Source organism: Niallia sp. 01092, from assembly GCF_052318935.1.
GTDB lineage: Bacteria > Bacillota > Bacilli > Bacillales > Cytobacillaceae > Niallia.
In genome coordinates, this window is sequence record NZ_JBQRKO010000001.1 from 57,672 (window position 1) to 173,014 (window position 115,343).

Here is a 115,343-nt window from a genome sequence, read left to right on the forward strand (position 1 = left end):
TTCTGTTTAAATTTTAAGTTGATCAAACGTATTATTAAAACAATAGAATCATATAAAAGATGACAATAAGAAACAAAGCGAAAAAGCTTATTTTTTTTGTCCATTGAGGTGTAAGCTTTTTGCCTTGTTTCTGTTTTTGGAAGCCAATAAATTGAATCGTATTTTTATAACATACAAATACAAATAGACTAACACCGATATATTGCACAATAAACAATATCATCAAAATAGAATTACCTTGAAAAAAACTTACATCAGGGAAGCTATAACCGGTAATTAATTGAATCAAATGATCATTGATAAAGCCAAAAACAGCAAAAAATAAAATCGACGTTACGATCATTTTTATAAGTTCTAAATAATAATAGGATATTTTTTTCATTTTTTATTAAATCCTTTACTTCAAATTTAAGACAAGCTGATATCTATTATAGGAGAAAAGAGTGGGTAAATTCAAGAAAAGAAACGTAAATAGTGAAGAAAATGAGTTTTACAATATGTAATTTAAATAGTTGAAAAAAACAAAATTCATAAATTATTCACAAACAATCAAAATATGAATTTTTTTGAATGATTTTGAAAGAAAAATATTGTAATTTGAAACCGTTTGCAGTATTATTTTTATAGAGGCATAACACATACTCAAAGAGGATGTGAAAATATGTTAACACCAGAAAGACATCGTTTTATTTTACAATTAATTAAGGAAAGAAATACAGTTAAAACACAGGAACTCGTAGAGAAAACATCCGCTTCTGAGTCGACGATAAGACGAGATCTAACATTTTTAGAGCAAGAAGGTTTTTTGAAAAGAGTTCATGGAGGTGCGTCTAGATTACAAGGGAAACTGACGGAACCTAGCATGAGTGAAAAAACTTTCAAAAACCTTCATGAAAAGAAACAAATTGCATCCTATGCGGCAAATTGTATTGAAGCTGGAGACAGCATTTATTTAGACGCTGGTTCAACAGTGACAGAAATGATTCCATTTCTTGAAAATAAAGATATCGTCGTCGTCACCAATGGATTAATGCATCTGCAGCCATTGCTAGAAAAGGGAATACGCACGTATTTCTTAGGTGGTTATGTGAAAGAGAATACCAAAGCGATGGTAGGTAGAGGAGCCTTAGTTAGTTTAGCAAACTATCGGTTTGATAAATGTTTTATGGGGGTAAATGGTATTCATCCAGAATCGGGGTATACTACACCTGATCAAGAAGAAGCAATGGTAAAAAATTTAGCGATGAAACTTTCGAGAGAAGCATTTGTAGTTGCAGATAACAGCAAATTTTCAGAAGTTTATTTTTCAAAAATTGCCGATTTAAGTGAGGCAGTCATTATTACCAATCATCTTGATGAAACAGCAAGCGACAAGTATTTACGTAAAACTAGAATAAAGGTTGTGAGAGTATGATTTATACATTAACTTTAAATCCTTCTGTTGATTATATCTTGGAATTAGAAACAGTTAACTTGGGAGATTTAAATCGTGTAGGAATTACTAGTAAATTTCCTGGTGGAAAAGGAATTAATGTTTCAAGAGTACTGAATCGAATGGGTGTAAAAAGCAAAGCTTTAGGGTTTGTAGGTGGATTTACGGGTAAATATATCGTAGATCAGCTGCAAAAAGAAAATATCGAAACAAATTTTGTAGAAGTCGAAGAAGATACGAGGATTAATGTAAAAGTAAAAGCAGATGCTGAAACCGAATTAAATGCAAACGGACCTTTCATATCAGCAGAAAAATTTGTGGAATTGAAGCAGAAGATTCGTGAATTAACAACGGATGATTTATTAGTTCTTGCCGGCAGCATTCCATCTACGCTACCAAAAACAACGTATGAAGAGTTAGTGAAGATTTGTCATGAACACAAAATTTCATTTGTTGTGGATGCGGAAGGTGAACTATTAAATAAAGTATTGCCATATCAACCATTTCTTATTAAACCAAATCATCATGAATTAGGTGAACTATTCGATACAATGATAACAAGTGTAGAAGATGTTATTCCATACGGTAAAAAGCTGTTAGAACGGGGAGCTCAAAATGTCATTGTTTCACTAGCTGGTGATGGTGCGGTGCTAATTAATGAGCATGAAACAATCATCAGTACAGTCCCAAAAGGAGAAGTCAAAAGCTCTGTAGGTGCTGGCGATAGTATGGTTGCTGGGTTCCTTGCGAAATATCAGGAAACACAAGATATTCGCGAAGCCTTTCGTTATAGTGTAGCTTCTGGCAGTGCTACAGCCTTTTCGATTGGTTTATGCACAAAAGAGAAAGTAGAAAGTTTATTGCCGCAAGTTGTGATTAAATAAATTGCAGAGCGTCTTAAGCGCATGAACTATGCTTCCAAAGACTGCTCTACTAATTAAAGGAGCGTTGTATGATGAGAATAACAGAATTGTTAACGCAAGAAACCATCCTTTTAAATATAGAAGGAAAACAGAAATTAGATGCAATTAATCAATTGGTTGATCTCCTAAATTCTGCAGGGAGGTTAACGAATAAAGAAGAATATAAAGTAGCCATTTTAAAAAGGGAAGAACAAAGTACGACTGGAATCGGCGAAGGAATTGCCATTCCACATGCAAAAACAAAAGCTGTAAAAACGCCGGCAATTGCATTTGGCCGTTCCACATCAGGTATTGATTATGAATCTTTAGATGGTCAGCCGGCAAATCTTTTCTTTATGATTGCCGCTCCAGACGGTGCAAACAACACCCATTTGGAAGCACTATCAAGATTATCTACTATCTTATTAAAAGAAGATGCTCGTGCTAAATTACTTGCTGCAAAAACGAAACTTGAAGTTGTTGAAATCATTGATAGTTATGATGTAGAAGAGGAAGAAGTAGAGCAAAATATTGCAGACAAAAAGAATTTTATTGTTGCTGTAACAGCTTGTCCAACAGGTATCGCTCACACATATATGGCTGCGGATTCATTAAAAGCAAAAGCAGCAGAGCTTGGTGTTGACATTAAAGTAGAAACAAATGGCTCAGGTGGTGCAAAAAATGTTCTGACTTCAGAAGAAATTGAAAACGCTACCGCTGTCATTGTTGCTGCAGATACAAAAGTGCAAATGGAGCGTTTTAAAGGGAAACATGTCCTAGAAACGCCAGTTGCAGACGGAATTAGAAAACCGCAGGAATTAATTGAAAAAGCACTCAAACAGGAAGCGCCTGTTTATCAAGGTGGCAGTGGCTCAAGCTCCAGAGAAAGCAGCGAAAAAGGAAAAACAGGCATCTACAAACACTTAATGAATGGTGTTTCCAATATGCTTCCATTTGTAGTCGGCGGCGGTATATTAATTGCTATATGTTTTATGTTTGGCTACAATTCTTTTAAACCAGAGGATCCTACGTATAATCAATTTGCTGAAGCGTTAATGACAATCGGAGGAACGAATGCATTTGCTTTATTAGTGCCTGTGCTTGCTGCATTTATCGCAATGAGCATCGCAGATCGTCCTGGATTTGCTCCTGGTATGGTTGGCGGTATGATAGCAGCTTCAAGCGGGGCTGGTTTCCTTGGCGGATTAATTGCAGGTTTCTTAGCAGGGTATGTAGTAGTAGGATTGAAAAAAGTATTATCAACATTGCCTCAAGCTTTAGAAGGTATTAAAACGATTCTTTTATATCCAGTTTTAGGAATATTTATTGTCGGCATGTTAATGTTATACGTCATTAATGATCCTGTTAGTAATATAAATGAAGGTTTAACAAACTGGCTTGCCGGTTTAGGAACAGCAAATGCGGTGTTATTAGGAATCGTTGTCGGCGGAATGATGGCGATTGATATGGGTGGTCCAATTAATAAATCAGCATATGTATTTGGTACAGGATTAATCGCAAACGGCGTATATGAACCAATGGCAGCTATCATGGCTGGAGGAATGGTTCCGCCACTTGCCATTGCATTAGCAACAACTTTCTTTAGAAACAAATTTACAAAACAAGAAAGAGATGCAGGTACAACAAATTATATAATGGGATTATCTTTTATCACAGAAGGTGCGATTCCATTTGCAGCAGCAGATCCACTTCGTGTTATCCCTTCTGTAGCAATTGGTGCAGCAATCACTGGAGGATTATCGATGTTCTTTAATATTGGACTAAGAGCTCCTCACGGTGGAGTATTCGTCATCGGATTAGTTGATGGAAATTGGTTATTGTACTTGTTGTCAATTGTAATCGGTTCTGTTGTAAGTGCTGTTTTACTTGGTGTATTAAAAAAACCAACACAACAAAAAAATAAATAAGCAAACCCCCAAAGGCTTCTGCCTTTGGGGGTTTTTTTAATAGACGATGTCGTTCATTATGTGTTTTTTTGTTGTTTTAAACGAAAAAAGGCGGCAAGTGCGGCAAGTATGGTGATGCCACTTAATAAATAAAACTGAACATGATAAGCGTGTTTAATTAATAAAGCCATACATGGTGGTCCGCTGGCAACACCAATAAACCGCATGGAACTATAAAGGCTTGTAATGGTTCCTTTTTCTTCTTTTTCAATGCCTTCCGTTATTAAAGCATCTAATGGGGGAAGGCTTGCACCAATACCGATTCCTGAAATAGTAAGAAATGTAATGATATACGGTAATTTATTGGTGAAACTGAGGGCGATTGTTCCTATAATAATAGCAATAATTGCAATGAAAGTAATCCATCTCATTACATTTTGATCTTGCTTTATTTTTTTTCCTATGATGAATGAAGTAAGACATAATGCACTTAATGGAATGGCAAGGAAAAATCCTTTTTTAATATTTTTAATGTGATATGTTTTTTCCAATACATCTGAAAAGTAAAACATTTCCGCAAATAGGATAAACATAACAATGGCTCCAATAAAAAAAATAGCATATAGCCAATATTTATCCTTTTTAATTACTTCTCTTACATGTAAAATGAATTTTTTAAATGGTAAAGGCTTTTTTTGATTGGCAGGTGCTTTAACAAAAAAAAGGATTAATAAAATAGAAAATAAACAGAACACTGGTATGGACATAAACGGGATAAACCAAATGATTCCAGCAAGAAATGCCCCAAATATTGGACTTAATACTTTACCAAATGTATTTGCTGTTTCAATAACACCTAATGTACTGCTGACATCTTCTTCTTTTTTAAACATATCCCCAACCAATGGCAATACAATAGGAAAAGCCCCAGCTGCACCGACTCCTTGAAGTGCTCTTCCGAGAAGGATGACCCAATAGCTATTGTCCATCATCCAAGACGCTAAACCTGCAATAGCTCCTCCTATTGCAGTAATAATGAGACTTGGAATAATCACCTTTTTTCGACCGATATGATCAGATAAATAACCTGCTACAGGAATCAACAAAATGGCAACGATTGAGTAGACGGTGATAATCATACTAACTTGGAAAGAAGAAATGGATAATTTTTTTTCAATAGAAGGAAGAACAGGGATAAGCATGCTGTTTCCAAGCGTCATCACAAGTGGGATAGACGCGATGGACAATATCGACATTTTAGAAACCTTCACCTGATCATGATTTGTTTTTTGTTTTGTTTTTTTTACACTAGAAAGATTCATTATATTTTTTTCATCATTAACATGTTCCATTTTTGTTTATCTCCTTGATTTCGGTATGTTATCTTCACTTAATATGTACGAATGGAAGGTAAATTACTAAGAAATTAAAGTGGGAAAAAATGGATCATATTAAATGTAAAACTTTTATAAACGAATATTGCACCATAGTACATATGATAAAATGAATTATCATAAGGAAATGGAGGAAGGATTTTTGAATCAAATTATTGCATTAAGTGTTGGAAAACCAGAAGTTCTCTCTTGGAAAGATAAGACATATTCTACTGCCATTGGAAAAACTAAAATAGAAGAAGTAAGATTGACAGTTAATGGGTTCGAAGGGGATGGGGTTGCAAATCCAGCATTTCATGGTGGTCCTGAGCGTGCGGTTTGCTATTATCCATATGAGCATTATGAAAAATGGGAAAAAGAATATAAGGTTCATTTGTCTCCGCCGGCATTTGGCGAAAATATTTGTACAAAAGGATTTGTAGAAAAGGATACATATATTGGAGACATTTTTTCTTTAGGCAATGCCATTGTTCAAGTGACACAAGGAAGAATTCCATGCTCCACTATTTCGAAATTTAATCATATTGATACGTTTTTACCTAGAATCGTGGAAACGTGTTTTACCGGTTATTTTTTAAAAGTGCTAGAAGAGGGAACGGTTAAAACGGATTCAACCTTTACGTTAATAGAAAGACAACAACAAATTATATCTGTTTGGGACGCTACTCATTTAATATTAATAGATCGGAATAATAAACATGAAATAGAAAAAGTCTTACAATTAGAGGCACTTGCTGTTGATTGGAAAAACAGGTTTGAGAAACTTCTGTTATTAAAATAGGCTGTTTTCTCAAAGTTTGTTGTTATTTACGTAAAAAAATGGGAGAAGAAGTACTCAGCAGACTGAATACACGTAGACTCCTGTGGGAATGCGAGAAAGACGAGACTTAAGCAGAGCGTATGTGACGAGGAGGCTCGACGCTCGACGCTCGACGCTCGCTAAACGGACGAAGTGTATTCAGGCTGCGAATTTAAAAGCAACAATCTATACGAAAACAGCCTTTAAATAAAACCACTTGACTTTTTTCGGAAAATTCATTAATATGGTATCAACATAGTGATCGGCTATGACGAAGAGTAGTAACTTTTATGGAAACTATAGAGAGCTGATGGTTGGTGCAAATCAGTGTCGAAATAAAAGTGAATGGACTTCCGAGCCTCTAAACCGAAACTTTTTTAGAAGTAGGCTTTAGCGAAAGTCTCATCGTTACAAGAGACGGAAATTTTACACCATAGATGTGTATAGATTTCCTTAAAGTGAGCTTATTTTAAGCTAATGAAGGTGGCACCACGGGTTTCTCGTCCTTTTTATAGGAGAGAGCCCTTTTTGTATTTATTAAGGCTGTTTTCTAAAAGTTTGTAGTTTTTGAATAAAAAATAAACATAGCTAAAGCACTGAGCAGCCGGAATACACATAGACTCCTGCGGAAAAAGCGAGAAAGTCGAGACCCCACAGGAGCATAGCGACGAGGAGGCTCGGCACTCGTCCGCGGAAAGCGAAGTGTATTCCGGCTGCGGGGTAAATAAAAACAATCTATACGAAAAGAACGTTTATTAAAAACAAAATAATTAAAACGATGATTAAGAGTAGTATGTTGCTATGTGTTGTTACAGAGAGTCGGTGGTTGGTGTAAACCGATACAACCAGTTAACAGAATGGACTTATGAGTGCGAACTTGAAAACCGTAGTAGAGTTCGTCGGTTTCCGCCGTTAAATGGATAGAGTATAAGAGGGTATGAAATTTTGAAGTTAGACGAGTGTCTAGCTTCAGCGCCTAACCCTTGTGAAAAATAACCATTTGCCTCTGAAAGTAAAAAGCACTTTTTGAGTCAAATGAACATTTTTCTTCAGGACTGTACAAGGCGCTTACGCTTTTCTATTGTACTCGAAAAGAGAGAGTGTTAATGACACTCTAACGTGAGGTGGTACCGCGGTTATATAATCGTCCTCTATCTGAATCAAATTTTAGATTCCAGATAGGGGACTTTTTTATATTATAGGAAATTATAAACGAAACGGAGTTGTGGATAACTTATCGGTTGAGTCCGCATCCAGCTCCAGCGCCTAGCTCTTGGATGAAATAAGGAGGAAATAAACATGCAGCAAACAAAAAATCAATTGTTAATAATAGAGAAGATAGATGGAGATACATTAACACCAATCAGTATTTACCAAAGATTAAAGGGGAACAAGAGATTTTTATTAGAAAGCTCTCTTAAACATGAGAATTCGGGAAGATATTCGATTATCGGCAGTAATCCTGCTTTTGAATTAATTGGAAAAGGATCAAGTTCGGTTATTGTCCGTGGTAGTGAAAAGGAGGAAATAAAGGAAAAGGCATTATCTCTGGTAAAAAAACTATTGCCAAATCAACAGGTTGATTTGCCTTTTCAACTTCCGATAAGTGGTGGGGCGATTGGCTATGTTGGGTATGATAATATTAGGCAATACGAGGATATCGGCGAGGAAGCAAAAGATGAAATAGGAATACCAGATGTTCATTTGATGTTTTTTGAAGATTTAGTGATTTTTGATCATTTAGAACAAACGATTTATTTAGTTGCTACTCCATTAACCGACACAACGACGGAAGAAGATTTAAAAGCGAAAATAGATAGAAGAAAGACGGAATTAACAGCACCTTTTGTAGAAGAAAAAGAAGAGGTCACGTTATCATCATTTCAACCTAGTATTACAAAAGAGGAGTTTATTGAAAAAGTAGAAAAAGCAAAAGAGTATATTCGAGAAGGGGACATTTTTCAAGTGGTTCCGTCTCAGCGAATGTCAGCCAGCATAAATGGCTCAGCGTTTTCTTATTATAGGAAGCTTCGCATAAAAAATCAGTCGCCTTATATGTATTTTTTAGACTTTGAAGATTATGCTGTTGTAGGAAGCTCGCCGGAAAGTTTGATAAAAACAAGCAATGGCAAAATCATTACGAATCCAATCGCAGGAACGAGACCAAGAGGAACAACACAAGAGGGAGATAAAGAATTAGAATTAGACTTATTACAAGATGAAAAAGAGTTGGCTGAACATAAAATGCTTGTTGATTTAGCAAGAAATGATGTAGGGAAAGTAAGTCATTTCGGAAGCGTAAAAGTCGAAAAATATATAAAAGTCGAAAAATACAAGCATGTGATGCATTTAGTATCCGAAGTAAGCGGCAATTTAAAAGATAATTTTTCAAGTGTAGATGCACTCATTTCTTGTTTGCCGGCTGGAACCGTTTCAGGTGCCCCAAAAATAAGGGCGATGCAAATTATTAATGAACTAGAAGGAGTAAAAAGAGGAATTTACTCTGGAGCTGTCGGTTATTTTTCCAATAACGGAAACATGGACTTTGCATTAGCGATCCGCACAATGGTTATAAAGGATAAGACAGCGTATATTCAAGCAGGTGCAGGTATCGTCTATGATTCTGTTCCAGAAAAAGAGTATGATGAAACAATTCATAAATTAAAAGTATTCTTGGAGGGTCAACATGATTTTATTAATCGATAATTATGATTCTTTTACGTATAATTTATTTCAGTATTTAGGAGAATTAGGAGAAGAAGTAAAAGTAGTACGAAACGACAAAATTTCCATTGAAGAAATCAGAAAAATGAATCCAGATCGAATTGTCTTGTCGCCAGGACCTGGCAGACCTGAAAATGCAGGGATTCTCATTAAGGTTATTCAGGAATTGCATCAAGAATTTCCGATTTTAGGAATCTGTCTAGGGCATCAGGGGATAGGATATGCATTTGGCGGAGAAGTTACAAAAGCGGAAAATATTATGCACGGAAAAACATCGTATTTAACGACAACTAATACATCGGTATTTAAAGGATTAGAAGAGCAAGTAGAAGTAATGAGATATCATTCACTCGTGATAAAAAAAGGCACGTTAGCAAAAGAGTTTGATGTTTTAGCTTATTCTGCGGACGATGAAGAAATCATGGCGATCAAGCATAAGGAATACCCGCTGTACGGCTTTCAGTTTCATCCAGAATCCGTTGGAACGGAAACTGGAAAACAACTTTTAACGAATTTTATTCAAGAAACAAGAAAGGAAGTTATCAAATGAAGGAATATTTGCAGAAGTTAATGCGAAATGAATCGTTAACCGAAGAAGAAATGATTGTTGCAGCAAGACAATTATTTTCAGAAAATATTTCCGATAGTGAAATTGCTGCTTTTATTATAGGCTTAAAAATGAAAGGCGAAAAAGTTGACGAAATAGTAGGTATTGTAAAAGCAGTAAGAGAACAAACACTTCCTTTCAAAAATACGGTTACAGGATGCATCGATAATTGTGGAACTGGCGGAGATGGTTCGCAAAGCTTTAATATTAGCAGTACATCTGCTTTTGTATTGGCTGGGGCTGGAATTCCTGTTGCAAAGCATGGAAATCGCAGTATTTCTAGTAAAACAGGCAGTGCTGATGTACTGGAGCATCTTGGCATTAAACTAGACATTTCACCTGAGCAGAATGAAAAACAGCTAGAAGACATCGGCATTACTTTTTTGTTTGCCCAGCATGTACAGCCTAAAATGGGAAGAATTATGAAAGTTCGCAGAGAATTAGGCATTCCAACCATTTTTAATTTAATCGGCCCGTTAACCAATCCGATTAATCTAGAGTCACAAGTGTTAGGTATTTACCGAAATGACTTTACAGAGTTGTTTGCAGAAGTATTGAAAAAATTAGGAAGAAAACGGGCAGTAGTGCTTAATGGAGCAGGCAGCATGGATGAAGCATCCCTGCAAGGCGACAACGAATTGGTTATTTTAAATAACGGCAAGATAGAAAAGAAAATTTTACATCCAAATGATGTGAATCTTCCAGTTTATACGAACGATAAAATACGTGGCGGCGATGCGAAAGAAAATGCGGACATTTTATTGCAAGTATTAAAAGGAGAAGCTGGGGCATATCGAGATACAGTTTTATTAAATGCTGGGATCGGCATCTTTGCAGCCGGAAAAGCAGACTCGATTAAACAAGGTGTACAGCTTGCGAAAGAAAGTATTGATACAGGAGCTGCTTACGGTAAATTGCAAAAACTTGTAGAGAAAAGTAAGGAATTAGAGAAAGCAGGGGTATAATGGGTACGATTTTAGATAAGATTATCGCAGAAAAATATGCGGTCGTTGAACAATTAAATAATAGAAAACAAGAATTAGAGACAGCTTCAAAACATAAGCAAGTATCTTTTTTAAATAAGCTAGCTGCTGCTGATACACTCTCGATTATTTCAGAGTTTAAAAGAGCATCTCCGTCTAAAGGGGATATTAATATCAATTTGGACCCGGCAGTGCAGACAAAAAACTATGAACAGTATGGTGCAGATGCTATTTCTGTCTTGACGGATACACCGTTTTTTAAAGGTAGCTTTGAAGATCTGCAAACAGTCAGATCAACGGTGGAAGTCCCGCTGCTTTGCAAAGACTTTATTATCGATCCTATTCAAATAGACTTTGCCAAGCATTATGGTGCAAACTTAATTTTATTAATTGTTGCAGCATTAGATGATCAAAAGTTAAAAAGCCTATACGATTATGCAATAGAAAAAGACTTAGAAGTGTTGGTAGAAGTGCATAATGAGGAAGAAGCAGAGCGGGCAATTGCAATCGGCGCTCCGCTGATCGGCGTGAATAATCGTAATTTAAAAACATTTGAAGTGTCTTTGGAAACAACAGAGCGACTTGCGCCAATGATTAAAAAAAGCGGCAGCTATTTAGTCAGTGAAAGTGGAATTGCCACGATGGATGATATACAAAGGGTTGTAGCTGCAGGAGCAAATGTGATTTTAGTAGGCGAAACATTTATGAAAAGCGCTAATTTGGAGTCTACATTAAAAGAAATGAAAGTGAAATTATAAGGTTGTGGAAAAATGACAGCAAAAATTTGTGGGATTACGAATAAAGACGCCGCATTATGTTCCGTTAAGCATGGTGCAAAAGCGGTTGGTTTTGTTTTTGCAAAAAGCAAACGAAAAATTAGTCCGGAAGATGCAAAAGAAATTATTGCAGAATTGCCGGGAGACATATGGAAAGTCGGTGTTTTTGTGAATGAGTCAAAAGAAAACATCGACGAGATTGTCAAAGTTTCCGGCATCAATGTCATTCAGCTGCATGGCGATGAAACGAGTGAATTTGCAGCACAGTTTTCACTGCCTGTAATAAAAGCTTTTAGCATTCAATCTGAAGCAGATTTACAAACAGTTGTAGATTTTACATGTGATTATGTGCTATTGGACAGTCCGAGAGAACATTACCATGGCGGTAATGGCAAAACATTTGATTGGAACATAATAAAAGATTATGATTTTAATGGAAAAAAAGTAATCCTGGCTGGTGGACTTCATAAGGACAACGTAGAAACAGCACTAAAAACGGTAAAGCCTTATATGGTCGATGTAAGCAGCGGTGTAGAAACAGAAGGAAAAAAAGATTTGCTGAAAATCGAAGAGTTTTTAAATAAAGTAACTGTACGTAATCAGTAATTAGGAGGATTTACAAATAATGACAACAAACTATTCGTTTCCAGATAAAAAAGGTCATTATGGCATTTATGGTGGAAGATATGTACCAGAGACATTAATGCATGCCGTAACAGAACTGGAAAAAGCCTATGTAGAAGCAACTAACGATCCTGACTTTCAAGCAGAGTTGGATTATTTATTAAAAGATTATGTTGGCAGAGAAACACCATTATATTTTGCAGAAAACTTAACGAAACATGCAAATGGTGCGAAAATTTATTTAAAAAGAGAAGATTTAAACCATACAGGTGCACATAAAATCAACAACTCTATTGGGCAAGCGCTGCTGGCTAAAAGAATGGGCAAAAAGAAAGTTGTCGCAGAAACTGGCGCGGGACAGCATGGAGTTGCTACTGCAACGGCTTGTGCACTATTAAATTTAGAATGTACGATTTTTATGGGAGAAGAAGATATTCGCAGGCAAAAATTAAATGTGTTCAGAATGGAAATGCTTGGTGCAAAAGTGGTTGGCGTTACTTCTGGAAGTGCTACATTAAAGGATGCTTGTAATGAAGCATTGCGTTATTGGGTGACGAATGTTTTAGATACTCATTATATTTTAGGCTCTGTATTAGGTCCGCATCCTTTTCCAATGATGGTCAGAGATTTCCAAAGTGTTATCGGAAAAGAATCAAAACAGCAATATTTGTTAAAAGAAAACAAGCTTCCAGATGCAGTTGTTGCTTGCATCGGCGGGGGAAGCAATGCAATGGGCATGTTTTATCCTTTTATTGAAGACAAGGATGTAAAAATGTATGGTGTAGAAGCTTCAGGGCACGGTCTTCATACAGAAAAACATGCTGCTTCTTTAACAAAAGGAAAACCAGGTGTTCTTCATGGCTGTTATATGTATTTATTGCAGGATGAGGATGGGCAAGTCCAAGAGGCTCATTCTATTTCAGCAGGATTGGATTACCCAGGCATTGGGCCGGAGCATAGTTATTTACATGATATTGGGAGAGTGCAATATGAATCTGTCACAGATGATGAAGCATTTGAGGCATTGCAATTATTATGTAAGCTAGAAGGAATTATCCCGGCGTTGGAAAGTGCTCATGCGATTGCCCATGTGCTTAAATTAGCTCCAACGATGCGTGAAGACGAAGGTATTGTTGTGTGTTTATCTGGAAGAGGAGATAAAGATGTGAACACGGTAATGGAAAAAATGGGAGTGAACGAATAATGATAACAATTGCAGAAGCTTTTGCACAAGTGAAAAAAAACGGCGATAAAGCATTTGTGCCATATATAATGGCAGGTGATGGCGGACTTGAAAGTTTAGAAGAAAAAATCAAGTTTTTAGAGAACGCAGGTGCAACAGCAATTGAAGTTGGAATCCCTTTCTCTGATCCAGTTGCAGATGGTCCAATTATACAGGCAGCCGGTATTCGAGCACTTAAAGCAGGAACAACATTAAAAAAAGTGTTTGAAACAATTTCGTCATTTAGAGCGTCTACCTCTATTCCACTTGTATTTATGACATATATTAATCCTATTTTATCTTATGGAATAGAAGCATTTTTTCAAAGTTGTAACAAAGCAAATATTAATGGAATTATTGTTCCTGATTTGCCGATTGAAGAAGAAGAAATACTGCTGCCGTTTGCTGAAAAATATCAAGTGGAAATTGTTCGTCTTGTAACTTTAACAAGTCCAATTGATCGAATTGAAACAATCGCGAAAAAAGGAAATGGTTTTCTTTATGCCGTGACTGTTACAGGAATAACTGGTGCAAGAACATCTTTTCAAGAGCATTTAGGCCAACATTTATTAAACGTAAAAGAAGTAAGTGCCATTCCTGTTTTAGCTGGATTTGGAATATCTACACCAGAACATGTGAAAAGTATGACACAATATTGTGACGGAGTAATTGTTGGCAGCAAAATAGTAGAACTTTTTGATAAAAATGATCTGGAAGGAATTAAAAACTTAATTGCTGCAAGCAAAAAAGTAGGCATAGAACAAAGAAGTTTATAAATTTTAGATGTAAAAGAATGAGATGACCTAAAAAGCATGATAGCCATCTTCCTTACCATTCTAATAGAAATGGAAAGGAAGAGAACGCAGCTTTACAGGCAAATCTCATTCTTTTTTTATGGTGGCTTCGTAAAAAATCTAAGAGAATGGCCAATTTGTTTATAATTAAAAAGTTTTTAGAAAAATATGAAATTAGTAAAAAAAGAAGCAGGGGGAATGGAAAATTTCTAGAATTACAATAAAGATGAAGGGGGGAAAAGTGATGAACCTAAATGTCATACAAATAACAAAGGTGGAACCATACCTAAAGGAATTAACAAAACTTTTAATAAATGTGGTAGATCAAGGTGCTTCAATCGGATTTTTAGCGCCGCTTGATGAGAAAGAAGCACTTTATTATTGGGAAACTGTACAAAAAAATCCCGATATCTTGCTGTGGATTGTAAAAGAACAACAATCTGTAATAGCAACCGTACAATTACACTTAAATAATAAACAAAATGGGAAACATCGAGCAGAAATAGCAAAACTAATGGTAGTTCCTTCGTATCAGAAAAAAGGAATTGGCAAAATGCTGCTGCAAGTAGTTGAAGAGGCAGCTGAAAAAAACGATAGACAATTGCTTGTACTCGATACAAGGGAAGGCGATCCTTCCAATAAACTGTATCAATCGTTTGGTTTTATAGAAGCAGGGAAAATTCCGAAATATGCGTTAAGTTCTGATGGGAATTTATCAGCTACGGTGTTTTATTATAAGTGGTTAAAAGAAGAACAGCTAATAGTTCCTGTGTAAAACATCTAGATGAAGTGTGGTGGAAGGATGGACATACGAGCGTTAACAGCAAAAGATGCTAAATCATATTGGCAATTAAGACTGAAAACATTAAAACAAAATCCAAATGCTTTTTTAGTTACAGTAGAGGAAGAAGAAAACAAAGCACAGCCGATAAAAAAAGCAACAATTCAATTAAAAGATCCTTCTCGGTTAACATTAGGTGCTTTTTATCAGAATCAATTAATCGGCGCAATTACATTGCAAAGAGAAGTATATACAAAGATTAAACATAAAGGGAGTGTTCTGTCTTTTTTTGTGGAAAAGGATTATAGGGGAAGAGGGATAGGACGGGGGTTGTTAGAAAAGGTTATTTCCATTGCAAAACTGTATCATATTGAACAGCTTTTATTAAGCGTTGTAGCTACAAATGATAATGCAATTCAATTATACGAGTCGCTAGGTTTTACTGCTATGTGTTTAGAAAAAAGAGCGTTAAAAGTAAATAATCAATATTTTGATGAACTACATATGGTATTATTTTTTAATTCGTAATGGATAGAGGTGTACGTTGATGAAACAACGTTTAGTTGGAATATTACTGTTTAATGAAGTAGAAGTCTTGGATTTTGCAGGTCCATTTGAAGTATTGTCAATCGCAAGCTTTAAAGAAGAGGAGGAAATAAAGCCGTTTAAAGTAGTAACTGTTTCTGAAACGGGAGAGATGATTACAGCAAGAAATGGATTACAAGTTCAACCAAGCTACTCTTTTAACAATGCCCCATGTTTTGATATATTAATCGTGCCAGGTGGTCTCGGTGCAAGACAAACGGAAATACATAATGAAAACGTCATTGCTTGGATCAAACAGCAAGATCGTACAACAGAGTACACTACATCTGTTTGCACAGGTGCCTTATTATTAGGAAAAGCAGGTCTTTTAAATGGAAAAAAAGCGACAACACACTGGGCCTCGTATGAACGGTTGAAAAATGAGTTTCCAGAAGTGGACGTAATTAAAAATGTGAAATTTGTAGATGAAGGAAAAACCATCACATCTGGAGGTATATCTGCAGGCATTACTATGGCTTTTCATTTAGTCGAAAAATTAGTAGGGGAAGAACAAAAAATACAAACAGCCAACAGAATGGAATACGATTTGATATAGTAATTTAAACGTATAGGTATAATTATTTCTTATGACTAGAATGAAAAAGATTAATGAACAAGATTTATTTTTATCTGTTGCATTGAGGAAAAAAATGGTACCATAAAAAGAAGCATTATTTAAGTAAATGTTAGTGTAAGTAATCGTATAAAAAAGTTAAAGGCTGTCAACTAATTATTTATTGACATTTTTAGTTTCTTATTTAATTGGCTCTGTTAAAAATTCATGTTTTTTATAGGAAGGGGATCTGCGAGAATCCTGCGGAAAAACGGGCTGACAAGACCCCACAGTGAGGTACGGACGGCACTGAAAAAGTGTTTTATTAGATAAATTATAGGTGAAACACTTAAAATTATTAGGGTGAAAATGGTATAGAGAGTTTGAAAACGACCATCATTTTGGTTAGGAGAGGCGTCCGCACGACTCCTGCGGGATTAGCGAGACAGGCGAGACCCTGCAGGAGCGTAGCGACGAAGCGGCTCGGCGCTCGCCCCGCGGAAAGCGTGTGGTAAGCCTCGGAAAACCGAACGAAAACCTCTGCGTTGCTTGGATTGTCACTACCTATATTTTATAGCATTCACTTTTTCAGTGACCTCGAGGTACGAGCGAGGATGCATGCCAGATCGTCCGCGGAAAGGGAATGGATTCCCTAACCTATTGAAAATCAACAATGGAATTTAACAGAGCCATTTAATTATAAACAATTTCTTTTTTTATTATTTTGTTGTCTTTTAGTTTTCTCAGAAATAAATCAACGGATCGCGCTCTAAATTTTGTTTTTGGGACAACATAGGAAAAGGTACGGATAATGGAAGTGTTTTTTATCTTTAAAGGGATAATTGTTTGCATGCACGTTTCTTTTTGAATAGCAAACTTGGAAACAATGGAAATCCCTAATCCAGCTTCAACAGACTCTTTAATTATTTGTGTACTGCCAAATGAACGGACTAAAGGCGGAGAAAAAGCAAATTTATTAAAAAGTTGATCAATGGTTTGTCGGGATCCAGAGCCTTCCTCTCGTATTATCCATGTTTCTTCATACAAATCTTCCAGGTCGACTTCTTCATAACGGGCCAAAGGATGATCTTTATCAACAATAACGACCATTTCATCCTTAGCGAATGGAGTACTAGATAAGTTTGGATGACTTTCGATCATTCCGTCCACAATACCGATATTAAGTTCTCCACGTAATAGTTGTGAAACGATTGTATTAGAATTTCGTATCGTTATTTTTGGATTAACCAGCTTGTTTTCATTTATAAAATCTGCAATATATCTTGGTAATAAATATTCCCCAAATGTATAACTGGAGCCGATAATCAATGGTCCGCTGACAACATCTGTTGTATTTTCAATTAATCTTTCGACTTGTTCGTATTGTGTTAATATTTTTTTTGCATGTTTATATAAAATTTCTCCTGCATTTGTTAATCGAACGTATTTGTTTGTCCTATCTAGAAATTTCGCATTGTATTTTTTTTCTAATGATTTTATGGATAAAGTAACGGCGGATTGGGTAATGTGGAGGGCTTCTGCAGCTCTTGTAAAGTTTTGCTTTTCAACAACAGTAACAAATGTTAATAAATGATAATCCAATAGAAACAGCTCCTTTTTTTCATAAACGACAAGTTAAACTAAATAGTACATGCCATATACTTCTCTTATTAACCGACTTAAAAGTTTGTTTAATGTATAACCAATATTTCTACGCTATAAATAATTTCAATATCCGAATTAAAAAAACCTTCCAATTTTATAGAAAAAATTCATTTTTATTTTAGGAGATATTCTTGACTTTTTAGGATTTTTAGTGCTTTTAGGAAGCAGAGAAAATGGGAATTAATTTCGACTATTGAAGGATCTTATCTTGAAGGTACTGTAAGGGAAGTCTATAATTATTACTGAATGCAAGAAACTGCTGCATGCAGTAATGTGGAGCTAATTTTCTTTTAGGTTATTGTCGTGTGCAATACCAGCAACAATAAAAGGTGTAGGCCGCTCTATTCATTTTGTGGCAAATAATAATATGAGATATAGTCTAAAGAATTTGTAAAAATGATAAAATAGTATACTTATTAAAAGTCAAACGGTATATTATTTAGTTGAGAAGAAATGATCGTGTTTTTTTGATAATAAAAAGTAGGAGGACCAACCATATGAGCCATGAAAAAAACCATCGAAACATAAAATTAATTGCACTTGATATGGATGGAACGTTGTTAAATAATAAAGGGGAAATAACAGAAGAAAACAGACAAGCTATTAAAGAAGCTCAAGACAAAGGAATCCATGTCGTTTTAAGTACTGGAAGGTCGATTGCGACATGTAAAGAACATGCGGAAAGTCTACTGCTGAAAACGTATTTAGTTACAGTAAATGGCAGTGAAATATGGGATTGGCAAGGCAATTTAATCGAAAGAAATTTAGTGGAAGCAGAACATGTTGAATGGATGTGGGAGCTTTCAAAAAAGAATAAAGCAACTATTTGGGCGATTAGCTGCGGAGAACTATGGCGTGATGAAATGCCAAAGGATATTTCCGCATTAGATTGGTTAAAATTTGGCTTCCATATTGAGGATGATCAAATTCGTGCAAGTGTGATGAAAGAATTACAAGATAAAGGCGTATTTGAAATAAGCAATTCTTCCCCCGTTAATATTGAAGTGAATGCATTAGGCATCAATAAAGCAAAAGGCTTAAAAACAGTTTGCGAAAAATTACATATTTCCATGGATCAAGTAATGGCGGTTGGTGATAGCTTAAATGATATTAGTATGATTAAGGAAGCTGGCTTAGGTATTGCGATGGGTAATGCTCAAGAAATTGTAAAAGAAACGGCGGATAAAGTGACTGCTACAAATGAAGAAAATGGTGTAGCAAATGCGATTAGAACTTGGGCGTTAAACAACGAAACAAGATAAACCAGTAGCCAGCAGCGATTAAGGTTGTATTATTTAACAATGATCGTTTAATTTCTTTAAAAAACTAATTGAAACAAACAAAAAAACTGTTATAATGAAAAATAATAAAAAAAATGGAACGTAGAAAAAGGAATAGTATGCGAGATACTTACGTAAAAGAGAGTGAAGTTTATAAGCTGAAAGACTTCATAACGGAAAAGACGCAGAACCTGCCTTTTGAGTCCTATATAAAGCATAGGCGTTATCTGGCGTTAACAGACAAAGTGGGATAATTACTTCGTTAATTATTCAATAAAGGTGGTACCACGGAAAAAGCCCTTTTCGTCCTTATTTTAAGGATGAGAAGGGCTTTTTTATATAGTCACGAATCCTGAAGTATAACTTTATGTTTTGTTGATGTAGGAGGAGTTATTAATGGAAAGAAAAAGAATTGTTGTAAAAATTGGTAGCAGTTCATTAACAAATTCAAAAGGGGAAATTGATGAGCAGAAATTGTCTGATCATATTGCAAGTATTGCAGCATTGAAGGCATGTGGACATGAAGTTATTTTAGTCTCATCTGGTGCTGTAGCTGCTGGTTTTACGAAGCTAGGCTATCCGGCAAGACCTGTTACTTTAAAAGGAAAGCAAGCTGCTGCAGCTGTTGGTCAAAGTCTTTTGGTTCAAAGCTATATGCATGAACTTACTAAGTATCAAATTACACCTGCACAAATTTTATTAACAAGAAATGATTTTTCTAAAAGAAATCGTTATCGTAATGCCTACTCCACGCTGATGGAGCTATTAGAAAGAGGCATCCTGCCGATTATTAATGAAAATGATACCGTCTCTGTAGAAGAGTTGACATTTGGTGATAATGATATGTTGTCAGCACTTGTAAGTGGTCTTGTCCATGCAGATCAGTTAATTATCTTAACAGATATAAACGGACTGTATGATAGTAATCCTAAAGATAATCCAAATGCGATAAGATATGATATGATTACAGAAATTACGGAAGAATTTATGAAAGGTGCAGAAGGATCCGGTTCAAAGGTAGGAACTGGCGGCATGAAGTCAAAATTAGTGGCAGCAGAAACAGCCCTTTCCTTAGGAGTGAAGGTATTTATCGGCACCGGAAGTGGAGAAGAGAAATTGATTTCCATTACGGAAGGCAAAGGTGATGGAACCTATATTGGTACAGATGCATTAACAGCATTAAACAATAATAGACAATGGATTGCTTTACACTCCACCGTTCAAGGCAGGCTTTATATAGATAAAGGAGCAGAGAAGGCATTGATGGAGAAGGGCTCTAGTCTATTGCCAGCAGGCATTTACAAAGTTGAAGGGATTTTTGAAAAAGGGAATGTTGTCGAAGTAATAGGCGACTCAGGAGCAATCGGAAAAGGGGAAGTTTTGTACTCCTCCAACGAACTAGAAAATATTATTGGCAAAAAAAGTACGGAATATAAAGAAATAGCGTCTTTTTCATCAACAGAGGTTATCCATCGAAATAAATGGGTGAAAATATAATAGAAGGTGATTAATAATGAGCGAAATACAAACAAAAGGGAAAGCTGCCAAACTTGCAAGTTTACAAATGACGAAATTTTCTACAGAAGAAAAAAATGAAGCGCTAAAATATATTAGTGAACAATTAGTTATTGATCAAGATTATATCATAACAGAGAACAAACAAGATTTAGAAAATGGCAAGAAAATCGGATTATCGGAGTCTGTGCTAGACCGCATTATGCTGAATAAAAAAAGAATTGAAGATATGTCTCAAGCGATTCAGCAATTAATGACACTCGAAGATCCAGTTGGGCATGTTTTGGAAGAAATAAATAAAGATAATGGCTTAAAAATTGTGAAAAAAACAGTTCCTATCGGAGTAATGGGTATGATATATGAAGCAAGACCAAATGTAACTGTTGATGCAGCGACCTTATCGATCAAAACAGGAAATGCGGTTATATTACGCGGCAGTTCAACAGCTGCTTACTCCAATCAAGCGATTGTGAGATCCATTCATAAAGCATTAGAAAAATCAGCACTTCCACTAGATGCTGTCCAATTGATTGAAGATACAAGCAGAGAAACAGCGAAGGAACTATTCCATTTAAATGAATATTTAGATGTATTAATTCCACGTGGCGGCAAAAATTTAATTGATACAGTTGTAAAGGAAGCATCTGTACCTGTTATCGAGACAGGTGCTGGCAACTGTCATATTTTTATTGATGAAACAGCAACAGTGGATATGAGTATTTCTATTTCTCTAAATGGAAAAGTGCAACGACCATCTGTTTGCAATAGCATTGAAACGATTCTTATTCATGAAAAATGGTTTGAGCAAAATGGAAGCAAGTTGCTGCAAGCACTTGCAGAAAAAGAAGTAGAAATATATGGGGATCATGATGTTTGTTCCATATGGGAAAATGCTAAACAAGCTACTGAAGAAGATTGGTATACAGAGTATTCCGCATTAAAGGTTAGTGTAAAAGTAGTCAAAGATGTGGATGAAGCTATTGATCACATAAACAAGTACGGAACGAAGCACTCAGAAGCGATTATTACAAGCAATGATGATCATGCTGCCCTGTTTTTAAAGCAAGTGGATGCTGCTGCGGTGTATCATAATGCTAGCACAAGATTTACAGATGGTTTTGAATTTGGATATGGTGCAGAAATAGGCATCAGTACACAAAAATTGCACGCAAGAGGACCAATGGGATTAAAGGCCTTAACATCAAGTAAATATATTATTTTCGGAAATGGGCAAGTGAGACAATAACATCCCCTGCCATTTCTATAAGCGAACCTTCCATCAGTGAGGGTTCTTTCACTCTGTTCATATATTAGAATTTATATGCTTCGAGTTAGGTAGCTGTTTAGCTCCAGCGCCTAGCCCCTGTGAAAGATAACCTCTTGTAACTAAAAGTAAAGGCTTTTTTCTCAAAGTTTGTTGTTTTTTTACGTAAAAAAATGGGAGAAGAAGTACTCAGCAGACTGAATACACGTAGACTCCTGTGGGAATGCGAGAAAGACGAGACCCAACAGGAGCGTATGCGACGAGGAGGCTCGACGCTCGACGCTCGCTAAACGGACGAAGTGTATTCAGGCTGCGTGTTTAAAAGCAACAATCTATACGAAAACAGCCAAAGTAAAAGACACTTTTTGAGACAAAAGAACATTTTTCTTCGGGGCTGTTCAAGGCGCTTGTGCTTTCTTAATAGTGGAATAATAGTTGTACTTTCTTACTTACACCAAAGATTGGAGTATGAAGATGGAATTTTTTGCTGTATTATTGCCTATTTTCTTTATTTTTGGAGTAGGTTATGTTGGAGAAAAGACCTTAAAAATTGATACAAAGCCAATATCCACGATGAGTGTATATTTAATGAGCCCTGTTTTAGCTTTCAGTGTGTTTTATGAAACAGAATTTAACAGCGATTATTTGATGATGACGATATACGCGCTTGTATTAGTATTTGGAATTATCGCGATTGTATATATTGTAGGGAGAATAAGAGGGTATAGCAGTAAAAAAACTTGCGGAATGATTTTATCAGCGGCTTTTATGAATAATGGGAATTATGGGACGCCTCTCGTATTATTTGCATTTGGTGTGCCTGCTCTTCACTACGCTGTAATTTTGATGGTCATTCAACAAATGATTATGGCAACTGTTGGCATTTATGTTGCGGCAAAAGGTTCTTCAGAAGGAGGGTCAAGTAAAGATACGCTTAAAAAAGTAATAAGAGTTCCAATTATGTATGGAGCTATACTTGGCGTTCTTTTTCATTTTTTACATATACCAATCAGCGAGACTATGTTAGAAGCCATTAAACTAGTTGGAAATGCAGCTATTCCAACGGTTATGCTCGTTCTTGGCATGCAGCTTGCGAAAATATCGTTAAAAAATATCCAGATTCAGCGTCTTTCGTTTGCTTTATGCCTGCGCTTAATTATTTCACCGCTTATTGCTTGGTCCTTGACACTTATTCTTCCAGTCGATGATTTAGTGAAACAATTAATGATTGTCCTTGCAGCAACGCCGTCTGCAGCGAATACAACGTTGTATGCCTTGCAATATGGAACAGATCCCGACTTTGTATCATCTGCAACATTAGTTACGACATTAGCTAGTTTAATAACATTACCAATCGTTTTATCCCTTGTATAAATAGAAAGTGCCGTCCAACATCGTACAATAATCAGTACTGGCGGACGGCACTTTCTTTAGGAAATAAGATTTTTTTCTGAAGTTAGATAACTGTCTAGCGCAAGCAGCTAGCAATTGTGAAAAAAACCCCATGCCTCTAAAAGTAAAAAGCACTTTTTGAGTCAAGAGAACATTTTTCTTCAGAGCTGTTCAAGGCGCTTGGCTTTTGTTCAAAGATAAGAAAGTATAAAATTTCGAAACTAGTTAAGTGTCTAGCTCCGGCGCCTAGCCCCTGTGAAAGATAACCTCTTGCCTCTAAAAGTAAAAAACACTTTTTGAGTCAAGAGAACATTTTTCTTCGGGGCTGAGCAAGGCGCCTGCGCTTTTCTTATTAATGAATCGCGGATTTAAATTTTCCACCATGTGCTTCTTGTGTATCCATTATCGTAATAAAGGCATTTGGATCAATTTCTTGTACGATGCTTTTAAATTTAGCAACTTCTAAACGAGTAAAAACAACATAAAGAACTTCTTTTTCTTGATCTAAATAGCCTCCTTTACCTTTTAATTTTGTTACACCTCTTCCAAGTCGATCGGACAGTGCTTCTGAGATTTCTTCGTATTCATTAGAGATAACCATCGCTGCTTTTGTATCATCAAATCCTTGGATAACAGCATCCAGTGCTTTACTAGCAATGTAATACGTTAAAATCGAGTACATCGCTTGTTCCCATTGTAAAACAAAACCAGCCCATGCAAATACAAACACATTGACAAACATAACAAATTCACCGACTGAAAAAGGAATTTTTTTCGATAATAAAATTCCTAATATCTCTGTCCCATCCAACGCTCCTGAGTTACGGATAACTAATCCGACACCAGCACCTAAAAGCAACCCTCCAAATACAGTGGCAAGCAGCGGCTCTGTTGTTAATGCTGGGATATGATGAAGATTGGATTCCACAATTCCAAGCATGATAATAGCAAAAAGAGAAGAAATGCAAAAGTTTTTTCCTATATATTTATAACCTGCAAATAAAAAAGGTAGATTAATAAGCAATACTAAAATTCCAAAACTAAAATCAGTCATATAATTAATAATCAGCGAAATCCCAATAATTCCACCATCAATGATTTTGTTTGGAATTAAAAATAGCTCGATTGCAACAGCAGCAAGGCTTGCACCAATCATCAGCAAAATATAGCGCATTATTAAATGAGTCTTTGATTCTTTTTTATGTACTTTTACCATTTTTTACACCTTTCCTTACTAAATTTAAGGAATATTCATTAATCAAGTATTACTTCATTGATTAAATTATCATTCCACCATAACAAAAAAATATTCTTTTTAGTTGACATAATGGACATACGAAATAGTCAATTATTTTTATATAGTTGATATTATTGTAGAAAAGAGGACGAATAAATATTTTGGAGTGATAATAGCAAGAAATATTTCGAGTATTTGAAAACGTTGATAAATCAAACTAACATAGTGCTACCCCTAGATTCTCTACGATAAATGTCGAATAATTTTTTTACACCTCCTATTGTGATTATTTGCCCATAAAGATAGTGTATCATAAAAAGTACCAACATTCCCTTCATAACAATTATGACTAGTCAAAAAGTATATAGAACTGTGGTGATACAACAGTTACCAAAAAAACATAATAAATAGTATATTATAGTCATAAAACAACTGTTCAATTAATAGAAAACCAAGAAAAACGATCCTTAAATGAAGAAATGGTAGAAGATATGATTTCTATAATTATTTCTTTTTCAGACAGATTAAGGAGGATGCGGGTTTTCTTTTAATATTTAAGTTGTATTAAAGTTAACTTTAAAGTCTTTAATAATGTTTAAGCGAAAGTACATACTTATAGTACAACCGGAGTAATTATCTATAATGGTATGTCAAGACAAAACTAGACAACTTTTTTAAAGCGAACTGGGGCCGTTTCGTTTATTATGACTAACAAACATAAATTACCCTAAAACAATAAAATTGAGCCATTTGTGCAAAATCTTTGTTTTGGGGTAATTCTGATTTTTAACTTGATAGGCAAGTGGCGAGACCTCCTTATAAAAAAACAATCATTGTGCTGTTCCAAGCAAGAACGTGATAAAGGTGAGCATGTAAATTTTCCAGGTGTTGTTCATTTTCTTCCATCTACTCCAATGTACATCCAAGAATTTATTCGTTCTTTTGTTAAATGAAGGTTAATCACGTTTTGTTACATACCTCATCCATAACCCACCATCTTTCAGTTTTTCAACTTCTTTTAAGAAGAAATTTACTGGATGCTGATTTGTTATAAAAGAGCTCGTTTCAAATAGTGTCACAGAGTTAGATGCACCATCTGCAATTGGAACTAAGACTAGGCTCAATTCATTAATTAATCCTTCATTCAAAAAGGATCCATTTAAAAAGCCCCCCACCTTCTAGCATTAATTCATCGATTGAAAATAAACTTTTTAGCTTCTCCACTACGACAGTAAACTTTAATCGTTCTTTTCCACCGAAAATATAAGAAATACCTATTTTTTTCAGATGAGCTAAATATGCATCAGATACTTGCTCTGTAAGCACCTCTACTATATGGTCCTTCGTTCTATTATCGTTCCATTCTGAAATGTAGTTTTTTGTCCATCCTAGTTTTCCAGTAGGGTCTACTGCTACGACATAACTTTTAGCATCCTTATTTGCAACGTAATCAGTTCTGGGGATAGTCGGGATGTTATCTTGTTTTAAATCTAATTTATGTCCGAAAGTAAAGTGTTCCTCCATGGTAATCCGGCCACAAATCCATGCTTTACATCCATAACGTCCATGAATTTTTTCGTATTCATCTGTAAAATAAGCTGCTCGTTCCTCTTTCAAATAATCTCCAATGATTTTCCCATCCAATGAAGTTAGCATGTGGCAGATAATATATGGTCTTTCCAATGGCTGTTTGTATTTTTCCTTGCTCTTTTCAATACGATCCATAATTAAACCTCCTGCTTGAATTTAATTCACTTCAATTGTTCCGAAGATGTTAATGTTAAATCCCTATAAAAAATCATTATTGATTGATTAATTAACATCTGTTTATAATAATAAAAAGAAATAAGATGTTTTCAATCGTTAATTTAACGCACTTCGTTGTTTACTCAACAAATCAAGAAAAATTGTTGATTATCTTTAGGGAATTCTGGTGACCAAACAATATCAAAAGCGTATAGAAGAATAACCAAAAGCCAATAAGAGGGAGGACACATTACCCTCCTCATTACTTAATAAATATGCTCTGTTAAACTTGGCTGTTGATTGCAGTGAGAGGCGTTCGCTTTCCGCGGGCGGTTCGGTAGCCTCCTCGACGCTTATGCGGAGGCTACTGAAAAAGTCCATAGGAAAGGAAAAAGATACGAATAACCTACTACAACATATAGAATGATAAACTCATTTGTTATCTGTATATAGATGATAATTCAAGTTTTTTTTAAAATTATCAGTTTTTCAGTCGCCTCGCATATGCGCCTGTGGGGTCTCCCTCTGACTCTCTTTTCCCGCAGGGGTCTCACTCCTGGAACAAAAATCAACATAGTGCCAAAATCCACAACGAGCTTTAACATAGCCAATAAATAAAACAGATTTTTTATGCGATAAATCTATATGATCCTCTCTAATAAAACCCCTACTTTTTCTGCCATTTCCTGCGGTGAATAAGGCATGCCATTTTTTAGCCACCATTCCACTACACCTACGTAAGCATTTGCAACAAATTCGGCAACGATATCTTCGCTTTGACCAAGATTTTTGCCTTTTGTTATATCCACGTCCTTTTTGAACTCTTCGATGTTATGTTGAACAAACCGGCTGCGAAAATATCGTGCTCCTTCACTCGCCAACATCGTCGAAAAAAACAAATAGTTACTTTCAAGATATTTCATGCAATGTACAGTCGATTCAATCCAATCCATTTCAGTTGCAGCTTCCGACTCAAAAAGATTAACCATGTTATTGATATGTTCTTCTATGATCTTATCCAACAGATCAAATTTATCCAAGTAATGAAGATAAACAGTTGCACGGTTAATATTTGCCCTGTCAGAAATATCCTGAATGGTAATGCTATCGAAATTTTTTTCTGACATCAATTCAAGAAATGATTTTTTAATTGCTTCTTGAGTTCTAACAATTCTTCTATCCACTTTTGCCATGTTATTAACACCATACCTTTTCTAAGAAAGTCGACAATTTTTATCGATTTGTTGCGTAAACAACAAAACCGGTTAAATTAACGATTTCTATGCCTTGTTTTGTTTCTTTTTATATTATAAATTATTTACAGATGTCGAGAAAGCATCAATTGTAGTTTTATTTAATATGAAAGGATGAAAAAACGAAATGACAATTGAAAACAAAGTGGTTATAATCACTGGAGCTTCATCTGGAATTGGTGAAGCAACTGCAAAATTATTGGCCAGTAAAGGTGCTAAGATTGTTTTGGGCGCTCGTCGCGAAGACAAATTAAAAGCATTGACTGAAGAAATTCAAAAAGCTGGTGGACAAGCTGCTTATCGCGTCACAGATGTTGTTAATCCAGATGATAGTCAGCAGCTTGTTCAACTAGCTAAAGACACTTTTGGTGGTGTCGATGTAATCTTCTTGAACGCTGGAATAATGCCTAATTCACCACTTTCCCATTTAAAAACTGACGAGTGGAACAGTATGGTTGACGTTAATATTAAAGGTGTATTGAATGGTATCGCCGCAGTATTGCCAACATTTACATCGCAAAAGTCTGGACATATCATCACTACTTCATCAGTAGCTGGGCTTAAAGCTTACCCAGGCGTTGCGGTTTATGGCGCAACAAAGTGGGCTGTTCGTGATTTAATGGAAGTTTTGCGTATGGAATCTGCCCAAGAAGGTACTAACATCCGCACAGCAACTATTTATCCAGCAGCGATCAACACGGAATTGTTGGATACGATTACGGATAAAGATACTTTAGAAGGTGCAACAGAACTTTATAAACAATATGGTATTTCACCTGATCGAGTTGCCAATGTTGTGGCATTCGCGATTGATCAGCCAGAAGATACGAACGTTAACGAGTTTACCATTGGACCAACAAGTCAACCTAGGTAATAATTACAAGAAAAGATAAAACTAAGAGCTATTCATTTTCTAAAGCTTAGGCAGTCGAGGAGATGATATGCTCCCTCTAAAGTAGACAGATTTAAAAATATAAATCTGTTTTGCCTTAGGGGAGTGGTAGCTTTTGCGATTGATCAACCCGAAGAAGTCGATGTTAAATTAATAATGTAAAAATAGAAGGTGTGGAAATGCCCGATGCTGTAGCATATGCAATTAGCACACCTGAAACAGTTGCCATAAGCGAAATCATGATTCGGCCAACTAAACAAGTTATCTAATGGGTTGCGATTAGGAAATAAATATTTGTCCTACAGGCTAACTGCTATAAATTTCATAATAAAAAATTGCTCCTAGCTCGTTTGGGGGCATTTTTTTACTAATGTTTGTATCCTGATAATCCATGTTTAATTATGTTATTTCTCCAAGCAATTATGTGAAAGATTGAATATGGAGTAGAAAAGCTTACAAGTATTAAAAGCATTTTACAATTGCAATTATAAAAATCAACTAAAATAGAGGGGTTATATTAAATTATCGTACAGAGGAAAACAGAAATTCAGGTCTTAAGTTTATGCTTTGATACGATATCGCACCTGAAAAAGAGTGTGTAGAAATGCTGGTGCCTGATTACACAAAAATAAAGATAGGAGTTGTTTTTTTGACTAAACGAAACCATTTGTTGATTTTTATATTGACCATAGGAGTTTTTGGCATCATAAATACCGAAATGGGGGTTATTGGGTTATTGCCTTCCATTGCTGATCACTTTAATGTCAGCATATCACAAGCAGGGTTGCTGGTGAGTCTTTTTGCTCTTACTATTGCTGTATCTGGACCAACGATGCCGTTATTGTTTTCCGGGATAAATCGTAAGAAGGTCATGTTACTTGTATTAGGAGTTTTCGTTTTGGGAAACATTGTATCCATATTTACATCTAACTTTACCATTCTATTAATTGCTCGTATAATTCCAGCCTTTTTTCATCCAATTTATTGTTCTTTGGCATTTACAGCAGCTGCTTCCTCAGTAAGTAAAGAAGAAGCTCCAAAAGCTGTTTCTAAAGTATTTATAGGAGTATCTGCTGGTATGGTAGCCGGCGTACCGATCGCAAGTTTTATTGATAGTGCCGTTTCGTATGAAATGGCGATGGCATTCTTTGCTATTGTTAATTCTATTGTATTCATTGCTACATTGATTTTTTTACCATCTATGCCTGTTGAAGACCGACTTTCTTATGGTACACAACTTTCCGTATTAAAAAAAAACTAGTTTATGGCTTTCCATCGTGACTGTCATTTTATTAAATTCAGCTATTTTTGGGGTTTATAGTTATCTTACTGAATATCTGAAAACAGTAACGAATATGTCTCCGAATACCATAAGTTTAACGTTATCCATCTTTGGTGGAGCCAGTATTATTGGAAACATTGTCACAGGAAAGTTACTTACTCATAGTGCCATTAAGACTGTAGTATCTTTTCCTTTGGTATTGGGTGCTGTTTACATCATTTTATTCTTCACAGGACAGTTTACCGTACCTATGGCAATTTTAACTTTAATTTGGGGAATATTGGCTGGAGGAATAATGGCAAATATTAATCAATATTTGGTTACGTCTTCAGCTCCCGAAGCACCTGATTTTGCCAATGGATTATTTATTTCAGCCTGTAACGTAGGAACAACATTGGGTGCAGCTGCAGGCGGGTTATTTATATTAGAAATGGGTACACAATACGTCGTATTGGTGGGAATCCTATCATTGCTACTAAGTTTGGTAACTATTATACTTAGAAATTACTTGTTTACTCCTACGCAACAACTTACTAGATAAGGAATAAATTCAACTTCTCTAAGAGCTTTTTGTTTAATATTGATTTATGCTCCCTGTCTTACTTCCTTTTATTAAATTTCTAGGGTGTGAAAAAATCTGCTTTAGCCCAAGATTAGTAGCCGAAAAAAGGAGGATTTAAAATGTCAAAGGATATAAAAGTTGCACTTGTCACCGGCGGAAATAGAGGAATTGGATATGAACTGTTCAAACAATTAGCTTTGAAAGGTTTTAAGGTCATTTTGGCAAGTCGGGATCCAGAAATGGGTTATGAAGCTACGTAGAAACTTAAGAAGTCAAATCTGGACGTTTCGTTTGTGGCGATGGATGTAGACAATCTAGAAAGCATCCGTCAAGCTGCTGAATCAATTCTTTGGTTAGCGACGATTGGACCTGAAGGACCTTCAGGAGAATCTTTAGAGATGAAAAACCAATCGATTGGTAACAATACAGTATTAGCAAATTATTTGGTGTTTAAGTATGGTTCAATGAAACCGAATTTTGCAATTGTTATTGTTTAAAATCGAATTAAAGAAAAAAAGCCGATTTTCCTTCTCATGATTCATATGGTTATGGTCCAGAAACACTTAATGAGAAGGAAAAAAAGAGCGGAAATACAGTCATTTGGAACAGGAGAATGAGATCTTAAAAAAGTATTTGGAGCTAGTAAAGGAGTTGAAAAGTACTTTAAATTGTAGAAACATACCGCAAAAAATATACGGTTCGTTCGATTCTATCTGTTTTGTCAGTGCCTCGTTTAACCTATTAGCCGTTGGGTTGTCGGTAATAAGAAGGAAACGTTATCGGTTGAGGAAGAAACAATAATCTATTTATGTAAGATTTTAAGCTTGCCTTCTTACCTCGTATATAATTGATTAATTCAAACAAATCTTGTGTACTACTGTATCATAAATGATGTCATCTTCCTGTAAATTGTCACTTTAGGAGTTATTTGCACTATAAATAAATATAAAAAAGGCCAATTTCTCAGCATTAAAATTGAGAAATTGGCCTTTTTTCGTTATTACGGAAAAGCGCCCTAGCGTATAAAATTGAGAAATAGTGATAATTGGTGTTTATTGGATATGTACCTGTGTCGACAGGATTACAAAATTTAGATTTACAAACAGATGCGTTTAACGCAACATGGTTGTATGAAAATTTTTCACGATAAAATGATTGGGGAAAAAACTACGTCCCAGTTTAGAGGAAGCACTTCAGTATGCACGTGAAGGCATACAATTGTCGTTTGGCGATTGGACCGACTATTAAAGATGTTGCAAAAAAGTGGGGCTTTTCACGCACGACGATGTATCGCTATTTAGAAAGATAGTAAATCGGAAGGGGTGAAATCTATACAGAATGAACATCCTCCATTAACAGCTTATTCAGCAAAAGGCTATAGATAAGTACAGGTTAATTGATCAATATCTAAACCACGAGAAAAGTTTGAAAGCTATTGCAGAGGAAGAAGGTATCTCGATACGAACACTACAATATTGAATCAGTCAGTATCAGCAATTTGGATTAAAAGGTTTGTTTGATTCGTAAAAGTCGAATTACTCCATAATCCGTAATAAAACAGGCGTACACAGTTGCCCCTGACACCGTTTACCTTTAAGATCCCAGCAAGGCAATTATTCAGCGTTCAAGCCTTTCCAAGTGACCTGATCATTATTCTGTTACAATACAAATGAAAATTAACTCTTATACCAGGAGCATTTAATGATACTAGAAATGAAATTTTTTAGGAGCTGATTACATTGAACAATACTGAACTTTTTTCTACGATTCAAGAAGCCTCTAAGAGCGACGGAAAATGCTTGAGGAGCATCAAGTCAGAGCGAAAATTGCAGCTTTACAGGAAAACTCCGAAGTACTGAATAAGAAAATCGAATTGTACAAAGAGCTCGAATCAGGATTATCCTAAACATCAAAAATATCTTGACTTCGAGTGCGCTCTAACGACTAAAGTAGATTTATGATTTGATATCTACTTAGGAGAGGTGGAGTTGAAATGACAGAAGCAGCCACAACAGTAAAAAGTTTTTTTGAAGCATTATGGAGTAAAGATACGGAAAAAGCTCTTCAATTAGTGGATGAAAATGCAATCTTTATTGCTATGAGAAAGGAATCGTCTGATCAGGTTCCTTTGTATGGAACTTTTAAAGGGAAAGAGGGAGTTAAAAAGTTTCTTGCAACTTTGGCAACTTCTTTCGACACTCAACATTTTCAAATTAATCATATTATGGGAGAGGGAGAATGGGCTACTGCTTGGGGTAGCTTTCAACATATTGTCAGAAAAACTGGAAGTTTGTTCGAAAGCGAGTGGTCTGTTGTTTGCCGAATTAACGATGGTCGTATTCTTAGTTATCAGATTTATGAGGATACAGATGCTTTAGAAAGGGCTTTTGGTGTCCGATAACTATAAATTCAATATTAAAGTAGAACTATAATCTAAGAACTGTCTTCAAGTATCTCGCAGAATACGTAAATAGAACAGGCAAAAAATTTTGAGTTTCGTCCAAGCATACCCATGAATGAAACGTTGCGAACGTTTGTACGTTAGAACGATCACGTTTGAACTTATTTTGTACCCAAATTTATATTAGGGGTCAGTATGCCAAGTTAAGGGGGAAGATTAAAATGGATACATAGAGGAAATATACAGTTATTACCGGAGCAAGCTCTGGTATAGGTTACGCGGCAGCTAAGGCTTTCGCAAAACGTAAGAAAAATATCATACTTGTTGCTCGCCGTGAAAACAATCTGAACGAACTGAAAAGAGAAATCTTGCAGGAAATTCCTGATCCATCAGTCAAAACGCTCATCAACTCTAGCAAGAGTTAAATCCGTATCAAATCGAAACATAGATTAATAATGCAGGTTTCGGTAGCTATGAAAGTGTGTCCGGTCAAGATTTGGAAAAGATTGAAACAATGATGCGCCTAAACTTGAGTGGTGTTGCAGGTGAATCACAACAGATGTGAAATGTATAGTTTTTTAAAGTAATTTGTTGTTATAGAATAAAACTATAATATTTTGAATAAATCTATTTAAAAATACTTTAAAAAAACGTAAAAAAGAACGAGCTTTTGATCACTTCTTAAGCTCGTTACTTTTTTATATTCACTTTAATTTTTCTTATTTTTAGAAAACTACTCTTTTTGCTCTTAATTAAGATTAATACTTAGTATCCCATTATTCTTTTAAAAGCATATAAAGGTTTTCTAATTTTCTTTGATTCATCTCTAAATCCTATCGATCCAACATTTTATTTTTAAAGAAATCGATGAAAATAGACTTAGGCTTACCTTTTAAATAAATAATATCAATACTAATATTTATTTTAACAGGTGGTGTCATTTCTACTCGAAATATTTCTTCATTTTCAAGTTCTTTTTTTACACAATGCTCCGGCAGAAAACTAATACCTAGACCTTGCAATACAAAATTTTTAGCTGTTTCCATATTATCTACTTCCAAATAAATATTTGGATTCACCCCATTGCTTAAAAAAAGTCGATGGATCATAAGCCAATCAATAGACCCATAATCAAAAAAGATAAGAGGATACTTAACTACATGTTCGATTGTAATTATTTCTTCCTCTAAAATAGGGTGATTTCGGGGAACAAAAAGACTAATTGGATCATTATAAAGTCGAATTGATTCTACTTGAGGATGTGTTTCCGTACGCACGATGCCAAAATCTACTTCTTTGTTAATGACCTTGCGTAAAACGTCTTTTGAATGCCCCGTTAAAATTTTTATTCGAACATCCTGAAATTCAGCTTTAAATGCAGGCAAAATATTAGGAAGAACATTATTAGAAATAGACAAAGCACTTCCTATTGCAAGTTCATAGGGAATAATTACTTGTTGTAGTCCATGTTTTGCTTCCTGGTAAGATTGGAGAATCTTTTGTGCATGCGGGAAAAAATATTCCCCTTTTTCTGTTATAGAAATCTTATTCCCATTTCGATGAAAAAGTTTTATATTCATATCACGTTCAAGAGATTGAATACGTGCTGTTACAGAAGGCTGAGTTAAATAAAGAGCTTCTGCTGCTTTATTGAAACTACCAAGTTGACAAACATAGATAAAGGCTTCAATATTTTCGATATTCATGTCTTATGCTCCTTATACAGTTCCCCTTATTTTTATCATTATCAAAGCAATATACACTAAACATGTAAAAGATGAAAGAGACAATAATTATACCATTCGCATTTCTTGTTCTTTGCCATTAACTTTTTTTATCACTGCTTTGGCCAAAATTTCGGTTGGATCAATTACACAAATGTCTTGGGATGGTTTAAGAACAAGAGGAATTTCAGTACAACCTGCTATAATAGCCTCTGCCCCTTGGTTTATCAAATTATTAGCTGCTGTTAAAAGACATGTCTGTCCGACTTCTAAATTGCCTCCCTTAATAGCATATATTGCTTCCATTACTTTTTTCTGCATTTCAGTATCAGGGTTAATAACTTCAATTTCATACTCTTGACAACTATTTTGATATATTTCTGTATTAGTTGTCCCATCTGTTGCTAATAAACCTACTTTTTTTAAACGCTTTTTATGTAAATAATTAGTTGTTTCTAAAGGCATATGCATGATAGGGATAACAACAAATTTTTTTACTGGTTCAAAAAAATAATGTGCAGTATTGCAGGCAATAACTAAAAAATCTGCACCGGCATTTTGTAGTCGCTGTGCTGATTGTATCATATATGGAGCTGGATCTATTCCTTTCCCCATAATAGCCTTTGTTCGATCTGGAATTTGAGCATAATTGTCGGCCATAATATGGATATGATCTTGATCCTTTCTTGCAGGTGTACGAGAAATAATTTTATTCATTAAATCTACAGTCGCTAAGGGACCCATTCCACCAATAATTCCTACTACCTTTTGCATTTTACTTCACCACTTTTTCAAGTATTTCAAATTAACTTTTCAAAATGAACTATCGGAAAAGTAATTTATTTACACCTATTATAATTTTTCTTTGATAAGACGTATTATAGAAACAATCTATTCAGTAATAGAAACAATATATTGATACAATATAAAGAAGCAGGCTAACAATTTATGTAGATAAGCTAAATTAGGACAGAAACAGAAAAAAATTAAAATTTCATGTGTGAGATGAACAAAATCTAATGTTTCTACATTTTTATGAATAAAAAAGAAGCTTGTTCTTTTTCATAACAGGCTTCTTTATAAACGTATCTGTATATTAGGAAAGGTAAAAGCTTCAAGGTAATTACTTTTGTTATAAAAGGAAAAGAGTTCGTACCTGTGCCAACAACCGAGGGAAGGTGGTGCTGTGATTATTCATAATACCTTAGAATGGGATGTTAATTTATCAACCATTCTAATTAACTTTTTTCATAATTAAAGTGTGAATCCCGACAATATAGGTGGGATTCACACAGTGGTTTTACTCAAATTACCATTGGCACGTAGCTTCTATACACTACTCATCATAAACCTTATTTTTTCTTCAGATTTTTTTTGAAGAAGGATTCGAGCTTGTTGAACGGGATGTACTCCATTTTGTCGTACAGATCCACATGTCCTGCGCCTTTAACTATATAGAGTTCCTTCTGTTTGCCCGCCAGCTTGTAGGCGTCTTCACTGTAGTATCTGGAGTGGGCATTCTCACCTGCGATGAACAGAATTGGACGCGGAGAAATCGTCTTAATCTGCTCGAACGGGAAAAAGTTCATGAGCGCCCCGGTGCTGGTAAGGCTCATCGGTTTTGAGCGGGGGTGATATCCCCTAGGCGTACCGTAGTATTCAGAGAACTCTCGGACTGCTGCTTCTTGTGAGGGTTTAAGTTTCACTGCAGTTCCTCCGCCGTATTTTATCTGTCCGCCCTCAAATTCAGTCCAGCGCTGTTTAGCGGCTTCTTCAAGCGCTTTTTTCCGTTCTTTCTCGGTCATTACTTCGCTCGGTACTGGCGCTAACCCCAATCCCTCACGGTAGGCACGGCCCATGTCGTACATACTAACTGTCGCGATGGCCTTCAGTCGAGGGTCATTCTGCGCAGCGCTGACCGTAAATCCGCCACTGCCACAAACGCCGATGACGCCAATATTGTTACGATCCACAAATGTGCGTGTGCCTAAAAAGTCCACTGCGGCGCTGAAATCTTCAACTAACGCTTCTGGAGAAGCAATATTACGCGGTTTCCCGCCGCTTTCTCCAGTGTAGGAAGGGTCAAAGGCCAGGGCTACAAAGCCACGTGCTGCCATCTCCTGGGCATACAAGCCGGCCGTCTGTTCCTTCACGCCAGTGAACGGGGGTCCGACAATGATTGCGGGAGATTTCTTTGCTCTATTCATGTTTTTAGGAGTATACATATCTGCAACTATTTTAATGCCAAGTCTGTTAGTATATGAGACTTTTTGGACAGTTACCTTTTTGTTTTTAGGAAAGGTCTTGTCCCATGCTACTGTCGCGGTTGGGGATGAGCCTTTATTAGCAGTCTTTGCTAGGCTGTCTACCCCGGATGTAACGGTGATCGTGGATAAAAGCAAGACGAATGCTATCACTGTAAGTACACGCCTGATAATAGATTTTTTTTTCATTTTAAATACCTCCAATGTTTATTCTGATGCTATTACTATTTTGTTGACAATTGAAGATTATACAAAATATATTTTGCTGGTACCTTAATCCTCCTCTCTAGACAGGTTAATAATAGCTTAATCGTTAAAGTCGACATTAAGGCAAGGGAATTTTGGAATTTTTTTTATTCCTTCCAGGATTATGGGTTGCGTTAAAGTTTACTTTAAAGCTTATAATAATGTTGGAAGCGAAACATATATATTTACATCACGGTAAAGAAAGGAAGAAATATGAGGAGGAAATAATCAACTTCAATTTTCATATTAATAATCGATGCTTTTGGGATTGAAATGAATTAATTTGTAATTTGTTAACAGGCATAGCCGGAGCAATTAGCTAGATATAGTTGGTTTAAGACGTTAAGCAAACACCTATACTATCTGTTCTACTATAATTGCATGAGTAGAGGCAGTGTGTTAGAAACTAGAAGAGAGCTCTATAGTGACTGTAAAATGTTCAGTTTGGACGAGTGAAGAACAACATAATAAAAATAACGATGGAGGATATTATGGAATGAAATTTTCAATAAAAGAGGTTGCTGCAAAGGTAGGTTTACCTACACATACAATTCGATATTATGAACAAGAGGGGCTTCTCCCCTTTGTAAAAAGAGATGAGAATGGAAATCGTATTTTTGATGAGGAAGATGTAACGTGGTTAGAGTTTATTTTATGTTTACGTAAAACAGATATCGCTCTATCGGAATTACGTAAGGTTGTCGAGTTAACACAAGAAGGTGAATGTACAATCGCCCTACGCAAACAGATATTTGAAAAACATAAAGAGAAAATGATGGAGAAACAAAGAGACTTGGATATAGCTTTTAGAAAAATTGATTCGAAGATAGAGTATTACGATAAATTAGAAAAGAAGAATGAGGAAGAAAAAAAAAGCTCCAATAAGAACTTATCTCACTAAGGCTTTTAGGTTAATTGACAATTATCGCTAAATTTTATTGTGTACTTTAGCGTATTATGAGTATATTAATATGTATAAAATAGTAAAAATGCTTTATTGGTATGTCAACACTAAACTAGACAATTTTTTTAAGGTGTTCTTTTTTGTATTCAATTGGGCTTAAATACCCGAGCGTTCCATGAATTCTGATGTGATTAAACCAATGAACGTAATCATCTAATTCTAATTTCAACTGTTCCAAACTATCAAAATACATTCCTTTTATGAATTCCGTCTTGATACTTTTAAATGTGGCTTCAGCGACTGCATTATCATATGGGCATCCTTTCATGCTCAATGACCGTTTAATTTTGAATGTATCTAGGGCTTCATCAATTGTCTTGTTTTTAAATTCGTTTCCTCGATCTGTATGAAACAATTGAATTTGTCTTAAATCAGCATTAATAGTCGATAGGGCTTGATATACAAGGTCTGCATCCTTATGTGGACCTGCACTGTGGCCGATAATTTCTCGATTATAAAGATTAATAAATAAACATATGTAATTCCATCGATTTTCAACTCTTACATATGTTAAATCACTTACTACCACAGTTAGTTCATTTTCTTGTTTAAATTCTCTATTCAACTCATTTTTAACCTCTGATTCATTACATTTATCAACATGAGGCTTAAACTGAGCTACTGTATATTTAGATACTAATCCATTCTCTTTCATGATTCTACCAATACGCCGTCTAGATACAACCATACCAAGCTTTTTTAACTCATGTTTAATTTTACGTGTACCATAGTTTTGACGGCTATTATGAAAAATTTCTATAATGGTAGCTGTAAGTTCCTCATCCGTATTAGATTGTTCTTTTGCTTCATAATAATAGGTACTTCTTGAGAGTTTTAGGACGTCGCACATTGCTGATATCGAGTATTTGTGACAGTTATTTTTAATCACATTTACTTTCGTCCTATTATCAGCGCAGCTTGCTTTAAAATATCGTTTTCCATTAGTAGACGTTGGTTCTCTTTACGAAGTTTGATCAGTTCATTTTCTTCTAGTGTTCGATTATCTTTCTCCTTAAAAGAACCAGATGTTTGACTTTGTTTGATCCATTTATCCAATGCAGAAGGAGTTAAATTATATTCACTAATAATATCTTTTCTAGGCTTGCCGTTTTCATATAATTTAACCATTTGGGCTTTAAATTCAGGGGTGAAGGCTCTTCTTTCTCTTTTCATTCGTAAAGTCTCTCCTTAACTAATAAGATGTTTGTAGACAACCAAAGACAGTGGGGAAATACCGAAACTTGACATGGAGCCTCGGCGGGTATGCTTTCCCAACCAGGAAGCCAGCTAATTTATATACCTGGCGCGCCCGAAAAGGCTAGCATACCCGCCACTCCACGTAAAGTTTCTAGAACGGATCACTTATGATTAATATGCAGTATACCCAAATTTGTCTGTTAGTCTACTTTGACCTTAATTTTATTGTCTAGTTAAGTGTAGCCTATTCATATTTTGACGAGAGCATTATGGGTATTGGAGCTTTCAATATAGATTTTTTTACAAAAATCTATGATAGTGTTGAAAAAAAGTCGTTTCCAGAATTGCTAGGAAATCGGCTTTTTCTTTTTAATGTCTATAGAATTTCTATCATTTTAGGCGAGAGGACTCCCACCTTAAGGAATGTGCAGGACGTAGTCCAATGAGTAGGTGGGAGGTGAATCGCCTTCGGACACGGTCTGCCAACAATAGATACCGTAAGGCAGATTGTTGGTAGATTAAGTGTCCGACATGGTACAATATTCCTGTAATTGTTCCTTGAAAACTGAACATAGCAGGTTGTGGCAGGAATCGTTGTTTTGCCACGTAAAATGTTCAAGCCAAACGTCAGCCGAGGCACACAATCGTGTGAAAACCAATAAGCTGAAAAGAAGTCCCAAAGGCATCAAAATAAGACCAATGGGATAGAGGGGTTGGGTGTTTTTAGTACACCAATGTGTCAACTCCACTAACGTTAAGCGTTCAGACATGTTCGATGCGTTAGAAACCCCCACTTCAAATTTTCGTTAGAAAATTAAGTGGCGGGAGTATTCATTGAGAAAGGGAATCACTATAAAAATTTTCAGTATAATAAGGCTGTGAATCGTTATTAAATGCAACTCCGATTCCTAAATATTTATAACTTTCTTGAAGGATGTTTTCTCTATGACCTAAGGAATTCATCAGCCCTTCGTGGGCAAAGATGCTGCTGAACTGACCGTATGCCAGGTTTTCACCAGCTGTGATAAAATGAATATTGTCTTCCTTCATACGATCAAACGGAGATTGACCTTGTAAATTTGTATGGTCGAAATAGTGATTTTCCGCCATATCTAAGCTATGCTCTCGAGCTGTTTCTCTCACATGATCATCCCACGTTAAAATGGGCAGCTTGTGATTTGTTCTCGAAGCGTTTGTTAAATCAAATAGCTGATATTCTAAGCCTTCTTTTAGTTGCTGGCTTGACTTTGTATAAATAGCATTTTTGTTTTGTTCTAATTTTTCATCGATCTCTTGAATAGCTGTAACCGTATTGTTTTCGTGTTTATCATAAAAAATCGTGACATAGCTGTTGTCGAGGTGGAATACATCGTACTCGCCATCACTACTAATCCTATAGTTAATCAAGCCTTTTCTCATGATTGATTCAGGAGTACCGAGGTGCTTATGAACCAATGGCTTAGAGCTTCCCAATTTTACTCCCGTTGAAGACGCAATCAAATCTTGATTGGTATAAATGCCACGAACGATATTTTTTTCATCATAAGCAACCATGATAAAATTGTGATAGTTCTTATGATACGTTGCCCAACTGACACCATATTCATTTTTCGAAATTCTGTTCGGCTTTCCAGATTCTCGCTCAACATCAGCTCGTGATACACCTAATTCAATATTACGAATCGAAAATATTTGATCTTTAGGAGCTGTTAATTTGGGTGCTTCAACTTCTGTATCTTTTGATTCTAAATGTGAATGATCAATTGACGTAGAGATAGAATTCGGCTGCTGATTGGAAGTATCAGTCTCAGAATTGATATCTAAATTTTCTTTTAACGAATCGACTAAAGAATGAATAGATTCCGCTGAAGTTGAAGAAACCAATTGGTGAAGTGGCTCTTCCCATACCTCCTTTGAAACATAACCGATAAATACAATCATTAATAAGAGAAAAAACCGTTTCACACTGACACTCTCCAATTCTAGTATTATTGTATTACTATTATTTTTGAAAAGTTTTCGCCCCGTAAAAACGGAACGTACAAAGACAGAGTTATATCTGATAATCTTTCAATGGTAAAACAGTGTATGTCATTTTTTAAATAGGCATACACTGATTTATTACGTTCTTTATTTAGAAAGTTGTGTTGTAGGACTATACATGTAATTTCTTAGCAAAATAAATACTAGGCTCAATATCAATGATATCAATCCCACTAACACAACATATTTTGTACCTATTCCTGATATGAATAATCCACCTACAGATGTACCAAGTGTTATTCCTAAGTTACAGGATGTTATAAATAATCCATTAGTAAAATCAGGAGCTTCTGGGGCTGCAGATGTCATCCAATATTGACTAATATTATTTCCTATACCAGCTAATATTCCCCAAGCTAAAGTAATGATAGCTACAGGTACAGTGAATTGTCCCATTAAGAATAATAGGATGTAAACTACTGCAAATACAAAAGGATACGACACTACAGATTTGATGGCACTATTAGAAAGTAACTTTCCTGCTATAATATTTCCAATAATATTGGCCCCACCGTATATGACTAACATTAAACTAATTGTTTTCCCAGAGATATTGGTAATGTTTGTAAGATACTCGGCAAGATAACTATACACTCCAAATATTCCTGCATTTATTAAAATAACAGCCACAATAGAAAGCCAAAGTATAGGCTTCTTTAATACGCTTAATTGTGCACCGTAAGAAAGTCGTTCCTTAACAGGCATAGAAGGGAAAAATACTAATGCAGCAATAAATGCTATAGCATTTACAATAGCAAAGAATAACATCGCCATTTGAAACGACACGGTGCTAGCAATAAAACTTGTGATTGGAACACCAAGTACCATACCTGCAGATACGCCCATAAGTACCTTAGCAACAGCTTTTGGCGCATCTTCTTTGCGAACTGAGTTCGCAGCTATTGTAAATGCTGCTGAAAAATAAATGGGATGAAAAATGGCTGGAACTACACGGGCAATGACTGCAACCGTAAAGTTTGGTGCAAATAGGGAGACAATGTTACTTACAACGAACATACCAAGTACAAATAACATTGCATTCTTGCGATTTATTCCTGAAAACAGTAACGGTATAGTAGGACCACATATTGCAACAGTAAGCGCAAAGAGACTCACCAGCCACCCGGCCGTAGCTACACTGATATGAAAGTTATCAGCAATGAAAGGTAATATCCCCATAACTCCTATTTCAGTATTGATAATGCCAAAAGCTCCTATGGCTAATATAAATATAAGTAAATTATTTTTTTTCATTATTATCATTCTTCTCCCTTATTTTTATGATCAATTCATCCTTTAAATAAGGAAGTTGCTTCCTTATTCTAATTTTCCTTTGAAAGTTCTATCGTAAAGCAAGCGTATGCACTATACTTTCAGCTATAATGGTCGCCTATATATCCTTGTAATGTGCATGGATGTTAATTTACATAACCAAAAGATCTCAAAGACACTATTTCGGAAAACAAAAGGCGGGGTAGCCAATTCAAAAGGCTGCCCCACCTATCATCAGGTCCGGGTCAAGATGACAGAAGACATCTTTCCGAGTTATAAGGTAGAAATGTCAATAACGAATCGATATCGCACATCACTACGGAGAATGCGTTCATACGCTTCATCTACTTGATCAGCGCGGATTACTTCAATCATAGGAGCAATGCCATGCCCGGCCGCGAAATCAAGCATTTCTTGTGTTTCGCGAATGCCACCTATAAGTGAACCAGCAAGGCTACGACGACCCATGATTAGAGAAAACACTTTATATTGATCTGGATCAGCTGGTGCACCAACATTTACAAGTGTTCCATCGATGCGAAGCAAAGATAAATACTCATCAACATTGAGGTTTGCAGACACAGTGTTTAAGATAAGATCAAAGCGACCAGCTAATTCAGTAAACGTAGCAGGGTCACTAGTTGCATAGTAATGATCTGCACCAAAACTTAGTGCTTCCTCTTTTTTATTTATAGAACGACTTAAGACCGTTACTTCAGCACCCATAGCATGCGCAAATTGAATGGCTACGTGTCCAAGGCCTCCCATTCCCACAATGGCAACCTTTTTACCTGGTCCAGCATTCCAGTGTTTCAAAGGAGAGAATGTGGTAATACCCGCACACAATAGAGGGCTTGCAACATCCATCTTCAGGTTATCTGGAATGCTGACAACGAATCCTTCTTTTATAACGATTTTTTGACTATATCCACCATATGTTGGATTACCATCATAACCTAATGAATTATAGGTTCCGACAAAGCCTTTTGTACAAAATTGCTCTTCACCACTTAGGCAGTATTCGCACTCTCCACAGGAGTCAACCATACAACCAACGCCAACTCGATCACCAACAGTAAATTTTGTAACGTCTGATCCTACGGCTGCTACGACTCCAGCGATTTCGTGTCCAGGAACCATCGGGAAGATTCCGCCACCCCATTCATCAAAAGCACTATGAATATCAGAATGGCAGATACCACTAAATTTAATATCGATTAAAACGTCATCTGGTCGTAATTCTCTACGCTCGATAGTAGTATGTTCAAATTTCGCTTTTGCAAGTGGAGCACTTAGAACACCTGTCGTAGTCATGTTTTTATGATTATTACACATAAGTAAACACAATCCTTTCTTAATAAAAATAATAAGTTCACTGAAGAAATCACATCAACCCATTATTTTTAATGTATTTAAGCAGTGATAAAAACAGTTTAATCCTTAAAGTAGACTTTAAAGCAAGAGAATTTTTAAAAAAATTTGATCTTTTTTCTTAACATATTTTTACTGTCTGATAAAAGCTAAATAATCATCAATTTGATTTAGAGAAGATAAAAAATTTATTTAATACTACGGGTTGCTTTAATGCAAACTTTAAAGTTTATAATCATGAAAGAACAAAATATATAGCTAATAGTAAGGAAAGGAAGGGATACAGGTGAGAGGGCAACCGATGCTTTTGCAGGTGAAATGATTAAATTTGTCCAGATGGATAAAGATTTAAGTCACTGATCAAGTCTTCATCTCTGCTTTATATTTCAAAAGATAAGTATAAAATTTTTGAACTTAGATGAGTGTCTAGCTCCAGCGCCTAGCCCCTGTGAAAAATAACCCCATGCCTCTAAAAGTAAAAAGCACTTTTTGAGGTCATGTGAACATTTTTCTTCGGGGCTGAGCAAGGCGCTCACGCTTTTCTTATGAGGAGAGGTAATTCATTTGGTTTCTAATATGGGCATTCTTTATCAAGGGGGAAAGATCATTAAGTTAAAAATTAAAAAACAATTATTGCTATTAGTACATGAAGTTGTAATGAAAGGAGAATAAAAAATAAGGGGGAAGATACAATGCTATTTTATATAAAGGAAGCTGCTGAAAAGGTAGGGTTACCTGCACATACACTGCGCTATTATGAACAAGAGGGGCTTCTACCTTTCATAAAAAGAGATAATAATGGAAATCGTATGTTTGACGAAAAAGATTTATCATGGATAGAACTTATTATTTGTTTAAGGAAAACGGATATCAGTCTTTCAGAATTACGTGAGATTGTCGAATTAACAAAAGAAGGGGGATGTACAGAATTGAAACGTAAACAGATACTTGGAAAATATAAACAGAAAATGATGGAGAAACAAAAAGACTTAGATAAAGCTGTTGTAAAAATCAAAGAGAGAATGCAGTATTTCGATGAATTAGAAAAGAAATACGAGAAAAGATAATATGAATATGTCATTTTAAAGTGTATTAAAAACAAAATATTCACTACCTAAAATCATTTATAGAGTAACGATATTATCTTTTGGAAAATGAATCTACGCAACTCTGATGTTTCATAGGTGATTTTATAAACCCTTAATTTTTTGCTGTGATATTATTAATGGCTGTCCTAAAACGGCAAATCTATTAAAAATTGAAAACAAAGATCGTTGATATATCAGCATTCTTGAACATGAAAAGGGACATCCAATAGCCGAGAAATCGACTTATTGGAAAGCCCCTTTTCTTTGTTATAGGTATATTTGGAAATTTTAAGATGCTAAAATTTATTTTGTGAAAATGAAGAATTAGAGTTTTTTTAATTTACTTTGTAGGTCTTTCTGCTTTTTATATTATTTCTAGGGGTGTTAATTCTTATGTATGCATGTTTAAAAGAAATTTTTTTAAGGTCTCCATTGCAATTTGCTCATCGACTCCATCTACCAGTAAGGTAATTTCATCACCTTCTTTAACTGCTAAATCCATCACCTTCATTATGCTTTTTCCATTTGCAGAAATTCCATTTTTAGCAAGAAATACCTCGCTTTTAAAAGAAAAAACTTCACGCACAAATAAAGCTGTGTGTATAGCATGAAGGCCTTGCGGAAGTCGAATTATAAGTTTTTGTTTTAACATAATTTTTCACCTTATTTCTGTTCACTTATTTTTTATTTCTCTAACCTGTATAAATACTTCTTATGGATCATTTCCTTCTTTACAAGAGAAATCGTATTATTTTTATTAGCGCTACTACTAGCACCTGTTATTTGTTGTTATACTCTTTCGTAAACGACCTCATTTAATTTCTTAAAATTCTTAATTTAAAAAATATATGTAAAAATTGTAACAATAGTTTAAGTGTTAAAGTTAGCTTTAAAGCAAGGTGTAATTAATAAAAAAAGCTGTTTTATAGACTATTAAACAGCTTTTTTTATTAATTCTTTATGATAAAAGCTCTCTTTTAGGACTATACATGTGGTTTCTCAGTAGAATGAATGACACTCCAAAGCATTTAAGGTGAAAAATTTTGTATAACACTTGACTTGAAGTCGACTTTAAGGAGTAGAGTGTGTTTGTAATAATCATTAGGAGGAACTTATGATGACAAATATTGAAGGAAAAGTTGTTATTATTATGGGTGCATCAAGTGGGATTGGTGAAGCAACTGCCAAGAAACTTGCGCAAGAAGGAGCAAAATTAGTGATTGCTGCTCGCAGGGAAGATCGCTTGAAAGCCCTTGTTAAATCTTTACCAAACGCTGAAATTTCATACGCGGTTGCCGACGTATCGAATAAAGAAGAAGTTCAAGCAGTTGTAGACTTAGCTGTTGAAAAATATGGTCGTGTGGATGTACTCTACAACAACGCTGGAGTTATGCCAACTGCTCCACTTTCAGAAACTCGCTTTGATGAATGGCGTCAAATGTTAGATATTAACATTATGGGTGTTTTAAATGGAATTGCGGCGGTTTTACCTATTATGAAGCAACAACAATCTGGTCACATTATTTCAACTGATTCCGTAGCTGGACATGTTGTTTATCCAGGGTCTGCTGTATACTGTGGGACTAAGTTTGCAGTTAGAGCGATTATGGAGGGATTGCGCCAGGAAGAAAGAGAAAATAATATTCGGTCAACTATCATTTCACCTGGGGCTGTAAGCACAGAACTTTATACAACAATTAATGATCCTGAAAATCGAGAGTGGGTAAAGGATCTTATGAGTAAGAATGAAGAAGGTCTTTCTTTGAAATCAAGTGATATCGCCGATGCAGTAGCTTATGCGATTAGCACACCTAAAACTGTAGCGGTAAGCGAAATCTTGATTCGCCCAACGAAGCAAGTTATCTAATGGATGTAGTCATTAATAAAGTCATTCACTACAACTAAAAGCCGATTTTTTCGTTTAGGAAAATCAGCTTATCTACAATTAAATCAATTATTAAAAAAGCGCTTGAACGGGGTATCAATACCTTATCCAGTATATAGGTTTCATGTTAGTTTTAAATAAATCAAATTGAAAAACAAATTATTCTTTAAGGAGAGATAATAAAATGAAAACTCTTGTTCTTGTTTTTCACCCTAACTTAACTGCTTCTCGTGTTAATCGACTCTTGACAGAAGAAATGGAGAAGCAAAATAGCGTGACCGTTCACCGAGTTTATGAGACTTACTCCGATGAGAAGATCGATGTCGCAGCCGAGCAAAGGTTATTGGAGAAGCACGATCGTATCGTTATACAATTTCCTTTCTACTGGTACAGTACGCCTTCACTCTTAAAAAAATGGGAGGATGTCGTCTTTTCATACGGCTGGGCTTTTGGAAGCAATGGGAACAAGCTGTACGGGAAAGAGCTGCTGATTGCCGTTTCTATAGGCGCCGCTAAAGAAAGCTATTCACTAGACGGCAATTTTAAATACACCGTCCCAGAGCTACTGCGACCTCTACAGGCAACCAGTAACATGATTGGCACAAGCTTTTTAACACCTTATATATTGTACCGAGTGAATCAACTGTCCGACGAGCAGCTTGAGCAAAGTGCGAAGGATTACATGGCTCATGCATTGAACCCAGAACTTAAGCCGCTTCCCGTCCGCTAAGATGGCGCTGTAACGGCAAAAATTTTGTTCAAACAATAAACCTCTCACAAAGAAGCCTAATAGTTTGAACTCATCAATTTCGAATTTGAATAGTCATCCTCTACGAATAACTATTTTTCTCTAATAAGGATGAATTACAATTTTAATCGTTAATGCTAGATCAAGTGCACTCCTGTTTAGTAGTCCTTAATTAAAAAAGCAAATGATACAACCTGAGTTCTGTATCGATAAGGACTCAGGTTATTGGAAAATAAAAAAGCACTCTTTGAAAGAATGCTTAATGACTCTCAAATTAGAAAATCTAAAATAGTGCTTATTCTAGAGATGAATCCTATATATCTGATAAACATTTTGAAAATTTCACCTGAATTTCTTTCAAAAACATATCCGCAGCAGCGGAAAAAACCTGGTGCTTTTTCCAAACAATATTTAAGCCAGATTCAAGTCTTGGCTCCAGCGGTCTAAAACAAAGCTTACTATCACTAGACGTATTCACTATTTTATCAAGGACTACTGCATAACCAATGCCCTCTTCCACCATAATGGCAGCATTATATGCAAGATTGTATGTAGTCACGACATTTAATTTATCAAAATCTTCACCAAACCAATCCGCAAATTCATTTTTAGAAAATGTCTGTTTAATAGCCTGTCGTGAACAGATTAGCGGAACATTTAATAAATCCACTGCTTGAATGGTATCTTTGAAAGCAAGAGGACTGTCCTTTCTCATAACAACGCCCCAAACATCTTTGGTTGGGACATTGATATAATTGTATTTTGATATATCAGCTGGTTGAATTAAAATACCAAAGTCAAGTAATCCCTTGTCAAGTCTTTCAGTCACATCGTCTTCGTTTCCGCTGTAGAGGTGATACCGGATATTTGGATAACTTAACTGTAAATCTTTTACTACCCGTGCAATCTGTCTCATAGAGTCTGTTTCCCCACCACCTATATAGACATCACCACCTATTGTTTCTTCCATTGAACTAAATTCTACCTCTAATTTATCGACCATACCAACTATATCTTCTGCTCTCTTTCGCAAGAACATTCCTTCTTCTGTAAGAATGATACTATGACTACTGCGAATAAATAGTTTTTTTCCTAACTCTTGTTCAAGGTCTTTTAATTGTCTTGACAAGGTTGGCTGTGTAACATGCAAAAAATTAGCTGCAGCCGTTATGCTTCCTTCTCTTGCAACAGTAAGAAAATATCGCAATACCCTAAATTCCATATAACACTCCTCCTATATAATGTTTTAGTATATATGTTTAAGATATGCTCATCAAGCATATCTTAATATAAGATATAAGTAATAGGATATATACAAAAAACACGCTAGAATAAATAATAAACGAGTTTAAAGGTAGAGATTTGGAGGAACTTTTTTGCAAAAACAAAATAATTTACTCATATTTATATTAACCATAGGGGCTTTCGGGATCATAAATACTGAAATGGGGGTTATAGGGATATTACCCTACATTGCTGATCAATTTCATATCAGTGTAACTAAGGCCGGGTGGCTGGTAAGTCTATTCGCACTTACTGTTTCAATATCTGGTCCAACTATGCCGTTATTATTTTCGGGGATAAATCGCAAGAAGGCGATGTTATTTGTACTTGGTATTTTTGTTATTGGAAACATTTTTTCTATATATACATCTAACTATACCATTGCAATAATTGCGCGTGTGATTCCGGCCATTTTTCATCCTATTTATTTTTCAGCAGCTTTTACAATAGCTGCTAACTCAGTTCGCAAGGAAGAAGCTCCAAAAGCTGTTTCAAAAGTTTTTATTGGAGTATCTGCGGGTATGGTACTTGGTGTACCAATCGCCAGTTTTCTGGCAAGTATAGTTTCGTTTCAAATATCCATGGCGTTTTTTGCTATCGTGAACGCAATAGTATTTATTGCTACATTAGTATTTTTCCCTTCTATGCCTGTTAAAGAAAGACTTTCTTACGGAGCACAGGTAAGCGTATTAAAAAAACCAATTACTTGGCTTTCCATTGTTGCTGTCATTTTACTAAATTCAGCAGTATTTGGGGTGTATAGTTATCTTGCTGAGTATCTTAAAACCGTTACGAATACCTCTGGGAAAGCAATTAGTTTAATGTTATTCATATTCGGGGGAGCAAATATTATTGGAAACATTGTGGCAGGGAAGTTACTTACTAAAGATGCCATTAAATCTGTTGTATCTTTTCCTTTTGCTTTGGGAGCCGTTTACATCCTATTATTCTTATTAGGACAATTTACTTTTCCTATGGCTATCATTACTTTAGTTTGGGGGATATTGGCTGGTATAGCAGTTAATATTAATCAATATTGGATGACATCTGCAGCTCCAGAAGCTCCTGATTTCGCTAATGGATTATTTTTATCATCCGTTAACTTAGGAACAACAATTGGAACAGCTGTAGGTGGATTATTTATTTCAGAATTAGGTACACAATACGTCGTATTAGTGGGATTATTATCGCTGGTATTAAGTTTGGTATTTATTATGTTAAGGAACTACATGTATAGTCCTATAAAACAACTTTCTAGATAAGGTATTCATTCAACAATCTATAACAGTTTTCTAATCAGTATTCTTCATTTACTGGATGACTGATTATTCTTTATGAATAAATAAAGAGGAGGAAATATGAGAAGAAAAAGAATATTTTATATGTTTTTATTATGTGTAATATTTGTAGTATTAAGTGGTTGTAGTAACACTAAACCTAATGATTCTAATAAGCCAGAGTCGAACTCTAATTCAGAATTATCCTCTGATTCATTAAATAATAATCAGACTGATAATGAGGTAGCGCAAGATAACTCTATGGGAGAGACAGATAATTCATCTATTTCAGAATCAAATGAAAGGGAAGGAAATGATGCGATGAGTAGTATGACAATTACAGTTGGAGATGAAAAATTCACTATTACTTTGTACGATAACCCAACTACCCGAGCTCTTGTTAAAGAATTACCTATGACGGTTAAAATGGATGACCTGAACAGAAATGAGAAATTGTATTATTTCAGTCATTCGTTACCTACGAATAGTGAGCGAGTAGGAAGTATCAATGCTGGAGATTTGAATTTATATGGTTCGGATTGTTTTGTTCTATTTTATGAAAGTTTCTCTACTCCTTATAGTTATACGAGATTAGGCTATACTGAAGATGCGACAGGATTAGCAAATGCGCTTGGCAGAGGAAGTGTCACTGTTACATTTGAACTGGATATTTAAATAAGTTTTCCATGTGCAAAAAAATGTATTCAACTAAGCATATTTATCGCTTTAGTTGGATACATTTTTATTTTTTAGAAGTGGTTAGAATGTAGATTCAATAGTTAAATCACTATTTTTACGTTTTGTTTAATTTTTTTTTATCGCCAAGTATACCATCAAAATAATTGAAATAACTGTTCATACTGTTCACTTATTTTTTGTAAGTCCAATTTTCATTATATTGATCATTAGTTTGAACCATCGTTTTGTAAAGGAGAAAAAAACAACGTTCAAGATATATAAGCTAAAAAATTAAAAAACATTTTGATATCGTTTGACTTCAAGTCAACTTTAAAGTGTAAAGTGAATGCATAACCTTAATGAAGGAGGAGATGATTATCCAAATATAAAGCATATAATTTTCATTTAATAATTACTTTACGGTGTAAAAACAGCGATTTTAACTTGGAATAGAAGCAAGATAGAAGTCCAATTGTGGTAAATAACGAGACAATAAAACGAAACTTGGAGGAAAAGAATATGAAAAAACGATTCATTCTGATACTTATATTGCTGCTGTCCCTCACCCTTACTGCTTGCAACAACAATGAAAATAATACAATGGACAATTCAATGGATGATACAACGGACAATTCTCAACAAGGGGAGACCTCCTCTGGGGCTAATTCCGGGGAATACGCTGAGATTGGATCTGGGGCTCATCTTGTGAAATATCCTGACCTTAAAGATCATATCGTGTTTACGACTTACGATCGAGGAGATATTCATGAAAACATCTATGTAAATAGTAGGGAAGCAATTGAAGCAGTGCAGAACGGAGAGGAGCTTCCGAGCGGCACCGTGATCACTCTCGAAGGATTTCGAGATGGAGAGATTGAGCATTATTTAGTGATGGAAAAGCGTACCGGCTGGGGTTCCCAGTACTCGCCTGAGGAGCGTACTGGGGAATGGGAATTCCAGGCATTTACTCCTGACAGAGAAGTGATGGAAGATGGTATTGGCGGACAAGCTATTGGACGATGCTATTCCTGCCACGCAAATCAGGAAAGGGACGAATTTATGAATTCGTATGATGACATGAAAGAGTTTGATTTAGGAAAAGTTGCACAATCAAAGAACAGCAGTACGGAAACCCCAATTGCAGCTATTCCTACAGAGCACTGGAAGGTAAATGAGATATCTGCTCATATGAATGATTCGAAGGATGTAAAGAAAAAAGAAAGTAATTTAATTGATGATGAGAAAAAAGCGAAAAAAATTCAGGACGTTCTTTTGAAGATGTATTTAGAGCAATATAATAGCTAGTGCACGTACCTGCGATTAAAGGATATTTGCAAGTCTACTTAAAATAGGATCACTGTTGGAACAAAAATCCAATGATTAACTAAATAGAAAGAGGAGAATTCTTTGAATCGAAAGATGGTATTCAAACTCGTAAATGATATTGTTATGACAGTTCTTATGTTAATAACAATTGCCTACTATATTACCGGAAACACAATCCATGAATTCCTTGGTGTGTCGGTACTTGTATTATTTATAGTCCACAATTTTTTAAATCGACGTTGGTATAGTACGATACTTAAGGGAAAACACAATCTACGTCGCATTCTGCAAATAGGACTTAATTTGCTTTTTCTAGTCGTAATGACTGTGATGATGATATGTGGAATACTAATATCCAGTGATATATTTCCTTTTATTCCAGTAAATAATGACATGATCTATCGGCAATTACATGTTCAGACAGCCTATTGGGGATTCATCATCATGGCAGTACACATAGGGTTTTCTTGGAGTATGATTATCAATTCAGTACGGAAAATGACGGGAATTACCAGCACTAGCCGTATTCGCACCATTGCGTTGCGTACTTTGTCGGTGTTAATTGTAATCTATGGGGTACATTCTTCCATCGAGAGAGAGATGGGTTCGAAGCTAATGATTTATAGCCCATTTGGTTTTGGGTTTAATGATAATTCCACTATAAGATTTTTAATTGACCACTTAGCGATTATGGGAATTTATATTTGTGGAACACATTATGCTTTGAAATTTATTCAGAAACAAGAACAAAGAGCAGTTCAAAAAACTGATAAGGTTTAGAAGTTTAGAAGCATTGGCTGTCTTGAGGAAGAAGTATATAAAGGCAGATTATAAGAAGCTAGAAAATCCAGTTATTTTCTATTTTGCATAAACAAATTGATGCTCAGAAAAATAAGGGGAAAGGAAGAGAAATCATTGAATGTACTTGTTATAGGAGCAAATGGCCAAATAGGCCAACATCTTGTAAAGAAGCTGCAAGCTACAAATAAATATAACACTATTGCTATGGTTCGAAAGGAAGAGCAAACAGCAAAGTTTGAAGAACAAGGAGTCAAAACAGTACTCGTTGATTTGGAAGGGAGCATCGATGATATAGCCAATGTTGCAAAAGATGTGGATGCAGTTGTATTCACAGCTGGCTCAGGTGGTCATACGGGAGCCGATAAAACAATGATGATTGATTTGGATGGAGCCATTAAATCAATGGAAGCAGCTAAACAAGCTGGGGTGAAGCGTTTCATCATTGTTAGTGCGATTGGTGTTCATCATCGTAAAAAATGGTTGAAAAGTGCATCGTATTATAGTGCGGCTAAGTATTACGCAGATGCTTGGTTACAGAGGAGTGGTCTTGATTATACGATTATCCGTCCTGGGAGACTGTCTAATGATTCCGGAACAGGGAAGGTAAAAATGGCAGTTGACCTTGAAGATGGACAAATTCCTCGCGAAGATGTTGCATTAGCAATTGTTGCTTCACTGGAGAATAACAGTACGATAGGTAAAGCCTTTGATATGATTAGTGGAGAGACTTCAGTTGAGAATGCCCTGAAAATGCTATAAAAAGTTATTCTATCAAGAAAAACTAGTATCCCCCTTTATATATCTAAGGATAATTACTAGTTAAATAAAAGAAAGTGAAAGAAGCTATTTATCATATATAGAAGCTGTTAATGTAATAAAAAAGATGGAGAGAGGAATCTTCTATATAAGGAAAAATCTCTACAATTAAACTCCTTTTTAGTTAAGGAGCTCCTCCATTTTACAATAACAAAGAAGATATTATTTGAGGAGGTATTCTACAATGAAAACACGAAAAAATCTATTATTTCTTAGTTTAATTGCTTTGATTTTCATTCTTAGTGCATGCGGAGGATCACAACAGGGCGCGGATAATACGGACAACAACACGAATCAGGAAAACATGGAGGGCATGGACCATACCAACATGGATGACTCTACAACATCTGATTCCAATTCATCGTCAAATGCAAGTTCAGGTGAAGAAGTAAGTATAGTTGCTTCTAATTGGAAATGGGACTTGTCTAAAACTACTTTTAAAGTAGGCGAGCCAGTGACCTTTTCTATCGAAGGACAAGATAGTTCTCATGGTTTTACAATTGAAGGTACAAATATAAAAGAGCAAATTGCACCTGGAGAAACAAAAAAAGTCACCTGGACCCCAGAAAAAGCAGGAGAATATACAATAAAATGTACTGTCTTCTGTGGAGATGGTCATGACGATATGGTTCAGAAAATAACAGTTAACTAGTTGTAAACTTAGACCATAAATTTTTATTTTCACTATCGGTTTTAGAAGAAGAATCTCCAAAGTAAATAAAAGACAATGATAAACAAAATGAAAAACTTTTGATTTTTGTCTGCAGTCAACGAAGGGTGGCTGCGGACACCATGCTATTTTTATCTGTGAGTGAATTTTTGAACTGGTTTTTCAGGAATAGGTTCAATAAGAGCATTTATAATCACTTCTAGATTTTTGGTTATTCTTCATGTTATTTTCAAAATATTTGTACGAATCAATAAGGAGGAGAATTAGTGGGAAATCGGTTTAAATTCACACTTTTGTTTATATTGGCGATATCAACGTTTCTTACAGCTTGCGGAAGTAGTAATAATGAGAGGGAAAACAATGGTGATGTTACTCCAAATAAAAATTCAAGTGGTGAACAAATAGATAAAATCGATGAGCAGGACAAACAGAATAGTGAGGATTCAACAATGGATAATGGAGGTTTAGATAATATGGGAGATGTTAAAGTCAAATTGACATTTAACAAAGAGGAAGTAATTGTGAAAATGTATGATAATTCAGCAAGTAGAGATTTTTTAGCTCAATTGCCGTTAACGATAACATTTGAAGATTTTGTAGGTAAAGAGAAAATTAGTATTTTACAAAAAAAATTATCGGCAGATAATATCCAATCCGGAAACCAACCAAAAAAAGGAGACTTTGCATATTATTCTCCTTGGGGAAATTTGGCTATATTTTATAAAGGTAATGGGGATGCCTTAAATGATCTTATTATACTAGGTCAGATTGAATCAGGAAAAGAAAACTTTGAAAATATTCAAGGTGATTTCACAGTTCATATTGAAAAAGTCGATTAAAGGAAGAGATTTGGAGGAACTTTTTTACAAAAACAAAATAATTTACTCATATTTATATTGACCATAATTAAAAAGCCGAAAAAACTAAAAGTTACCTTAGCCTATAGTCAAGGTTATTATTAGGTGAGAAATGGAGGAGTTAAATGTCACTCGATAAACAAGTTGCGCTTGTCACCGGCGGGAATCGAGGAATTGGATATGAGCTGGTCAAACAATTGGCTTTGAATGGTTTTACGGTCATTTTGACAAGTCGGGATCCAGAAATGGGTCATGAAGCTGCACAAAAAATTAGGGAGTCAGATCTTGACGTTTCGTTTGTGGCAATGGATGTAGACAATCAAGATAGCATCCGTCAAGCTGCGATTACAGTAAATGAGCGGTATGGAAGATTAGACGTATTGATAAATAATGCTGGAGTTTATTTGGATGAGAATAAAAAGTTATTGACTATGGATCCGTCTATTCTAGAGAAAACGATGGCAACTAATTTCTTCGGTGCTTACCATGTCATCCGTTCCTTTATTCCGCTCATGGAAAAGCAAGGCTATGGGAGAATTATTAATGTTTCTTCAGAATATGGGGCGATGAGTGAAATGTCCTATCAAGGAGTAGGGGCTTATAAGTTGTCTAAACTTGCCCTAGATGGATTGACGCGATTGGTTGCTGCAGAAATCAAAGGTGATATCAAAATAAACGCAGTTGATCCAGGATGGGTAAGCTCAGATATGGGTGGACCATCGGCTCCGAGAACGCCAAAGCAAGCTGCTGAGTCTATCCTTTGGTTAGCGACGATTGGACCTGAAGGACCTTCCGGAAGGTTTTTTAGAGATGAAAAACAAATTCCTTGGTAACATTAGCAATTTCTTAGTCATGAAAATTCTTTTCTGGAGGAACTTGGAAGGAACGGAAGAAAAGTGATGAAACACAATTTAAAATCGTTACTGTGACGGGATTTGCTCACCCAGCATGCTTGATCGTAAGTGATGCTTTGAATCTCTTTATCACTAAAACTTTGAAATGAATAATATGTTCAAGAGCGAAGAGTTTGGTTGAGGTTCGACATTTATTTATACGTTTGACTAACCTGGCACTTATAGCTATTATTGCTTAATCCATCCGTCTATGGAAGCGAAAGTCATAGTAGAATAATAGATCAGTCGTGAAGGATACAATAAGTCCCGGTAGCATCCGGGGCGTTTTGACGTTAAAATAATAATAGATTTTATCGAAAAAAATTAAGAAGGAGTAGGATAACAAATAGTGAAGAAACTATTAAAATTATTTCTGTTATTCCTTTTTGTATTTATCGTCTATCAATCTTTCCTATTTATTAGGGGATATTCCAGCTCTGCGGACGATGTTAAATACGAAGTAAATACAGAGACTCTGCCAACTGAGCTACTCCCAATTGTAGCTGAGAAAGTAGAGATTTTAAAAGAAAAAACAGCAGAAAAAGGGATTACAATCCTTATCACAGATGATTACCGCTCGTTTGAGGAGCAAGACAAGCTTTATGACAAGGGCAGAAAGACTCCCGGAAAAGTAGTTACTTATTTGGAGGGAGGCGAATCCTATCATAACTTTGGACTTGCAGTGGATTTTGCTCTTCAGCTTGAGAACGGTAATGTGATCTGGGACACTGAATATGATGGGAATGGAAATGGTCAATCAGACTGGTTTGAGGTTGCAGAAATTGCAAAGGAGCTGGGCTTTCAATGGGGAGGAGACTGGACCGGCTTTAAAGATTATCCCCACCTCCAGATGGATTTTGGTTTAACTATTAATGATCTACAAACAGGAAAACGTCCCAAATACCCCAGCTAAAATCCTAGCTTTTTTCTTGTTAAGGAAGTGTCAACATAACTGAAACCAACTGAAAGTAGATGTTTAAGTTTTCAAAACGTTTATATACATACCAGTAGTTAAAAGGGAAATGAATTATGAAAAAAATATAAGTTATTTACTTTGTTAAGAAAACCCTAGGCCTAGCCTAGGGTTTTCTTAACAAAAAAATGTGAATCCCGACAAGATATACGGGATTCACACAGCGGTTCTCACTCAAAGTACCATTGGCAAGCAAAGTTCTCTACGATCTTCAACACAAGCCTTATTTTTTCTTCAGATTTTTTTTGAAGAAGGATTCGAGCTTGTCAAAGGGGATTAAATTCACCCGGTCGTACAGATCCACATGACCTGTGCCCGGAACAATGTAGAGTTCCTTCGGTTTGCCCGCCAGCTTGTAGGCTTCTTCGCTAAACTCTCTGGAATGAGCGTTTTCACCCGTGATGAAAAGCATTGGACGAGGAGAAATCGTCTCGATGTCTTCGAACGGGTAAAAATTCATGAATTTGACGTTGCTAGTAAGCGTCGGGTGCGTTGTAAGTTTTGGCGATTGACCTTTAGGGGTGTATTCACCTCTTGGAGTGCGGTAGAAATCATAAAACTCACGCTCAATGGCGTTAGAGTTTTCATTTAGTTCATGTACTGTCCCACTGGTGTATTTGGTTTTACCGCCTGTGAACTCCACATAGCGTTGCTCCGCTGCCTCTTCGAGAATCTTCTTTCTCTGCTCGAGAGTCTGCGAGTGTTTAAGCCCGTTACGGTTGGCGGCACCCATGTCGTACATACTAACTGTCGCAATGGCTTTCAAGCGCGGGTCGATCTTGGCTGCACTGATGGCAAAGCTTCCGCTGCCACAAACCCCGATAACACCAATCCGATTTCTGTCAACAAACTTCCGGGTTCCTAGGAAATCCACCGCAGCACTGAAATCCTCGGCATAGATATCCGGCGAAACAGCGTTGCGAGGCTGACCCTCACTCTCTCCCCAGAAAGACAAATCCAAGGACAAAGTAACGAATCCCCGTTCAGCCATTTTAGTGGCATACAGATTTGCACTTTGTTCTTTTACTGCGCCCATAGGATGCCCGACAATGATCGCGGGATTTTTAGTGTTCTTCTTCAAACCTTTAGGAATAAAAAGATTCCCTACAACATTCATGTTGTATTGATTTTTAAACTTAACCTTCTGCATGGTTACCTTGTTGCTCTTGTAAAAGTTGTCTGCTCCATTGGACATGTCCGGCGTGTATTGATTTTTAGCCGCAACGCCAATGCTGGTCGTGGATAAAACCAAGCCCAAAACCATTGTTATAAGCATAATGATAGATTTTTTTTTCAATTTAAATGCCTCCGATGTTTTTTCTGATGTTATGACTATTTTGTTGACGGTTGAAAATTATACAAAATATATTTTGCTGGTACCTTATTCCTCCTCTCTAGACAGGTTAATAAAAGTTTAATCTTTAAAGTCGACTTTAAAGCAAGGGATTTATGGGGTTTTTTATTGTATACCAGGAAATTATAAACGAAACAGAGTTGTGGATAACTTAGCGGCCTTAGTCCGTATCCAGCGTATACGCCTAGCTCCCCGCGAAAAATAACCCCATGCCTCTAAAAGTAAAAAACACTTTTTGAGTCATGAGAACATTTTACTTCAGAGCTGTACTATAATTTCTGAAAAAAATATCCATAAGGTTCTTCAGGTTGAATAGTTGCTAACCATTACTTTTAAGTAGAAGAATAACAACGTTTAAAGTACATATGCTAAACAATTTTAAAAATCATTTTGATATCACTTGACTTAAAGTCAACTTTAAAGTGTAAAGTAAATGTGTAACTTTAATGAAGGAAATAATTATCACAAATATTGCAGGAAAAAGGGCATCATGTTATTTTACAATAGAGTTAATAGGCAGTTAATACTTAGTTGGCGCTAAAAAATTTTTCACACATATGGTCAGCTAATTGAATTAGGGGCAAGAGTAGAAGATCCTACGTCTTATAATCGATGTTTATTCAAGTCTACCTTAGTGAAAGCTGCTGAAGGTGTTATTAAAAATACTATTCACCAAAATATATCGAATAGATTTAACATAGGGAGTTTTTAATAATGAAACTTGTAAATTGCGAATGCGGTCATGTTAACCCATTCGGAACAATTCTTTGTGAATCCTGCGGGAAACAAGTCGATGGAAATAGGGAAAAGTCATTTGATATGCGTTATGAAGGAAGTGCAAGACGTTCACAAACGTATAAAAAGACAACAATCGATAAAATTTGGAACTTTTTTTCATCTGTTAAAGTAGGAATATGGATTATTATTCTTATTTTAATAGGTTCTGCGATTGGAACAATTTTTCCTCAGCAGATGTATATTCCCCAAAATGTTGTACCCGAAGAATTTTATCGAGATGAATATGGCTTATTCGGCCAAATATTTTACCAATTAGGTTTTAACAATTTATATGGATCATGGTGGTATTTTCTACTACTGGCTGCTCTAGGAATGTCACTTGTTATCGCAAGTTTGGACCGAGTTATTCCACTGTATCATTCTTTAAAAAATCAAGGGGTTACACGTCATGATAGTTTTATACGTAGACAACGTCTTTTCAATGAAACAAGAGTAACAAAGAATCTTGATGAACAGTTAGATTCGGTAATATCTAAATTAAAGAAAAGACATTACCATATTCGAGAAGAAAATGGCAACTTTATGGCTGAGAAAAATCGATTTTCAAGATGGGGACCATATGTGAATCATGTTGGCATTATTATTTTCCTTATTGGAGGAATGCTCCGATTTATACCAGGGATGTATGTAGACGAAACCCTTTGGATTCGTGATGGTGAAACAAGTGTTATTCCAGGAATAAATGGAAAGTATTATCTAAAAAGTGACAAGTTTATGATGGAAACTTATCAAAAAGATCAAGAGGATAAAGTATATGCAGATGCCATTTCACGACTTGGAGATGGAAATATCGTTAAAAATTATCAAACGAATGTGACCTTATATGAACGAAAAGGTGAAATAATTCATGGAGACAAACCTGATCTTAAAAAGGTGAAAGATAAGCAAATCAAAGTGAACCAGCCTTTAAAACATAATTCATATGCTGTTTATCAGGTTTCTTATAAATTAAATGAACTAAATAAGATGACTTTTAGCTTAGTTAATAAAAAGACAGAAGAAAGTTTTGGTCAAATTACGGTAGATTTGTTAAACCCAAAAAAGAATTATGATCTAGGTGAGGGATATAAAGTTGAACTTTTGGAGTACTTTCCAAATTTCTATTTTAATAGTCGAGGTCTTCCTGCAACAAGATCACAAGTTCCTGATAATCCGGCATTTGTCTTTAACATGATATCTCCTGAAAAACCAGATGGAGATAAAAGCTTTGTTGCTATTCAAGAAACAATTGAACGAAGTGAAGACAATCAATTAAGAATGAAATTTGAAACCGCTGAAACGAAAAATCTATCAGCCTTTACAGTTCGTAAAGATAATACGTTATGGTTTCTTGGATTAGGAGGAGCTATTTTTATGATTGGCGTTATACAAGGGATGTACTGGAACCACCGGCGATTATGGATCAGACGAAATGATGACGGTATATTAATGGCAGCCCATACAAATAAAAATTGGTATGGTATCCAAAATGAAATAAATAATATTTTAAAAGAAACCAACTTTCAAGAATTAACCGATCAAACAAAAAATTGATAGAAGGAGGATAAGGAATGGTAGTTTTTAGTGGGAACTTGCTTTATACAGCATTCTTTCTATATTTAATTGCAACATTTCTTTTTGGTGGAGCAATTCGAGATAGGAGAAAACAATACGAAAAACCAAGTAAATGGGCTGCAGTCGCAATAAGTGCGACCATTTTAGGTTTCATTGCACATCTTGGTTATTTTATCACCAGATGGATTGCTTCTGGACACGCACCGGTGAGCAACATGTTTGAGTTTATAACTGCTTTTTCTATGATGTTTGTATTAGCATTCGTCATTCTTTATTTTTTATATAAAGTGGCAATTTTAGGTTTATTTACTTTACCTATTACATTATTAATTATTTCTTATGCAAGCATGTTCCCAACAGATATTTCTCCATTAATACCAGCATTGCAATCGGACTGGCTTGCTATTCATGTAACGACAACGGCACTAGGTTCAGCTATTTTAGCTAGTAGTTTTATTGCAGGTGTCATTTATTTAATCCGTTCTGTTGACCAGACGAAACAATCAAAGAAAACTTTTTGGCTTGAGGTTATCATGTACACGATTGTGGCAACACTTGCATTTGTAGTGATTACAAGTGTTTTTAGAGGATTGGATTATGAATCTGTCTATACATGGGTCGATAAAAATGATCAAGAGGTTGAAATGACTTATCATCTCCCTTCACTTGTAGGACCTAATCAAGGTGAATTACTTACAAAAGATAAGATGGAGGCTTTTATTGAGGTGCCAGCTATTATTGCCGCTGGAAAACTAAATACAGTGATCTGGTCTGCAGTTACGGGTTTATTTTTATACGGAATACTAAGACAGATTTTAAGGAAAAGAATTTCTGCAGCTCTTCAGCCATTAACGAAGAACTTGAATCTTGATTTAGTTGATGAAATTGGATACAGATCGGTTGCGATTGGATTTCCGGTGTTCACTTTGGGTGCACTCGTTTTTGCGATGATCTGGGCTCAAGTTGCCTGGACACGTTTTTGGGGATGGGATCCTAAGGAAGTATGGGCTCTCATTACATGGTTATTTTATGCTGCATATTTACATTTACGGCTCTCTAAGGGCTGGCATGGTGAGAAATCTGCATGGCTTGGGGTCATTGGTTTTGGGATAATTATTTTTAACTTAATTTTTGTTAACCTAATCATTGCCGGTTTACATTCTTACGCTTAATTTGACATTTGTTGCAAAGAAAAATAGAAAGTATTTCGCCAACAATTTTATTAATAAAAACCATCGTGCATAGCAGATTAAAAAATTTAGTTTTTCATTGCCAAATTTAATACTAAATTGCTAACTAGTTTACTGAATACATCAATAAAAAAAGGAGGTTCAGATGAAAAACAAAAAGGCTAGATTAATTATTCGCTTGAGTCTATTACTCGTTATGATTTCAGCTATAACTTACACGCTTTATCAGAATTTTTTCACTGAAAAAATTCGAGTTCAGGCAGGAGATCAAGCATCGGATTTTGTGCTTGAAGATATGAGAGGAAATAAAGTACAACTATCAGACTTAAAAGGGAAAGGGGTTTTTTTGAATTTCTGGGGAACATGGTGTGAACCATGCCAGAGGGAGATGCCTTATATGGAAAAACAATACAATCACTATAAAAATCTTGGTGTAGAAATATTAGCTATTAATGTTGCGGAAAGTGATGTTGCCATTGAAGCTTTTGTAAAAAGACATAATCTTTCATTTCCCGTTCTAAAAGATAAAGATCGAGCAGTTACCGAAGCTTATGATATTACGCCAATCCCGACTACATTTTTAATCGATAAAAATGGAAAGGTTCTAAGGGTTATAACTGGTACTATGACTGAAAGCGATATAAAAAACTACATGGAGTTAATAAAACCATGAAAATGCTAGGTGTTTATTAGTGGAACAGTTGAACGTATTCTTAGCATTTGGTGCCGGATTTTTATCGTTTATGTCCCCGTGTACTCTGCCTTTGTATCCAGCTTTCCTTTCGTATATTACTGGATTATCCATCAATGACTTGGAGACAGAACGAGGAATTTTTAGAAGAAATGCTTTTATCCATACCATCCTGTTTTTAATAGGGTTTTCTATTATTTTCTTAGCCTTAGGGTTATCAACGTCTTTCATTGGAACCTTTTTTGGTGAGTATCATGATTTTTTAAGACAAATAGGCGCTATTTTAATGGTGTTTTTTGGTTTAGTTCTTACAGGTGTACTTAAATTTTCCTTTTTACTTTTGGATAAAAAAATCCAATTTCAAAAGAGACCTTCGGGTTATGCAGGTTCTATACTAATCGGTATGGGTTTTGCAGCTGGATGGACTCCGTGTACAGGGCCTATCCTTGCAGGTGTAATTGCCTTAGGTGTCACAGACCCAGGAAAAGGACTTCTTTATATGATGTTCTATACTTTAGGATTCTCTATTCCTTTCATCATCATGACCTTTTTTATTAATAAAATGAAGTTTTTAAAAAGAAATAGCAAGCTTTTTATGATAATAGGCGGTTTACTAATGATTGGAGTTGGTATTCTATTGTACTTTAATTGGATGATGAAGATTATAGCATGGCTATCTCCTTTATTTGGGGGATTTACTGGAATTTTAATAATTAACCCCTGCATTTAAGTTATATGGAAATCGACAAATTCAATTTTTATTTTTTAAAGTAATAATGTTGGATGAATATTAGATGAGATCACCAATTAAAAGTAGTTGATTATGAGGAGGGATATTATAGAATGCATAAGGGTTGGATGTGGATTACCTTGTTTTTAATAATTCTTTTTGTTTTTTCAGTAACTGGATTGAAAAATTTATACCAGGTAGAGAGTAACAAAATGGATGAAATGGAAGAAGGCAAATGTGAAGGAATTTAATTTAAAAACAACAGATGGATATTTTTCTAAGCCTAATGGACGAGAGCTTTATATTTGGAGATCCAATCTTAGGGAGTAGCATGTCAAACCTGTTTCAAAGCTCAAAGTAAAATGAAGCCGATCATTGAAGGACATGAGGAACAAGAAGGGATGATCTCACCGTTATTTACTTCTGGAAATAAAGATGATTCAACTTGGGCACCTTCCGGAATAGACTATTATAATAACAAATTGTACGTTGCTGCATTAAGGGGATCTGCTATTTTAGAATTTGATCTGAAAACAGGTAAATATCGCAAAGTTATAACCGGCCTTGGTAGGATTAGAGATGTGCTAATTGAAGATAACTCTCTTTATTTTATTAGTAATAATAAAGATGGGCGGGGTTCTCCACAGGAAAATGATGATAAGTTGTACAGAATTTTACTTTCAGAATTAAATTAAGGTACTTCAAATTTTCCTCATAATTGAAAACCTATGGTGTGTTCTTCTAGTGACCGTGCTAGATCCCCGCCAGCTAAGGGGTGTGTACATTTCTAAGTGTCAAAAAGGATTATCCTTTCCCTCGAGAAACCTAAGATAAATGGTACTTTGGTATGATTTGTTTTGGTTTAGAGGGAGCTTGGGCTTAGTCTAATAAGATAAATTGGATTTTTCTTGCATTTAGTAAATAAAAAGTTTAGACTATTTACAGTATACTAATATTCTAGGTAGGTGAGAAAATGTTTAATCGCGAGCTAGTAAAAGGAAGCACTTCGTTGATTTTACTACAATTATTAGCGGAAAAAGAAATGTATGGATATGAGCTTGTAAAAGAAATGGAAAAAAGAAGCGATTATTCCTTGCAAGTAAAAGAAGGGACACTATACCCAGCGTTGCATAAATTGGAAAAACAAGAATATGTAGAATCTTTTTGGCGGGAATCAGAGAGAGGTCCTGCACGAAAATATTACCGTATTACAGACATTGGGAAAGAGATTCTATTGCAAAAAACAAGTGAATGGAAAAATTTTGTGCAAACAATTGATAAAGTAATTGGGAGAAAGGGAATATGATCGCTTCTAAACAGGAGTATTTACACCTGCTTCAGAAGAAGTTAAAAAACAACGTAAATCAATATGAAATAGTATTAGAATACGATCATCATTTATCCGAACTTTTAGAAGACATCTACATAGAACAGCGATTGGAAGAGAAAGATGCCATGAATATAGTGCTGAATAAATTTGGTACTCCAGATGAAATAGCGCAATTATATGCAGAAGAATTAACTGTAACTGCAAGCAAAACAAAATGGATCTTTTTTTTCTGTAATTTATTCTTTTTTATAGGAGGAATTTGTTTAACCATTTTTTATCATTATCTTTCTTTCCCGTTCATAAAGAAGATGTGGGCTTTTTTAACGAGCATCCCTTTTTATATTATTCTCCTTTATCTATTTTTTTGGCTGCTGCTTGGATATGAGGTAGGCAAGGAATTTGGACTTGGCGGGAAAAGGCTTTTGAAAAAAACATTTTACATATCATTGGCACCAAATCTTCTTTTAATGATGCTGGTTGTATTTCGGATAATTCCAATTGAGGTGTTTGCACCATTATTAACACCAGATTTTATATTACTATGTATAGCAGCAACTTTTTTCTTATATCCTATTTCTATATTAGGATTTCGGTTTGGAACAACAAGATCTGTTTAAGTTGTTCTGTCTGTCTGCTATGTAGAAATTCTATGTTGACAAGTCGTTTTATCTACCTAGAATAACTACTATGATAAACTACAAAGAAATACTATTTACCGATAACTATATAGAATTACTATGCAAAGGAGTTAAAAGAAAATGAATAAAAAAAATATCTTCTATTTATTTACCTGCTTTATATTATCGATTATTGCAGAAGTCACTTTGTTTAAAGGATCAATAGGAATCTCTTTAAGTATTTTTATCGTATTTTTTTATGGGGTGTATTTTTATTATGTAAAAGGAAAAGAAACGACCCATAAGTTGTTAGGAATGTATGTGTTTATTTGCATTTGGATTTTAACGTTAAGTTATGTGTTTATTGCAAATCCAGTTTTTTACGGATTGAACCTTCTTATCATTTTTTGCCTGCTGTTTATTCATACCAATCTTATCACTAGTCCAAAATTTATCGACTGGAGTTCTGCTTTGTTTCTTATCTATTTAGGAAAGAAAATAAGACAATTTATGACTTTTGGAAAAAAAATATCGATGTTTTTACTAAAAAAAGCAACCAAAAATACAAAACAAGGAACTTACGTGAAAACAAAAAAAGTTTTGCTTGGCCTAATTATTGCTTTTCCGATTGTAACGATCCTTATGATGTTGTTAAGTGCATCTGATGAAAAATTTAGTTCTTTTATGACAACGATTATCGAAAATATCATATCGATCAAAATGACAGAAGTCTGGATCGTAACGAGAGTAATTGTTCTATTTGTTTTATTTGTTATTGGTATAAAAACATTTGGACGTAAATCCGTTGTTGTTCCAGAAAAAAATATCACCAAGAGCGGTACATGGGATCATACCGTTGTAATGACCATCATTTTATCGATCAACTTTTTATATGTATTATTTACAATTGTGCAATTCCGATATTTTTTTAATGATGTATTAATAAAAGACTATACGTATGCAACGTATGCAAAAAAAGGCTTTTTTGAATTAATGTTTGTTACGGTTATTAATTTTCTTATGATTATATGTGTGAATACATTTACCTCAATAAAAACAAAGTTATTAAAAGTATTTTTGTCGATGATGGTTATGTTCAGTTTCGTTATGCTGTTATCTTCCCATTTGCGATTATCATTATATGAAGAAGCATATGGATATACGTATTTACGAGTGTTTTCCCATTCCTTTTTAGTATTATTAGCCGTCATTTTTGCGTTTACCATTATAAAAATCTGGATGGAAAAACTAAATCTTATCCGCATTTTCTTATTAACTTCTCTTTTATATTATTGTAGTTTAAATGTAATAAACATGGACCGAGTGATAGTTAGCCAAAACATTCATCGGTATGAAAAGACCGGTAATATAGATTTGCAATATTTGTCCTATTTATCAGATGCTTCTGTTCCATTATTAGTTGAGTTGTATAAAAAAGATACAACGAATGATGCTTTAAAGCAGCTGTTAAACGTAAAAAAACAAGAATTAACGAAAAGAGATTCCTCTTGGCAATCGTATAATGTAGCAGAAACTAAAGCAAAAAAAGCATTAACGGGAATAGAATAATAGAATGAATAACTGGGAGGATTCATCAATCATGTTATATTTTGTTGGTGCATGTACGCTCTTCGGTATCAAACAGTGGAAAATAAATAAAGGCTTGGCTGTTTTGTTTTTTGTACCTTGTGTTATTACGATTATTTCTAGGGATTTATTTATCTTTTAGTCTTTTTACAACGCTCTTTTCGTATAGATAGTTGCTTTTAAACGCGCAGCCTGAATACACTTCGTCCGTTTAGCGAGCGTCGAGCCTCCTCGTTGTGGGGATCTCGTCTTTCTCGCATTCCCACAGGAGTCTACGTGTATTCAGGCTGCTGAGTACTTCTTCTTCCATTTTTTTACGTAAACAAACTTTGAGAAAACAGCCTTTTACAATGATTATTTTGGAGGAATAGTTATGTTAAAGAACCTTTTTGCGATAATTTCAATACCTTTAGTTATTATTCACCTATTTATTCTTTACTTTTGGATTTTCGATTGGGAAAAGCTTGTAATGAAAATGGGGCAAATTAGTTGGATTGGTTCCATTCTATTAGGCATAGTGTTTTATCTAGCCTATCATTATTTATTCAAGACAGAAAAAAACATGATGGTTAGTAGAATAGTATTCTGTTCCACTTTAATAACCATTGTTTTAGGTGTACTTGCTTTATTAATTGAGTTAGCTACAAGTTTAATGCCATAAAAGGAATGAGTTGCTCAACGTATTGCCTGAAAAATAATAATACTAGGACGCTAGAAAAGAGGGGATTGGAATGGGGGTTTGGTATATTTTAATGTTCATTATTGGGATCGTTCTTATCATAACAGGTGCATTAAAAAAAGATGTTTCTTTTTCAGTTAAAATAGTTATCCTGTTATTTTTTCTTGGAATACTGATTATTATTTCCTCACTTATATTACTATTACCTGGTAGTTCCGACATTATTTCTGAGCTTTTGAAATGAATATTTATTCACTTAGTTGGCTTCATAGTTAAATTCGATTAAAACAAACGAATGGTTTGATAATACATAAAAACAATCGATTATGAGAGAGTTGAACATTTATCAATTTAAAAAATTAGGAGGGAAAATGAGCAAAAAACGACTTACCTTAATTTTTATATTCTTATTAATAGGAGTAATAGCTTTTAAGTATTTTTCAACCTATTCAGAACAATTGACAAAATCTACAAACCTTTCTAATGAATCTGTTGGTGGGGTAAAAATACATGAAAGCATAAATAAAACCAGTTTTATAAAACAATATGGCAAACCATTAGATAGAGAAGATAATGACTTATATGATTATTATCATTGGAAAGGTGGATTAGAAACTGCGTCTTTTCATTCTGGTAAAGGTAAAGGCTCCATTATGCGGTTAATAATTACTGGTACTGACAAAAAACCATTTGATAACCCTCTGCAAACTGCAAAAGGAATCAAATTAGGTGATACAAAAGAAAAGGTTCTTACTTTGTATGGGCATAATTATTATAAGAGTAATGAGCAAGGTGTAGACATAATCGGCTATATTGATCACAAACAAGGAATAACATTAGAATTTTGGTGTATCAATAGTGGTAAAGTTGCTGAAATTCGCTTAGATGACTCAAGGGTAAAGTAAAAGCAAATAACATTTACAATTGTTATATTGAAAAGTTAAGGCTGTTTTCAAAAGTTTGTTGTTTTTGAATAAAATGATAAACATGGTTGAAGCACTGAGCAGCAGGAATACACGAAGACTCCTACGGGAAAAGTGAAATAGGCGAGACCCCACAGGAGCGAAGCATTGATGCGGCTTGGCATTCGCCCGTGGAAAGCGAAGTGTATTCCTGCTGTGGGTTACATAACAACAAACTATACTAAAATGCCAAAATTAATTACGGAAAAATGAAACTGAGACACTTATTAAAGAGGCTAAATAAAATAAAAATAATCTTTAAAACTTTCGCAATAATAATTTTTTCTGCCCGTATCTTTTTTCTATTTTAAAACGTTATGATTATAGAAAGGAAAAAGGGAGGGAAATCATGAACGTTGACCAATTAACACCCGATAAAATGGAAATGGTTTTCGCAGAAAATTATCCTTTATTGCAAAATTATTGTAAATATCTTGGAATGAATAAATGGGAAAGGGAAGATATTGTTCAAGAAACATTTTTAAAAGCGTTAGAAAAGTATGAGGAAAAGGTTATTACCACTGCCTTACTAAAAAAAATGGTCTATAATCAATGGATTGATGAGATACGAAAAAATAAAAAATGGCAACTGGATCAACCAGATAAAAAAGAAAGCAACAAAAAAGAAATCGATACTTTAATGATGCTAGCAGAACATCTTGTAAACCAGCTTACCACCAAACAAGGGATTGTCTACTTGTTATCAGAAGGATTCAGTTATTCCTTAAAAGAGGTCGCCGAGGTTATTGGTTCATCAGAAGGAGCAGTAAAGTCTATTCTTTTTCGTGCAAGAACCAATTTAAAACAAAAATCATTTATACAAGAAGAAAAAGTAAGGGAAGTAGAAGTAGAGACTTTTAGGATTTTTTATGATGTGTTAAAAAAAGGAGATCCATCCTTATTATTGGAAGAGATTCGATCAAATCATATTTGTTTACAAACAGCCCCTGCAAAACAGAAGAATATGAAAGTTCGAAGCTGGTATTCTGGCTTATCAATGGCTGCATAGCCCTTATACTGCAGAAGGAGGAGAATAAAATGAGTGCAATTCCTTATGTTATCGAGCAAGCAAATGGCGGTGAACGGTCTTACGATATTTATTCCCGATTGTTAAAAGATCGAATCATTATGTTAGGCGACGAAATTAATGATCATGTTGCAAACAATATTGTGGCACAGCTTTTATTTCTAGCAGCGGATGATCCTGATAAAGATATTTCCCTTTATATTAACAGTCCAGGAGGATCGACAACAGCTGGTTTTGCTATTTTTGATACAATGCAATATATAAAACCAGATGTTCGAACTATATGTACAGGAATGGCAGCATCATTTGGCGCGCTGCTGCTTCTTGCAGGAGCAAAAGGGAAAAGATATGCTCTTCCAAATAGTGAAATAATGATTCATCAGCCATTAGGTGGAGCAAGAGGCCAAGCAACGGAAATCGAAATCACAGCAAAAAGAATTCTAAAACTAAAAGAACAAATTAACGGCATTATTGCAGAAAGAACTGGCCAAAAAATAGAAAAAGTAGCTGATGACACAGACCGGGATTATTATATGAGTGCAGAAGAAGCAAAAGTCTACGGGATTATTGATGATATTATTTTTTCGAAATAAACAAAAAAGGTTTCTTATCATTAAATAAATGAAAAGAAACCTTTTTGATTTAACAATAGAAAAGTAGGTGGATTTTCTATTTTTATGTATAATAAGAAGAATGGAAATAGTTTATTTTTTAAAGAAAGTACATAGGTGACAATATGAGATCAATTGAAGTAATTATAAATCCATCATTTGAAAAAGGAATAAAAAATGGAAATCCGTTATTGTATAAAGAGGCCCTTTTAAATGTATCAGGATTAGAAGAGGGACAAATTATTGATATAAAAAACAAGTCTAAGCAATTTCTAGGCAGAGGATATTTCGGAATTCAAAATAAAGGCGTAGGCTGGATTTTAACATTCGATTCTCAAACAGAAATTAATGAACAGTTTTTTGAAAGACAGCTGCTTGCAGCAATTGAAAAAAGAAAGGGATTAATACAGCAGGAAGATACAACAGCATTCCGTTTATTTAACGGCGAAGGAGACGGAATTGGCGGTTTTACCATCGATTGTTTTAACGATTATTTACTTATTCAATGGTACAGTAAAGGAATTTATGCATTTAAAGAGATGATCATTCAGGCACTTCAAAAATGTATGTCCTTTTCTGCTATTTACGAAAAAAAACGGTTTGACCAAAAAGGCAGTTATGTGGAAGACGATGATTTTGTCATAGGAAAAAGAGGGAAATTTCCAATTATCGTCAAAGAAAATGGCATGAACTATTCGGTTGACTTAAATGACGGAGCGATGGTTGGAATCTTTTTGGATCAAAGGGAAGTTCGAAAAACGATCCGGGACAAATATGCAAAAGGAAAAGATGTACTGAATACATTTTCGTATACAGGAGCTTTTTCTGTTGCTGCTGCATTAGGTGGAAGTAAATCGACAACAAGTGTAGATTTGGCAAATCGAAGCAGAGCAAAAACAACCGAAAATTTTACTATTAATGAAATTGATCTTGCTGCACAAAAAATTATCGTAGAAGATGTTTTTCATTATTTTAAATATGCAGTAAAAAAAGAATTGTTGTTTGATATGGTCATATTAGATCCACCAAGCTTTGCTCGGTCAAAAAAGCATACATTTAGTGCGGCAAAAGATTATACTAGTTTGTTGAAAGAAGCAATTAGCATTACAAAGAAAAATGGCATTATTGTTGCATCTACAAATTGCAGTACTTTTGATATGAAAAAATTTAAACGTTTTATCCTAGATGCGTTTGAAAACAAGCCTAATCGTTATGAAATAGTAGAGGAATTTCAGCTTCCTGCAGATTTTCGTTCAATTAACATACTGAAAGAAAGCAATTATTTAAAAGTGGTTTTTTTGCAAAAAAAATAACCTATTGAAGAAGACGCGCAACGAAGAAAGCAAGCGCTTGCCAATAGCCTAAGAAGTAAGTATTTACATCCATAACATAACCTAGTAATCTAATACCTGAAGGACGACATTAAACTACATAACAGAATGGGGACAAGCTTAATGGTGAAAGCAATATTTTTTGATTTAGATGATACATTATTATGGGATAAAAAAAGTGTAAAAGAAGCTTTTGTGAAAACATGTCAACTAGCAGAAAAAAAATATGGGGTAGATTTGGAACAAATGGAAGAAGCGGTGCGAAAAGAAGCCCGTTCATTATATGAGGGATATGAAACTTATTCCTTTACACAAATGATTGGCATCAATCCTTTTGAAGGGTTATGGGGAGAATTTTTAGATGATCATGATTCATTTCGAAAAATGAAGGACATTGTTCCGTTCTACAGAAAAGATGCTTGGACAAAAGGATTGGCAGCTATTGGAATTGAAGATAAAGAATTTGGGGAAGAGTTGGCAGAAGCATTTCCTAAGTTCAGAAAAGAATCTCCTTTTGTTTACGAAGAAACGTTTGCCGTATTAGATCAACTAAAGGACAAATACAAGTTGGTGTTGATAACAAACGGTTCACCACATTTGCAAAATACGAAATTAACAATTACTCCAGAAATCGCCCCTTATTTTGATGAGATTATAATTTCTGGAGCATTTGGAAAAGGGAAGCCAGATCCATCAATATTTGATTATGCATTATCATTAGTACAGCTGAACAAGGAAGATGTATTAATGGTAGGCGATAATTTAATGACTGACGTTCTTGGTGCAAATAGAGCGGGAATTAAATCTGTATGGATTAATCGTGAAAATAACAAATATAATGAAGTAGTACCAACTTTTGAAATTACAAATCTTCATGAATTATTCGGATTAATTGAATCACTTTCTAAATAAAATAAATCAAAAAAACAGGAAAAGGAATGAATAATCTTTTTTCCTGTTTTTTAATTTTATAGAAAATTATAGACGAAACGGAGTTGTGGAAAACTTAGCGGTTGGTCCGCATCTAGCTTCGACGTACAGGACATACTTGCGCTTTTGTTCTTCGGCAGATTAATCTTCTGAGTCTGTGCTTTCAATTGGTAATAGATGCCTATATGGTACAGGCGAAGCTAAAATAACTGATGTATTGATCGTTCCATATGGTATTAAGCGATCAACAAGTTGTCTCATCCCGTCAATGCCAGATACAGCTGCTTTTATCGTATAGCTGATAGGTCCTGTCACTCGATGACATTCAATGATGTCTTCTTCTGTTTTAATATAGTCTTCAAAGGTTTGAGCATCTTCTTTTAATTCGCTTATTTGAATAAAAAGCAATGTTTCCCTTCCTAGCATAGCAGGGGAAACTCTTGCGCTAAATTCTAAGATGATTCCTTTTTCCTGCAGTCTTAATAATCTTTCCGAAACACTTGGTCGACTTAACGCTAATTGTTTGGATAAATCACTAACCGTAATTCTTCCATCTTCCTGTAAAATTTTTAATAATTGTATATCTACTTTATCCATCTTAAGCTCCTTAAACAAAATGTAATGGAAATATCTAAAATAAATACGAAATTTAAGTATAAATGTAATGTTTTATGCTTTTTGATAAGTGGAAATGCATTATTCATTCTATCATTAATATGTTCATAATGCCACAGCGTCACTACATTACTGCTTTTCCACTAAACCAAACGCTTCTACTCTTTTTTAGAGAGAATTTTAAATAAGAGAATAATAAAGATTTATCGTTCTGATTATAAAACAATTGACATTGATAATCATTTTCATTTAAAATAAAAACAAATAAACGAACAACATTTCTAAAGTGAGCGTTCATTCGATAAAATTGGAAGGGTAGGGAAGGGAATGAAAAATAACTACATTGTCGCAAAGTCATTTCAATATATAATTGAATGCACTTGTCCTAGTCCAGATCATTCTTTTATGATTGATTTACATAAAGGGGACATTATTACTGTTACAGATGAGCAAAAGTATGTGGATACACTTGGCTGGTTGGTCCTTGTATTAATAAAAGATCACAGAATTTACATGTACTCACAAGAACTAGAAGAGTTTGTTAAGGAAGAAAAAATCTATTCTGTTATGGATTTAGAATTAAGAATAAATTATTTACAATTTAAAGTGAATGAAACATTAGATAGTATGGATAAAAATAATTTCTCCTTATATGCAAAAGAGCTTATTCAGCTGAAAGAAATACAAGAAAGTGTTGCGGTTCGATAAGAAATTTTTGAATAATAAGAAAAGCAGAACGACTTGACCAGCCCCGAAGAAAAATGTTCTCTTGGCTCAAAAAGAGTCTTTTGCTTTTAGAGCCAAGAGTTTATCTTTCACAGGGGCTAGGCGCTGGAGCTAGACAGCTACCTAACTTGAAGCATATAAATTATGACAATAATAAGAAAAAACCAGGTGAAGAGGATCCTGGTTTTTTTCTAATAAAGTTGCTAGCATTACATTGTACAAGCAATCTATTTGCAAACATTTTTCCAAAAGTTTACTATGAGGGTATATTAGTAAAAAAAATTGGAGAAATTCAGGAGGGAAGATAGGGTGAAGGTTAAAGTAAATAGACATGCAGAAAAAGTGTTGAAGCAAATGTTAAGCAAGGCAAAAGAAGAAGAAAAAATCCGTGTTTACATAACAGAGCATCATGGCAACCATGCCCATTATGATGTAAAATTAGATAAGCAAACAGAACATGATGAAATAGTACAAACAGATAAGGATGTAGAAGTATTATTAGATACACGTGAATCAGACTTTTTAGACGGGGTTTGGGTTCAGTATTTCCATGTTCCAGAACCTGGGTTTGTGATTTATAATCCACAAAAAGAACATCATCATCATTAATCCAACGTTTTGTCTTCTTTTTCCCCAATTGAGAAAGGAGACAGCGTTTTTTATTTATCATAAAACACGGATATAAAAAAGGGAATTTTAACCATATATTACCTAATCAGAACGTATTGATATAAAAATTAGATGAATCAATAGTGATTTATCGTATCTATCTATTAATAAACGTTAATTGTTAATGAATTTTTCTAAAAATAATGATAGGATTAATTTATAGAGTTTATAATGTTTGAAATAATATTTAGATTAAGGGATGGTAATCTAATGACAACAAGATTAAAAGTAAATGAAAGCAGTCTTCCTCTAAGAAAAGATGTAAAACAATTAGGTTATATATTAGGAGAAATTCTTGTTCACCATGGTGGCCAGGAGCTTTTAGAGAAAGTAGAAACAATTCGTAAAATAGCAAAAGAGCTTCGCCAAAACTATAATGAATCTACATATAATGAATTAAAAGCAGAGATGGAAAAGCTAGAAAGGCCGATGCGTCGCCAAGTAATTCGAGCTTTCTCCAAATATTTTCATTTAGTGAATGTGGCCGAACAAAATCATCGTATTAGACGCAGAAGGGACTATCAGCTGTTAGACGAAAAAGGCATTCAGCCAGATTCTATTCAAAGTGCGATCCAGACGTTTAAAAGTAAAAATTTATCTGAGTCTGAAATTCAAAAAGTTCTGAATACACTTTCATTAGAATTAATTATTACAGCTCACCCAACTGAATCTACTAAACGATCGATTTTAGAGATTCAAAAACGAATTGCTGATTTATTAAAACAATCGGATAACCCTCTATTAACAAAAAAAGAACGTAAAAAAATAGAGGAAGACTTATTTAATGAAATTACGATTATGTGGCAAACGGATGAATTGCGATTTCAAAAGCCATCTGTTATGGATGAAGTGCGAAATGGATTGTATTATTTTGATCAAACGTTATTTGACGTTTTGCCAGAGATTCATCAAGAAGTACAGGATGCGCTTCACCAAAACTATCCAAACTTTAATTGGAATGTTCCAAATTTTTTATCATTTGGTTCGTGGATTGGTGGAGACAGAGATGGAAATCCGAATGTAACACCAGAAGTAACGTGGGAAACGTTGCATAAACAAAATCAGTTAGTCATAACTAAGTATACGGATGCGGTTGTAGAGCTTATGAAACGTTTTAGTCATTCCACAAACCGCGTGGAAGTTAGTCCAACATTAATGCAAACGATTAATGAGGAAGAACAATTGTACTTATCAGATGAGAAAAAGTGGCCAGTCGATAAAGAAGTGTACCGCAGAAAATTTGCTGTTATGATTGAAAGATTAAAGCAAGTTGGAATCTCTGATAAAGGCTATCAAAACGCTGATGAATTATTGCAGGATTTAATCATCATAAAAGAAAGCATCAAAAATCATCAACCGAAAAATCATGAACAAAAATTGCTGCAAAAACTAATTCGTCAAGTTCAACTGTTTGGATTTCACTTAGCTACTTTAGATATTCGCAATCATAGCGGAGAACATGAAGCTGCTATATCCGAAATTTTAAGAAAAGTTCGTATTACAGACGATTACAGCAGTTTAAGTGAAGCCGAAAAAGTGAAGGTGCTGGAGGAAGTATTAAAAAATCCAAGACCAATTTTGCTTTTGAACGAAGATTATTCGAAAGAAACACAAGAAATGATCAAAGTCTTTACGATGATTCGAGATGCGCATAAAAAGTTTGGCAAACGTGCTATTTCCGTATATTTAATTAGTATGACACAAGCACCAAGTGATATTTTAGAAGTGTTAGTATTAGCAAAAGAAGCAGGAATATACCGTTTGCATGCGGACGGTTCTGTGGAAAGCCACTTAAATGTTGCACCATTGCTTGAAACAATCGACGACTTGATTGCAGGACCAGAGATAATGGAAACATTGTTCAATCTGCCTGTTTATAAAGAGCATCTGAAACAACATAATAATCAACAGGAAATCATGTTAGGATATTCAGATGGAAGCAAGGATGGCGGCACACTTACTGCAAACTGGAAACTGTATAAGGCGCAGCGTGAAATCCATGAGATGGCAAGCGGCTATAATATTGGGTTGAAATTTTTCCATGGACGCGGCGGTTCACTCGGTCGAGGCGGCGGCCCGCTAAATAAGAGCATATTATCCCAGCCACCGGAAACATTAGGAGATGGAGTGAAAATTACAGAGCAAGGGGAAGTATTATCTTCAAGATATCTATTAGAAGATATTGCTTTTAGAAGTCTTGAACAAGCAACTTCTACGTTGTTAACAGCTTTTGCTCATATTTCTCAAGATGATGACAAACTGGATGAGAAAGCAAAATGGGAATCAACGATGGAAGAAATTTCATCTTTTGCATTAGAAAAATACCAATCGTTAGTTTTCTGCGATCCTGACTTTTTAACTTATTTTAAAGAAGCAACACCTTTAAATGAAATAGGAAATTTAAAAATTGGTTCTAGACCAATGGCTAGAAAAAATAAAACAAGCTTTGAAGATCTTCGTGCTATTCCCTGGGTGTTTGCTTGGACTCAAAGTAGACAGTTATTACCTGGATGGTATGCAGCAGGAACGGGTCTTTATGAATATACACAGATGGGTGACAATCATTTAGCAACCCTTCAAGAAATGTATAAAAAATGGCCGTTTTTCCGTTCAACGATTGATAACTTGCAAATGGCATTAATGAAAGCAGATTTAACGACTGCAAGAGAATATTCTTCTTTAGTAGAAAATGAAGAAATCGGCAAAAGAATTTATGAGAACATTAAAGAAGAATATAATAAAACAAAATCAATCTTGCTGCAAATTACAGAAGAAGAGCAATTATTGGATCATACACCTTCCATTCAAGAATCGGTTTACAGACGTAATCCGTATGTGGATCCATTAAACTTCTTCCAAGTAGAATTAATTAAGCAGCTACGTGAACAAGAAACTCCAGATCCAGAATTAATGAACCAAGTTTTATTAACGATTAATGGAATAGCAGCTGGGTTACGCAATACAGGCTGATCCATTAAAAATGAAAAAGAAGAGAAAAGGAAAATAAACCTTTCTCTTCTTTCTACTTTATAAGAATAGGTATTAATATGCTTCTAAAAATTCTTCTACCTGTTCTGGTGTTTTTGCATTTGCACTATGCAAATGACCGGTTTTATCGCCGTTTTTGAAAATTAATAAACTTGGAATACCCATTACATCAAATTTTTCTGCAATGCTTGGTAGTTCGTCTTTATTTAAACTGTACCATTTTTTATCGCTATTTGCTGCGATAATATCATCAATAAAAAGGTCCATTCTTGTACAGTCAGGGCACCATGTAGTAAAAAATTTAATAATATTGGTTTCTCCATTTTGAATAATTTGTTCAAATTCTTCTACTGTTTGTATTTCTTTCATCATACACCTCGATAAGCATTTATTTACTGTTAGTATTGTGATAAAAACACTAACACTATAATTATAAACAAAAGATGAAAATTTTTCTCGTTTTCTGCTTAATTGTCGACTTTGGTCTTGATATTATCTTTCTTTATATACTATGATATTAAAATGCTGTAAAAAACTGCTTTACGCTATACTTTCTAAAGTATTCGTTATATTAGCCATCATTTGGTCATATAATTAGAGGTAGGGCTGCTAGTAACAAGGAGGATATAGATGAGCGCAACAAAAATAACGATTTTACCAGTTGAAAACATGTACATAAAATTAGTATTATCCATTCAGGATATGGATAAAGATAAACTAGAAGATTTAGGAGATTCTTTTTTACTGAAGATGAATAAAAAAAGTAAAAGTGGAAACGAACTGAATTTTTCAATTTTCTTTAATAAGAAATTAATAAACAAACCTGTCAGAACATCTAATCCGACTATTTCCATCACAAAAAATAAGCACCTTGTATCATTAGAGGTAACTATTATGCTTGAGTTAAACGAAGTAAGTAAAGAAGAATCGTTTTATTGGATTAAAAAAGAGTATGCAACTACTCCACCGTTTGAAATTTCTTATAAAATGAATCCAAGCTATTATGATAAAAAGATAGGTCAGCATCTTGTGGAAGTTAGTACGGATAAGACTAATTAATTATGTAGGCTGTTTTCTCAAAGTTTGTTGTATTTTACGTAAAAAAATGGGAGAAGAAGTACTCAGCAGACTGAATACACGTAGACTCCTGTGGGAATGCGAGAAAGACGAGACCCCACAGGAGCGTATGCGACGAGGAGGCTCGACGCTCGCTAAACGGACGAAGTGTATTCAGTCTGCGATTTTAAAAGCAACATTCTATACGAAAACAGCCCATTATGTAAAAGAGCAAAGGCTCCATCAATCGATATGATGGAGCCTTTTAAGCAAGAATTATTTAATCAGCCCAAGTGATTTTAATCCATTATAAATACCAGAATCTGTTACAGATGTCGTTTTATGTTTAGCATAGGAAAATAGTCGTTCATCTGCATTGCCCATCGCAAAGCCTTCTCCAACGATACTTAACATTTCTTTATCATTTAATCCATCACCGAAAGCAATTGCTTCTTCTTTTTTAAATTGTAGTGTATTTAAAATCTTCGAAACGGCTTTCCCTTTATTCACTTTATCACTAATCACATCATAAGCATGTCTAAATCCTTCAATATTTACTTGTGATAAATGTATGTTTTCAAACTGTTCATACCGGTGTATATCTTCCTCTTTTGCATGAATGATCGTTATTCCTAAAATATTGTCTATTTCCTCTTCCGTATAAGTTTTATTTTTATGTAAATGAAATTTTCTTGCAAATTCTTTTGTTATAGGACTGTTAGGATGTGTTAATAAATTATGTGTACTAGTATATAAAAATAATTCATTGTTGTTTTGTTGTGCGATTTGTACATACGATTTGACTAGTTCCGGACTTATTGGTTCTTTTAATACATCTGTTCCTTTATAAATGGCATATGCACCATTATAGCCAATAAAGGATTCAATACTAAGTGTTTCAGCAATTTCAGCAATTTCATGCAGTGGTCTTCCTGTTGCCAAAAACACTTCTATCCCTTGTGCTTTCATTAATTGAACCGCTTTTTTTGTGCTGTCTTCCATTGTGTCATCTGGACGTAAAATGGTTCCATCTATATCAAGAAACAATATTTTATATGTACTCATTATTTCCTCCAATCTCTTCATTCTAATGCTTAAAATTACCGATACAACTATTTATTTTACCATATATTTATTGGCGTAAGAAAGCTAGAGCATAAGGATAACGATCCAATAAGTCAGAGGTATGTTAACCATGCTCTAGCAATTATTTTTACCAAAAATGCCACCATTGTTTTTTCTTCTCATTTTCTGCTGCTGTATTTCGGAAACTTTGCACTAGATTTTGAAAGGTCTGTTCTCGTTCTCTAATTTCTTTATGAAGCTGCTCTCGTTCTAGTTGCAATGTTTCCAATATATAATGATCATTTTGATGCAGTTGTTCAACCGATTTATTTATTACTTCATTTGATTTTGATAATTGTTCGATCATCGATTTTATTTCTTTGGAAGAAGAATGAGAGGATGTCCATTGTTTAGAGTATGTTTTCCGTTCCGCTTTTGAATTGGCAGTTAACTTGCAAATGTTTCCCCGTAGTTCTTCAAAGTTTGACTGGCTTTTGTTTACACTTGTATGTATGGTGCTCGCTAAACTTTCCATATTTTCCTTGATTTTTTCATTTGATTCTTCTATCGCTGCAGATAGACTGCTCGCCACTTCAGACCGGCTTATTCTTATTTCCTGCTTAATATTTTCTAACACATCTTTCTGAATGCAGTTTTGAATTTCTTCTTTTATTTCCTCTAAAAAATCTTCTTTATATTTTTCTAAAGAAGAAAAAAATACGTTGCGATTATGTTCGGCAATGGCAGAGCCTTCATCAATAGCATTTTTATTTGGTGACTGTTGATGAAGTACTTCTTCATTAGATGGTAAACATGGTTGTTCTTGCTTTGGATGAAGAAGCATAGTTAATCTTTCTTTTACTTCTGATTTTGGTCTATTATTTGCATACAAATTTTTGGCTTCGACTAATAGTGATAATTCTTTATCTGTATAATACCTAGACCCATTATTACGACGGGGAATCAATAGTACATCTTCTAATTCCTTTTCCCATTTCTTTATCGTATTTCGAGAGGTTGTCAGTTTTTTTGATACTTCAAAAAGAGAATAGGATTTCATTAATATCGCTCCTTGTTATTTGTTTTAGTGATTCAAGCACTGATAAGAATGTTGGTGTATATATATTTTTATATCTTCCGCTCCTTTTCCTGCGACAAGACAAAAGCTATCAAAACTTCTAATAAGTAGACATTTTTCATCAAAATAGTAAATGGAAAGAATATCTCGGTGTTGTTTTGAAGAAAAAGGTGAACAATATTAGGTATTAGAAGGATTTTTTCACTTAAAGTTTTTTGTAATAGAGGTGATTGTTGCTATGTGGAAAAAATATATGTGCGTAATGATTATTATTATTTTACTCGTTCCAATAAATAATGGTTACGGGAAGGAGTTGAATCAGTCGTTTCAAGCATCGTTGCGAATTCTTGAAACGACTGATATTCATGCTCATATTCTCGAATATGATTATGAAAAAAAAAGAAGAACGATTGAATATGGATTAGACAGAACAGCTAGTCTTATTCAGCAAGCGAGAAAAGATCAAGACAATACGTTGTTATTTGATGTTGGCGATGTAATAAAAGGAAATGCATTAGCAGATTATGTGGCATCAAGTCATGTACTGTACTATACCGATATTCATCCTGCTTATAAAAGTATGAACCTTTTAAAGTATGATGCAGCAACCGTTGGAAATCATGAATTTAATTATGGACTTGATTTTTTACTAAAAAGCATTAAAGGTGCAGATTTTCCTTTTGTAAATGCTAATATTTATGTGGATGATCAAAATGATTATGAGCAAGATGATATTCATTTTTTTTCACCTTATATCATCATCGATAAAGAAGTAACGACGAAGGATGGGCAAAAAAGGAAATTAAAAGTAGGAGTGCTTGGATTAATTACGCCAATAACTGCTGAATGGGATAAAGAGCATTTAAAACATAAAGTGAAAATAAAAAATATGCAAGAAACAGCAAAAGAAATAGTCCCAAAGATGAAGAAAGAAGGAGCAGATATTATTATTGCCCTTGTTCATGCAGGTTTGCAGTCCGATAACGGTTTAAAAGAAAAAAAAGGGAATAATGTAAAAGATGTTAGCAAAGTAGACGGAATCGATGTTATTTTATACGGACATTCCCATAGTTTATTCCCAAAAAAAGGAGAAAAAAGCTATTTATATGTGCAACATGATACTGGAAAAATAAATGGCAAGCCAGCAGTTCAAGCAGGTTTTTGGGGAAATCATTTAGGGATTATTGACTTAACATTAGAGCAAAAAGATGGAAAATGGCGTATAATTGAATCGAAATCTTTAGCAAAACCAATTATTCGTATTATTAAAGGTAAAAAAGTACCGATTGTATCTCCTTATCAGCCAATCGAGTATTTGATGAAAACATATCATCAAGAAACGCTTGACTTTTTGGAAAAAAATAATCAAAAACATAAGTAAATATGGCTGAAACTATGAGGACTCAATTCTTAAAGCTAAGAGACCCATTAAATAAACCAATGATATATAGTTCAATATATTTGAAAAAGATGGATACTCAGTTATATAGTAAAGAGAAGGTTAAACTCATAGGGGGAGAAGCAGAAATGGGAAACGCTTTTCGAGACATAAAATTTTCTGTCCTTGATTTGTCGCCAATTACAGAAGACAGTACGGCAGCAATTGCCTTTAAAAATAGTTTGGATTTAGCTCAGCATGCTGAGAAATGGGGATACAACCGTTATTGGCTAGCTGAACATCATAATATGCCTGGAATAGCCAGCAGTGCGACAAGCGTATTAATCGGCTATATTGCAGGGGGGACAAAAGCGATTCGCGTAGGTTCTGGTGGTATTATGCTTCCAAACCATGCTCCGTTAGTTATCGCAGAACAATTTGGTACGTTAGAATCAATGTATCCAGGCCGAATTGATTTGGGGTTGGGAAGGGCTCCGGGAAGTGACCAAATGACAGCATATGCACTTAGAAAAAGTGGAAAAAGGGATGGAAGCGATTTTCCAGACCAGTTAGAGGAACTAAAAAAATATTTTCAGCCAAATGAACTGTCTATGCTGCCAGTTCGTGCAATTCCTGGAGAAGGATTACATATACCACTTTGGCTGTTAGGTTCTAGTATTTTTAGTGCAAAATTAGCTGGAGAATCTGGATTGCCATTTGCTTTTGCTAGTCATTTTTCTCCAGATTTTACCTTGTCTGCACTGGAAATGTACCGGAATTCCTTCCGTCCATCAACGGAGTTGCAAGAGCCTTACGTGATGGTAGGAGCTAATGTGATTGTTGCGGAATCGGAAGCAAAAGCCCAATTTTTAGCAACATCTTCTCAACAGCAATTATTAAGTTTAATACGAGGAAAGCCAACACGCTTAAAGGAACCTGTTCACAATATGGATAATATTTGGAATTTTAACGAAAAAGCAGTTATTGAACAGAAGTTAAAAAATTCTATGGTTGGAACGCAAAAAACAGTTGAAAAAAAATTACAGCAATTTCTAGATGAAACGAAGGCAGACGAAATAATTGTTAATAGCCAAATTTTTAGTCATTCTGAGCGGTTAAACTCTTATCGACTGTTAAGTGAACTGGTCATTAACTAGTGATTTTTGTATTTTTTCCTATATTAACGTTAGGAAGGTATTTATTTTTTTAAATAAGAAAGCATAAAATTTCGAACCTAGTTTAGTATCTAGCTCCGACGTACAGGATGTACAAGTGCCGGCGTTGCCACAGGCTCGCAGGATGCGAGTCAATCGACGTTGCCAAAGGACGTGGCGTACTTAGTCGATTTTCCTCTGTGCGCATTTAGCCGGCCGGCGCCTAGCCCCTGTGAAAGATAACCTCTTGCCTCTAAAAGTAAAAAAACTTTTTGAGGCAAGAGAACACTTTTCTTCGGGGCTGAGCAATGAGCCTGCGTTTTTCTTATGAGGAGGTTGACGATTTGCTTAATAATGAAAAAGAAGTGCAAACGATATTAAAAAACATGGTACAGCATGCATACGAACAAATTAAAGAAGATGAAATATTATTATGTATGGAGTGCTGTGATGTGGATTTATTTGTTGCTAAAGATTCACATCCGGAATTAGAGGAAGCAATAAAAAAGAATTTCGAATTGGATGAATATGGTGACATTGTAGATCAACAAAGCTATACTGAATTAATGCGTAAACTAGACGATTTGTATGTGGATTTACATATAGAGTCAGGTAATTTTGATTATTTTCCGGCAGGTATTTATCAAGTTAATGGACAAGACAAGGAATCAGAAACGGATATATTAGCACCAAAAGGCGTGTTTTATGCGCCTTTTGAAGAAGCTGTAAAAAAAGAAAATGGCAAATAAGAAAAGCGGAAGCGACTTGTTCAGCCCTGAAGAAAAATGTTCATTTGACTCGGGAAAGTGCTTTTTATTTTTAGAGGCATGGGGTTATTTTTCCCAAGGGCTAGGCGCTGCAACTAGACACTCGTCTAACTTCAAAAATTTTATGCTTACTTTTAAAAAAGGGGAGAAGTGTTCTTTCCTTTTTATTGCCATTTCTGTTAAATATACAAACGTCTACTTTAAGTTTCTTTATTTTCAGTACCTACTGTCCACTTTAGTATGCCATCGTCTTTATCAAATTCTATAATAACATCTGAAACGCCTTTTTCTTCTAAGATTTGATCTTCAACACGGTGGCGGATCTTATCTGCTTGTTCTACTGTTAATTTACTGTCAATTTCAATGCTTAATTCTACATGGAAATTTTCTCCTTCTTTATAGACGGTTAAGTCTTGGATATCACGGACATCAGGATCTCTCATCGCGATGATGCCAATTTTCCCTTCCATTTCTGCATCACTTTCTCCAATTGCACCAGCTGCATTGTCTAAAAATACTCTGCCAACAACAATAAACATCATGATACCAATAATAATAGATGCGATTCCTTCCGCTTGATCAAACGGCGAAAATTCTGCAATAATAACAGCAATGATGGCAAGCAAGCCACCACCTGTTGCCACAACATCTTCTAAAAAGACTAACTTAGTTGCAGGTTTTGCTCTTTTTAAATAAAGAAAGCTGTGGGTAAACAGCTTCCAACCTCTAGTTGACAGTCCTTGTTCATGAACTATTTCTTTCATTGCCTTAAATAGCACGATCAATTCAAGACATACAGCTATCGTTAATACGATTAAATTTAACACGAATCCACTCGATTCTGTCGGATTGAATAGATGCTGAAAACCTTCCGTGATTGTTTCATAGGACATAATGCCGACGATCAGAACAGCACCTAAAAGAACTAAATTAACGAGTCTGCCGAAGCCGCCTGGAAACCTTTTAGTTGGTTGTTTTTTACTAAGTGCAGATCCAATAAAAACAAATAGCTGATTTGCAGCATCTCCCAAGGAATGCATGGTCTCAGCAAACATGGCTACATTCCCCGTCATCATATAAGCAGCTCCTTTAATGATGGCAATCAATGTATTGATTATTGCTGCTAACAGAGCAGATTTATTTCCATTGCGTAAAAGTAAAAAAAATTCCTTCATACATAAACCTCGTTCCTACATGATTCTTTATATTTTAGCAATAAAAAAATAATAATATCAATATAGAAAATATAAATTTTGTAAAAAAGAAATCCCATAGAGAAAATAATTTCTATGGGTTTGTTATTCATTTTAAGTTTTACTGTACTTCGAAGTAACAATCAGAGTTACAGTTTATGTATAATTTTATGTTTTAAAGTCTCGGAAGCAAGAAGTTGACAAATAAGACAAACTAATTTAGTACGATTACTATGCTAAATCACTTTTTGCAATGGCACTATTCCAATCAGGAAAATAATGAAGAGCATGTCTCATTAAATCAGGATGCGATTGCTTCACCTTTTTCTTCGTTAAATTTTCTCCACGTGATTGTAGTTGTTGAATAGCAATCATAACTTCTTCTGCAGTCATATTTACTTCCATTCTAATACCTCCTTCCTTATCTGTTTTCATTTTTTCCTGAAATAAAAAGTAATATACAAATACTTTTGAATTTTTTCTTAGTGTGATTATTCTAACGCTCTTTTCGTATAGATAGTTGTTATTTACCCCGCAGCCTGAATACACTTCGCTTTCCGCGGACGAGTGCCGAGCCTCCTCGTCGCTATGCTCCTGTGGGGTCTCGTCTTTCTCGCTTTTCTAAGCAGGAGTCTACGTGTATTCAGGCTGCTCCGTACTTCAGTCATGTTTATTATTTTATTCAAAACAACAAACTCTTAGAAAACAGCCTTTAATGAAATGTACTTTCATTGTAAGTCTGCAAATAAACGTTTAAAGCTTACAAATACCGAGGAAATGACCTAAATATTTCTCGGGAAAGCGCAGATTTAGACAGATTTTTCTCGGGAAAGTCGGAAATTGTCTTAATGGATGGAAAATAGTCGAATGAATAGGAAAAGTATAGTCTATGTTTAGTACGCAAGCAAAAAATTTTACGCATCCAAATTGATATGTAAACTTAAAAAAGCAGAATTAAAATAGGAAATATTTTAGGAGTGGTAATCTATAGGCTGACGTAAATCTGTATTCAGTGTGGATTAAATCTCTACATATTTTTATAGTAGATGTTTACACTAAAAACATAAAAGAAGGGAGTTTTATTGAATGAAAAAATCAAAGATTTTAAGTGTACTGCTTGTTAGCATTTTCGTTTTATCCGGCGTATTACCTGCATCTGCAAATAATGGTTTGCCTTCTTATGTGAAATGGGGGAAACTTGCGATGACAAAAACGAAAGAAAAATATCCTAATAGTGAAATAATTGACTATTTGCATATCGGCAAAGAACAAAAAAATAATACGTCAATTGAAAAATTTAAACTAATCGTAAAAAAAGAAAATAAGGAAATAGGTGTATTGGTCGATTTAACTTTTGATACAAGAACGGAACGGTTATTGTCAGTCAATATGACGGAAATTAAACCATAAAAGGATAGGTAAGAAAGTAAATAGAAGGTTAAAGGTATGAGAACATTTATAATAGGTTTAAATAAGACCGTCTTGTCTTCTTCACCCCGTTAATAAACTTCCACATTATAGTTATGAGCAGCAAAGTTGTTGGAAGTAGGAAAAGACGGTCTTTTTTATGGAAAAATTTATCCTTTCATAATAATATAATATTAAGAAAGGAATACTTTTCCTTTTTAGGTTATGTATGAGGTGATTGTTATGAAAATAGGAGAAATAACAAAGTTAGTCCGACATCCAGTTAAATCTTTTACAGGAGAAAGTATTTCTTCTGCAAATATAATGAGTTATGGAGTATACGGAGATAGAAGTCATGGGTTTATCGATAAGAATAACGACAATAAATATTTAACGATTACACAATATCCGAAAATGGTTACATATAATGCGAGATTTATTGGTGAGGATAATATGAACGAGTATCCACCGGTTGAGGTTACAAACGAAAAAGGTGAAAAATTTCAATGGGGAGATATACAGTTATTACAAGAGCTTGAAAAGAATACAGAAAAGGAACTTCAGACAAAACAGCATACGCCAGATTATGTGCCTTTTCCTGCGATTGAAGTAGACCATGTCCTGTTGATTACAGAGAATTCTCTTCGTTCATTAGAAGAAATATGGGGAGAAACGATTGATGAAAGAAGGTTTAGAGGCAATATTGTATTTACCATTCCGAATGATTCCCCTTATACAGAAGAAAAGCTTATTGGGCAAAAGTTGAAATTAGGAGATGAAGTTATTTTACAAGTAAACGGATTTTGCGAAAGATGTATGATTATCACCGTTGATCCCAAAACAGGTGAAAAACAGCCTTCCTTGTTAAAAAAAGTAGTAAAAGAACGGAATAATCATTTCGGCATTTATGCATCTATTATTAAGACGGGAAAAATTAACGTGGGAGATTCAATCGAAATCCAGCTATAAAAATTTTGGGCAACTAATTAACGATTTGGACGAAGTTTCAAAAAGTTTTTGAAAGTAAAGATGGGGTTTATCAGCAAGTATTGCTCCAAAGAATTTTTTTATTATTTTTTTAAAGTTTGTTCTGCATTTATGAAAATGGTGAATGTACTTAAATATGAATCTATAATTAATCTAAATCGTAACAATTAAATAGGGGGGAAGATCAGTGAGAATAGAGAGAAAGCAAACGGAAAAAAGCAAAATAGAGACGAATGATAGTTGGAACAGAACATTTTATGGTAGCCCAACAATTGGAGGATTTATCGTTTTTGGGGCGATTATTTTGTTCATCATATTTCACTAAACTGAATATGCAAAATTTCAGGCTGAATGAAAACGTTTGTCTATCGAGGAACGACCCTTTTTGTGGAGCGGCGGGCAACAGGATGTTGGTCAGAACGTTGTTGTCATAGGACATGACATACTTAGTCGTTCTTCCTCTCTTACCTGGTAATGAGCACCGCAAAAAAAAACGGGGAGTGACGAAGAGAGCGAACATTTTTGAGCAGCCTGAAAACCTCACCTGGTCCTTTTTAAGTAAGGTATACACCTTATCGTTTAGTAAAAAACACATAAACTGCATAAATACAATAACCCACTCCTCCCCCAATGGCATTTAAAATCGTATCGTTAATATCACAAACCCCGATATAAAATAGCAGCTGCAGCAACTCTATAAAACAAGATAATAAAAACGAGAGAATGATGGTCCGAACGAAGGATGCATTAAACAAAAGAGGAATAAAAAACCCCAATGGCATAAATGCGAGAATATTGCCAAATAAGTTATTCGTTAACATCGTTATTTGGAATGCATCAATCATACGCCATTCGTCCATTATTCCTTTAAATGGAATGAAATTATAAGTAAGTTGCCCATGTACAGACTGCCGGTAAGCAGAAAAAAATAATAAATACACTAATAGCAAAAGATACGTCAAAAATAATATCCATAAAATTGATTTTTTTAGCATTTATGATAACATCCAATCCAAAATTATTTCATCCAGTCTAAGCTAAAAGCCACTTGTCTTATCGTAGTTTATTTTTCTAAAAAAGGAAATAGAAAAGTGGAAATTATAAACATGTAATTATGGTCAATAGGTAAATATTTCTTGCAGCATATAATTTTTTTGTGATATAGTTACTTAGGTAACCAACGAAAGAAGACTTAGATATTTTTTTATTTTAATAGTTACCTAGATAACTAATTTGTTGTTTGAAAGGGAGTATATAAATGGAGGATTTGCATCGGTTGTTTCATAGTGTCCATCAGTTAGCTCGGGAACTTACAAAAGAGTTGAATGAGGCGCTGCAGCCATTTGAATTATATAGTTCGCAATGGTCTGTTCTTTATCTGTTAAAAAAGAAAGGTCCACTTACTCAAAAGGAATTGTCGGATTATTTGGCTGTAGAAGCGCCACCAATGACACGAACGATACAAAAGCTCGTCGCAGGAGGATATGTATTACAAGTAAAAGGGGAGGATAAACGAACAAAATATATTATCCTAACAGAAAAAGCGCTATTATTATATCCAAAGTGGGAAGAAGCTGTATTACAAAAAAATCAGCAATTGCTTGATAATTTTCCGCACCCTTCACCAGAGCTATTAACAAAGACAATAATCGAATGGACGAATCGGTTAAAAACTAGGGGGAAAATCTGATGAGAAAGGAAGCATTATGGACAAAAGGATTTATTAATATTTGCGTAAGCAATTTTTTTTTATTTTTAACTTTTTATTATTTGTTGGTATCAATGCCAGTCTATGCAATTGAAAAATTGCATGGACAGCAAAGTAATGCAGGATTAATCGTTACCGTTTTTTTAATTTCTGCTATTGCGGTTCGCCCTGTAGCTGGAAATGTTCTGCAAAAGTTTGGAAAGAAAAGTATATTAATTTTATCCCTGATCATATATTTTGTGGTGTCTTTATTTTACTTTTTTCCACATTCTATCAAAGGATTACTAATCGTTCGTGCCATCCATGGGATTGGCTTTGGAATGGCTACAACAGCGGCGGGAACGATCGTGGCGGATTTAATTCCAAATTCTAGAAGGGGAGAAGGGATGGGATACTTTTCAATGTCGATGAATATAGCAATGGTTATTGGTCCTTTTTTCGGATTGATGGCTGTACATTCTTGGAATATAAACAGCATGTTTTTATTGGCTAGTTTTTGTGCATTCCTATCTTTTATAATCGGATTTTTTATTCACGTACCGCATATAGAAAATAAATCAACCTCATACGTGAACAAAAAAGTATCCTTTCATTTGTCAAATATTTTAGAACCCGCAGCTGTTAAGATAAGCATCGTTGCAGGATTATTTGGGATGGTGTATTCGACGATTTTATCGTTTATTTCCGTTTTTGCAAAAGAAGAGGGGCTATCCTCTGTTTCAGGATATTTTTTCGTCATGTATGCCGTGATTATGCTGCTTGCCCGTCCGTTTGCAGGAAAATGGTTTGATCAATATGGTGCCAATATGATTATTTATCCATGCATTATTATTTTTTCGATAGGAATGTTTGTATTAAGCAATATGCATACGGCTACAGTATTTTTTATTGCAGCAGGATTAATTGGCCTTGGGTACGGAAGCTTATTTCCTAGTTTTCAAACGATTGCGGTTCAATCAGCGGAACCAGAACGAAGGGGACTGGCAACTGCTACTTTTTTATCGTTATTTGATACTGGTATTGGAATAGGCTCTTTTTTAGCTGGAGTCATTGGGGAAATAGTTGGATTTCGACATCTTTATTTATACAGCAGTATTTATATTCTTATCTGTTTGGCGGTGTACTATTTATTGCTGCGAAAAAAGGAGAAGTCATTATTTAGTAAGGGCTTAAAAAGTCCCTCCAATTAATTTTTAATTAAATAAAAACAGGGTGACTACCTGTTGTCACCCTGTTTTGCTTGAATAGTTATTTTGCTTTTTTCACAGTCTTGTTGTTTTTTTTGCTCGTATTTCCAGCTTTATCTGTTGCTGTAATCGAAAGTTTTGTACCGGCTTTTTGTTTTTTAATTTTTAAAGTAAAAGCACCTTTATTGTTACTAGTCCCACTTGCAACGACAGCTTTTCCATTTTTAATTGTTATTGTTGCGTTAGCTTCTGCTTTTCCAGTTATTTTTACTGATTGGTCATTAATAGAACCAGTGATGGAAGGAGCAGAAGGAGCCGTTTTATCCAGTACGGTTATATAAGTAGCTTTACTAGTATTTTTGGCATTATCTGTTGACGTAACAGCTAATTTTAAACCGGCGGTCTGTTTTTTAATAGAAATAGAATAGTTACCATCTATATTTGCTGTTCCTTTTCCAAGCGTTTTCCCATTAACTTGAACAGTGATAGTAGCAAATTCTTCAGTCTTACCCGTTACTTTTGTATCTTTATCAGATACCGTATTTACTAATGGAGCATTTGGGGCTATTTTATCTTTTTTAACTGTTAATCGAATATTAGCATTAGCTTCTGCACCATTTATCGTATTTTTAAAAGCAACGTTAATAATACTGTCTGTTTTTTGTGAAGGAATTTCTATTCTAAAGTTACCATTAGTGTCTGCTATACTTTTGTACACATTTTTTCCAATCGCAACAGAAACCTCTGTGCCACTAAGTGCAGTACCTTTAATTAGTTTAGAACTGTTATAGACAGCATTTATTTTTGCATGTAAATATATTGCACTTACTGCATGGTAGGCATCCAAACGTCCCCATCCAGAAACAAGGTCATATCCTGGTTCTAGCTTGACTGGTGGGATTTGTGGATCATTTGGAATCTCTTGGCCCATATCAACTGGAATATCTGAAATATCCGTTTGAGCAGGGAGAGTATTGTCTGTTTCAGTAAAGGCAATATTTTTTGCTGTTTCTGTTAACAGTTTTTCTACATCAGCAGGAGTAAGCCTTGGATCAATGGACAATAATAATCCAGCAACTGCAGATACATGGGGAGCTGCCATGGAAGTGCCGCTCATATAGGTTACATTGCCGTTTGGAACTAAGCTTGGAATATTGGTTCCTGGTGCTACTAAATCAAGTCCTTCTCCATAATTAGAATAATCGGAGACCAAATCCATATCATTGGATGCACCGACAGAAATCGCATATTTAGAAGAAGCTGGATAAGAAAGCATTCCTGAACCATCATTACCGCTTGCGGCAATAACAGTGACATTTTTGCTTCTTGCATATTGAAGCATATATTCCAATGTTCTGCTATATTGTCCGCCAAGGCTTAAGTTAATCACCTTTGCTCCTTTGTCGACAGCATATTTAATCCCTTTTGCAATTTGTTCCAAATCTCCAGCACCTGTTGCATCTAGTACTTTAACTGGAAGAATTTTTGCAGAACCATTAATTCCTGCAATAGAATAGTTGTTATCCATTGCAGCTGCAATTATCCCGCTTACGTGTGTACCATGTCCATTATCATCTGATGCATCCTGGTTGTTGGCAATGTAGTTCTTTCCAATGTCTGACCGAACATTTTCCTTTAAATCAGCGAGGCTGCCGTCAACACCTGTGTCCAAAACAGCGATTAAAGTTTCAGCTGGTTTATTTGCCTGAATTAATGGATTCAATGATTTAAATTGAATATCCACACCAAAAGTTCCTTCTGATTGGCCGGTATTGTTTAATGACCATTGGTAGTTATTGGAAACGTCCTTGGTTATTTGCAATGCTTTATATTGCTTTATAGGTTCGATAAATTCTACCTCTCTAGAATGTTGTAAGGATGTAATAACACTGCTTTTCTGTTTGGTTGAAAATGGATTAACGTCCTTTTTTAAATCCACTACATAGAGATTGTCAGCAATTTGATCTTCCGAACCTAAATCATCAAACGATTGAATATTTAATGATTTTGCTTGTCTTTTAAAACTTGCTAATGATATAGAAGGCTTCAGTTTTACAATATATTTATCATCATTAGATTTATTTGTAATTGCAGAAGTGGACGCACCTAATTTGGTGAAAACCGAAGAAACGGTTTTGTCTTCTAAACTAGCTATATTGACTTTAGCTTCTATTTTTTCAATTTGATCTTTGAGAACTGCTGGAACTGCATCAAGTGTATACTTATATAAATTATTAATGGCCACTACATCTGCATTTGTAAACGTATAAGTACTACTTGTTCCATTATTGATAAGTTCCTTATAAATAGGCTTCAGCTGTCGTAAATCATTTAAAATATTTTCACGCAGCGTTTTGTCCCATACCATTTTTGCACCTAAAAAAGGAGCTGCTTTGTAATAAAGAGAAGATAGTTCTTTGCCATTTTCCGTTTGAGACAGTAAGGTGTCGCGAATGGTGCGTAAATCATTTAAAATGCTTTGGCCATCTTTTTTATCAGTTGTACTTAGCTCTACAGGACATTCTTCCGTTGTTTCGGTTGATGGAGCTAATACAACACCTGCTGTTTCTAGCGTATAAGAAGTGTTAATTGCTTCTTTTCCATTTTCATCCGTATGTATTGCTTGATTCGCACTTGGTTCTTCAGTTACTTCTTCATTAGGGTAGTATTCTACTTTAATATAATAAGTATCGTTCCATGCTAGTGGAAAGTTGATTACTGCAGGAGTTTTATCATAGCTGTAGCGGTTATATTGATCAAATGTTGATCCAGATTCGGCATTTTCCAAGCTAGAATATACCGATATATTCATTTCCAAATGTGACCTTAATGTCAATTGTAAATGGGTAAAATTCTCAAAATCTGTGTTGGTAGGTGTTATCTTATACCAATGTGTATTTTCCCCATCAGCAAATCGTTCATTTATCGATTGCCCATTCATTAGTTCTGCTTTTGTTTGAATCGTATTACTTGCTGCAGACGCTTTCATCATTGTCATGTTACTAACTATGAATGCAATAGTTAATAATACAACAGCAAATGCTCTCATTCTTTTGCTTTTCATATTTTGCCTCCTAATTTTAGTAGAATATAAATCTATTAAAACATAATTTTTCAATAAGTGTTAATATTTACATAGTTTGTATGGGAAATTATTCCTTTTGTCCTTGTTTATTAAACTAACAATAGGTAGGAGGAACTATCCTTCGATTTTCCAGTGTTTAAATAATAAACATAAATTAGCAAAATAATCCTTTTTATTTGTAAAGATATGCTATATAATGTTAACTGTATTACGAATCATAGTACACTTAATACAGATTGGAGGCACTTGATGTTTGAGCTTGATATAAGAAGCAGAACCCCTATCTATGAACAATTAGTGGAAAAGTTAATACAGTTAATTGTTTCTGGATTATTACAAGCTGATGAACAGCTTCCATCTGTTCGAACATTAGCTACTCAATTAACGATTAATCCTAATACGATTCAAAAAGCATATAGAGAGTTGGAAAGCCAAGGATATATTTATTCTGTAAAAGGGAAAGGCAGTTTTGTGAATGCCTCTCAAAATATTGTAAATGACAGCAAAAAAAAGGACGCACTCTTTAAATTAGAGAAGCTTCTGTCCGAAGCACTTTATTTAGGGATTACACCTAATGAAATAATAATGATAGTTCAACGGCTAGCTGAACAGAAAGGAGGAACCGCCTAAATGATCAAGTTTCAGAATGTAAGCAGAACAATCGAAAAAGAACCGATTCTTGAAAATGTATCCTTAACCGTTAATAAAGGCTCCATCTATGGTCTGCTCGGTTCAAACGGTGCGGGAAAAACAACGATATTAAAATTGCTGGCGGGAATTTTGAAACAAGATAGCGGGAAAATAACCGTCGAAAGTCAAGAGGTATATGAAAATATTAACACGAAAAGAACCTTATTTTTTTTGCCTGATTTTCCAACCTTTTTTCCCCAATATACATTAAATCAAATGGCGAAATTTTATAAAGAAGTGTATCCAAGTTGGAGCGATATAAGATTTAATGAGTTAGCTAAACTATTTAAATTAGATAAAAATAAAAAATTACATACTTACTCGAAAGGTTTGCAGCGGCAAGCTGCATTTTGGTTGGCTTTTGCTGCGACTCCAGAGCTGTTAATTCTCGATGAACCATTTGATGGTCTTGATCCTGTCATCCGCACAAAAGTAAAAAATCTAATTGTGCAAGAGGTTGCGGAAAGGGAAATGACGGTTATCGTATCTTCTCATAACTTACGAGAAGTAGAAGATATATGCGATCATGTCAGTATTATCCATGAAGGAAAATGTATATTAGAGAAAGATATTGACGATTTAAAATCAGATGTTCATAAAATCCAAATTGCCTTTAAAACAGGAACTGACCCTATATGGAAGGAAAAATTAAATCCTTTATATGTAGAACAGCGGGGAAGTGTTGTCATGCTTATCGTAAAAGGAAACAAAGAACAAATCATCACAGAATTAGAGGAGCAGCATCCACTCCTTTTAGACATACTCCCGCTTACATTAGAAGAAATATTTATTTATGAATTGGAGGATAAAAATTATGCCTTTCAAACTATCCTTTTATCATAAGCAGCTGTCCTTGCTTATTTTTCGCAGTGTTGGCTGGGTGAGTATTTTATCATTTTTGGTTGTCTTTTTTGCTGTCCCGCTTCATTTAATGTTAATAGACAAAGAGTTGAAAGAGGATTCCTATTCTTATCAAATATATGATCATCTTTTTAATGTAAATGATTTCTTTCAAATGGCAGTAATTATTGTAATGCCGATTTTATTAGCTATTTTTTTATTTCGATTTATGCAGCATAAAGCATATAGTGATTTAATACATAGCTTGCCGATCAGCAGAACGTTTCTATTCCACTATTATTGTATCAGTGGAGCTCTCTTGTTAATCTTGCCGATTCTATTAAATGGATTCCTATTAAGAATTATTTATCCTTTCTTTCAATTGGAGAAGTTTTTTCCTGTCAGTGAAATCTATTATTGGACAGCAGTTTTTTGCGTGTTTAGTATTTTGTTATATATTTCCACTGTTTTTGTTGGAATGTTTACAGGAATATCGATTTTACAAGGGGTTTTTACTTGTTTATTCTTGTTATTTCCAACTGGTTTTGTCACCGTGTTATGTTATAACTTCCATTTTTGGATAGATGGTTTTCCATTGAATGAAATAATTACAGATAAAACGCTCTTGTTATCGCCAATATTAGTACCAGTTATACTAGAGAGTTCAGAAGGGAAAGTCTTCTACTATACTTGTTATTTTTTATGTTCTATTTTCCTCTATGTTTTTGCATTTGCGCTTTTTAAAAAAAGAAAAGTAGAATCTATTTCACAAGCATTTGTTTTTTCCAAACTAAAAGGCGTTTTTAAATATACATTTACTATTTCGTGTATGTTAATCGGCAGTCTTTATGGAGAATTGGTAACAATCGGAAAAATAGGGATTGTGATTGGAAATATAATGGGGGCTTTTATCGGTTTTATATTAGTAGAAATGATACTAGAAAAAACATGGAGGGTATTTTTTCGAATAAAGAAGTTTCCTCTATTTATTGGAATCGTGGCAATTGTTATGTTTAGTTCAATTCCACTTGTACATAAATACGAACAGTTTCGGCCAGCTGCTGGGTCCATTCAAAGTGTTTCTTTCCAAGATAATTTCATATCGGATCCATTTGCAGAAAAGATGATGAATTCATCTGCTAATATTCAACATGTTCTGGCAATACATAAAAAGATTTTGGAACAGAAGAGGGAGCCCTCTACAAAGGAAAAAGATTCGCTTATTACTTTAAAATATAAATTAAATAACGGCAGAAAAGTAGTACGGAGCTATGAAATAAATAGAGCGGATTATCAAGAGTGGCTGCAGCCGCTTTATGAATCAGAAGAATTTAAAATACTTCACTTGCCATTATTCACCTTTAGAAGTGATGAAATAAATGACATGGTAATTGAGCCGCAATATAAAAATGATTATATTCGCTTGAGCAGCAAACAAGAAATAAAAGAATTTTTATCTGTTTTACTAAAAGATATCGTGAAAGAACCATATAAAAGTATGACAACAAACTATGCCATTTCATCTAGTATTATGATTTCTTTCCAAGGTAAACGAGACGAGACATATCATATCGAATTAAAACCTTCCTATAAAGAAAGTAGAAAATGGTTAGCAGAAAAGAATATGCTTGAAAAAGCAGTGTTAGTTTCAGATGATGTACAAGAAGTTGCCGTAACAAAAGCAAAAGATGTTGGCATAAAGTATCATGGGATGTCAGAAATCGCTTATGAAGAAAAGAACATGGCAGACATAAAACATAAAGTGATCGTAAAGGATGATCGTTTGAAGCAAAAAATCTTGGATTCATCCGTTCATAATAAAGAGGACTATGTTGTTGTGTTAACGTATAAATTCAGAAATTATGTTGATATTGCTCATATTTCGAAAGAAGAACTACCTGATTCTTTAATCGAAGAATTGGAAAAAAATTAAAAGGAATGGAAAGGTGGATGTGTTGTGACAAAAAAACAACGATATAAAAAAATGATCACAAATTATACACAAAAACTTTTCCAAATGGCCTTTTGTATTGTTCAAGATAGGCAATTAGCAGAGCTAGTTGTGGAAAAAGTAATGATAACAGCCTACGAATCATTTGATGCAATCGATTTTGCACAATGGGAACAATATCTCATGCAATTGACAACGAAAACTGCAATCGTTTGTAAAAAATCAACAAACGACGAGAAAAAAAGATTGCTAGAACAACACCAGCAAAAATCTACAGACAACCGAACACTGTCCGTTAGTGAAAAGAATATTTCCTTTTTTACGAAAGCTCAGTAGAACACATTGTTTGTTCCGGCAAAATCAAGGGAGAGATATCGTTGAAGGAATTTCAAAAATATAGTGTGGAATCGAGACGTTTTATTGTTTTTACATTAATCACAGGTTTAATTGTTGGCTTTCTTTCAGTTATTTCTGATAATTTACCGAATTTAAGTGATGGTATAACACTTCTTGAATACGTTATTTCCTATTTGGCAGTAATGATTAATTCTTTACCGGTGTGGTTTATACTCGCCATGTTTGTTGGTTATATATTTGCAGGTAATATTAAGAAAGCTGTGTTATTTGGTGCTATGTATACACTTACTGCCATTACGTTTTATTTTTTGATTGGCTATTTTTACGTGGTTGTACCAGTAACAATTTCATTTAAAGAGCAGGCTATTGCTTATGCAATTTGGTACGGGGCATCAGCAGTCGGCGGTATTCTTGGTGGCATAGTAGGATTTTTCATAAAGAAAACACCTTATGCATTATTATTTTTACTTGTAGGATTAATCTTGCAGTTGGCTGTAAACGGTACAAGAAGTTGGAGTAACATTATTAGTATTTCGCAAAATGTTACCTTCTGTTTAATGATAATGTGTATTATTATGTATTTAGTGATTGTGAGACTTAAAACTCAAATTGAGCCAAACAATGACCAATAACTTTAAAATGAAATGAACAAATAATGTGAATAGGGGGAACCCTCTGTAAATCAAGGGTTCCCCTTCGTTCTATAGAAAAAACAACATAACAACTGCATTCACTTAAATTTGATGAGGGGTTCGAACAAAAGGCACATAAGTTAGATTTCTTCATATTCTATATCGATATAGCAGTCAAATAAGGGGTTCATCTTCAGAAAAACACGTTTTCATTTTGATTTCATTTTTACTAGATTCTACTAGATTTTACAAACAAATGACGCCAAAGCTTCTAGATGGAAAAAGAGAATATTTCTTTCATAATATGAAAATACTTACAATACAAAAGGTATCATATGGTAGAATAGTAGTATCTAAGTAGTAAAAGGAGCTTACAATTAATATGAGTCAACAACCTATTTTTTTTGATCCGATTTTTCAAGAAAGAATTTGGGGAGGAACAAAGCTGCGCAGTTTTGGCTATACCATTCCTTCAGATACAACAGGTGAATGCTGGGCTTTTGCAGCACATCCAAATGGCCAAAGTGTAGTTAAAAACGGTGCCTTTCAAGGAAAGACTTTAGGAGCTCTATGGGACAATCATCGTGAGTTATTTGCGAATGTAAAAGGGGATCGTTTCCCGTTATTAACGAAAATTTTAGATGCTAACCAAGATTTATCTGTTCAAGTGCATCCTAATGACGAATATGCAAATAAACATGAAAATGGAGAACTAGGTAAAACCGAATGCTGGTATATTGTCGATTGTAAAGACGGTGCTGAAATTGTTTTTGGACATCATGCTCAGTCTACAGAAGAATTAAAAACAATGATAGCAGAAAATCGCTGGAATGATTTATTATGTAAAGTGCCTGTAAAAAAAGGGGATTTCTTTTTTGTGCCAAGTGGAACGATCCATGCGATTGGAGAAGGAATTATTATATTAGAAACACAACAAAATTCGGATACTACTTATAGAGTTTATGATTATGACAGAATAGATGATGCTGGAAACAAGCGGCAACTGCATATAAACCAATCGATTGCTGTTACGACTGTACCTCATCTTGTCAACCAGCAAGCAGTAGAAGTAGAACATCTAGCAGGGGTTACAAAAACGACCTTCGTAAAATGTGATTATTTTTCGGTCGAAAAGTGGGAATTAAACGGAGAAAGCAGCTTTACGCAGTCTAAGCCGTTTCTATTATGCAGTGTTTTGGAAGGACAAGGAAAGTTAAATATTAATGCGGATGAATACACTTTCCAAAAAGGAGACCATTTTTTACTTCCTAGTCAGGTGGCTGACTTTGCATTATCAGGTAATAGCGAACTGATCGTTTCTTATTTATAATAGGCAGAAAAGGGGATGTGCAAATAGTATCATTTGCACATCTTTTTACTATCATTTTATATGGATCGAGTTAGATAAATGTCTACTTCGATTGTATGTGTCGATGAATAGACGGTTATACCTTACTTAGGTTTGAATAGCTTGTGGTTTTCTTTTTTCGTATGTATATATATGAGTAAATCCGCATTCTTTTGCTAACGATACAGCATCATAAAAATGAGCTCCAACTGTTTCCGCATGATGAGAATCTGAACCAATCGTTAAAATTTCTCCCCCTAATTTACGATATAAGGATAAAATATCTTTTGATGGCAGACTTTCATTTAAATTTGTTCTCCATCCAGATGTATTAATTTCTAACCCGATGCCGCGTTTAATTGCTGTCTTTAAGATGTCCGTTATAATAGATTTGTATTTTTCAAATTCATAAAGTCCTACTGTTTGATGGGCATATCTTTTCATTAAATCAAAATGAGCAATTACGTCAATATCTGCTGTTTGTATCATCTCATATAGTTCTAAAAAATATGCTTCATAAATATCTTTTTCCGGAAATGCATTCATAAATCGACGCAGCGTATACTGTTCAATATTGTGGACTGAACCGAGAATAAAATCTAATGGAATCTCAGAAAGAGCCTTTTTATATTCTGATTGCAGTAAATGGGGCTCACAAAGCTCAATTCCTATTTTTATGGTTAATTTATTAGAAAATTTTTCTTGGCAACGATTTATTTCTTTTAAATAATAAACCCAGTTCATGTGTCCATATGTAGGCACTTTTGGGTTGACAGAAAAATGTTCGGTGAAACAAATTTCTTTCACCCCCGTTTTAATGGCATGTAAACATATGTCTTCCATATTTGCTTGTGAATCAAAAGAATGGTTAGAGTGATGATGATAATCGAAATAATACATCTACTTCTTCCTTTACCTTTTCTTTCTATTATTTCATACTTGTATGGAGAAGTCAGTAGAAAATAAAACTTTACTTTGACATTAAAAATTAATATACACTATAATATTATTATTAAATCCATTATTGAGGTCTAAAACAAAGTAAACAGGTAGGAATAGTTTATTTTGTTAGGCTTGTTTTAAATGGTTAGGATCGAGGAGGTAAAAATAATGTTTAAACATATAAAATGGCAGTCGGAGCAGCTTGCCTTATCGATTGATTATCCCAATCATTTTAATGAAGAGAAAAAGTATGATAGTATTATTATTTGCCATGGATTTATTGGCAGCAGAATTGGAGTGGACCGACTATTTGTGAAAGCTGGCCAGCATTTCACAAAAGAAGATTACGTTGTTTTTCGGTTTGATTATAGCGGTTGTGGGGAAAGCACTGGGAATTACGGTAAGTATGGAATGGTGGAGTTATTGGATCAAACAAAAACCATTTTGGATTATGTGTCGTCTTTAAAGTACGTTAGAAACATTATTCTTGTTGGACATAGCCTTGGTGGAGCTGTATCTGCATTAACAGCAGCCGTTGATCCAAGAATAAATACATTAGTGCAATGGGCAGCTGTAGGTGAACCATATCATAATCTTGCGCAAATTTTTGGTGAAAACAAAGTGCATTCATTAAAAAATTGCGATTCGATTGATTATCATGGATTTTCTTTTACCGACTATTATTTTCAATCGATGAAAAACTATCACCCACTAACAGAATGTTCAAGATTCACTGGGGACGTATTGCTTATTCATGGAACAGATGATGAGGATATCCCATATGACTATATGGAGCAATATGAAACAAATTATTTACAAAGAAAAAGCGGCAGTGTAGAGACATACACAATCCCAAATGGGGATCATACTTTTTCCACTGATACTTATTTTAACGAATTAATAAATCGAACAGTAGAATGGTTGTTAAAAATGAAAACAAATCTTCCTGTTTCATAATAAAAAGCTTGTAAACTTTTTCGTCGTTGTATGAAAACAGTTTATAAGCTTTTTTATCGTCCAGAAAATTATAAACGAAATGGGATTGTGGATAACTCGGCGGTTGTGTCCGCATCTAGCTTCGACGTACAGGACGTACTAGTGCCGATGAAGACATAAGGCCGTGGCGCCTTTAATCGGCCAGCGCCTAACTCTTGTGAAAAATAACCCCATGCCTCTAAAAGTAAAAAGCACTTTTTGAGTCATGTGAACATTTTTCTTCAGAGCTGTTCAAGGCGCTTGCGCTTTTGTTCTTATGTAAGAAATTTTCTGAAGTTCTATAGGTTACTTGCAGCAGTGCCTATCTTCTTGGATTCATACATGATTTTGAATTTATAAGTAATATTAATTATTTTACTTATTAACACTTATTTATTATGGATTTTTATCGTGTTATCACTTATAATTACTTATGTAAGCGAAAGAAAAGGAGAAGATCTATGTCTCAGGAAGAAAGATTATCGATGATCTTACAGTATTTAACGGAGCATAAACGAATAACGGTTGAGGATATTTGTTCCAACTATGATGTTTCTAGAGATACAGCAAGAAGAGACTTAGTAAAATTAGAGGAACAGCAAAAAATTATCCGAACTAGAGGAGGGGCAATCCTTCCTAGCAGCCATAAGAGAATTCATAATTATCATCATCGCCTGCAGTTTGTGTCCGAAGAGAAAAAAGAAATCGGCAAATTGGCTGCAACCTTAATTCAAGACAATGATCATATTATTTTAGACACGTCAACTACTGTGCAAGCAATGGGACAGTATATAGACCAGGAATGCACGGTCATAACGAATTCTATTCATGTTGCTGAAATATTGTCAGATAAAACGAATCCGAAAATCCATTTGCTTGGGGGGATTTTACACAAAGAACATCGGTATCTTTACGGTCAGTCCGTTGTCGAAAAACTCGACTATTATTCCGTAGATAAAGTGTTTATTGGGATTGTTGGCATATCGGAAAAAGGCTTAACAATCGTTGATGAAGAAGATGGTGCAGTGAAACGAAAGATGATGCAGCAAGCGAAACAAGTAATTGTTGTAGCCGATCATAGTAAAATAGGAATGACAGAATTTTATCAATTTGCCAAATTAGCTGAAATCGATGTATTTATAACAGATAAAGAACCAAATAAAGCATTTATTCAATTGTTAAAAGAAAATGATGTTGAGTTATTAGTATGTGTTCAAGCATAAGGGCAATCAAAGCAGAGAAGGTCGAGGCGCGGAGGTCACGAAGCCTGGAGCGTAGGTTGATTTGTGAGGACTGGAGTGACATTAAAACGAAGAGATTAACAAGCTTGTGTTACCGGACTTTTTGAATAACCTCTATTAGTAGTGCATTCTAAAAAGGTGGGGAAATAAATGATTAAATGTATTGCAATTGACTTGGATGGAACACTGTTAAATCATAATAGCAAAATAAGTGATGAAAATCTGCAGAGTATAAAAGATGCACAACATAAAGGGATAGAAGTAGTGGTTGCAACTGGAAGGAATTATCCAGATGTGGTGGAGATATTTAAAGATACAGGTGTAAAAACATGGATAATTGGTGCAAATGGAGCAACCATCCATACACCAGAAGGACAATTGTTTCATCATGTGCCAATGAATAATCAAAAAGCAATGCAACTGCTAGAATGGCTTGAAACAAATGACTATTATTATGAAGTATTTAGTGATGATTATATTTACACGAGACAAAAAGGAAGAGAGCTTCTTACAATTGAAATAGATCAATTATGCAAAGCAAATCCTGATCTTGATAGACAGGACCTCGAAAAGCATACCGATGTTCAATACAGTCAAACAGGGTTTTATTTTATCTCTTCGTATAAGGAATTAACGATATCACCGATTAATGTGTATAATATTTTAGCCTTTTCTTTTGACCGAAAAAAAAGGGATAGAGGCTGGGAAATGTTTAAAGAAGATAAATCTGTAACACTAGTTACTTCAGGAAAATATAATTTTGAATTTGAACATCTGCTTGCATCAAAAGGACATTCTTTAGCAAAATTAACCGAGCATTTAAGCATTTCATTAAAGGAAACGATGGCGATGGGAGATAGTATGAATGACCTTTCGATGCTTAATAGAGTAGGGTATCCAATTGCAATGGGAAATGCAAGAGAAGATGTTAAAAAAGCCTGCATAGAAATAACTGATACAAATGAAAATAATGGAGTAGCAAACGCAATTAACCGCTTTATCTTGAAAGCACAAGTAACAAAATAAAAGGTTATAAACGAATAGGAGCGGTTTCTAATGGCAGCAAGTGTACATCATACATTTGCTGTTTTTTGTATTGTATAATTCTACTACTCAATCAAGCGTTTATAGTTTATAATTTATTGTAAGAAAAAAATATAGTATCTAGTACTAAGAGTAGATGGTATACTAAATAATAGATTAAAAAAACGATGATGATACATATAAAGGAGATTTTTCAATGTATAACTTTACTGCAAATTTAGCTAATGTAGTATTAAAAATATTTGGTCGGACAAAGGTTATCAATAAGGAAAAGCTGCCAGAAAATCAAGGTTATATTGTGGCGTGCTCTCATATTGGCTGGGTAGATGTTCTAGCGCTTGGAACATCGCTTTTGCCGAAACAAATTTATTTTATGGCGAAAAAAGAGCTGTTTGAAAAACCAAAAACTGCTCGGTTTTTATCGAGTATTAATGCATTTCCAGTAGACAGAGAAAATCCTGGTCCAAGCAGTATTAAGACACCAGTTAAATTATTAAAAGAAGATAAAATCGTTGGTATTTTTCCAAGCGGGACAAGAAGTTCAGAAGACGTTCCTTTAAAAAGAGGAGCTGCGACGATCGCGAATCTTGCAAAAGTACCAATTGTACCAGCTGCCTTCAGCGGCCCAACCGATTTAAAAGGGTTGTTAAGCGGGAAAAAAATCAAAGTTATTTTTGGGGATCCAATTGAATTAAAAACAAAAGATGGTACCAAAAAAGATGTGGCAGCTATTACAACAGAATTAAGTGAAGTAATGGCAGCACTTCAAAAAAAGCTTGAGCAATAGAGAGGGATTGAAAATGATTAATTTGCCTAAAATTAAAGAAATTTTAAATCGTTATCCTTTGCCATTAGTAGATGAAATAGTAGAGTTAAAGGCAGGATTGATGGCTGTTGGCATCAAACAAATCAGCAAGGAAGATACCTTTGCTTTTGGACAAAACCCGAAAAGCCCACTTATGCCAGGCGTTTTAATTATGGAAGCAATTGCGCAAGTAACCGCAGTTGCTATTCATAGTGATGAAAAACACGATGATAAACAAGCTCTCTTGGCTAGAATACACAACTGCAGGATCCGTAAACAAGTATTTCCTGGGGATGAACTTTGTTTAGAAGTTTTTGTTACAAAAGTCAAAAATACAATTGCAAAGGCAAAAGGGAGAGCAACCGTCAGAGGCGAACTGATCTGCGAAACGGAATTACTTTTTGCTTTTAAATAGGCTCGTTCTTTGTCCATTTTTCTAATCAAAGCACATGATACTATTTGTTGTATCATGTGCTTTTTAAATGAAATTTTACGCATTCAAAAGCAAAAAATGTTGCCTTGTAAAATAGTTTGATTAAAAATGGCGTATAAACCTGCATTTTTAATCAAAGAAAAAGAATTCAATTTGAAAAAGATTGATCAAAATGAAATAATTTATTGTTTACCCTCTGTGTAAATTTGAAAGGTTACACCGAACTTGTCCGTTACAATCCCATAAGCAGGGCTAAAAAAAGTTTCCTGCAGCGGCATTTTTACTTGACCGTCTTGCTGTAGGGATTCAAAAATTTGTTTTGATTTTTCGATGTCGTTAATTGTAATACAGATCGTAACTTGATCTCCTATTTGACTGGTTTGACCTGGAAACATATCTGAAAACATGAGATCCGTTTCTCCAATCTTTATCATTGCGTGTGCCACAAGTCCCTTTGCTTCTTCTGGTAAAGGAAATTCTGGATTTTCTGGCATTTCTCCAAAAGTTTGGTTAAAAAGGACTTTCCCATCCAATGCTTTTTCGTAAAATTGGATTGCTTCCTTTGTATTTCCGTTCATCATTAAATAGGGGGATAGTCGTAATGTCATAATTAAACAGCTCCTTGGATTTTAATTTTTTTTACTATACTTGAGGAACTTCCAAACCTTGCGTTTAAAATGGATAGTAGTAGTAACTACTATCCATTATTACCTATAAGTGCATTATAAAACAAAGAACATATGTTCGTCAACAAAGATATTATGGAAAGACTAAAAAATTTTTATACATGACTAATATGTATCACCTTTATTTTTAGGTCTTGATAATTAACAAATAAAATAATTTTACGCATCCAAAATGATTCGTTCCATAAAAATATAATAAAGTCTCTAGTTTAAAGCATAGAAAAATAAAAGTAGAAAATCGCTAATATAATAGAAGAAAAGCAGAGAAACTATATAATTTTACGCATCCAAATTAATATTTCCATTCTAAATAAGTAATTAACTACATATACCTTTAGTAGAAAGGAGACGACCTATGCAAACAACCAAATTCCGTTACTATTTCCAGTATATTAATACTACTATTTTAGGAGTCATCCTTGTTTTTTTGCTCACTGCAGGTATTACAACGTCGTTATTCTCCATGAAGCTTTCTTCCGAGCATGTTAGTGACTTCTTAAAAAATGTTGATTCAACCTCTATATACTATCAATTGTTTCGTGGCGAAAATCATTCTTTCCCGAAAACGGAAAATGATGAACTTTCTATTTCTTCTTTATTATTTCAAGTAGCGACAAATATTAAATTGGATGATACGAGGACCTTATTAGGAACAGAACTGCCGTTATTAACCTTTTATCATACTGAAATCGTAGTGGCAGAGGAAGGGACCACGATTGCCAATTTACCTTTTGAATCGACTCCATCTGAAAATATTTTAAAAAATCCAAAAGAAGTTGATGAAAATAAAATTGTAAAAGAGCCGAAAAAAGACACTGTTATTGAAAAGGAACCAAAAACGAAAAATGTATTTATTTATCAAACGCATAACTTGGAATCGTATTTGCCGCTTCTAAAGGACGCTGCTGATTCTAATGAAGCGATTAGTTCAGATACACGAGTTAATGTGGTTGGATTAGGCAATAAATTAACTGAGTTATTACACCAGAATGGCATTGGTGTGCAGCATGATACAACCAATACAAACCAAAAACTTCTCGATAGGAAATGGAGTTATTACGCATCATATAATGTGTCCCAAGAAGTTGTGGAGGCAGCGGTCTCAAAAAATCATGATTTAAAATATTTAATTGATATACATCGTGATTCTGCCCGTAAAGATAACACGACTGCCACAATTAATGGTAAATCGTTTGCTAAGGTAGTATTTGTGATTGGAAAAGCTAATAGAAATTATGAAAAGAACGAAGAGTTTTCCAAAAAATTGCATAAAGCACTTAATAATAAATATCCCGGCATTAGTAAAGGGGTATTTGCCAAGGGCAGAGAAGAAGGGAATGGCGTGTATAATCAAAACTTTTCTAATAAAGCCATTCTTTTAGAAGTAGGCGGGGTTGACAATAATCAAGAAGAATTAAATCGGACAATAGAAGCATTTGCTGATGTATTTTCAGACGTTTATTGGGAAGAAAATAATGCTAGTAAAGAATAATTAAAGGAAAGATGCAAATAATTCTGGCATCTTTCCAATTTAATTATTTTCACTTATATTCTCCAAATATTGTTTATACCGTCTTAACGATGCTTCACTTGTAAGCGCAAATCGCTCCATTAGTACATCATCCAGGTAGCCTAATTGTAAAAAATCAAGGATGCTCGTGTTGCGCAGCGTAACAGCAGAAATTTTTCGCAAATTAGCAAGCCTTACTTCATCTTTTATCATTTCCTGTATTGCACGGACTGACAAATCCTTTGGTCGTTGTCTATCATAATCATACTGAAAAGATAAGGAAATATTATTAAATGCAACAAACAAAGGATCCTTTGAATTATACTTTGGTCGGAATAAAGGCGGTATAGAAAAAAAATAGTCTCTTAAATAGTTCATCATGCTTTCTTGCAGCTGAAACGTTCTTCTCTGTTCATTCGTTTGTACCATTAATTCCTTTTGTGCAAAATTAATATGCTTCATCGTAAGGGAATGGATTTCTGTGGGTGTTAAACCGTAAGTGCGAATAAGTAATACGATCGCAATATTTCTGTTCAATAAATAATTTCTGGCTGACTTTTTTTGTTGTTCGCTGTCTTTCGTTTTCATTCTTTTCATTAATTGTGTAAATTCTTTATCCGTGATAAAGTCTTTATCATTTAATGCACGTAAAGGAGAGGCAGCAGCAAGTTTATGTATTTCTTCAGCTGCGATACATTGATGAAATTTCATTAGGCGACTTAGTACCGAAGCTAATCGCCGAATCGTTGCTTGTGACAATTGAAGATGATGTAGATGCAGAAAATAAGAACGAATATCCTCTGCACGCAGCGCTTTAAATGTGTCAAACTCGGTATTTTCTTTATGTTTATCCATCCATACAAAAAACTTTTTTATATCTGATTCGTATTGTTTTAATGTAAGCTTGGAACGACCCGCAAGCTGTAAATCTTCCATAAAAACATATATATAATCTGGTAAGGTTATAATCACTTGCTCCAGCTCCTTCTGCAAAAACTTTCTTCACTAATAAAAGTGGTTTTAGATCTTTCCGTTTGAAAAAGTAATTAATGGTTACCCTCTTTCTTATTTTATCATACGTTAATATGTAAGGGAGAAGGGGGATTTTCAGATTGATAACAGCAAAAGTTGGTAAATCCACATACTTTTTCAAAAGTCCGTTAGAAACATATTTTCAGCCAATAAAAGAAAATATTATTGGCGATCAATATACATTTTTAACCGCAAATGGAACACAACAGCTTTTATATGCCGATTGGACGGCTAGTGGTCGTTTATATCATAAAATTGAAGAAAAGATGGTATCTGAATTAGGACCATATGTGGCAAATACACATACAGAATCTAATATAACCGGAACGTATATGACGAAAGCTTATAAAGAAGCGAAAACGATTATTAAGGAACATGTACATGCAAATAAAGAGGATGTTATCCTTTTTGCTGGATTTGGCATGACAGCGGTTGTGAATAAATTACAGAGAATATTAGGGTTGAAAAAACAAGGTAATCCTGAACATAACATTGCTATGCTTGATAAAAAAAAACCGATTGTGTTTGTCACACATATGGAGCATCATTCTAATTTTCTTTCATGGGTTGAAACGATTGCTGAGGTTAAGATGATTCGCCCGACATCTACTGGAGATGTCGATTTAACACATTTACGGGAAATGCTTGAAGCAAATAAACACCGGGATAAAAAAATAGGTGCATTCACAGCATGCTCAAATGTGACGGGAAGAAAAACGGATTATTATGCACTAGCAGCAATGATGCATCAATACGGTGGCGTTTGCTTTGTTGATTTTTCCGCTTCTGCACCGTATGTGGAAATCAATATGCACCCACAAAATCCGGAAGACCAATTAGATGCTATCTATTTTTCCCCACACAAATTTTTAGGCGGCCCTGGTACAAGTGGAGTTCTTATTTTGAATAAGACGTTAATAAAGTCTGAAATACCAGATTTGCCAGGGGGAGGAACGGTTGATTTTACAAACCAATGGGGAGATATTGTTTATAAAAAAGACGTAGAAGAGCGAGAGGATGGAGGAACACCTGGATTTTTACAGGCGATTAAGACAGCTTTATCGATAAAATTAAAAGATAAAATGGGAATAAAAAACATAGAAGAGCGAGAAAAAGAGCTTGTAGAGTTAACGTTAACAGAGCTTCATAAAATCGAAGGAATATCGATTTTAGATGGTGAAAATAAGGATCGTCTTGGCATCATTTCTTTTATATGTAAAGACATGCATTATGATTTAATGGTTAGACTTTTAAATGACCGGTTTGGCATCCAAGTTCGCGGCGGATGTTCTTGTGCTGGACCATATGGACATTATTTATTAAATCTCGATAAAAAGCAGTCTAAACAAATCAGCGAAGAAGTAAAGGAAGGCAATTTTATTCATAAACCAGGCTGGATTCGTTTATCTTTGCACCCAACGATGAGCAATGAAGAGATATATAAGATCACTTCAGCTATTAAAAAAATTATGTATTTTAAAGATGAGTGGAGCAGTGATTATTTATTTGACTATAGTAGAAATGAATATAGTTCTAATGGATCACAGTATTCTACTTTTGATATGGTAATTTGACCTGTTTTTGATAAAGTATATTTATTGTAGATCTGGAAGCAAATTATATGTCTTTAGGTGGGTGTAATTTATTAAGTTCACCGTAGGCCCATAAGAAATTCGATAAGTCATTCGGTCCCTGCCAATAGAAACATGATGTGCCGTTGAAGGTTCTATTTCAAATGTAATTTCCAATATTAAGCCACGAAAACCGTTAATTCTTTTGGTTTGAATAACTTCTATTTTCCAGGGTTCAACTTCAGGCGAAAACTTTTTTAAAATATTTGGAGGATAAAACTTATCTAGATCTTCTCTTATATATGGAGTTAGTAAATTCAAAAGCATATCTTGTAGTCTAAGTTGTTCAGAATCTTGAGTTGGTTTTGATATTGCTTCTGCTTTAATTTGAAAGGTAGTAATAATCGTTATAACCAGCATAAAAGCGAGAATTGTTTTTCTCATTTCCTTTAAAAAACTCCTTTAATGTTATTACTATTATATTCCCCTGTAGGTTTACATTTCATGTATGGCAGGGGCATTCTATCGATCAAATAATCACTTACGAAAGCCTCACACCTTAATGACAGGGAAAAAGGGATATAAGATAAAAAATAGCAACTTTTTCACACAATGAAAAGAGGTGAATCTCTCAATATATGAAAATAGACACGGAATTATTAATAAAGCTTAAACAAGTAGAAAAATTGTTAGAAAATGATTTCCCTACCGAAGATATAAATAAAATAGAAGAAGATATCATTAAAGATAGTGAAGAACACTATTTTACTGGGGATTTTGATAGTTATTGTTCCCTCATTTGTGGAAGTCTAGATTATGTGCTTAGCAACAAAAGAATACCTCGTAATCAACGAAAATTGCTAAATAAAGACTTTTTTACATTGTTTCCCGAGTATCAAAATTTAAAGGAACATTTACAAAAGTACCCTGATTTTGCAAGAGAATTAAATGCTCATGAAAAGATGAGAAAATTATTACTAGAAATTAAGTAAACTTCCTAACTTGGTATTTATATGGAACTCTTTGATCTTTTAGAAAAGATAAATAAAAAAATGAAAAACCAAAAGAGGAAGCGAAAATGAAAACAGCTTTCTCTTTTGGTTTGGTTATTTTAATTATTCGTATAATATAAAATGCGATAGTACGTTTATTTCTTCGATCGTTGATAAGTTCTAATAAGGTTGTTTAACTTTGAAACCATGAAGCCGCATTCTTACGTTGTAATTTTATCCTATTTTAAAATAGAGTTGTTTAATAAATATAAAAAATCGTAGTTTATAATGAACCGTTATTTTTGGTCATTTGAACTATTTTTTCAATAGATATTTTTCTCATTTTAATTTATTTTTTTGACATTTTTTCTAGTAATACCATTGATTCTTCCTCATTTGGAATGTGAAGAAAATTATTTTTAATAAAATCTTCAGCAGTTGGATAGTTACTCATTCTTATATCTCTTGCTGCTCTTTCAAAGTCATATTGCGTTTGTTTAAATTCAATCCCATCTGAATTAATAAGTAGCCAATATGCACCTGGTCGCTTCGCAAAGGGCATCCCAACACTTCCTGAGTTAATGATACTCGTTTTCCCGAGTTCTATCTTGAATTGTATATGAGTATGCCCACACACAACAATTGGTTGCTCAACATGAGCGAAGAGTGTTTCAAGCCGTTCTTTTGAGGACAGGGGAGTAAAAATATCTGCATCACTTTCTGGTGTCGCATGACAGAATAAAAGATCACCGAGATTTTCCATATGAATCTCCGTAATGCTTTGCAAGCTCGAAAGAAATTCAAGATGCTTATCAGTTAATTCATCAGCTACCCACTGTTGGGTTTTACGACCTTGTTCTGATAATTGGAGCAACCTTAATCCTATTGATGCTTCGACAACTTCTCTATCACCATTTCCACTAATAAATTTAACTTTTATTCTTTTACGTAAATTCAGTAGACAATCCAGTGTTTGAACAGGCATCGGTCCTGAGACTATGTCACCTCCAATTATAATCAAATCTGGCTGTATTGTTTCAAGTTCATCAAGAACTGCTTTTAGCGCTGGAAAGTTACCATGAATATCATAGAGCGTAGCAATTTTCATTTTTATGAACCCCCTTACTTATTAATTTATCTAAATGTTCGTAGCGTTTTCCTTCCAAATCAAATAATGGGAAGATACGGATTTCTTCTATAGCAACCCCTTAATAACTCATTTAGCGTTGTTATATGCATACTACCACAGTTAGTTGAAAATTTTAACATTTTTGAAAGGTGATTTTTTAGATAAGAAGGAATATGTATGTAAATGAAAGAATTTTTAGTATAATGAAAAAATATCTCTTCACAATATGAAAGATTAATAATATATAATTATAAAATCTTGTAAGTTGGAAAGGAAAATGAAAGGAACCAGGTGAATGAATTTAGGTGAAAAAATAAAAGACATACGAAAACAAAAACGGTTAACGATTGCAGATGTTGCATTAAAAACAGGTCTGTCTAACGGGTATATTAGTAATGTGGAACGAAATTTAAACAGCCCGACCATTGAAAACTTACGAAAGATTGTTCAAGCATTATCTACTACACTTGTAGAATTTTTTCAGGATCAGCAAGAGAATTCCAGAGTTGTTCGTAAAGATGAGCGTGTCACCATCATGAAAGCAAATGACCAATCAACCTTTTATGAGCTTTTATCTCCATCTGGAAATAAAGAAATGGGAGCAGTGCTTGTAACATTAAAGCCAGGTGCAGCTTCTGGAACAGAACCTCATTCCCATAAAGGAGAAGAATTTGGTTTTGTTATAAAGGGAAGCATGTTTTATCAAATTGGTAACGAAACATATGAGCTGGAAGAAGGAGATAGCATTTATTACGATGCGAGTATTCCTCACTATTATAAAAATAATGGGAAAACGGAATGCATCAGTATTTGGGTAGTGACGCCACCTACATTTTCATGAAAAAGGAAAGGAGGAGAAAACATGTCGTTTGAATTTATCACCTCATTACAGAGATCATTTCCGCTAGTAAATAATATAAAAGAATATGACGAAGTATTTTGGATTAATGAGGATGCGTGTAAAGGAAATTCTGTTACGGCCATTAAGAAAGTGGATATAAAGGGAGCTATTAGTAGATTGGAGCGTTTTGCTCCTGTAATAAGTACATTATTTCCTGAAACGAAACCAAATCATGGCTTGATAGAATCTTCCCTTCTAGAAGTACCGAACATGAAACAATATATGGAAAAAAGCAAGAATACGCTGTTTCCTGGAAAATGGTATTTAAAATGTGACCACGCTCTCCCTATATCAGGATCGGTTAAAGCAAGAGGAGGAATATATGAAGTTCTGAAATTTGCTGAAAGCATAGCAGAACAAGCTGGAAAATCACAAAAAGGACAATGTTATACAACACTTCTTTCTTCCGAGATGCAATCACTTTTTCAAAAATATACGATTATCGTCGGTTCAACTGGGAATTTAGGGTTAAGCATTGGCATTATTAGCAGAAAATTAGGTTTTCAAGTCGTTGTACATATGTCAAAAGATGCAAAACAATGGAAAAAACAAAAACTGCGGGAAATTGGTGCAACAGTAATAGAGCATGAGGAAGACTATAGTGTAGCAGTGGAACAAGGAAGAAAAGAAACTGAAAATAATCCTTCCAGCTATTTTATTGACGATGAAAATTCCGAGCATTTATTTGAAGGGTATGCAGTTGGTGCGTATCGACTGCAACAACAACTGGAAGAAAAACAGATAAAAGTAGATGAACAGCATCCGCTGTTTGTATATTTGCCATGTGGAGTTGGCGGTGCGCCTGGCGGCATTACTTATGGATTAAAAAAAATTTTTGGCGAACATGTTCATTGCTTTTTTGCAGAACCAACCCATTCTCCAGCCATGTTGACTAGATTATATACCGGTATGGAGGATATTTCTGTGCAAGATTTAGGCATAGACAATCAAACGGAAGCAGATGGATTAGCAGTTGGGAAAGCTTCTAATTTTGTAGCAGGACATATTGGTACGCTCATAAATGGATGTTATACTGTTTCCGATTCTTCGCTTTTTCGATTGGTGGCTGCTTTATATCATACAGAGCAGCAATACTTAGAGCCTTCTGCCTTGGCAGCATTTTATGGACCAATTGCACTTAATAGTAATACAGGCAATAGCTATATAGAGAAATATAACCTTACGCATAAAATGAATAAGGCAACCCATATATTCTGGGGAACAGGCGGCAGCCTTGTTCCAGAAGAAATCCGTAAAAAACAAATAAAAATCGGAGAAACACTATCCTCATAAATAGTAGAAAAAGAACCATCAGAAAAAAATTCTTGGTTCTTTTTTATGTTAATAAGAAACTATTCATGCAATCGATTCGTCTTCTATAAGGGAGAAAAAACACCTACAGAATTACGCTAAGGAGGAAAAGATGGCAGAAATACAATTTCAAGCACATAAAAACAATAAAAAGAGACGAATAATTGTTGGATTCTGCATTGGAATATTTATGATAATGTCTAGCATTCTATTATTATTGTATCCTTTTGCGAGCAAGGAGAAAACGAATTATTTTACTGGTGAAAACCCTATTCTTCTAAATGGAAAACAAATCGGCAATGCAATGGTCATAAAGAAAAACGTCTATGTACCATTATCTGTTTGGCAACAAAATATTGATGACACCATTACATATGACACCAACAGCAACTCAGTGATTGTGACTACAAAAAATAAAGTGGTTCAGTTTCCTTCTAAGACTGTTTCTTACTTTGTGAATAATAAAGCAGTAGATTTGCAGTTTCCGCCGATTAAAGACAAAAATGGGGAAGTATATGTCGCGCTTGAACCTTTAGTAAATTTTTATCCCATTCAATATTCTGTTTTGAATGATGGTCAAGCAGTACTGTTAGAGCAAAATGGAGCAGAAAAAACAGAGGCTGCTGTGACTGGCAAAAAAGTCAATGAAAAATATATGAAGCTGCGATCAGAGGCAAGTCTTTTATCTCCTTATACAGAAGAAATTACGAATAATGAGACGGTTACGATGGAAAAAGAAGACGGAGATTTTTACTATGTCAGAAAAAAGAATGGCGTCGCTGGCTTCGTGAAAAAAGACATCATTCAGCTAGGAAAAACAGAAACAGTTCAAGTGAAAAGAGAAGAGCGTAAACCAAAATTATCTAAAGTGGATGGACCTATTCAGTTAACATGGGAAGCGGTTTATACAAAGAATCCAGATACTTCTAAGTTGGAAAAAATGGAAGGGGTTAATGTGGTATCACCCACTTGGTTTAAACTGTCCGGAAATAACGGGAATGTCAGCAACTTAGGATCAGCAGCATATGTAAAATGGGCTCATAAGCATAACTATCAAGTTTGGGGTTTATTTTCTAATGACTTTGATCCTGACAAAACACATCAAGTATTAAAAGACTATCAAAAAAGACAAAAAGTCATTCGTCAGCTGTTAGTTTACAGTAAAATGTATCATCTAGACGGAATAAATATTGATATCGAAAATGTAAATAAAGAAGACGGCAAATATGTCACCCAGTTTGTACGGGAATTGACCCCCTATTTACATGAAGCTGGGTTAACGGTATCAATGGATATTACTTTTATTGCAGGAGGAAATTATTCTGCCTTTTATGAAAGAGGACATCTTTCTGATATTGTCGATTATTTGGTAGTAATGGCCTATGATGAACATTGGGCAAGCTCTCCTACCGCAGGAAGTGTGGCCAGTTTTCCATGGGTAGAAGCAAACCTTGAAAATTTATTGAAGGAAGTACCGAATAAAAAGCTTGTGTTAGGAGTCCCTCTTTACGCAAGACTTTGGGAAGAAAAAGCCAATGGAGAAATCTCTT

110 protein-coding genes, 4 pseudogenes and 3 other annotated features (1 of these 117 only partly in view) are annotated in these 115,343 nt (G+C 34.7%); of the genes and pseudogenes, 84 read left to right on the forward strand and 30 right to left on the reverse strand.

Annotated elements, in window-relative coordinates; all coding sequences use genetic code 11:
* Window positions 1-34: 34 nt before the first annotated feature.
* Window positions 35-382, reverse strand: coding sequence for a hypothetical protein (locus tag ACTXGU_RS00340; protein WP_443479505.1), 348 nt, complete (start codon window positions 380-382; stop codon window positions 35-37).
* 279 nt (window positions 383-661) lie between these two features.
* Between ACTXGU_RS00340 and ACTXGU_RS00345 the strand changes: the two genes are divergently transcribed.
* The 3 genes from ACTXGU_RS00345 (at window position 662) to ACTXGU_RS00355 (ending at window position 4,262) form a co-directional block, all read left to right on the forward strand.
* On the forward strand, window positions 662-1,414 hold the full coding sequence (locus tag ACTXGU_RS00345; RefSeq protein WP_443479506.1) for a DeoR/GlpR family DNA-binding transcription regulator: 753 nt from the start codon (window positions 662-664) through the stop codon (window positions 1,412-1,414).
* Window positions 1,411-2,316 carry a 1-phosphofructokinase gene (gene pfkB, locus ACTXGU_RS00350; protein ID WP_443479507.1) on the forward strand — a complete coding sequence of 302 codons (906 nt, stop codon included), beginning with the start codon at window positions 1,411-1,413 and terminating at the stop codon, window positions 2,314-2,316. The genes ACTXGU_RS00345 and pfkB overlap by 4 nt, the downstream gene beginning before the upstream one ends.
* Before the next feature lie 71 nt (window positions 2,317-2,387).
* Window positions 2,388-4,262 (forward strand): PTS fructose transporter subunit IIABC, encoded by a 1,875-nt coding sequence (locus tag ACTXGU_RS00355; RefSeq protein WP_443479793.1) that lies wholly within the window; start codon window positions 2,388-2,390, stop codon window positions 4,260-4,262.
* 56 nt (window positions 4,263-4,318) lie between these two features.
* Here the strand turns inward: ACTXGU_RS00355 and ACTXGU_RS00360 are convergent, their stop codons facing one another.
* Window positions 4,319-5,593 carry an MFS transporter gene (locus ACTXGU_RS00360; protein WP_443479508.1) on the reverse strand — a complete coding sequence of 425 codons (1,275 nt, stop codon included), beginning with the start codon at window positions 5,591-5,593 and terminating at the stop codon, window positions 4,319-4,321.
* A 184-nt stretch (window positions 5,594-5,777) separates the two neighbouring features.
* Between ACTXGU_RS00360 and ACTXGU_RS00365 the strand changes: the two genes are divergently transcribed.
* The 11 genes from ACTXGU_RS00365 to ACTXGU_RS00415 all read left to right on the forward strand — a co-directional run bounded on the left by ACTXGU_RS00365 (window position 5,778) and on the right by ACTXGU_RS00415 (window position 16,086).
* Window positions 5,778-6,416 (forward strand): MOSC domain-containing protein, encoded by a 639-nt coding sequence (locus ACTXGU_RS00365; protein ID WP_443479509.1) that lies wholly within the window; start codon window positions 5,778-5,780, stop codon window positions 6,414-6,416.
* Window positions 6,417-6,693: 277 nt separating this feature from the next.
* Window positions 6,694-6,945 (forward strand) — a binding site (T-box leader).
* 258 nt (window positions 6,946-7,203) lie between these two features.
* Window positions 7,204-7,589, forward strand: a binding site (T-box leader).
* A gap of 144 nt (window positions 7,590-7,733) precedes the next feature.
* A complete protein-coding gene (trpE, locus tag ACTXGU_RS00370) occupies window positions 7,734-9,140 on the forward strand; it encodes an anthranilate synthase component I (protein ID WP_443479510.1) in 1,407 nt (468 codons plus the stop codon).
* Window positions 9,121-9,708: an anthranilate synthase component II gene (locus tag ACTXGU_RS00375; protein ID WP_443479511.1), complete on the forward strand. Its 588-nt coding sequence runs from the start codon at window positions 9,121-9,123 to the stop codon at window positions 9,706-9,708. Before trpE ends, ACTXGU_RS00375 begins: the two co-directional genes overlap by 20 nt.
* Window positions 9,705-10,730 carry an anthranilate phosphoribosyltransferase gene (gene trpD / locus ACTXGU_RS00380; protein ID WP_443479512.1) on the forward strand — a complete coding sequence of 342 codons (1,026 nt, stop codon included), beginning with the start codon at window positions 9,705-9,707 and terminating at the stop codon, window positions 10,728-10,730. Before ACTXGU_RS00375 ends, trpD begins: the two co-directional genes overlap by 4 nt.
* Window positions 10,730-11,506: an indole-3-glycerol phosphate synthase TrpC gene (gene trpC, locus ACTXGU_RS00385; RefSeq protein WP_443479513.1), complete on the forward strand. Its 777-nt coding sequence runs from the start codon at window positions 10,730-10,732 to the stop codon at window positions 11,504-11,506. The genes trpD and trpC overlap by 1 nt, the downstream gene beginning before the upstream one ends.
* Before the next feature lie 12 nt (window positions 11,507-11,518).
* Window positions 11,519-12,130 carry a phosphoribosylanthranilate isomerase gene (locus ACTXGU_RS00390; RefSeq protein ID WP_443479514.1) on the forward strand — a complete coding sequence of 204 codons (612 nt, stop codon included), beginning with the start codon at window positions 11,519-11,521 and terminating at the stop codon, window positions 12,128-12,130.
* A gap of 19 nt (window positions 12,131-12,149) precedes the next feature.
* Window positions 12,150-13,352 carry a tryptophan synthase subunit beta gene (gene trpB / locus ACTXGU_RS00395; RefSeq protein WP_443479515.1) on the forward strand — a complete coding sequence of 401 codons (1,203 nt, stop codon included), beginning with the start codon at window positions 12,150-12,152 and terminating at the stop codon, window positions 13,350-13,352.
* The gene (gene trpA, locus ACTXGU_RS00400) at window positions 13,352-14,146 is read left to right on the forward strand and encodes a tryptophan synthase subunit alpha (RefSeq protein WP_443479516.1); all 795 of its coding nucleotides are present in this window, start codon (window positions 13,352-13,354) and stop codon (window positions 14,144-14,146) included. The genes trpB and trpA overlap by 1 nt, the downstream gene beginning before the upstream one ends.
* Window positions 14,147-14,405: 259 nt before the next feature.
* Window positions 14,406-14,939 (forward strand): GNAT family N-acetyltransferase, encoded by a 534-nt coding sequence (locus ACTXGU_RS00405; RefSeq protein WP_443479517.1) that lies wholly within the window; start codon window positions 14,406-14,408, stop codon window positions 14,937-14,939.
* 27 nt (window positions 14,940-14,966) lie between these two features.
* On the forward strand, window positions 14,967-15,473 hold the full coding sequence (locus tag ACTXGU_RS00410; protein WP_443479518.1) for a GNAT family N-acetyltransferase: 507 nt from the start codon (window positions 14,967-14,969) through the stop codon (window positions 15,471-15,473).
* 19 nt (window positions 15,474-15,492) lie between these two features.
* The gene (locus tag ACTXGU_RS00415; protein WP_443479794.1) at window positions 15,493-16,086 is read left to right on the forward strand and encodes a DJ-1/PfpI family protein; all 594 of its coding nucleotides are present in this window, start codon (window positions 15,493-15,495) and stop codon (window positions 16,084-16,086) included.
* A 690-nt stretch (window positions 16,087-16,776) separates the two neighbouring features.
* Here the strand turns inward: ACTXGU_RS00415 and ACTXGU_RS00420 are convergent.
* On the reverse strand, window positions 16,777-17,685 hold the full coding sequence (locus ACTXGU_RS00420; RefSeq protein ID WP_443479519.1) for a LysR family transcriptional regulator: 909 nt from the start codon (window positions 17,683-17,685) through the stop codon (window positions 16,777-16,779).
* Window positions 17,686-18,245: 560 nt separating this feature from the next.
* On the opposite strand from ACTXGU_RS00420, the gene ACTXGU_RS00425 reads away from it, so the two are divergent.
* The 4 genes from ACTXGU_RS00425 to ACTXGU_RS00440 all read left to right on the forward strand — a co-directional run bounded on the left by ACTXGU_RS00425 (window position 18,246) and on the right by ACTXGU_RS00440 (window position 23,181).
* Window positions 18,246-19,010 (forward strand): Cof-type HAD-IIB family hydrolase, encoded by a 765-nt coding sequence (locus tag ACTXGU_RS00425; protein ID WP_443479520.1) that lies wholly within the window; start codon window positions 18,246-18,248, stop codon window positions 19,008-19,010.
* Between the two features lie 112 nt (window positions 19,011-19,122).
* Window positions 19,123-19,342 (forward strand) — a binding site (T-box leader).
* A gap of 82 nt (window positions 19,343-19,424) precedes the next feature.
* On the forward strand, window positions 19,425-20,525 hold the full coding sequence (proB, locus tag ACTXGU_RS00430; protein ID WP_443479521.1) for a glutamate 5-kinase: 1,101 nt from the start codon (window positions 19,425-19,427) through the stop codon (window positions 20,523-20,525).
* A gap of 16 nt (window positions 20,526-20,541) precedes the next feature.
* Window positions 20,542-21,789 (forward strand): glutamate-5-semialdehyde dehydrogenase, encoded by a 1,248-nt coding sequence (locus tag ACTXGU_RS00435; RefSeq protein WP_443479522.1) that lies wholly within the window; start codon window positions 20,542-20,544, stop codon window positions 21,787-21,789.
* 492 nt (window positions 21,790-22,281) lie between these two features.
* Window positions 22,282-23,181: an AEC family transporter gene (locus tag ACTXGU_RS00440; RefSeq protein WP_443479523.1), complete on the forward strand. Its 900-nt coding sequence runs from the start codon at window positions 22,282-22,284 to the stop codon at window positions 23,179-23,181.
* Window positions 23,182-23,551: 370 nt separating this feature from the next.
* Here ACTXGU_RS00440 and ACTXGU_RS00445 read toward each other — a convergent pair whose 3' ends face one another.
* The 4 genes from ACTXGU_RS00445 to ACTXGU_RS00460 all read right to left on the reverse strand — a co-directional run bounded on the left by ACTXGU_RS00445 (window position 23,552) and on the right by ACTXGU_RS00460 (window position 27,375).
* Window positions 23,552-24,415, reverse strand: coding sequence for a YitT family protein (locus ACTXGU_RS00445; RefSeq protein ID WP_443479524.1), 864 nt, complete (start codon window positions 24,413-24,415; stop codon window positions 23,552-23,554).
* A gap of 977 nt (window positions 24,416-25,392) precedes the next feature.
* Entirely contained in the window at window positions 25,393-25,560 is a 168-nt protein-coding gene (locus tag ACTXGU_RS00450) for a hypothetical protein (protein WP_443479525.1), read from the reverse strand.
* 16 nt (window positions 25,561-25,576) lie between these two features.
* On the reverse strand, window positions 25,577-26,161 hold the full coding sequence (locus tag ACTXGU_RS00455; RefSeq protein ID WP_443479526.1) for a dihydrofolate reductase family protein: 585 nt from the start codon (window positions 26,159-26,161) through the stop codon (window positions 25,577-25,579).
* Window positions 26,162-26,823: 662 nt separating this feature from the next.
* Window positions 26,824-27,375: a TetR/AcrR family transcriptional regulator C-terminal domain-containing protein gene (locus ACTXGU_RS00460; protein WP_443479527.1), complete on the reverse strand. Its 552-nt coding sequence runs from the start codon at window positions 27,373-27,375 to the stop codon at window positions 26,824-26,826.
* Window positions 27,376-27,562: 187 nt separating this feature from the next.
* Here ACTXGU_RS00460 and ACTXGU_RS00465 point away from each other — a divergent pair, with 187 nt between their 5' ends.
* The 8 genes and pseudogenes from ACTXGU_RS00465 to ACTXGU_RS00500 all read left to right on the forward strand — a co-directional run.
* The gene (locus ACTXGU_RS00465; RefSeq protein ID WP_443479528.1) at window positions 27,563-28,309 is read left to right on the forward strand and encodes an SDR family oxidoreductase; all 747 of its coding nucleotides are present in this window, start codon (window positions 27,563-27,565) and stop codon (window positions 28,307-28,309) included.
* Between the two features lie 667 nt (window positions 28,310-28,976).
* Window positions 28,977-30,150, forward strand: a pseudogene (locus ACTXGU_RS00470) (MFS transporter).
* A 140-nt stretch (window positions 30,151-30,290) separates the two neighbouring features.
* Complete coding sequence (locus ACTXGU_RS00475; protein ID WP_443479529.1) at window positions 30,291-30,431, forward strand: SDR family NAD(P)-dependent oxidoreductase; 141 nt, start codon at window positions 30,291-30,293, stop codon at window positions 30,429-30,431.
* A 33-nt stretch (window positions 30,432-30,464) separates the two neighbouring features.
* Window positions 30,465-30,668, forward strand: coding sequence for a hypothetical protein (locus ACTXGU_RS00480; protein WP_443479530.1), 204 nt, complete (start codon window positions 30,465-30,467; stop codon window positions 30,666-30,668).
* Between the two features lie 551 nt (window positions 30,669-31,219).
* Window positions 31,220-31,430: pseudogene (locus ACTXGU_RS00485) on the forward strand (recombinase family protein); the annotation flags it as partial.
* On the forward strand, window positions 31,397-31,480 hold the full coding sequence (locus ACTXGU_RS00490) for a helix-turn-helix domain-containing protein (protein WP_443479795.1): 84 nt from the start codon (window positions 31,397-31,399) through the stop codon (window positions 31,478-31,480). The pseudogene ACTXGU_RS00485 and the gene ACTXGU_RS00490, both read left to right, overlap by 34 nt.
* 684 nt (window positions 31,481-32,164) lie before the next feature.
* Window positions 32,165-32,572: a nuclear transport factor 2 family protein gene (locus ACTXGU_RS00495; protein ID WP_443479531.1), complete on the forward strand. Its 408-nt coding sequence runs from the start codon at window positions 32,165-32,167 to the stop codon at window positions 32,570-32,572.
* A gap of 248 nt (window positions 32,573-32,820) precedes the next feature.
* Window positions 32,821-33,098, forward strand: a pseudogene (locus ACTXGU_RS00500) (SDR family NAD(P)-dependent oxidoreductase); the annotation flags it as partial.
* A 307-nt stretch (window positions 33,099-33,405) separates the two neighbouring features.
* On the opposite strand, the gene ACTXGU_RS00505 reads toward ACTXGU_RS00500, so the two are convergent.
* The 3 genes from ACTXGU_RS00505 to ACTXGU_RS00515 all read right to left on the reverse strand — a co-directional run bounded on the left by ACTXGU_RS00505 (window position 33,406) and on the right by ACTXGU_RS00515 (window position 36,749).
* The gene (locus tag ACTXGU_RS00505) at window positions 33,406-34,278 is read right to left on the reverse strand and encodes a LysR family transcriptional regulator (protein WP_443479532.1); all 873 of its coding nucleotides are present in this window, start codon (window positions 34,276-34,278) and stop codon (window positions 33,406-33,408) included.
* Window positions 34,279-34,365: 87 nt separating this feature from the next.
* Window positions 34,366-35,070, reverse strand: coding sequence for an aspartate/glutamate racemase family protein (locus ACTXGU_RS00510; protein ID WP_443479533.1), 705 nt, complete (start codon window positions 35,068-35,070; stop codon window positions 34,366-34,368).
* Window positions 35,071-35,648: 578 nt separating this feature from the next.
* Window positions 35,649-36,749, reverse strand: a complete 1,101-nt coding sequence (locus ACTXGU_RS00515; RefSeq protein WP_443479534.1) for an alpha/beta hydrolase — start codon at window positions 36,747-36,749, stop codon at window positions 35,649-35,651.
* Between the two features lie 553 nt (window positions 36,750-37,302).
* Here ACTXGU_RS00515 and ACTXGU_RS00520 point away from each other — a divergent pair.
* Window positions 37,303-37,707, forward strand: a complete 405-nt coding sequence (locus ACTXGU_RS00520) for a MerR family transcriptional regulator (protein ID WP_443479535.1) — start codon at window positions 37,303-37,305, stop codon at window positions 37,705-37,707.
* Window positions 37,708-37,822: 115 nt separating this feature from the next.
* On the opposite strand, the gene ACTXGU_RS00525 is transcribed toward ACTXGU_RS00520, so the two are convergent.
* The 4 genes from ACTXGU_RS00525 to ACTXGU_RS00540 form a co-directional block, all read right to left on the reverse strand.
* A protein-coding gene (locus tag ACTXGU_RS00525; RefSeq protein WP_443479536.1) for an IS3 family transposase occupies window positions 37,823-38,943 on the reverse strand; the annotation gives its coding sequence in 2 pieces (ribosomal slippage) (window positions 37,823-38,697 and window positions 38,697-38,943; 1,122 coding nt in all).
* Between the two features lie 855 nt (window positions 38,944-39,798).
* Window positions 39,799-40,932: a CAP domain-containing protein gene (locus ACTXGU_RS00530; protein WP_443479537.1), complete on the reverse strand. Its 1,134-nt coding sequence runs from the start codon at window positions 40,930-40,932 to the stop codon at window positions 39,799-39,801.
* Window positions 40,933-41,097: 165 nt separating this feature from the next.
* Window positions 41,098-42,267 (reverse strand): MFS transporter, encoded by a 1,170-nt coding sequence (locus tag ACTXGU_RS00535; RefSeq protein ID WP_443479796.1) that lies wholly within the window; start codon window positions 42,265-42,267, stop codon window positions 41,098-41,100.
* Between the two features lie 288 nt (window positions 42,268-42,555).
* Window positions 42,556-43,617, reverse strand: coding sequence for an NAD(P)-dependent alcohol dehydrogenase (locus ACTXGU_RS00540; protein ID WP_443479538.1), 1,062 nt, complete (start codon window positions 43,615-43,617; stop codon window positions 42,556-42,558).
* A gap of 728 nt (window positions 43,618-44,345) precedes the next feature.
* On the opposite strand from ACTXGU_RS00540, the gene ACTXGU_RS00545 reads away from it, so the two are divergent.
* Window positions 44,346-44,720: a MerR family transcriptional regulator gene (locus tag ACTXGU_RS00545; protein WP_443479539.1), complete on the forward strand. Its 375-nt coding sequence runs from the start codon at window positions 44,346-44,348 to the stop codon at window positions 44,718-44,720.
* Between the two features lie 412 nt (window positions 44,721-45,132).
* On the opposite strand, the gene ACTXGU_RS00550 is transcribed toward ACTXGU_RS00545, so the two are convergent.
* Window positions 45,133-45,393: an HPr family phosphocarrier protein gene (locus tag ACTXGU_RS00550; protein ID WP_443479540.1), complete on the reverse strand. Its 261-nt coding sequence runs from the start codon at window positions 45,391-45,393 to the stop codon at window positions 45,133-45,135.
* A 465-nt stretch (window positions 45,394-45,858) separates the two neighbouring features.
* Here ACTXGU_RS00550 and ACTXGU_RS00555 point away from each other — a divergent pair, with 465 nt between their 5' ends.
* Window positions 45,859-46,608 carry an SDR family oxidoreductase gene (locus ACTXGU_RS00555; RefSeq protein ID WP_443479797.1) on the forward strand — a complete coding sequence of 250 codons (750 nt, stop codon included), beginning with the start codon at window positions 45,859-45,861 and terminating at the stop codon, window positions 46,606-46,608.
* A 202-nt stretch (window positions 46,609-46,810) separates the two neighbouring features.
* Window positions 46,811-47,356, forward strand: a complete 546-nt coding sequence (locus ACTXGU_RS00560) for an NAD(P)H-dependent oxidoreductase (RefSeq protein ID WP_443479541.1) — start codon at window positions 46,811-46,813, stop codon at window positions 47,354-47,356.
* A gap of 331 nt (window positions 47,357-47,687) precedes the next feature.
* Here the strand turns inward: ACTXGU_RS00560 and ACTXGU_RS00565 are convergent, their stop codons facing one another.
* Entirely contained in the window at window positions 47,688-48,596 is a 909-nt protein-coding gene (locus ACTXGU_RS00565; protein ID WP_443479542.1) for a LysR family transcriptional regulator, read from the reverse strand.
* Between the two features lie 154 nt (window positions 48,597-48,750).
* On the opposite strand from ACTXGU_RS00565, the gene ACTXGU_RS00570 reads away from it, so the two are divergent.
* The 9 genes from ACTXGU_RS00570 (at window position 48,751) to ACTXGU_RS00610 (ending at window position 56,889) form a co-directional block, all read left to right on the forward strand.
* Complete coding sequence (locus tag ACTXGU_RS00570; RefSeq protein WP_443479543.1) at window positions 48,751-49,920, forward strand: MFS transporter; 1,170 nt, start codon at window positions 48,751-48,753, stop codon at window positions 49,918-49,920.
* A 96-nt stretch (window positions 49,921-50,016) separates the two neighbouring features.
* Entirely contained in the window at window positions 50,017-50,610 is a 594-nt protein-coding gene (locus ACTXGU_RS00575; RefSeq protein WP_443479544.1) for a cyclophilin-like fold protein, read from the forward strand.
* Between the two features lie 522 nt (window positions 50,611-51,132).
* A complete protein-coding gene (locus tag ACTXGU_RS00580; protein WP_443479545.1) occupies window positions 51,133-51,918 on the forward strand; it encodes a cytochrome P460 family protein in 786 nt (261 codons plus the stop codon).
* A 102-nt stretch (window positions 51,919-52,020) separates the two neighbouring features.
* A complete protein-coding gene (locus ACTXGU_RS00585; RefSeq protein ID WP_443479546.1) occupies window positions 52,021-52,719 on the forward strand; it encodes a DUF4405 domain-containing protein in 699 nt (232 codons plus the stop codon).
* A gap of 135 nt (window positions 52,720-52,854) precedes the next feature.
* Window positions 52,855-53,499, forward strand: coding sequence for an SDR family oxidoreductase (locus ACTXGU_RS00590; protein WP_443479547.1), 645 nt, complete (start codon window positions 52,855-52,857; stop codon window positions 53,497-53,499).
* Window positions 53,500-53,740: 241 nt separating this feature from the next.
* Entirely contained in the window at window positions 53,741-54,208 is a 468-nt protein-coding gene (locus tag ACTXGU_RS00595; protein ID WP_443479548.1) for a cupredoxin domain-containing protein, read from the forward strand.
* A 284-nt stretch (window positions 54,209-54,492) separates the two neighbouring features.
* Window positions 54,493-55,065, forward strand: coding sequence for a cyclophilin-like fold protein (locus tag ACTXGU_RS00600; RefSeq protein ID WP_443479549.1), 573 nt, complete (start codon window positions 54,493-54,495; stop codon window positions 55,063-55,065).
* A 143-nt stretch (window positions 55,066-55,208) separates the two neighbouring features.
* Window positions 55,209-55,916, forward strand: a complete 708-nt coding sequence (locus ACTXGU_RS00605) for an SDR family oxidoreductase (protein WP_443479550.1) — start codon at window positions 55,209-55,211, stop codon at window positions 55,914-55,916.
* A 409-nt stretch (window positions 55,917-56,325) separates the two neighbouring features.
* Window positions 56,326-56,889: a M15 family metallopeptidase gene (locus ACTXGU_RS00610; RefSeq protein ID WP_443479551.1), complete on the forward strand. Its 564-nt coding sequence runs from the start codon at window positions 56,326-56,328 to the stop codon at window positions 56,887-56,889.
* Window positions 56,890-57,172: 283 nt separating this feature from the next.
* Here ACTXGU_RS00610 and ACTXGU_RS00615 read toward each other — a convergent pair whose 3' ends face one another.
* Window positions 57,173-58,246: an alpha/beta hydrolase gene (locus ACTXGU_RS00615; RefSeq protein ID WP_443479552.1), complete on the reverse strand. Its 1,074-nt coding sequence runs from the start codon at window positions 58,244-58,246 to the stop codon at window positions 57,173-57,175.
* A 771-nt stretch (window positions 58,247-59,017) separates the two neighbouring features.
* Here ACTXGU_RS00615 and resB point away from each other — a divergent pair.
* The 16 genes and pseudogenes from resB to ACTXGU_RS00695 all read left to right on the forward strand — a co-directional run bounded on the left by resB (window position 59,018) and on the right by ACTXGU_RS00695 (window position 72,322).
* On the forward strand, window positions 59,018-60,634 hold the full coding sequence (resB, locus tag ACTXGU_RS00620) for a cytochrome c biogenesis protein ResB (protein WP_443479553.1): 1,617 nt from the start codon (window positions 59,018-59,020) through the stop codon (window positions 60,632-60,634).
* A gap of 17 nt (window positions 60,635-60,651) precedes the next feature.
* Window positions 60,652-61,827 carry a c-type cytochrome biogenesis protein CcsB gene (gene ccsB / locus ACTXGU_RS00625; RefSeq protein ID WP_443479554.1) on the forward strand — a complete coding sequence of 392 codons (1,176 nt, stop codon included), beginning with the start codon at window positions 60,652-60,654 and terminating at the stop codon, window positions 61,825-61,827.
* A gap of 163 nt (window positions 61,828-61,990) precedes the next feature.
* Window positions 61,991-62,518, forward strand: coding sequence for a thiol-disulfide oxidoreductase ResA (resA, locus tag ACTXGU_RS00630; RefSeq protein ID WP_443479555.1), 528 nt, complete (start codon window positions 61,991-61,993; stop codon window positions 62,516-62,518).
* A gap of 19 nt (window positions 62,519-62,537) precedes the next feature.
* A complete protein-coding gene (locus ACTXGU_RS00635; RefSeq protein ID WP_443479556.1) occupies window positions 62,538-63,266 on the forward strand; it encodes a cytochrome c biogenesis CcdA family protein in 729 nt (242 codons plus the stop codon).
* Window positions 63,267-63,379: 113 nt separating this feature from the next.
* Window positions 63,380-63,517, forward strand: coding sequence for a hypothetical protein (locus ACTXGU_RS00640; RefSeq protein WP_443479557.1), 138 nt, complete (start codon window positions 63,380-63,382; stop codon window positions 63,515-63,517).
* A gap of 117 nt (window positions 63,518-63,634) precedes the next feature.
* Window positions 63,635-63,961 (forward strand): annotated as a pseudogene (locus tag ACTXGU_RS00645) (PQQ-dependent sugar dehydrogenase); the annotation flags it as partial.
* Between the two features lie 278 nt (window positions 63,962-64,239).
* Window positions 64,240-64,572, forward strand: a complete 333-nt coding sequence (locus tag ACTXGU_RS00650; protein ID WP_443479558.1) for a PadR family transcriptional regulator — start codon at window positions 64,240-64,242, stop codon at window positions 64,570-64,572.
* Window positions 64,569-65,213, forward strand: coding sequence for a hypothetical protein (locus ACTXGU_RS00655; RefSeq protein WP_443479559.1), 645 nt, complete (start codon window positions 64,569-64,571; stop codon window positions 65,211-65,213). The genes ACTXGU_RS00650 and ACTXGU_RS00655 overlap by 4 nt, the downstream gene beginning before the upstream one ends.
* A gap of 141 nt (window positions 65,214-65,354) precedes the next feature.
* A complete protein-coding gene (locus ACTXGU_RS00660) occupies window positions 65,355-66,782 on the forward strand; it encodes a DUF4153 domain-containing protein (protein ID WP_443479560.1) in 1,428 nt (475 codons plus the stop codon).
* A gap of 391 nt (window positions 66,783-67,173) precedes the next feature.
* Window positions 67,174-67,461, forward strand: a complete 288-nt coding sequence (locus ACTXGU_RS00665; RefSeq protein WP_443479561.1) for a hypothetical protein — start codon at window positions 67,174-67,176, stop codon at window positions 67,459-67,461.
* A 70-nt stretch (window positions 67,462-67,531) separates the two neighbouring features.
* Window positions 67,532-67,723, forward strand: coding sequence for a hypothetical protein (locus ACTXGU_RS00670; protein WP_443479562.1), 192 nt, complete (start codon window positions 67,532-67,534; stop codon window positions 67,721-67,723).
* A gap of 127 nt (window positions 67,724-67,850) precedes the next feature.
* On the forward strand, window positions 67,851-68,384 hold the full coding sequence (locus tag ACTXGU_RS00675) for a hypothetical protein (RefSeq protein ID WP_443479563.1): 534 nt from the start codon (window positions 67,851-67,853) through the stop codon (window positions 68,382-68,384).
* 406 nt (window positions 68,385-68,790) lie between these two features.
* Window positions 68,791-69,450, forward strand: coding sequence for a sigma-70 family RNA polymerase sigma factor (locus ACTXGU_RS00680; RefSeq protein ID WP_443479564.1), 660 nt, complete (start codon window positions 68,791-68,793; stop codon window positions 69,448-69,450).
* 8 nt (window positions 69,451-69,458) lie between these two features.
* Window positions 69,459-70,061 (forward strand): ATP-dependent Clp endopeptidase proteolytic subunit ClpP, encoded by a 603-nt coding sequence (gene clpP, locus ACTXGU_RS00685; protein ID WP_443479798.1) that lies wholly within the window; start codon window positions 69,459-69,461, stop codon window positions 70,059-70,061.
* A 143-nt stretch (window positions 70,062-70,204) separates the two neighbouring features.
* Complete coding sequence (locus ACTXGU_RS00690) at window positions 70,205-71,392, forward strand: class I SAM-dependent rRNA methyltransferase (RefSeq protein ID WP_443479565.1); 1,188 nt, start codon at window positions 70,205-70,207, stop codon at window positions 71,390-71,392.
* 141 nt (window positions 71,393-71,533) lie between these two features.
* Complete coding sequence (locus tag ACTXGU_RS00695) at window positions 71,534-72,322, forward strand: HAD family hydrolase (protein ID WP_443479566.1); 789 nt, start codon at window positions 71,534-71,536, stop codon at window positions 72,320-72,322.
* 159 nt (window positions 72,323-72,481) lie between these two features.
* Here the strand turns inward: ACTXGU_RS00695 and ACTXGU_RS00700 are convergent, their stop codons facing one another.
* Window positions 72,482-72,937, reverse strand: coding sequence for an Lrp/AsnC family transcriptional regulator (locus ACTXGU_RS00700; RefSeq protein WP_443479567.1), 456 nt, complete (start codon window positions 72,935-72,937; stop codon window positions 72,482-72,484).
* A 345-nt stretch (window positions 72,938-73,282) separates the two neighbouring features.
* Here ACTXGU_RS00700 and ACTXGU_RS00705 point away from each other — a divergent pair, with 345 nt between their 5' ends.
* The 3 genes from ACTXGU_RS00705 to ppc all read left to right on the forward strand — a co-directional run bounded on the left by ACTXGU_RS00705 (window position 73,283) and on the right by ppc (window position 77,320).
* Window positions 73,283-73,663 (forward strand): hypothetical protein, encoded by a 381-nt coding sequence (locus ACTXGU_RS00705; protein WP_443479568.1) that lies wholly within the window; start codon window positions 73,283-73,285, stop codon window positions 73,661-73,663.
* A 327-nt stretch (window positions 73,664-73,990) separates the two neighbouring features.
* Window positions 73,991-74,290 carry an iron-sulfur cluster assembly accessory protein gene (locus ACTXGU_RS00710; protein WP_443479569.1) on the forward strand — a complete coding sequence of 100 codons (300 nt, stop codon included), beginning with the start codon at window positions 73,991-73,993 and terminating at the stop codon, window positions 74,288-74,290.
* 270 nt (window positions 74,291-74,560) lie between these two features.
* A complete protein-coding gene (gene ppc / locus ACTXGU_RS00715; protein WP_443479570.1) occupies window positions 74,561-77,320 on the forward strand; it encodes a phosphoenolpyruvate carboxylase in 2,760 nt (919 codons plus the stop codon).
* Window positions 77,321-77,392: 72 nt separating this feature from the next.
* Here the strand turns inward: ppc and ACTXGU_RS00720 are convergent, their stop codons facing one another.
* The gene (locus ACTXGU_RS00720) at window positions 77,393-77,707 is read right to left on the reverse strand and encodes a thioredoxin family protein (protein ID WP_443479571.1); all 315 of its coding nucleotides are present in this window, start codon (window positions 77,705-77,707) and stop codon (window positions 77,393-77,395) included.
* A 261-nt stretch (window positions 77,708-77,968) separates the two neighbouring features.
* On the opposite strand from ACTXGU_RS00720, the gene ACTXGU_RS00725 reads away from it, so the two are divergent.
* On the forward strand, window positions 77,969-78,397 hold the full coding sequence (locus ACTXGU_RS00725) for a hypothetical protein (RefSeq protein ID WP_443479572.1): 429 nt from the start codon (window positions 77,969-77,971) through the stop codon (window positions 78,395-78,397).
* A 273-nt stretch (window positions 78,398-78,670) separates the two neighbouring features.
* Here ACTXGU_RS00725 and ACTXGU_RS00730 read toward each other — a convergent pair whose 3' ends face one another.
* Window positions 78,671-79,459, reverse strand: coding sequence for an HAD family hydrolase (locus ACTXGU_RS00730; protein WP_443479573.1), 789 nt, complete (start codon window positions 79,457-79,459; stop codon window positions 78,671-78,673).
* 148 nt (window positions 79,460-79,607) lie between these two features.
* A complete protein-coding gene (locus tag ACTXGU_RS00735; RefSeq protein ID WP_443479574.1) occupies window positions 79,608-80,519 on the reverse strand; it encodes a MerR family transcriptional regulator in 912 nt (303 codons plus the stop codon).
* Window positions 80,520-80,775: 256 nt separating this feature from the next.
* Between ACTXGU_RS00735 and ACTXGU_RS00740 the strand changes: the two genes are divergently transcribed.
* From ACTXGU_RS00740 to ACTXGU_RS00750, 3 genes are all read left to right on the forward strand, one after another.
* Window positions 80,776-81,918 carry a metallophosphoesterase gene (locus ACTXGU_RS00740; RefSeq protein ID WP_443479575.1) on the forward strand — a complete coding sequence of 381 codons (1,143 nt, stop codon included), beginning with the start codon at window positions 80,776-80,778 and terminating at the stop codon, window positions 81,916-81,918.
* A gap of 146 nt (window positions 81,919-82,064) precedes the next feature.
* A complete protein-coding gene (locus ACTXGU_RS00745) occupies window positions 82,065-83,072 on the forward strand; it encodes an LLM class flavin-dependent oxidoreductase (protein ID WP_443479576.1) in 1,008 nt (335 codons plus the stop codon).
* A gap of 341 nt (window positions 83,073-83,413) precedes the next feature.
* Window positions 83,414-83,818 carry a hypothetical protein gene (locus tag ACTXGU_RS00750; protein WP_443479577.1) on the forward strand — a complete coding sequence of 135 codons (405 nt, stop codon included), beginning with the start codon at window positions 83,414-83,416 and terminating at the stop codon, window positions 83,816-83,818.
* A 218-nt stretch (window positions 83,819-84,036) separates the two neighbouring features.
* On the opposite strand, the gene ACTXGU_RS00755 is transcribed toward ACTXGU_RS00750, so the two are convergent.
* Window positions 84,037-85,011 carry a cation diffusion facilitator family transporter gene (locus ACTXGU_RS00755; RefSeq protein ID WP_443479578.1) on the reverse strand — a complete coding sequence of 325 codons (975 nt, stop codon included), beginning with the start codon at window positions 85,009-85,011 and terminating at the stop codon, window positions 84,037-84,039.
* Window positions 85,012-85,260: 249 nt separating this feature from the next.
* Window positions 85,261-85,434 carry a hypothetical protein gene (locus tag ACTXGU_RS00760; RefSeq protein ID WP_443479579.1) on the reverse strand — a complete coding sequence of 58 codons (174 nt, stop codon included), beginning with the start codon at window positions 85,432-85,434 and terminating at the stop codon, window positions 85,261-85,263.
* Window positions 85,435-86,115: 681 nt separating this feature from the next.
* On the opposite strand from ACTXGU_RS00760, the gene ACTXGU_RS00765 reads away from it, so the two are divergent.
* The 3 genes from ACTXGU_RS00765 (at window position 86,116) to ACTXGU_RS00775 (ending at window position 87,748) form a co-directional block, all read left to right on the forward strand.
* Window positions 86,116-86,439, forward strand: coding sequence for a DUF3889 domain-containing protein (locus tag ACTXGU_RS00765; RefSeq protein WP_443479580.1), 324 nt, complete (start codon window positions 86,116-86,118; stop codon window positions 86,437-86,439).
* A gap of 240 nt (window positions 86,440-86,679) precedes the next feature.
* The gene (locus ACTXGU_RS00770; RefSeq protein WP_443479581.1) at window positions 86,680-87,405 is read left to right on the forward strand and encodes an MOSC domain-containing protein; all 726 of its coding nucleotides are present in this window, start codon (window positions 86,680-86,682) and stop codon (window positions 87,403-87,405) included.
* A 205-nt stretch (window positions 87,406-87,610) separates the two neighbouring features.
* Window positions 87,611-87,748, forward strand: coding sequence for a hypothetical protein (locus tag ACTXGU_RS00775; RefSeq protein WP_443479582.1), 138 nt, complete (start codon window positions 87,611-87,613; stop codon window positions 87,746-87,748).
* A gap of 247 nt (window positions 87,749-87,995) precedes the next feature.
* Here ACTXGU_RS00775 and ACTXGU_RS00780 read toward each other — a convergent pair whose 3' ends face one another.
* Entirely contained in the window at window positions 87,996-88,418 is a 423-nt protein-coding gene (locus ACTXGU_RS00780) for a VanZ family protein (RefSeq protein ID WP_443479583.1), read from the reverse strand.
* A 263-nt stretch (window positions 88,419-88,681) separates the two neighbouring features.
* Between ACTXGU_RS00780 and ACTXGU_RS00785 the strand changes: the two genes are divergently transcribed.
* Complete coding sequence (locus ACTXGU_RS00785; RefSeq protein ID WP_443479584.1) at window positions 88,682-89,113, forward strand: MarR family winged helix-turn-helix transcriptional regulator; 432 nt, start codon at window positions 88,682-88,684, stop codon at window positions 89,111-89,113.
* Window positions 89,113-90,321: an MFS transporter gene (locus ACTXGU_RS00790; RefSeq protein ID WP_443479585.1), complete on the forward strand. Its 1,209-nt coding sequence runs from the start codon at window positions 89,113-89,115 to the stop codon at window positions 90,319-90,321. Before ACTXGU_RS00785 ends, ACTXGU_RS00790 begins: the two co-directional genes overlap by 1 nt.
* Window positions 90,322-90,379: 58 nt before the next feature.
* Here the strand turns inward: ACTXGU_RS00790 and ACTXGU_RS00795 are convergent, their stop codons facing one another.
* A complete protein-coding gene (locus ACTXGU_RS00795) occupies window positions 90,380-93,382 on the reverse strand; it encodes a S8 family serine peptidase (RefSeq protein ID WP_443479586.1) in 3,003 nt (1,000 codons plus the stop codon).
* A 270-nt stretch (window positions 93,383-93,652) separates the two neighbouring features.
* Between ACTXGU_RS00795 and ACTXGU_RS00800 the strand changes: the two genes are divergently transcribed.
* The 6 genes from ACTXGU_RS00800 to manA all read left to right on the forward strand — a co-directional run bounded on the left by ACTXGU_RS00800 (window position 93,653) and on the right by manA (window position 99,203).
* Window positions 93,653-94,033 carry a GntR family transcriptional regulator gene (locus tag ACTXGU_RS00800; RefSeq protein WP_443479587.1) on the forward strand — a complete coding sequence of 127 codons (381 nt, stop codon included), beginning with the start codon at window positions 93,653-93,655 and terminating at the stop codon, window positions 94,031-94,033.
* Entirely contained in the window at window positions 94,034-94,936 is a 903-nt protein-coding gene (locus ACTXGU_RS00805) for an ABC transporter ATP-binding protein (protein ID WP_443479588.1), read from the forward strand.
* Entirely contained in the window at window positions 94,908-96,866 is a 1,959-nt protein-coding gene (locus ACTXGU_RS00810; protein ID WP_443479589.1) for a DUF6449 domain-containing protein, read from the forward strand. The genes ACTXGU_RS00805 and ACTXGU_RS00810 overlap by 29 nt, the downstream gene beginning before the upstream one ends.
* Window positions 96,867-96,890: 24 nt before the next feature.
* On the forward strand, window positions 96,891-97,220 hold the full coding sequence (locus ACTXGU_RS00815; RefSeq protein ID WP_443479590.1) for a hypothetical protein: 330 nt from the start codon (window positions 96,891-96,893) through the stop codon (window positions 97,218-97,220).
* 65 nt (window positions 97,221-97,285) lie between these two features.
* Window positions 97,286-97,873 carry a hypothetical protein gene (locus tag ACTXGU_RS00820; protein WP_443479591.1) on the forward strand — a complete coding sequence of 196 codons (588 nt, stop codon included), beginning with the start codon at window positions 97,286-97,288 and terminating at the stop codon, window positions 97,871-97,873.
* Between the two features lie 382 nt (window positions 97,874-98,255).
* On the forward strand, window positions 98,256-99,203 hold the full coding sequence (gene manA / locus ACTXGU_RS00825) for a mannose-6-phosphate isomerase, class I (protein WP_443479592.1): 948 nt from the start codon (window positions 98,256-98,258) through the stop codon (window positions 99,201-99,203).
* Between the two features lie 126 nt (window positions 99,204-99,329).
* Here manA and ACTXGU_RS00830 read toward each other — a convergent pair whose 3' ends face one another.
* Window positions 99,330-100,121, reverse strand: coding sequence for a histidinol-phosphatase HisJ family protein (locus ACTXGU_RS00830; RefSeq protein ID WP_443479593.1), 792 nt, complete (start codon window positions 100,119-100,121; stop codon window positions 99,330-99,332).
* A 210-nt stretch (window positions 100,122-100,331) separates the two neighbouring features.
* Here ACTXGU_RS00830 and ACTXGU_RS00835 point away from each other — a divergent pair, with 210 nt between their 5' ends.
* From ACTXGU_RS00835 to fabZ, 5 genes are all read left to right on the forward strand, one after another.
* Window positions 100,332-101,120: an alpha/beta hydrolase gene (locus ACTXGU_RS00835; RefSeq protein ID WP_443479594.1), complete on the forward strand. Its 789-nt coding sequence runs from the start codon at window positions 100,332-100,334 to the stop codon at window positions 101,118-101,120.
* Window positions 101,121-101,599: 479 nt separating this feature from the next.
* Window positions 101,600-102,361, forward strand: coding sequence for a DeoR/GlpR family DNA-binding transcription regulator (locus ACTXGU_RS00840; protein ID WP_443479595.1), 762 nt, complete (start codon window positions 101,600-101,602; stop codon window positions 102,359-102,361).
* 168 nt (window positions 102,362-102,529) lie between these two features.
* Window positions 102,530-103,405 carry a Cof-type HAD-IIB family hydrolase gene (locus ACTXGU_RS00845; protein ID WP_443479596.1) on the forward strand — a complete coding sequence of 292 codons (876 nt, stop codon included), beginning with the start codon at window positions 102,530-102,532 and terminating at the stop codon, window positions 103,403-103,405.
* Window positions 103,406-103,619: 214 nt separating this feature from the next.
* Window positions 103,620-104,210, forward strand: a complete 591-nt coding sequence (locus ACTXGU_RS00850; protein WP_443479597.1) for a lysophospholipid acyltransferase family protein — start codon at window positions 103,620-103,622, stop codon at window positions 104,208-104,210.
* A 13-nt stretch (window positions 104,211-104,223) separates the two neighbouring features.
* Window positions 104,224-104,643, forward strand: a complete 420-nt coding sequence (fabZ, locus tag ACTXGU_RS00855; protein ID WP_443479598.1) for a 3-hydroxyacyl-ACP dehydratase FabZ — start codon at window positions 104,224-104,226, stop codon at window positions 104,641-104,643.
* A 200-nt stretch (window positions 104,644-104,843) separates the two neighbouring features.
* On the opposite strand, the gene ACTXGU_RS00860 is transcribed toward fabZ, so the two are convergent.
* A complete protein-coding gene (locus ACTXGU_RS00860; protein ID WP_443479599.1) occupies window positions 104,844-105,269 on the reverse strand; it encodes a VOC family protein in 426 nt (141 codons plus the stop codon).
* 433 nt (window positions 105,270-105,702) lie between these two features.
* On the opposite strand from ACTXGU_RS00860, the gene spoIIP reads away from it, so the two are divergent.
* Window positions 105,703-106,839 (forward strand): stage II sporulation protein P, encoded by a 1,137-nt coding sequence (gene spoIIP, locus ACTXGU_RS00865; protein WP_443479600.1) that lies wholly within the window; start codon window positions 105,703-105,705, stop codon window positions 106,837-106,839.
* Between the two features lie 39 nt (window positions 106,840-106,878).
* On the opposite strand, the gene ACTXGU_RS00870 is transcribed toward spoIIP, so the two are convergent.
* Complete coding sequence (locus ACTXGU_RS00870) at window positions 106,879-107,829, reverse strand: tyrosine-type recombinase/integrase (protein WP_443479601.1); 951 nt, start codon at window positions 107,827-107,829, stop codon at window positions 106,879-106,881.
* A gap of 140 nt (window positions 107,830-107,969) precedes the next feature.
* Between ACTXGU_RS00870 and ACTXGU_RS00875 the strand changes: the two genes are divergently transcribed.
* Complete coding sequence (locus tag ACTXGU_RS00875; RefSeq protein WP_443479602.1) at window positions 107,970-109,463, forward strand: aminotransferase class V-fold PLP-dependent enzyme; 1,494 nt, start codon at window positions 107,970-107,972, stop codon at window positions 109,461-109,463.
* 21 nt (window positions 109,464-109,484) lie between these two features.
* Here the strand turns inward: ACTXGU_RS00875 and ACTXGU_RS00880 are convergent, their stop codons facing one another.
* Window positions 109,485-109,904, reverse strand: coding sequence for a DUF3888 domain-containing protein (locus tag ACTXGU_RS00880; protein ID WP_443479603.1), 420 nt, complete (start codon window positions 109,902-109,904; stop codon window positions 109,485-109,487).
* 194 nt (window positions 109,905-110,098) lie between these two features.
* On the opposite strand from ACTXGU_RS00880, the gene ACTXGU_RS00885 reads away from it, so the two are divergent.
* Entirely contained in the window at window positions 110,099-110,452 is a 354-nt protein-coding gene (locus ACTXGU_RS00885; protein ID WP_443479604.1) for a YxiJ family protein, read from the forward strand.
* A 349-nt stretch (window positions 110,453-110,801) separates the two neighbouring features.
* Here the strand turns inward: ACTXGU_RS00885 and ACTXGU_RS00890 are convergent, their stop codons facing one another.
* Window positions 110,802-111,560 carry a metallophosphoesterase family protein gene (locus ACTXGU_RS00890; RefSeq protein ID WP_443479605.1) on the reverse strand — a complete coding sequence of 253 codons (759 nt, stop codon included), beginning with the start codon at window positions 111,558-111,560 and terminating at the stop codon, window positions 110,802-110,804.
* A 316-nt stretch (window positions 111,561-111,876) separates the two neighbouring features.
* On the opposite strand from ACTXGU_RS00890, the gene ACTXGU_RS00895 reads away from it, so the two are divergent.
* The 3 genes from ACTXGU_RS00895 to ACTXGU_RS00905 form a co-directional block, all read left to right on the forward strand.
* Window positions 111,877-112,422: a cupin domain-containing protein gene (locus tag ACTXGU_RS00895; RefSeq protein ID WP_443479606.1), complete on the forward strand. Its 546-nt coding sequence runs from the start codon at window positions 111,877-111,879 to the stop codon at window positions 112,420-112,422.
* Window positions 112,423-112,443: 21 nt separating this feature from the next.
* Entirely contained in the window at window positions 112,444-113,775 is a 1,332-nt protein-coding gene (locus tag ACTXGU_RS00900) for a D-serine ammonia-lyase (protein ID WP_443479607.1), read from the forward strand.
* A 130-nt stretch (window positions 113,776-113,905) separates the two neighbouring features.
* On the forward strand, window positions 113,906-115,343 hold the 5' portion of the coding sequence (locus ACTXGU_RS00905; RefSeq protein WP_443479608.1) for a glycosyl hydrolase family 18 protein. 275 nt of this gene lie beyond the right edge of the window; 1,438 of the gene's 1,713 nt are visible here — the first part of the coding sequence; it begins with the start codon at window positions 113,906-113,908; its stop codon lies beyond the right edge, outside the window.

Excerpts from the sequence above, each read along its gene's own strand:
- ACTXGU_RS00730 (WP_443479573.1), bottom strand. The coding sequence starts at position 79,459 with ATGAGTACATATAAAATATTGTTTCTTGATATAGATGGAACCATTTTA.
- spoIIP (WP_443479600.1), top strand. The coding sequence starts at position 105,703 with ATGCAAACAACCAAATTCCGTTACTATTTCCAGTATATTAATACTACT.
- ACTXGU_RS00455 (WP_443479526.1), bottom strand. The coding sequence starts at position 26,161 with ATGGATCGTATTGAAAAGAGCAAGGAAAAATACAAACAGCCATTGGAA.
- ACTXGU_RS00770 (WP_443479581.1), top strand. The coding sequence starts at position 86,680 with ATGAAAATAGGAGAAATAACAAAGTTAGTCCGACATCCAGTTAAATCT.
- ACTXGU_RS00760 (WP_443479579.1), bottom strand. The coding sequence starts at position 85,434 with ATGGAAGTAAATATGACTGCAGAAGAAGTTATGATTGCTATTCAACAA.
- ACTXGU_RS00850 (WP_443479597.1), top strand. The coding sequence starts at position 103,620 with ATGTATAACTTTACTGCAAATTTAGCTAATGTAGTATTAAAAATATTT.
- ACTXGU_RS00355 (WP_443479793.1), top strand. The coding sequence starts at position 2,388 with ATGAGAATAACAGAATTGTTAACGCAAGAAACCATCCTTTTAAATATA.
- ACTXGU_RS00700 (WP_443479567.1), bottom strand. The coding sequence starts at position 72,937 with ATGGATAAAGTAGATATACAATTATTAAAAATTTTACAGGAAGATGGA.
- ACTXGU_RS00675 (WP_443479563.1), top strand. The coding sequence starts at position 67,851 with ATGAGCAAAAAACGACTTACCTTAATTTTTATATTCTTATTAATAGGA.
- trpD (WP_443479512.1), top strand. The coding sequence starts at position 9,705 with ATGAAGGAATATTTGCAGAAGTTAATGCGAAATGAATCGTTAACCGAA.
- ACTXGU_RS00845 (WP_443479596.1), top strand. The coding sequence starts at position 102,530 with ATGATTAAATGTATTGCAATTGACTTGGATGGAACACTGTTAAATCAT.
- ACTXGU_RS00830 (WP_443479593.1), bottom strand. The coding sequence starts at position 100,121 with ATGTATTATTTCGATTATCATCATCACTCTAACCATTCTTTTGATTCA.
- ACTXGU_RS00765 (WP_443479580.1), top strand. The coding sequence starts at position 86,116 with ATGAAAAAATCAAAGATTTTAAGTGTACTGCTTGTTAGCATTTTCGTT.
- ACTXGU_RS00895 (WP_443479606.1), top strand. The coding sequence starts at position 111,877 with ATGAATTTAGGTGAAAAAATAAAAGACATACGAAAACAAAAACGGTTA.
- fabZ (WP_443479598.1), top strand. The coding sequence starts at position 104,224 with ATGATTAATTTGCCTAAAATTAAAGAAATTTTAAATCGTTATCCTTTG.
- pfkB (WP_443479507.1), top strand. The coding sequence starts at position 1,411 with ATGATTTATACATTAACTTTAAATCCTTCTGTTGATTATATCTTGGAA.
- ACTXGU_RS00790 (WP_443479585.1), top strand. The coding sequence starts at position 89,113 with ATGAGAAAGGAAGCATTATGGACAAAAGGATTTATTAATATTTGCGTA.
- ACTXGU_RS00550 (WP_443479540.1), bottom strand. The coding sequence starts at position 45,393 with ATGTTAAAACAAAAACTTATAATTCGACTTCCGCAAGGCCTTCATGCT.
- ACTXGU_RS00605 (WP_443479550.1), top strand. The coding sequence starts at position 55,209 with ATGTCACTCGATAAACAAGTTGCGCTTGTCACCGGCGGGAATCGAGGA.
- ACTXGU_RS00885 (WP_443479604.1), top strand. The coding sequence starts at position 110,099 with ATGAAAATAGACACGGAATTATTAATAAAGCTTAAACAAGTAGAAAAA.
- trpE (WP_443479510.1), top strand. The coding sequence starts at position 7,734 with ATGCAGCAAACAAAAAATCAATTGTTAATAATAGAGAAGATAGATGGA.
- manA (WP_443479592.1), top strand. The coding sequence starts at position 98,256 with ATGAGTCAACAACCTATTTTTTTTGATCCGATTTTTCAAGAAAGAATT.
- ppc (WP_443479570.1), top strand. The coding sequence starts at position 74,561 with ATGACAACAAGATTAAAAGTAAATGAAAGCAGTCTTCCTCTAAGAAAA.
- ACTXGU_RS00650 (WP_443479558.1), top strand. The coding sequence starts at position 64,240 with ATGTTTAATCGCGAGCTAGTAAAAGGAAGCACTTCGTTGATTTTACTA.
- ACTXGU_RS00795 (WP_443479586.1), bottom strand. The coding sequence starts at position 93,382 with ATGAAAAGCAAAAGAATGAGAGCATTTGCTGTTGTATTATTAACTATT.
- ACTXGU_RS00860 (WP_443479599.1), bottom strand. The coding sequence starts at position 105,269 with ATGACATTACGACTATCCCCCTATTTAATGATGAACGGAAATACAAAG.
- ACTXGU_RS00880 (WP_443479603.1), bottom strand. The coding sequence starts at position 109,904 with ATGAGAAAAACAATTCTCGCTTTTATGCTGGTTATAACGATTATTACT.
- ACTXGU_RS00425 (WP_443479520.1), top strand. The coding sequence starts at position 18,246 with ATGAGCCATGAAAAAAACCATCGAAACATAAAATTAATTGCACTTGAT.
- trpC (WP_443479513.1), top strand. The coding sequence starts at position 10,730 with ATGGGTACGATTTTAGATAAGATTATCGCAGAAAAATATGCGGTCGTT.
- ACTXGU_RS00705 (WP_443479568.1), top strand. The coding sequence starts at position 73,283 with ATGAAAAATAACTACATTGTCGCAAAGTCATTTCAATATATAATTGAA.
- ACTXGU_RS00810 (WP_443479589.1), top strand. The coding sequence starts at position 94,908 with ATGCCTTTCAAACTATCCTTTTATCATAAGCAGCTGTCCTTGCTTATT.
- ACTXGU_RS00445 (WP_443479524.1), bottom strand. The coding sequence starts at position 24,415 with ATGGTAAAAGTACATAAAAAAGAATCAAAGACTCATTTAATAATGCGC.
- ACTXGU_RS00695 (WP_443479566.1), top strand. The coding sequence starts at position 71,534 with ATGGTGAAAGCAATATTTTTTGATTTAGATGATACATTATTATGGGAT.
- ACTXGU_RS00475 (WP_443479529.1), top strand. The coding sequence starts at position 30,291 with ATGTCAAAGGATATAAAAGTTGCACTTGTCACCGGCGGAAATAGAGGA.
- ACTXGU_RS00595 (WP_443479548.1), top strand. The coding sequence starts at position 53,741 with ATGAAAACACGAAAAAATCTATTATTTCTTAGTTTAATTGCTTTGATT.
- ACTXGU_RS00655 (WP_443479559.1), top strand. The coding sequence starts at position 64,569 with ATGATCGCTTCTAAACAGGAGTATTTACACCTGCTTCAGAAGAAGTTA.
- ACTXGU_RS00465 (WP_443479528.1), top strand. The coding sequence starts at position 27,563 with ATGACAATTGAAAACAAAGTGGTTATAATCACTGGAGCTTCATCTGGA.
- ACTXGU_RS00435 (WP_443479522.1), top strand. The coding sequence starts at position 20,542 with ATGAGCGAAATACAAACAAAAGGGAAAGCTGCCAAACTTGCAAGTTTA.
- ACTXGU_RS00555 (WP_443479797.1), top strand. The coding sequence starts at position 45,859 with ATGACAAATATTGAAGGAAAAGTTGTTATTATTATGGGTGCATCAAGT.
- resA (WP_443479555.1), top strand. The coding sequence starts at position 61,991 with ATGAAAAACAAAAAGGCTAGATTAATTATTCGCTTGAGTCTATTACTC.
- ACTXGU_RS00780 (WP_443479583.1), bottom strand. The coding sequence starts at position 88,418 with ATGCTAAAAAAATCAATTTTATGGATATTATTTTTGACGTATCTTTTG.
- ccsB (WP_443479554.1), top strand. The coding sequence starts at position 60,652 with ATGGTAGTTTTTAGTGGGAACTTGCTTTATACAGCATTCTTTCTATAT.
- ACTXGU_RS00375 (WP_443479511.1), top strand. The coding sequence starts at position 9,121 with ATGATTTTATTAATCGATAATTATGATTCTTTTACGTATAATTTATTT.
- ACTXGU_RS00415 (WP_443479794.1), top strand. The coding sequence starts at position 15,493 with ATGAAACAACGTTTAGTTGGAATATTACTGTTTAATGAAGTAGAAGTC.
- trpA (WP_443479516.1), top strand. The coding sequence starts at position 13,352 with ATGATAACAATTGCAGAAGCTTTTGCACAAGTGAAAAAAAACGGCGAT.
- ACTXGU_RS00755 (WP_443479578.1), bottom strand. The coding sequence starts at position 85,011 with ATGAAGGAATTTTTTTTACTTTTACGCAATGGAAATAAATCTGCTCTG.
- ACTXGU_RS00745 (WP_443479576.1), top strand. The coding sequence starts at position 82,065 with ATGGGAAACGCTTTTCGAGACATAAAATTTTCTGTCCTTGATTTGTCG.
- ACTXGU_RS00725 (WP_443479572.1), top strand. The coding sequence starts at position 77,969 with ATGAGCGCAACAAAAATAACGATTTTACCAGTTGAAAACATGTACATA.
- ACTXGU_RS00440 (WP_443479523.1), top strand. The coding sequence starts at position 22,282 with ATGGAATTTTTTGCTGTATTATTGCCTATTTTCTTTATTTTTGGAGTA.
- ACTXGU_RS00690 (WP_443479565.1), top strand. The coding sequence starts at position 70,205 with ATGAGATCAATTGAAGTAATTATAAATCCATCATTTGAAAAAGGAATA.
- ACTXGU_RS00805 (WP_443479588.1), top strand. The coding sequence starts at position 94,034 with ATGATCAAGTTTCAGAATGTAAGCAGAACAATCGAAAAAGAACCGATT.
- ACTXGU_RS00660 (WP_443479560.1), top strand. The coding sequence starts at position 65,355 with ATGAATAAAAAAAATATCTTCTATTTATTTACCTGCTTTATATTATCG.
- ACTXGU_RS00640 (WP_443479557.1), top strand. The coding sequence starts at position 63,380 with ATGCATAAGGGTTGGATGTGGATTACCTTGTTTTTAATAATTCTTTTT.
- ACTXGU_RS00520 (WP_443479535.1), top strand. The coding sequence starts at position 37,303 with ATGAAATTTTCAATAAAAGAGGTTGCTGCAAAGGTAGGTTTACCTACA.
- ACTXGU_RS00360 (WP_443479508.1), bottom strand. The coding sequence starts at position 5,593 with ATGGAACATGTTAATGATGAAAAAAATATAATGAATCTTTCTAGTGTA.
- ACTXGU_RS00540 (WP_443479538.1), bottom strand. The coding sequence starts at position 43,617 with ATGTGTAATAATCATAAAAACATGACTACGACAGGTGTTCTAAGTGCT.
- ACTXGU_RS00390 (WP_443479514.1), top strand. The coding sequence starts at position 11,519 with ATGACAGCAAAAATTTGTGGGATTACGAATAAAGACGCCGCATTATGT.
- ACTXGU_RS00900 (WP_443479607.1), top strand. The coding sequence starts at position 112,444 with ATGTCGTTTGAATTTATCACCTCATTACAGAGATCATTTCCGCTAGTA.
- ACTXGU_RS00565 (WP_443479542.1), bottom strand. The coding sequence starts at position 48,596 with ATGGAATTTAGGGTATTGCGATATTTTCTTACTGTTGCAAGAGAAGGA.
- ACTXGU_RS00545 (WP_443479539.1), top strand. The coding sequence starts at position 44,346 with ATGCTATTTTATATAAAGGAAGCTGCTGAAAAGGTAGGGTTACCTGCA.
- ACTXGU_RS00665 (WP_443479561.1), top strand. The coding sequence starts at position 67,174 with ATGTTAAAGAACCTTTTTGCGATAATTTCAATACCTTTAGTTATTATT.
- ACTXGU_RS00345 (WP_443479506.1), top strand. The coding sequence starts at position 662 with ATGTTAACACCAGAAAGACATCGTTTTATTTTACAATTAATTAAGGAA.
- ACTXGU_RS00670 (WP_443479562.1), top strand. The coding sequence starts at position 67,532 with ATGGGGGTTTGGTATATTTTAATGTTCATTATTGGGATCGTTCTTATC.
- proB (WP_443479521.1), top strand. The coding sequence starts at position 19,425 with ATGGAAAGAAAAAGAATTGTTGTAAAAATTGGTAGCAGTTCATTAACA.
- ACTXGU_RS00735 (WP_443479574.1), bottom strand. The coding sequence starts at position 80,519 with ATGAAATCCTATTCTCTTTTTGAAGTATCAAAAAAACTGACAACCTCT.
- ACTXGU_RS00840 (WP_443479595.1), top strand. The coding sequence starts at position 101,600 with ATGTCTCAGGAAGAAAGATTATCGATGATCTTACAGTATTTAACGGAG.
- ACTXGU_RS00495 (WP_443479531.1), top strand. The coding sequence starts at position 32,165 with ATGACAGAAGCAGCCACAACAGTAAAAAGTTTTTTTGAAGCATTATGG.
- ACTXGU_RS00510 (WP_443479533.1), bottom strand. The coding sequence starts at position 35,070 with ATGCAAAAGGTAGTAGGAATTATTGGTGGAATGGGTCCCTTAGCGACT.
- ACTXGU_RS00785 (WP_443479584.1), top strand. The coding sequence starts at position 88,682 with ATGGAGGATTTGCATCGGTTGTTTCATAGTGTCCATCAGTTAGCTCGG.
- ACTXGU_RS00740 (WP_443479575.1), top strand. The coding sequence starts at position 80,776 with ATGTGGAAAAAATATATGTGCGTAATGATTATTATTATTTTACTCGTT.
- ACTXGU_RS00575 (WP_443479544.1), top strand. The coding sequence starts at position 50,017 with ATGAGAAGAAAAAGAATATTTTATATGTTTTTATTATGTGTAATATTT.
- ACTXGU_RS00835 (WP_443479594.1), top strand. The coding sequence starts at position 100,332 with ATGTTTAAACATATAAAATGGCAGTCGGAGCAGCTTGCCTTATCGATT.
- ACTXGU_RS00800 (WP_443479587.1), top strand. The coding sequence starts at position 93,653 with ATGTTTGAGCTTGATATAAGAAGCAGAACCCCTATCTATGAACAATTA.
- ACTXGU_RS00720 (WP_443479571.1), bottom strand. The coding sequence starts at position 77,707 with ATGAAAGAAATACAAACAGTAGAAGAATTTGAACAAATTATTCAAAAT.
- trpB (WP_443479515.1), top strand. The coding sequence starts at position 12,150 with ATGACAACAAACTATTCGTTTCCAGATAAAAAAGGTCATTATGGCATT.
- ACTXGU_RS00460 (WP_443479527.1), bottom strand. The coding sequence starts at position 27,375 with ATGGCAAAAGTGGATAGAAGAATTGTTAGAACTCAAGAAGCAATTAAA.
- ACTXGU_RS00515 (WP_443479534.1), bottom strand. The coding sequence starts at position 36,749 with ATGAAAAAAAAATCTATTATCAGGCGTGTACTTACAGTGATAGCATTC.
- ACTXGU_RS00340 (WP_443479505.1), bottom strand. The coding sequence starts at position 382 with ATGAAAAAAATATCCTATTATTATTTAGAACTTATAAAAATGATCGTA.
- ACTXGU_RS00410 (WP_443479518.1), top strand. The coding sequence starts at position 14,967 with ATGGACATACGAGCGTTAACAGCAAAAGATGCTAAATCATATTGGCAA.
- resB (WP_443479553.1), top strand. The coding sequence starts at position 59,018 with ATGAAACTTGTAAATTGCGAATGCGGTCATGTTAACCCATTCGGAACA.
- ACTXGU_RS00680 (WP_443479564.1), top strand. The coding sequence starts at position 68,791 with ATGAACGTTGACCAATTAACACCCGATAAAATGGAAATGGTTTTCGCA.
- ACTXGU_RS00560 (WP_443479541.1), top strand. The coding sequence starts at position 46,811 with ATGAAAACTCTTGTTCTTGTTTTTCACCCTAACTTAACTGCTTCTCGT.
- ACTXGU_RS00580 (WP_443479545.1), top strand. The coding sequence starts at position 51,133 with ATGAAAAAACGATTCATTCTGATACTTATATTGCTGCTGTCCCTCACC.
- ACTXGU_RS00890 (WP_443479605.1), bottom strand. The coding sequence starts at position 111,560 with ATGAAAATTGCTACGCTCTATGATATTCATGGTAACTTTCCAGCGCTA.
- ACTXGU_RS00505 (WP_443479532.1), bottom strand. The coding sequence starts at position 34,278 with ATGAATATCGAAAATATTGAAGCCTTTATCTATGTTTGTCAACTTGGT.